Genomic DNA, 115,343 nt, shown 5'->3' on the forward strand with positions numbered 1-115,343 from the left:
TAGCGATTGTTGCTGCTGTTGACCGTATCTGTGACATGTTCTGTACTTCTTCAAACGTAGTCGGTGATACAGCGGTTAACACTATCGTTGCTAAGTCTGAAAACGAAATTGGCGTTGAAGCTAACGAAGAAGCTGAGCTACAAAAAGCAGAAGCTTAATTCTGAATTAAGACTTGATAATTAAGGGCTGTTGACCTTTCGTGGTTAAGTTTTGTTCGAGATAAAATCGTTTTAGGCGCGGCGAAGAGTATGTAGCCTAGTCATTCTAAGCAAATATTCTTTAACAAAGCATAAAACGATTTTAGCCGAACCCTTCGGGCAGCACTTGTGGTTCATTTCTACTGCGTTATCGGCTTTTCATGTAGGCCAGCTACACGCCAAAGCCTCTTCCTTGTATAAATTTCCCACAAGATGCTGCAAAACCCAGCTCGAAAGGTCAACAGCCCCTGAAGCCCTGCTCAATGAGAGCGGGGCTTTTTTGTTTCAGCTGGTCGATGCTTTGGGCTATCTGTCTTGTGGCTCAAAAGAGGGGCTTGTGTTGGGGCGAAGTCTCATTTTTTCTTTTTACTCGCGTTGAATTGGTCATCAGTTTTCAATATTTAATATAGATCACATATAATAATACAATATTATTTTATTGTTCTGGCAACCTACATTCTGACGACATAAAGGAAACCAAATAATGAAGTTGTCCTACCTTAGCCTACTGACTGCTGGTATTTTAGCAGCGCCTGTCCTTGCTTCTAATCACGATGTTGGTCAACAATTTGATCTTGACCCTGCAAAAGCACCAGCACAAAATTTTGATCTATCTAAATGGAAAATTAACTTGCCTGAGTTAACGACCGAAGGATCTAGAAAAGGCAAAACGCTAGAAATCGGTAAGAAAGAATTGTCGAATGTAGAGACGCCTTACGTTCATCCTCAGTGGTTCTACACCGATGCCGAATCTGGCGCGATGGTATTTGTGGCTCCGAATACGGCACCAACGACACCAAACAGTAAAAACACGCGCAGTGAGCTAAGAGCGATGCTGGCAGACAGCTACTCGGCGCCGAGCAACAACTTCGCGATTTCAAGCCACAAGAATGCAGAAGAATTTGGTTCTATCGGTGGTCAAATGACGGCGACACTTTCTGTTGATCAGGTGAGTACCAGCGGTAGCTACAAAAAAACAGGCGCATTCTCGGTAGTGATTGGCCAAATTCATGGTTCAGACAATGAGCCTCTGAAAATTGTTTACCGTAAATTGCCAGAGCATGAGCATGGTTCGTTAACGTGGAACTATGAATTGAATCCACCGACAGAGATGAAAGATGCGAAGGATGAAAACGGAAAGAAACTTCGTAAAGACATTCGCCATGATGTATTTGGTCAATACAATCTGAAAAAAGGCAGCTCTGACCCTACTGATGGTATCAAGCTAGGTGAAGTGTTCTCATACGATGTGAATATCAAAGACAACATCATGCACTTAACATTTACTAAGAATCCAAACTCAGCCGATCCTATTGTGAAGACGTATGATGTTGATTTGGCTAAGGGTAAATATCAGGGTCATGATATCGACCTTGGTTATGGACAAGACTGGATGTACTTCAAAGCAGGCGCCTACAATCAATGCAACACTAAGAAGTCGAGCTCTGCCTGTGAATGGCGTGGTATGGAAGCGGGTGATTACACTCAAGCGAGCTTCTACCAGTTAGTGCTAAATCAATAACATGGCTGAATCAGCCACTATTTGAATAATATTTAACTGATTAACATCTATTCGAAAAAGACCTTCAACATGAAGGTCTTTTTTATGGAATCAGGAATAGTGTTGAGGTTTCAATATAGCGACAAATGCGAGAGCTTCTCAACATTGGAGCCTTAATTGGCAAGGGATCGGTTACTTTTTACCTTTATGTAAAAAGATACGGGAAAAAATAGATTTTTTTTACTTATTCCCTTGAAAACCAGTTTGCAGCCCTTATCTATGGTGCATACGAAAGCAAATTACATTTGCACTTAAATTTTGTGTATTAGGGTTGAATCCCTGATTACCGCCCCCCACATATGTGGGTATAGCAAAAAACTAATATAGATTATATTTCGGAGATAGCCTGATGGGTCGAATCATTGGTATTGATTTAGGTACTACTAACTCTTGTGTTGCTGTTTTAGACGGCGACAAACCACGCGTACTAGAAAATGCTGAAGGCGAACGCACAACAGCATCGGTAATCGCATACACTGACGGCGAGACGCTAGTTGGTCAACCTGCGAAACGTCAAGCAGTTACTAACCCTCAAAACACGCTATACGCAATTAAGCGTCTAATCGGTCGTCGTTTTGAAGATGAAGAAGTTCAACGCGATATCGAAATCATGCCTTTTAACATTGTTAAAGCTGATAACGGTGATGCATGGGTTGAAGCGCAAGGCCAAAAAATGGCTGCTCCTCAAGTATCTGCTGAAGTTCTTAAGAAAATGAAGAAAACAGCTGAAGACTTCCTAGGCGAAGAAGTAACTGGCGCAGTTGTTACTGTTCCTGCTTACTTCAACGATGCTCAACGTCAAGCAACGAAAGATGCTGGCCGTATCGCTGGTCTAGATGTTAAACGTATCATCAATGAACCAACTGCTGCTGCTCTGGCTTACGGCCTAGACAAGCAAGGTGGTGATCGCACTATCGCTGTATACGACCTTGGTGGTGGTACATTCGATATCTCTATCATCGAAATCGATGAAGTAGAAGGCGAGAAGACTTTCGAAGTTCTTTCAACTAACGGTGATACTCACCTTGGTGGTGAAGATTTCGATAACCGCATGATCAACTACCTAGTAGATGAGTTCAAGAAAGAGCAAGGTATCGACCTTAAAGCTGATCCACTAGCAATGCAGCGTGTTAAAGAAGCAGCAGAAAAAGCGAAAATCGAGCTTTCTTCTACTACTCAAACTGACGTAAACCTACCTTACGTTACTGCTGATGCGACTGGTCCTAAGCACATGAACATCAAAGTGACTCGTGCGAAGCTTGAGTCTCTAGTTGAAGACCTAGTTCAACGTTCTCTTGAGCCACTAAAAGTTGCTCTAGCAGATGCTGACCTATCTGTAGGCGAAATCACTGACGTTATCCTAGTTGGTGGTCAGACTCGTATGCCTATGGTTCAAGCTAAAGTAACTGAATTCTTCGGTAAAGAGCCACGTAAAGACGTGAACCCAGACGAAGCTGTTGCAATGGGTGCTGCTGTTCAAGGTGGTGTACTAGCTGGTGAAGTTAAAGACGTTCTTCTTCTAGACGTTACTCCTCTATCTTTCGGTATCGAAACGATGGGCGGCGTAATGACTAAGCTTATCGAGAAAAACACAACTATCCCTACTAAAGCGGATCAAGTGTTCTCTACAGCTGAAGACAACCAAAGCGCAGTAACTATCCACGTTCTTCAAGGTGAGCGTAAGCAAGCGACTTACAACAAGTCTCTTGGTCAGTTCAACCTAGAAGGTATCCAACCAGCACCACGTGGCATGCCACAAGTTGAAGTAACATTCGACCTAGATGCTGATGGTATCCTGAACGTATCTGCTAAAGATAAAGCGACAGGTAAAGAGCAGAAGATCACTATCCAAGCATCAGGCGGTTTGTCTGAGGAAGAGATCGAAGCAATGGTTCAAGAAGCAGAAGCTAACAAAGAAGCTGACAAGAAGTTCGAAGAGCTAGTAACTGCACGTAACCAAGCTGACCAAATGATTCACGGCACTAAGAAGCAAGTAGAAGAAGCTGGTGAAGCTCTACCTGCAGACGAGAAAGCTAAAATCGAAGCGGCTATCACGGCACTAGAAGAAGTTAAGTCTGGTAACGACAAAGAAGCTATCGACGCTAAAGTTCAAGAACTTATGCAAGCAGCTCAAAAGCTAATGGAAATTGCTCAACAGAAAGCTCAAGCTGAACAAGCTGGTGCTGACGCTGGTGAACAACCTAAGCAAGACGACGATGTGGTAGACGCAGAGTTTGAAGAAGTTAAAGACGACAAAAAATAATTTTTCGTCGCTATAACACGTGATTTCTGCGTCGAAGGTACTCACTTACACCTGTAAGCTCCGTGCCTTCTCCTTGAACTAACGTGTTTTAGCTTAGAAAAAATCGTTTTTCGATTTCTAAATATACGGGCGTCAGAGGTAACTCTCACGCCCGTAAATTTGTATTTAGACTTGTCGATCTAGATAATAGCTTTATTCGGCGTTTCAGCCGGCAGAACTTTTATCTAGATTGATACACAGACTATTGAAGTGATCATTCGGTAGTAGCAATTATTTTGGTGACCTAGAACATGTCAAAACGTGATTTTTACGAAGTATTAGGCGTAAGCCGCGATGCATCAGAGCGCGATATTAAAAAAGCGTACAAACGCTTAGCGATGAAATTCCACCCGGACCGTAACCAGGGTGACGAAACCGCAGCAGATAAGTTTAAAGAAGTAAAAGTAGCGTACGAGATCCTAACCGATTCTCAAAAGAAAGCAGCTTACGACCAATACGGTCACGCAGCCTTTGAACAAGGTGGCATGGGCGGCGGCGGCGGTTTCGGCGGCGGTGGCCAAGGTGACTTCGGCGATATCTTCGGTGACGTATTTGGCGACATCTTCGGCGGCGGTCGTCGTGGTGGCGGTCAACAGCGTGCACAACGCGGTTCAGATCTACGTTACAACATGGAACTTTCTCTAGAAGAAGCAGTTCGTGGCGTTTCTAAAGAGATTGAAGTTCCGACTCTTGTAGAGTGTGATACTTGTGACGGCAGCGGCGCGAAAGCGGGTTCTTCTGCACAAACGTGTGGCACTTGTCATGGCCACGGCCAAGTGCAAATGCGCCAAGGTTTCTTTGCGGTTCAACAGACTTGTCCTACTTGTAATGGTAAAGGCAAGATCATCAAAGACCCATGTAACTCATGTCATGGTCAAGGTCGCAAACAAAAAACGAAAACACTTAACGTTAAGATCCCTGCTGGTGTTGATACTGGCGATCGTATTCGTCTATCAGGCGAAGGCGAAGCGGGAGAGCAAGGCGCTCCAGCTGGCGACTTGTACGTACAAGTACACGTAAAAGAACACAATATCTTTGAGCGTGACGGCAACAACCTTTACTGTGAAGTACCAGTAAGCTTCTCTATGGCTGCTCTAGGTGGTGAAGTTGAAGTTCCAACACTGGATGGTCGTGTAAACCTTAAAGTGCCAGAAGAAACACAAACGGGCCGTATGTTCCGTATGCGTGGCAAAGGCGTGAAAGGCGTTCGTGGCGGCGGTGTGGGTGACCTAATTGTTAAGCTAGTGGTAGAAACACCAGTTAAGCTAAGCTCTCGTCAAAAAGAACTACTGCGTGAATTCGAAGAAACATGTTGTGGCGAAGCGGCAAGCAAGCACAAGCCAAAGTCTGAAGGTTTCTTCAGCGGCGTTAAAAACTTCTTCGATGACCTAACTAAGTAATCCCTTACTTAGCGACTTAGGTTGTTGATATCTTAAGTTATTGATACTTTAAATTTTTGATAACATTAGAAAAGCCTGCTCATGTAGCAGGCTTTTTTGTGTCTGTAGATTAGAGAACAGAAGTTTATCGAGGAAAGAACTGAGGTTGCACAGGTAAGCTCTAGTTTCCTTACGGGGTTATCTTGCTACTTCCAACACGCTTCTGGCTCTGAGATACCTGAATGATGCAACTCCAAAATATCGGTCGTTGAATCTAAGCAATCATCGTTTGTTTGTGGTGAAAGTGGCTCAGCCTGAATCGAATAGGTGGTGCTGCTAGCCGAAACTGCTAGCGTGTAGCGACTGGTATCCGTATCGCAAAACAAACATGTCCCTCCGGAAATAATACGATCAGCGGCCGATGCGTAGTTTCCCGTATACAGGGTCTCCATCTCCAGTTGAATCTTGGTCATGTCGGCCATTGCGGTGACTCGATGCGCTTTGATTACATGGTTTGTATAACTTGGATAGGCAATGGCACCGAGTATCCCCACGATGGCGATAGCGATCAATAATTCGATCAATGTCATTCCTTTAATGCTTAACTTGTTGTTGTTGCATATATTTCTTCGAATCATCGCGAGTAGTTTCCTTTCATAACTCTGTCTATTTTTCTTCGGTGGTAGCATCGGCGCAAGATTAAATATGGTTACGCATCAGATTACATAGGAATTTGGGAAATGACTCGCGGGTTTACTTTATTAGAGCTGTTAATAACGGTATCGGTTTTATCGATACTGATAGCGACGGCTGCCCCGAGTTTTAGTTCGGTGACTCAAACCGTCAAGATGCAGCGACTCGCGAGTGAGTTGAATGGTTTTTTAATTCAAGCTAAGTCGGAATCGGTGAAAAGGAATCAAGATCTTTGGGTACATTTCTCTATGGATAAAAATGAAGAGCAATCTACAGGGGAGTGGAGTCTGCTGTTGAAGCCGACCGAAGATCTCTCTGGCGAAACGCTGGTGATGCTATCGGGGCAACCGTTTCGAGATGTCTCGTTTTCTCATAACTACACAGGTGCAAGAATTAGTTTTGAGAGTGTTAGAGGACGGCCAGCTAGGGGAACGATTTATCTTTCTCCAAACACAGCGTCCACAGACCGATTGTTGGTTAAATTATCCAGCCCCCCAGGGCGAATTAAGGTGTGTGGTGAGTCGAGTGCGCAGTATGGCTATTATGCGTGTTAAGCCGATAGTAGCAGCGCCGAGCAAGCAACAAGGCACATCATTGATTGAGTTAATGGTGGCGTCCGTTATTGGCGTATTCGCGATTTCGATTATCGGGAGTGTGTTCATCACCGGGCAGCGAATTGCCAAAGATAAGGGTATTGAATTATTACTGCTGCAAAACCTAACCAGTACCATGCAGGTGATGAAAGAAGATATTCAACGAGCGGGCTACGATGGATCTAATGGTTATTCAATCAAGTTATCTGGCGCGAGTGACACCATTCAAGTCAGTGGCGGTGTGGCGGTGGGTTTTGTTTATTTCCGAGAAGGGTCGAGTAGCGATAAAGATCATCGACATATCGTTTACCGCAAGGATGGGACTCGGCTACAAATATGTGAAAAAGGTACGCTTGTTGGCGAGGAGCTTCTTTCTTTCAATGAAGTCACCGGATGTTATTCGCTGTTTGATGACAGCCTGATCGAGGTGGACGCATTTAGCGTTGATGCTCATCTATTAGAGCAGAACTCTATTAAGACCACGTTCACTGATATCAATATCACAGCTTCAATTCCAACCGCAGGTGTTTCCAAATCGCTTTCGGTCTCCGTAAAGCAAAGGAACTGGCAATGATGATATTTAAAAAGCAGCGCGGTGTGGTGACCTTGTTGGTAACATCGGTTCTTTTAGTTGGAGCTTTGGTGGTGACGCTAGGTACGTATCGCAGTGTTTTCCATCAAATTAAAGTCGCACAGAATGAAGTGCAGGGCAGACAAGAACATTGGCGCTCGGAAGGGGGCTTAGAGTGTACCTACTCCTACTTACTTGAATTAGACAAGACAATTACTGATATCAAAGACGCGAGTGTTCGTCCTGAAGATTTTTTTGATTGGTGTTCTCCTTACGAAAATAAACCGCAGATCGAAATCTCGGATAGTGCGATTTCTAGCGCTTACATCGTAGCGTCATCCTCAAACGCACAGTTTCTTTTTAAGACAATAAGAGAAAGATCTCAGTTCGGCAGTGGGGCGATTCAGTCGACGGGGCCTATTGAGCTGATTGGTACTTTAAGCTTGAAGCCGACAGCAAAAGAAGACCCAATCAGCGGCAATGAATATGAGTGCGTCAGCGTCTCTTTTGCTGATCTATTCACCTATCAATATGACACAACACATAGTAATTCAGGGCAGTCATTGGGGTTAGAGGTGCTAGATCCTAGTGTTGATGGTCCATTTTCTGGCTTTGATGGTATATGTCATAGTGACTATAAAACGGCGATCCCGAAAGGTACTTCCGGTAGTACTCATTCGATTTATGCCCCCGATTATTATCAAGGCACGAATCCAGCGCCTTTCCAAAAAGACTTTAATCCTGATCCCAATATGAATCCCTTTTACACCTTTTTTGGTGTCGCTAAAACCGATCAAAATATTGTCGACCTATCACAAGATACGGATTTGTTTAAGCATGTTCAGTTATTGAATGCGACTGAGTGCGGCACAGAGATCATGGACCACTTTACGGCCGGGCAAACTAAGGGGTTGTGGATTGAAGGCAATTGTCATATTAATGCTGCGGTTGCGGCCACAATCAATTCATCACAGCTTTTGGTTGTGCAAGATGGTGTGTTGGCACTGAATGGAGCCATGGCTTACAACGGAGTGATTTATCATTTGGTCGATTATCAAAAGAGCCATGTAAAAAATCGAGTCGATGGTTTCTGGAATTCGCTCGCTGCTAATAACGTATTTGCGCCTTTTATCAAAGACATTGGTGACGCCAGTGTCGTTAAAAAAAGTGTAGGGATTCAGTTTGCATCTGGTTTGCCTTCTGGTGGCCTTATTTTTGACTCACCTGCTGGTGTGACGACTATTGTTGGTGACATGGACTTAGATTTTCGTGCGGATTCTAATCCGATTGATCCGCCTTCAACTTATCAGTGGAAGCGAGGTTCATGGAATGATTTCTAAGAACTCAGGTTTTAGCTTGATAGAGGTTCTTATCTCTTTCCTGTTGATTGGAGTTGCTTCACTAGGGTTGGTTAAATTGCAGGTGTATGCTGAACAAAAATCGGATTTTGCGATCCACAGCGTAGAGGCGCTGCATTTTGCTGAAAGGCAGATGGAGTATTATCGAACTCGGGCGTCTAGTGTGAGTGGGGCGGTCGGGCTCATTCCTTTTTCGGAACTAAATGAGGCGAACCATTGTCTCAACATAGCAAGTTCAGATCCTTTATCCGGTTTGTCGGGTTCTGCCTATGCAATGACCTGTGAGGTGACTAATGCAGGCGGTGCTTTGTCTGGTGCTCTGAAAAACATTACTGTCACAATTGCATGGCAAGATCGAATGAACCACGCACAAAGTATTTACCTCGAAACTATGCTCTCCAAGTACAGTGAGTTTGATTGACTCTCAAGTAAACGTTTACTGTATGCCAAGGCTCATGCCACTCCTTTTACTGATAATTTTCACTTCTCGGACATTGTTTGCGTGCTAGTTAAAACTCTGTATATGGAATGGTGTTTTTTGTGTTTTTATATTGTTGTGGTTGTATGGTATTTTTGCAAAATATGTCTCCATTTATGGAAAATTAGGTGGAATCTTGTGCTTTTTGATAGCGACTTTAATAGAATATGTGCTGCACCAATAGGCCATGGTCCAAACTTATATTAGGCCTAAACAAAACAACATCACATATGGAGTTACCATGAGTAACCAAGCCGTAAAAAAAGCACCATCGACTGAGAAGATCAGTGGGATGGACCGCTTTCTAAACTTCATTGAACGCGCCGGCAACAAAATTCCAGACCCAGCAATCCTGTTCTTCTGGGCTCTAGTTATTGTATGGGTAGCATCTGCACTTTTATCGAATCTTTCATTCGACTTAATCAACCCTCAAACGGGTGCTGCTCTTGAAGTAAACAACCTACTAACTGGTGAAGCGCTTGCTAGCTTCCTAGCGAATATGGTTACCACGTTCACAGGCTTCGCACCGTTAGGCATCGTACTTGTTGCTATGCTAGGTGTTGGCGTTGCTGACTCTTCAGGCTTCATTACGACTGGCCTTAAGAAGATGCTTAACTTCACGCCAGCTAAACTACTAACGCCAATGCTAATCTTGGTTGCTATCGTGTCTCACACAGCAGCTGATGCAGGTTACGTTCTAGTAATTCCTCTTGGCGGTATCATCTTCCACGCTGCGGGTCGTCACCCTCTAGCAGGTATTGCAGCAGCGTTTGCGGGTGTATCAGGTGGTTTCTCAGCAAACTTCATTCCTTCAGGTATTGATCCGCTACTAGCAGGTTTCACTCAAACAGCGGCAAACGTTCTTGACCCTGCATACGTGGTTAACCCTCTAGCGAACATCTTCTTTACTGGTCTATCTTCAGTTCTAATCGTTGCTATCGGTTGGTACGTAACAGAGAAAGTTATCGAGCCTCGTCTTGCTAACACTCCTGTTGATGAAGATGCAGAACAAGCACCTGATCTAGGTACGTTCACGGCGATTGAATCTAAAGCATTCAAATTTGCTGGTTGGGCAATGGTTGCGGGTATTGGTCTGCTTATCGCAGCTTTGGTTCCTGAAAACTCAGCACTTCGTTCGCCTGAAGGTGAGCTAACAGCGTTCTCAGCACCAGTGATGAAGTCTATCGTTCCTCTGATCTTCATCCTGTTTATTATCCCGGGTATCGTCTACGGCCGTGTAGCGGGTACTTTCAAGAATAGTAATGATGTTATCAAAGCAATGTCTGAGACTATGGCAACGATGGGCGCATACATTGTAATGTCGTTCTTCTGTGCTCAGTTCCTATCTGCATTTGCTCAATCAAACATCGGTACTATGCTGGCACTTTACGGTGCTGAAGGTTTGAAAGCGATGGACCTTCCAGGTGAAGCAACGGTTGTTGGTATGATTCTACTAACGGCTGCAGTTAACCTTCTTGTTGGTTCAGCTTCTGCTAAGTGGGCACTGATTGGTCCTATCCTAGTTCCTATGCTAATGGTTGTGGGTATCTCTCCAGAGCTATCTCAAGCGGCTTACCGTGTAGGCGATTCAGTGTCTAACATCATCTCTCCACTAATGGTGTTCTTCCCACTGGTTGTTGTTTACTGTCAACGTTACGTTAAGTCGACAGGTATCGGTACTCTAGCTTCTCTAATGATGCCATTCTCGATTGCTATGCTAATCGGTTGGTCTATCTTCTTGCTAGCTTACTGGGCTCTTGGTATCCCACTAGGTATCCAAGCACCTTACACTTACACAATGTAAGATTGAACTAAGCAAAATTAAGCTTTATTCATTACTAAGCCCGCACCGAAATGTGCGGGCTTTTTTCGCTATTTTTTCCTGTTTTTTCATCTCCAAAATTTTTTATATCCAAAACTTTTTATATTCAAAATAAAGGCACTCAGCTTATACTCCGGATTACGGCTAATTGTTGGCCGGTAAAATTAGGAAATCCAATCCACATGAAAATTCTGCTTTTAGTAGGGTTAATTGTTTTAAATGGTCTGTTTGCCATGTCAGAGATTGCACTGGTAGCAGCAAAGAATAGTCGGCTGAAACGCTTAGCCGAAAAACATCGCTCCGCTCAGGTTGCTCTTGAGCTCAAAGAAAATCCAACCCGCTTCCTCTCTACAATCCAAATCGGTATCACGGTAATCGGCCTGCTCAGCGGTATTGTGGGTGAGGCGACGCTATCGGCTCCATTGGCCGTTCAACTGGAACTGTGGGGGGTAGATCCAACACGAGCGAACATCTTATCTACTGCGGTTGTGGTGGTGGGTATTACTTACTTCGCGATTGTTGTCGGTGAACTTGTACCAAAGCGTTTCGCTCAATCTCAAGCTGAAAACATCGCTGTGTTAGTAGCGCTACCTATCTTCTGGTTATCTAAAATCGCGACGCCATTTGTGTTTGCGCTATCGGCCTCAACCGAAGGCATTCTTAAGCTGATGGGACGTGGCGGTGAAGAAGACAGTGTGACTGAAGATGATATTCATGCCCTCGTGAAAGAAGGCTCTGAGTCTGGTGTGATAGAGCGTGGTGAGCAAGAGATGATTCGTAATATCTTGCAGCTTGATGACCGCCTTGTAAGCTCATTGATGACTCCTCGTAGAGACATCGATTTTCTTGATATCGACCAGCCTGTGGAGAACATCTTTAAGCAATTGCGTTCATCAAAGCACAGTGTGTTTCCATTGTGCCAAGATCACTTGAATAAAGTGGTCGGTACGGTGTCAGCCAAAGCCTTGCTGAATCAGGCGGGCAATCTAAGCATTCAAGTGATCATGGGTTTATCTAAATCTCCGATCTACGTGCCTGAATCGATGAAGGCATTGCGTCTACTTGGCTACTTTAAAGAGTCGGGCACTGAGATGGCATTCATTGTCGACGAGTATGGCGATGTTCAAGGCCTTGTGACTCATTACGATATTCTTGAGGCGATAGCTGGCGAGCTATCGAATAACCCGAACGATCTTTGGACCGAGCAAGTGGAAGACGGTTTGCTGGTGGATGGATTGATTCCGATCAGTGAACTGAAAAACCGTTTAGAGCTATCTGATTTTGAGGGCGAAAGCGAGAGCTTCCAAACGCTGAATGGCCTTGTGACGTGGTTAATAGGGCGTTTACCGGATGCAGGCGAAGTTGTTCAATACCAACAGTGGCAGTTTGAAATTATCTCTGTTGAGAACAATCGAATTGTGAGTGTTAAAGCGACGAAAATCGTTAACGATGTCGTTGAAGCTGTAAGCTAAATAGAGAGTTAATCGTCTAGATGGTGGCTATTGTTCAATATCTCTTTGTTGTTCATAGCCACCAAGATTAGGTATGCTTCACCGCATACCTATTTTCGTTTTTATCCTTTGTTTCTGGAGTTCCCTTTGTCAGACCATCAATTCACCCCTCAAGATGAAATCTTCATGCGACGTGCCATTGAGGTAGCCAAGCAAGCTGAGAATGAGGGAGAGGTTCCCGTGGGCGCCGTGTTGGTGAAAGATGGAGAGATTATCTCTGAAGGATGGAACCGTTCGATTGGCAGCCACGATGCTACGGCACACGCAGAAATTGAAACCTTGCGTAAAGCAGGGCAAGCTCTGGAAAATTACCGACTGCTCGATACCACCCTATACGTCACGCTAGAACCATGCCCTATGTGTGCCGGTGCTTTGTTACACAGTAGAGTAAAGCGCATTGTCTTTGGTGCGCCTGACTTAAAAGCGGGTGCGGCGGGTACGGTATTGAATCTCTTTGAAAGCCAAGCCTCATACCACTATGCCGACGTTGAACATGGCTTGTTAGAGGAAGAGTGCCGTGAACAATTGCAGGCGTTTTTCAAGCGTCGTAGGAAAGAGATAAAAGAGAAGCGAAAGCAAGAACGTCTGTTGGAAGAGCAGCGTTTAGAAGTAGAGATGAAGGCTAGCAACAAAAAATAGCAGCGTGCTTTTGGCACTCTCAATCGCAAGAGTGCCCAGCAAAGTGACTTGGTAATTACATTTACTCAGCAATCATCTGCATGAAAGCGCGATTGCGCCAAATGATCTTCTTCTTATTATTTGAAAGCATACGCTTACGACGGTTTGCAGCAACGGTCTTATCAAGGCGCTTCGATTTCAGTTTCTTCATCATTTCAATGATTTCCTATTTGTCGTCTGACTTTGTAGTTTGGACTAACGATTTAATTATAGTGTTATTCGTTTATTTGGCCTGTCGCACGCTTGGCTTAAATAGAAGAGCAGTTCTAGTCTAAAGCCAGCATCGCAGTGCAACAGAGCATAATCTTGATTGTGGTGTGCCGTTATAAGGTTCGATTGTTACTGCAATATGACACATCGAGTTTCACGGCTTTTTGTCGAGCTTATTCTTTTGCGCGCAATTACAAAAAGCACAATAAAAAAGAGCAATGCTTAATGGCATTGCTCTTTTAGTATCTACTGCGAAGGTTCCGAACTGCTTACTGTCGATTCAGCAGCACTAATGCTTGATTCAGCACCAGAAGTCTCTAGAGGTGGGATGACAATCAACCCTTCAAGACTCTCTTCTTGTTCTTTATTACGCTTATTTACATGGCCGATGATGCTTTGGTAATAACGTCGAATGTTTTCAACGTAGTTTCTCGCTTCATCACCACGTGCATACCCGTATCGAGTTTGGCTGTAGTATTTCTTCTGCCTCAATAGAGGCAATCGGTCTTTTACATCACCCCAAGCGTCAGGATCGCCACCCTGTGCTTTGGTTAAGCGGCGAGCATCCATCATGTGTCCGTAACCTACGTTGTATGAGGCTAGGGCAAACCAGATCTTCTCGTGTTCAGTGATGGAATCTGGTACTCGATTAACGATACGACGCAGGTACTCAACACCGCCTTGTACCGACTGTTTCGGGTCGAGACGGTTGGTTACCCCAACACTCTTCGCGGTGGGTAGTGTCAACATCATCATGCCACGAACACCTGTTGGTGAGCGTGCAACAGGGTTCCAGTGTGATTCTTGGTAGGCCAAAGCGGCAATCAAGCGCCAATCAAACTCTTGAGAGTACTTTTGAAATAGCGGTGACCATTTTGGTAGCTTGCTGTCCAGTGCGCGGATAAAGGCGCGAGTATCAACGTAGTCAAAAGTACCGATGTGGCCGATGTATTTCTCTTCCAGTGAAGCCAGTTCACCAGACTGTTTTAGGTTACCGAAGAACTCAATCAACAGAGCATAAAGGCTTTCATCTTCAGACTTCTGCAAATACCAAGAGATAGGTTGGTCTTCTGTCAGTTCAAAAGCCAAAGCTACGTCTGGGTATAAACGTTGTGCCAGTGACAGTTCAATTGAGTCAGCCACAGTGAATAAGCGCTCGCCAGTCGATACTTCTTTTAGCAGGTCGTTGATATCAGCATTGCCGACGGCGTCGTAGATGAAGTCATCGTGTGTTTTCTGCAGCTGTTTTAGTGTTGGCTCAAAGTGTGAGTCTTTCACTACAACCAAAGATGGCGTTAATGTGTCAGTAGACGCCGCCTCTTCTGATTCAGTTTGTGCTTTAACAAAGCCAGCCTGACGCTCATTCTCGAAATTGATCAGTTGTTCAAGGTTTCTTGGTCGCCACTGGCCTTTTTTGTAAACGACCTGTTGGCTTACATAGTAATAAGCAGGCGCGGCGCGATAAGCGCGCGTCAGTTTGTTGTTTTGCGTTAAGCCAGTCGCGATAAGATCGATCTCGCCTTTCTGCAGTGCAGGGAACAAGCCAGACAAACGGTAAGCGGGTTTGACCTCAAGCTTTACACCAAGCTCCTGCGCAAATTCACGAGCTAATTCGTAATCTAAGCCAGCAGGGCCATCAGGACCGATGTAATAAGATAGTTGGTTGTTAAGGGTGCCGACACGAAGAACGCCGCGATCTCGTATCTGCTCAAGGACACTTTTAGGTTCAGATTCAATCTGGCATCCCGCTAGCCCAACCAGAGCGATAACGAGCAGAATGAATTTAGACGAAAAGATGAGCGTAAATTTAGGCATCAAAATGAAATCTCGAAAAGTGGAAGCCCCTTTATACCAAACCCCGCAAGGCTGGCAAAGCAGGTTTAATTAAACAGTTGTAAAAGTGGTGATAAATGCAGCAAAAGTACCATTTACGCAGAAAGATAAAAAAAATAACGCAAACGGTTGCTTTTGGTGTTACGTCACAAAAAGAAATGCTTTATAATGCGCTCGCATTGAAGAGGTGGAATCGGCATAGGTTTGGTAACCTTCGGGAATAGCTTCGAAGAAAACAGTTAGGTTGTTCCTATAACCCACTGAATTTATTCCAATACTACCTTAATCAACTGCATAAGAGACGTAAGCACATGAGAATTTTGCGTGGCTCCCCAGCTCTATCTGAGTTTCGTGTTAACAAGCTTTTAGAGCTTTGTCGTGAATTAAGCTTACCTGTAACAGGTATTTACGCTGAGTTTGCCCACTTTGCTGATCTAACGGCAGACCTAGATGAGTCTGAAGTTGAGAAGCTAGAAAAGCTACTGACTTACGGTCCAACGATTGAAGAGCATGAATCTGAAGGTTTACTGCTGCTTGCAACGCCACGTCCAGGCACTATCTCGCCTTGGTCATCAAAATCAACAGATATCGCACACAACTGCGGACTGGCTAAAGTGTCACGTCTAGAGCGCGGTACTGCTTTCTACATTGAAACCTCTACTGAACTTTCTGAGCTTCAACTTGTTGAGCTGAAAGCAATTCTGCACGACCGTATGATGGAAGTGGTTTTCACTGACTTCGAATCGGCAGCAGCACTATTTACCGTTGCTGAGCCTGCTCCTTATGCGGAAGTTGACCTATTAACTGGTGGACGTAAAGCGCTTGAACAAGCAAACGTTACCCTAGGTCTTGCACTTGCAGAAGATGAAATTGATTACCTTCTTGAAAGCTTCACTGAAAAGCTAGGTCGTAACCCGACTGACATCGAGCTAATGATGTTTGCACAAGCGAACTCAGAGCACTGTCGTCACAAGATCTTTAACGCTGATTGGACTATCGATGGCGTTAAGCAAGAAAAATCATTGTTCAAGATGATTAAGAACACCTTTGAAACGACACCAGAACACGTTCTGTCTGCTTATAAAGATAACGCAGCGGTAATGACAGGTTCTGAAGTAGGTCGTTTCTTCCCTGATCCAGAAACTCGCCAGTACAACTACCACCAAGAGAAAACACACATCTTGATGAAAGTTGAAACGCACAACCACCCAACAGCAATCTCTCCATGGCCGGGCGCATCAACAGGTTCAGGCGGCGAAATCCGTGATGAAGGCGCAACGGGTATTGGTGGTAAGCCAAAAGCGGGTCTGGTTGCTTTCTCTGTATCTAACCTTAAGATCCCGAACTTCGTTCAACCTTGGGAAACCGACTTTGGTAAGCCGAGCCGTATCGTTACTGCTCTGGATATCATGCTTGAAGGCCCTCTTGGTGGCGCAGCATTCAACAACGAATTTGGTCGTCCAAACCTATTAGGTTACTTCCGTACTTACGAAGAGAAAGTAAACTCTCACGCAGGTGAAGAAGTACGTGGTTACCACAAGCCAATCATGCTGGCTGGTGGTCTAGGTAACATTCGTGATGATCATGTTCAGAAGAAAGAGATCCCAGTAGGTGCAAGCCTAATCGTTCTTGGCGGTCCAGCAATGAACATTGGCCTTGGTGGCGGTGCTGCATCTTCAATGGATTCTGGTTCTTCTTCTGAAGACTTAGATTTTGCTTCTGTACAGCGTGAAAACCCAGAGATGGAACGTCGTTGTCAGGAAGTTATCGACCGTTGTTGGCAGCTTGGTGATGCGAACCCAATCGCATTTATCCACGATGTGGGCGCGGGCGGTATCTCGAATGCTCTTCCTGAGCTAGTCGACGATGGCGAGCGTGGCGGTATCTTTAATTTACGTGACGTGCCAAACGATGAGCCGGGCATGAGCCCACTTGAGATCTGGTGTAACGAATCTCAAGAGCGTTACGTAATGGCAGTTGCTGATAAAGACATGGCAACATTCGACGCGATTTGTAAGCGTGAGCGTGCTCCATACGCGGTAGTTGGTAAAGCAACAGAAGAACGTGATCTTAAATTAGAAGATTCTCACTTCGACAATACGCCAATCGACATGCCGATGGACATCCTATTAGGTAAAACGCCTAAGATGCACCGTGACGCGAAGACGTTAAAAGCGAACAACCCTGCGATTGACCGTTCTGGTATTGAACTAAACGAAGCGGTTGACCGTATTCTTCGCCTACCAACAGTGGCAGAGAAAACATTCCTTATCACTATCGGTGATCGCTCGGTAACAGGCCTTGTCGCTCGTGACCAAATGGTTGGCCCATGGCAGGTTCCAGTTGCTAACTGCGCAGTAACTGCAGCAAGTTACGACTCTTACCACGGTGAGGCAATGTCTCTTGGTGAGCGTACGCCAGTAGCACTACTAGATTTCGGCGCGTCAGCTCGTCTAGCGGTTGGTGAAGCAATCACTAACATCGCAGCAACCAACATCGGCGATATCAAGCACATTAAATTGTCAGCTAACTGGATGTCTCCAGCAGGTCACCCTGGTGAAGATGCTGGTCTTTACGAAGCGGTTAAAGCGGTTGGTGAAGAGTTATGTCCGGCACTGGGTCTTACTATCCCAGTAGGTAAAGACTCAATGTCGATGAAGACTAAGTGGGAAGAGAACGGCGAGCAAAAAGAAGTCACTTCTCCGCTGTCTCTTGTTATCACTGCGTTTGCACGTGTTGAAGATGTTCGTAAGACGATTACTCCTCAATTACGTACAGACAAAGGTAATACAAGCCTAGTTCTTATCGATTTAGGTAACGGCCAAAATCGTATGGGTGCGACAGCACTTGCACAGGTTTACAAGCAGCTTGGTGACAAGCCAGCAGACGTAGACAACGCAGCGCAACTAAAAGGTTTCTACGAAGGCGTTCAAGCACTTGTAGCGAACGACCAAGTTGTCGCTTACCACGATAAAGGTGACGGTGGTCTATTCGTAACGCTAGCAGAAATGGCGTTCGCAGGTCACTGTGGTGTTAACGCTGATATTGCAGCATTAGGCGAAGATACGCTTGCGTCACTATTCAACGAAGAATTGGGTGCAGTAATCCAAGTACGTAACGATGACCTAGATGCGGTACTTGCTACTCTTGCAGCAAATGGCCTAGAAACGTGTTCACATGTCATTGGTTCTGTTGAAGCGTCTGATGAGCTAGTGATTAAGTCTGGTGAGTCTGTAGTAATTGAACGTAACCGTACTGAATTACGTACTATCTGGGCTGAAACTACGCACAAGATGCAAGGTCTACGTGATAACCCAATCTGTGCAGACCAAGAGCACGAAGCGAAGAAAGACAACTCAGATCCAGGTCTGAACGTGAAACTAAGCTTTGACGTAAACGAAGATATTGCAGCGCCATTCATTAACACGGGCGCTAAGCCTAAGATGGCGATTCTACGTGAGCAGGGTGTTAACTCTCACGTTGAAATGGCAGCAGCATTCGACCGTGCAGGCTTCGAAGCGACTGATATTCACATGAGCGACATCCTAACGGGTCAAGCAGTTCTAGAAGAGTACAACGGCCTTGTGGCTTGTGGTGGCTTCTCTTACGGTGATGTACTAGGCGCTGGTGAAGGTTGGGCTAAATCGGTTCTATTTAACGACTCGACTCGTGATCAATTTGAAAACTTCTTCAAACGTGAAGATACCTTCTCTCTAGGTGTGTGTAACGGTTGTCAGATGTTGTCTAACCTACGTGAACTTATTCCGGGTGCAGAGTACTGGCCACGTTTCGTTCGTAACGAATCTGAGCGTTTTGAAGCTCGTTTCAGCCTAGTTGAAGTTCAGAAGTCTGATTCTGTGTTCTTCAACGGTATGGAAGGTTCTCGTATGCCAATCGCTGTTTCTCACGGTGAAGGTCGCGTAGAAGTACGTGATAACGACCACCTAAACGCGATTGAAAACTCAGGTACGGTTGCTCTACGTTACGTTGATAACAACGGTAACCAAACGCAGCAATACCCGAATAACCCGAATGGTTCGCCAAACGCTATCACTGGTTTAACAACGACTGACGGCCGCGTGACTATCATGATGCCTCACCCAGAGCGTGTATTCCGCACGGTTGCAAACTCTTGGTCTCCAGAAGGTTGGGGCGAGAATGGTGCTTGGATGCGTATGTTCCAAAACGCACGTAAGAATGTGGGTTAATCTGGTTCTTTAGACTGATATTTTTAACTAAATGAGAAAAGCGCAGATCGAAAGGTCTGCGCTTTTTTTTTCTCAAAATTTAGGAACCAGGGCGAAGAAATTAACGTTTGCAGTTTGCTGTTCTAAAAATCTCCACTACGCTAATTGTTATGGAATCAATTTGTTAGGTCGTAAATCCTGTATGTGTGCAGATCTGGCTATGCAAAAAATGAATCAATCATCGTGGCATAAGAGGGAACTATGAAAACAACAATCACAAAAGCAGTTGCAGTGGCAGCGATTGTCATGTCGTTAGCTGGGTGTGTGGGTAGTAACGCGGTTACTGGGAAATTAATGAAGTTCAACGTTGAGGTAGTAGATAACCGTTACGCTCGTGCGGGCGTCAACTTCCTACTTGCTCCTGTTTACGCACTAACCACCGCAGCCGATTATATTGTATTTAACTCAATTGAATTCTGGGCGGGTAAAAACCCACTGACTGGCGCACCTCATATCTTTGATAGCAAAGTCGATACCATGATTGATGTGAACGACAGCCTAGACGATTCACTAAAAGAAGCCCCACTTGGTTTCAACAATCGTCAGATTGAATGGGGTGAGATGCAACAGATCGATGAGAACACCATTCAAATGGACATCACCTATAATGATGGCCAAAAAGCTGTTCTGACGGGCGTTCGAGATGGCGATAAGGTCAGCTACTATATGGATGGTACGTTAGTATCAGAAACCTCTATTCAGGCGCTTGAACAGCTAGCCGCAGAGAAAGCATAACCCAAACTGATCTGCCTATATAAAAGAAAAGCCGTTGGATTTAACCCCAACGGCTTCGTATTTTCTAGCATCTAGCATCTAGCATCTAGCGCTTAGATTAGTTGTTGCTGTGTAGCTCGCTGTTCAGTTCAACAGCAGACTTGTTCGCTAGACATTCAATTTGGCCAGTGATTGAGTTACGACGGAACAGAAGGTCAGAAACGCCAGCTAGATCGCGCGCTTTAATAATTTCTACTTCGTTGCCTTCTTTATCTAGCATGCGAACCTTAGTACCCGCAGTCACGTAAAGACCAGACTCAACCGTACAACGGTCGCCCATTGGGAAGCCAAGACCTGCATTTGCACCTAGTAGACAGTTTTCGCCGATAGAGATAACCATAGTACCGCCACCTGACAGAGTACCCATGATAGAAGCGCCGCCGCCGATATCAGAACCGTTACCCACAACAACACCCGCAGAGATACGACCTTCAACCATGCTTACGCCAGTAGTACCCGCATTGAAGTTGATGAAACCTTCGTGCATTACTGTTGTGCCTTCGCCTACGTGTGCGCCAAGACGAACACGAGAAGTATCAGCAATACGAATACCTGTTGGTACCACGTAATCCACCATTTTAGGGAACTTGTCTACGCAATCTACAGATAGAGCACGACCGGCTAGGCGAGCTTCGATTTGACGCTCAGCCAGTTCAGGAAGATCGATTGGGCCTTCGTTAGTCCATGCGATGTTGTGCAGTAGACCGAAGATACCGTCTAGTACTGTACCGTGTGGTTGAACTAGGCGGTTAGAGATAAGTTGTAGCTTAAGGAAGCCTTCAGCAACAGATGCTGGCTTCTCGTCAGTCGCAAGAACAACAAGAACAAGAGGTTGCTCAGATGCTGCTGCTTTTTCTGCGAAAGATGCGTTAGCTGCATCATCGTTTGCTGCGAATGCTTTCGCTAGTTCTGCGCTTTGTGCAGCAGAGATTTCGATAGCTTGGTTGCCTTCAGAGTAACCTGATACTTCTGCCACAGCCGCTACAAGAGCGTCGCTTGGGTTTAGAAGTGGGTTAGGGAAGAACGCTTCAATGATTTTATTGTCGCGGTTTTTGGTTGCCGTACCGAAGGCTAGTGAAAAGTAAGCCATGTTGAATCTCCATGTGTTGAGTCTTGATTTTGCTATTCCAAAACAACGGCTCGAATAACAAGCGCTGCCGTTAGCAAAGTTAATTTAATTGCGTTCATCATAAAGAGAGCGCCCTCGTTATGAAAGGGCGCATCGGGATAAAGTCTGTAAAATGATATTGCTTGTCTTTTTAGCGATAGTTTTTACTTTCCGGATATTACTCCGTGGGTATCATGTCACTGTGCTTACATTAGTCACTTAGTACAACTTCGTTTTCATTTTCGACACTCTTTAGAGCTATCTATTTTGTTCGCAGTATCAATAGAGCTAGTCACATTTTCTTTATAAATTTATGTTTATTATCAGGATTAATCGAATTATGTTGATTAATCGCTTGTGCTTAAAGTTAGGGTAAATACTCAGATTATCAGCGGTGTAATTAAGAGAGTGATCACTAAAAACCTTCAATATATAAGTATATTTCCAGCCATAACGACATTAAAACGATTAATAAAGGATCTTCTATGAATTTTACTAAGTCTTTATTGGTGCTCTCTATCGGTGTAGCAATGGTTGGCTGTGGTTCGGACAATGACGACATCACGGTGACGTGTGACACCGCGGACCCTTGTACCAAATTTACTGTTTTGCATACTAACGATAACCATGGCCGCTTCTGGGAGAACAGTAAGGGTGAGTATGGGATGGCGGCTCGTAAGACGCTGATTGATAGTATTCGTGCAGAAGTGACTCAAAATGGTGGTGAGACGATACTACTGTCCGGTGGCGACATTAATACTGGTGTGCCAGAGTCTGATATGCAGGATGCGGTACCAGATTTTGTAGGTATGAATCTTCTTGGTTACGACGCGATGGCATTAGGTAATCACGAGTTCGACAATAGCTTGGATGTGTTAGATATGCAGGCGGAATTGGCCGACTTCCCGATGCTAGCGGCTAATATTTATATCAAAGATGGAGACACAGTTACTGATGAACGCCTTTTCTCTCCATATAAAGTATTCACCATCAATGGCTTAAAGGTTGCGGTTATTGGCCTGACAACTAAAGATACGGCGAAATTAGTTAACCCTGACAACGTCGCGACGATTCACTTTGCCGACCCGCAAGTCGAAATCAAAAAAGCCATAAAAGAAATTGAGGCCAATGAAACGGTTGATTTGATTTTTGCTACGACTCATATGGGGCACTACGCAGATGGTCAGCATGGTAGTGAAGCGCCTGGCGATGTGTTGCTTGCTCGCTCTCTAGAAGAAGGTCAGTTAGATGCCATTATTGGCGGGCACTCTCAAAATCCTGTTTGTATGGAAGGCAATGAATATGCTGATTTCAATCCGGGAGATGACTGCAAGCCGGATCAGCAAAATGGTACCTACATCATGCAAGCTCACGAATGGGGCAAATATGTAGGTAGAGCTGATTTTGAGTTTTACGATGGAAAGCTGCATTTAGCGAAGTACGACCTGATACCTGTGAACTTAAAAGAGAAGGATGAAAATGGTGATTACCAATTTATCCAATCTGAAATTGAACCTAATTCAACAGTAATTGCTACTCTTTCCGCGTATCAGCAGCAGGGACAAGAGTTGTTAGATGTCATTATCTCTAAAACCGATGCGAAGCTTGAAGGTGACCGTAATGTGGTTCGTTCTGAGCAAACTAACCTTGGTCATTTGTTAGGGGAAGCTTATCGCACTTATAAGTTAGTTAATGCTGATTTTGGTGTGATGAACTCTGGTGGTGTTCGTGACTCAATTGCGGCGGGCGACATAGCTTATCGTGATGTACTTACAGTTCAACCTTTCGGAAACTTCGTGACTAAAGCAACGATGACAGGGGCTGAGGTTAAAGCATATTTAGACGTTGTTGCGACGATGACTGCAGGATCTGGCGCTTATGCCCAGCTCGACAATATTAGCTTAACCGTCGACTGTGATTTGAGTGATGTGACCATTCGAGATATCAATGGCAAAGGCTTTGACTTAGCGGACACCTACACGTTCTCTGTTATCAGTTTCAGTGCGGCTGGTGGTGATGACTACCCAGTAATTGATGTTGAGTCGACGCAGTTGACGGATGCCGCTGTGCTCCGCGAGTTCTTCGTTAAGAACCCAGATGTTACTGCTGCGAATTACGCACCAGCAGATGGTGATCTAATCTATATGAGTAATGGTTTAGAAGTGAAAGGCTGCCCTGCGAACTAATTCACAAACAAGCGTTAAAAAAATAGCCAGCCAATTGCTGGCTATTTTTGTATCGGAATTTCGAGGTATTAACTAGATAAACAGCGCCTTGTAAGCCTGTTCTATCCCTTCAATCAACATCTGCATACCAATAACTGCAAGTATCAAACCCATCATTCGAGTAATCACGTTCAATGCGCTTGGCCCTACGGCTTTCACGAAGCGTTCGCCGAATACAAATAATATGTAGGTTAAGGTACACAGTAGACCAAAGGCGACGATGGTTATTATGGTCTCGTAGATACCTTCGGTGCTGGCAAAGTTCATTGCTGTAGCAATGGTGCCCGGGCCTGCCAGTATCGGCATTGCTAGAGGCGATACGGCGATACTGAGCGCCGCATTTTGTTGGGCGTCTGAGTTAACCTTCTCTTTCGCTTTAGAGTGTGTTGAGTCCCCTTGCAGCATGTGAAAGCCAATCAAGAATACTAGGATCCCGCCAGTGATGCGAAGTGCGTAAAGCGTGATACCAAACAGATCGAAGATGAGTTTGCCCGACACAGCAAAAGTACTGACGATGACGAAAGCGATAAACACCGAGCGGAAAGCGATAGATTTGACCGTTTCCCTGTCATTGTCACCGGTTAATCCAAGAAAGATTGGCGTATTAGCGATAGGGTTCATGATGGCAAAAAAGCCCATGAACACGGTAATGGTATGAATGATGAGCTCTTTCATATTATTCCTTTGAAAAGATGCAGTTAAATACTAGGGCGTGTATTTAATCTTAGATACAAATAATTATTAGAAATAGATAGTAGAGCAAGTGTGAATAAAAAACAGCCAGCATAAGTCTGGCTGTTTGGTTTTAGTGATAGGTGTAGAGTTTTGGTCGCCTGTTATTGCTTGTTTCTCAGTTTACGGACTCTATTTAATGGATAGATTGTGCTGCTCAACTTTATGCGTTTTGAGATTCGCTCACTGCTACAGCCAATGCAACTGTCGCACCGACCATTGGGTTGTTACCCATACCGATGAAGCCCATCATTGCCACATGAGCCGGAACAGAAGAGCTACCAGCGAACTGAGCGTCAGCGTGCATTCTGCCCATGGTATCTGTCATGCCGTAAGACGCAGGACCTGCTGCCACGTTATCTGGGTGTAATGTTCGACCTGTACCGCCGCCTGAAGCAACTGAGAAGTAAGGTAAACCTTGGCGAGTACGCTCTGCTTTGTAGATACCTGCAACAGGGTGTTGGAAGCGAGTGGGGTTAGTTGAGTTACCCGTAATACTTACATCCACTTCTTCTCTGTGCATGATTGCTACGCCTTCACGTACATCATCAGCGCCGTAACACAAGATCTCTCCGCGAGGGCCTTGAGAGAAGCGGCGACGCTCTGTTTCAACAAGCTCACCCGTTTGGTAATCGTATTGAGTGCGAACGTAGGTAAAACCATTGATGCGAGAAATTAAGTAAGCCGCATCTTTACCTAGACCATTGAGTATTACCTTCAATGGGGTGTGACGTGATTTGTTGACGTTGAGTGCAATTTTAATCGCACCTTCTGCAGCAGCAAAAGATTCATGGCCCGCAAGGAAAGCAAAGCAGTGGCTTTCTTCATTTAAAAGACGCGCAGCTAGCGCACCGTGGCCGATCCCCACTTGGCGTTGCTCAGCAACACTGCCAGGTTTGGTGAATGCTTGAAGGCCTTCACCAATGATATTCGCAGCTTGTTCAGCGTTGCTTGCTTTGCGGAATAGAGCGAGTGCTGAACCAAGGATATAAGCATCGGCAGCGCTTTCAAAAGCAATAGGTTGGGTGTCCATCACCATGGCTTTTGGATCAACGTTGTGGGCTTTACAGTATTGGTTCGCTTGCTCTAAAGAGTCGAAGTTCATTTCTGCCAATACGCGAGTTACTGATTCATTAAATTGAGTGTTCATCATATCTTTCCTCTAAATTGGCAAAAATTATTGTTGGCGTGGATTAATGGTGGTTACAGCTTCATCGAAGCGACCGTAGGTTCCCATAGCAAGGTCTGCTGCTTCATTGGCTGACATACCTTGATTAATCGCCTTCATCATTTTGCCGAGGTTGAGATATTCGTAGCCAATTACTTCGCTATGGTCATCAAGTGCAAGCTTGGTCACGTAACCCTCTGCAAGCTCTAGGTAACGAACGCCTTTCGCTGAGGTTGAATAGCTGGTACCTACTTGACTACGTTGTGTTTGACCTAGGTCTTCTAATGCAGCGCCGATTTCTAGGCCGCCTTCAGAGAATGCAGATTGAGTTCGACCGTAAACAAATTGCAGAAAGATTTCGCGCATGGCTACGTTAATAGCGTCACACACCAAGTCAGTATTCAGAGCTTCAAGAATAGTTCTTCCTGTGAGGATTTCGGCTGCCATCGCGGCTGATTGAGTCATGCCTGAACAACCAATCGTTTCGATTAGCGCTTCTTCGATGATGCCGTTTTTTACGTTTAGCGTCAGTTTTGCTGCACCTTGTTGTGGTGCACAAGTGCCAACGCCATGGCTTAAGCCAGAAATAGCGATAACGTCTTTTGGACTAACCATAGCGCCTTCAACTGGAATTGGCGCTGAAGTGTGCAGATCACCCCTTTGAATAGGGCACATTGATTGAATTTCTGAAGAGTAGTGCATAATGTTTTCTCACTGTTAGAGCCATTTAAGACCTAGGGCGTTGAGAAAACAGGACGTGTTGGAAGAGGTGCGGCTAATTCACTACAGATCTTGAGTATCGGTAATCCAAAGGTGTCATGGATCTTGGTCTTGATAGACTAAGTCCATTTCAAAATGGAGGAATAGCGATACATCCAACAGTATTACCTGTTTTCGATTCTGTAGGAGTCATTAGCACTGTTCGGAAAGAACGGGCGGTTGAAGCAAAAGCTTAGGTGGAACCCCATCACCTGATGACTATAGATTAGATCTTTATCACACTTTTGTGCAAGCGAATGTTTAGAGCGATTTCGACTATAAACAAGCTTCATTATATTTCGATAAGTATAAAAAAACGCCAATAACGAACTCTGATTAGAGGCGTTATTGACGTTTTTTAGAAAGGTATCAGCTAGTTAAGCTGCATCTTCTTCTGCGTCTTCAACAGCTTCAAGCTTCTTCGCTTTTTTAGGAGCTGGCTTACGCTTAGCGCCCAATGCGTAAAGAACTTCTTCTTTGTTCTTCGCTAGGTACATTGCAAGTTCTTCTTGCTTGCCTTCATCTTCAACTAAATCGCTTTTGCCTAACAGTTCAAAAAGCTCATCAGCCATATCCAGCATTTTGTCGTATGCGTCAGCTTCGGCTTTAGAGGTAAAAGTCATTTTCTCTTCTCCGTTGCGTTCCACCACGTACTTGACGATAACAGCCATGGTTAATCCTCTAAGTTTGATAAATTTTACTGGCTTTTTATACAGTTTCTGATGCTAAAAGTCCAGTTGGAGCCCTAACTATGCGGCTTCAATCTTGATGCGTAGCCCAGTCTTCACAATAACCCATGAAAGATTTCAGCAGAGGGCTCTGGTATTTGTCTTTGTGTACCAGCATCCAGAAACGTCGTTTCATGTCGAGTGGCACATCAAGCGCTTTTACTCGGCCTGAATCAATCGCGCGTTGTGCCGCCAGTCGAGATAAACACGCGAATCCAAGATTGGCAGAAACTGAATTGATGATAGCCTCAGTGGTGTTGAGTTCGAAGGATTCATACCAGTGTTCGATGCGCGGTGCGACGGCTCGTAGGAAAAACTCACGAGTCCCTGAACCTGATTCACGCAGGATCCAGTGACTATCTTCCAAATCGCTTAAAATCACTTTTTCTTTTGTAACGAGAGGATGTTGATTACTAACAATAATACACATTTCATCGCTGCTAAACTGACTCGAAATGAGTTCAGGGTGTAATGTTTTTCCTTCAATTAGCGCGATATCAAGTTCATAATCCACCAACTTTTGGCAGATCAGCGCACTGTTTGAAATGAACAAGCTTTGATCCTGATGTTGAGTTCGTTCGCGAAAGCCAGACAAAATAAAGGGTGCGACCTGATTACCAATCGTGTCACTCGCGCCAACCTTTAAATTGCCACTTAATGGTTGGTCATCACGGAACAAAACATCGATGCCTGCAGCTCGGTGAAGTATCTCATCAGCCAAAGGAAGTAATTTATGCCCCTCTTGGTTGAGAATTAATCGGTTGTTGACCCGGTCAAATAGAGAGTGACCCAGCTGTTTCTCCATTTCGCCTAGTGCCATACTGACCGCGGCTTTAGACAAAAACAGCGCCTCAGAGGCAGCAGTCAATGTCGGGTGCTGGGTAATGGTGACAAACACTTTGAGTTGTTTGATTGAGATATTAGCCATCAGGTTCCTAGTTCTACGCTACTGGCGGAAAGGGTTGTTCAGTATTGGTGAACGCTTGTTATATATAATTGGATATTGTTTAACGAAGTGCAAGCGTATTATGGCTTCAACAAGCTGATGAGTTCACAAGTTTAGTGAATTAAGTTTAAGAGAGGCTGACATGATTCAACGTATTAAATATAGATTAACAGGAGCTCCAACACCCATGGCTGGGTTAGCACTAGCAATCGCAAGCTTAGGCTGGTGCTGGGATGGCGTTTTAGTTGCACAAGGTATGTTGCACACTCCAGGCTTAGTGCAGTGGATCAGTGCAGGTATTGCAGCGGTATTGCTTCTTGTTTTAGCTGTGAAATTTTTGATTCATGGCCACCTATTACGTGAAGACCTTGCTCACCCTGTTGTCGGCAGTGTGGTACCAACATTTGCTATGGGGTGCATGGTGGTATCAGCATCTTTGGCGCCAATCTCTCAATTTTTACAAGAAGCGATGTGGCTCGCTTCGGTAGCGTTACATGTCGTGTTCTTGGTGAGCTTCTTATACCACAGAGCTAAAAACTTTGAGATTCACCACATGGTACCAAGCTGGTTTGTGCCACCGATCGGTATTATCGTGGCTGACGTGTCTTTCTCTGGTAATCCAGTTTTAGAGCCAGTAGCGAACGCGACTTTGGTATTTGGTTTATTGGTTTACGCTGTGATGCTACCACTGATGGTTTACCGTTTGATCTTCTCTCACGAAGTGCCAGATGCTGCAAAACCAACCATTGCAATTATGGCAGCACCAGCGAGCCTATCTTTGGCGGGTTACTTAACCGTTACTGCTAGCCCTTCACCAGTGATCATTGGTTTGCTTTTTGGTATTGCAGTGTTGATGACGTTTATTATCTACATCGCGTTCTTCAAACTACTTCGTCTGCCATTCAGCCCAGGCTATGCAGCGTTTACTTTCCCAATCGTGATTGGTGCAACTGCACTGTTTAAATTGGCGGCTTGGATGCAAGTACAAGGTGTTGAAGCTCACTACATCAGCCAAGTGTTCAATCTAGCGTACCTAGAACTGATTGTGGCAACCTTCGTCGTTGGTTATGTCGCTGTTCGTTACTACATGAACTACAAACCTCATCGTGTTTTAAGTGCGGTAGCCGGCAGATTGTAAAGGGCAATAGTTCAAAAGATAAACGGACCTTAAGCTTTCGGTATTTCATCAGCTTATATTCCTAATCCAAACTTAGCACTTATGCTAATCTGGCTTTATATTGTGGCAAGATTAGCGTGAGTGCACTTTGTTTACTGTTTACCATTCCAATAAAGTCGATACTTTAAAAATCCTTCTCGTTCACTTAATCAAAAGTGACCCTTTAGCCAATCCTTTCGAAAAAGAGCAGATCTTGGTTCAGAGCCCAGGTATGTCTCAATGGCTTAAGATGGAACTCGCCAAAGAGTTTGGCGTAGCAGCAAATATCGATTTCCCACTTCCAGCAACCTTCATTTGGGATATGTTTACCCAAGTGCTTCCTGATGTGCCTAAACGCAGTGCGTTTAACAAAGAAGCGATGACGTGGAAGCTGATGAGTTTGCTACCCGCTAAGCTTGACCACCCTGATTTCTTACCGCTGCAACGTTATCTTGAAAACGACGAAGATGATTCGAAGCTGTATCAATTAGCCGAGAAAATTGCCGATATCTTCGATGGCTACTTAGTGTATCGACCGGAGTGGATGGCGATGTGGGAAGCGGGGGAGCCCGTTGCTGAATTGGTCGATGATGAACGGCAGCAAGAGCACCCTTGGCAGCCAATTTTGTGGAAGGCACTCTATGATCAAACGCTGTCTCAAGGCCAATCAAAATACCACCGTGGCAATTTGTACCACGACTTCATTGAAGCGCTAGCTAATCAACAAGGTCAATTGCAGCATCTGCCTAAACGCTTATTTGTGTTTGGTATTTCTTCGTTGCCTCCTCGTTACATGGATGCCTTGAAAGCGCTGGGTGAGCAGATCGATGTACACCTGATGTTTACCAACCCTTGCCAGCATTACTGGGGCGATATTCGCGACCGTAAATATTTGGCAAGAGTTGAAGCGCAGCGTCGTAAGCAGTTTGCGTTGGTTGATGGTTTACCTCAGCTAGAAGGTGAAGTGTCACCATTGAAAGATGGTATTGAAGCCAACGTTGAAGATGAACTACACACCAGCCAAGCTGTGGGTAATAGTTTACTTGCGTCTATGGGGAAATTGGGCAGAGATAACCTGTTTTTACTATCTCAATCAGATAGCGAAGAGCATGAGTTCTTTATTGATGTTGAGAGGGATAACCTGCTTCATCAACTGCAAGCCGACATTCTCCAGTTAGAAGAGCATCAAGACGACCACATCTTAGATTCCAGCAACCATAAACAGGTGGTTGAGCTTGGCGATCGCTCGTTAACTGTACACGCTTGTCACAGCCCAATGCGCGAGGTGGAAGTTCTTCATGATCAGTTGTTGGCGATGTTTGATACCACCCCGACCCTGAAACCACGCGATATCATCGTGATGGTGTCTGACATTAATGCTTATAGCCCAGCGATTCAGGCAGTATTTGGTAATGCTCCGGGTGAGCGTTATATCCCTTACTCGATCTCTGATAGAACCGCAGACCAAGAAAGCCCAATTCTGACCGCTTTCATGCAGTTAGTCGCGCTACCGAATACGCGCTGCTTAGCCTCTGAGTTGCTAGAACTATTAGAAATTCCTGCGATGATGGCACGCTTTGGTATTGATGAATTCCAATTTGAGCAAGCCAAGCAATGGGTTGAAGAAGCGGGCATTCGTTGGGGTGTTGACGCTTCAACGGCGACAGAATTTGATCTACCTGCGACCGAGCAAAACACTTGGCTATTCGGTATCCAGCGCATGCTCTTAGGCTATGCGATGTCGGATTCCGCAGGTTTGTTTGAAACCGAACACTCTCCGATTGCTGCTTATAACGAAGTTCAAGGCATTAACGCCGAACTTGCTGGTAAGTTAGCGCACTTTATCGATCGTATCGCACATTACCGTCAACGCTTAACTGAAACCCAATCTATCGATATGTGGCGTGAAACCTTGCTGCAAATGATTGATGATTTCTTTGCGGTTGAACTAGAAGGCGAGGTGGTGCTCAAATCGATTCGCGATGCACTTTCGCAACTGAATGAACAGCTTGATGATGCCTTGTATGAACAAGAACTGTCGCCAAGCATTATCTACCAGTACCTCAATAATAAGTTATCTGGCGCGCGTATTAGCCAGCGATTCTTAGCTGGCCAAGTTAACTTTTGTACCTTGATGCCGATGCGTTCTATTCCGTTCAAAACCGTCTGCTTGTTAGGCATGAACGATGGTGTTTACCCTCGCTCAATGCCGCCAGAAGGTTTTGATCTAATGAACGGACGCACACGACCTGGCGATCGTTCTCGCCGTGATGATGACCGCTACCTATTCTTAGAGGCGATGCTGTCAGCGCAAGAATGTTTATACATCAGCTATGTCGGCCGCTCGATTCAAGATAATACCGAGCGAGTGCCGTCGGTATTGGTTTCAGAGTTGATCGAGTACTGCCAGCAGAACTACTGCTTAAGTGAAGACCAAGCGTTGCCAAGCGATGATTCTGGTATCAACCTGACTCAAGCGATCAGCTTTGAACACACCATGACACCGTTCAGCCCTGCGGCGTTTACTCAAGGTGATGCAAGCCATGTATTGAGTTATGCCAAAGAGTGGCTACCTGCGGCTAACCGTTCCGGTGAACGCAGTGGTGAATTCAATCGCGCTTTGGATGATTACTTGTTGGGTGCAACGTACCCGTTGGAATTGGATCTGGTTGAGTTACAGCGTTTTTGGCGTTTGCCAGTGCAGTACTTCTTTAATCGCCGTCTAAAAGTGGTGTTTGAGCCGCCACTTCCTGTGATGGAAGACGATGAGCCGTTCGTACTTAATGGTTTAGAGAGTTTCCAACTTAAAGATGCTTTACTGCAAGTGTTGCTGGACCACCCTGAAGGCGCAGACGAAGCAGTTCGATTGTTTGTCTCTGAGCAAAAAGCACAGGGTCGTTTACCGGTCGGCGCCTTTGGTGATATCGAATTTGAAACCAACCGTGTTCAAGCGGAAGACTTAGCCAAAGAGATTCGATTTGTGAGCGGATCACCGCAACAAGATCTCGAAGTTAACATCGAATTTGATGTGTTAGGCGAAGGTAAACCTGTTCGCTTGATGGGTTGGTTAACTCAAAACTATCAATCGGGTCTAGTGCGTTTCCGTAGCGGTAAAATACGCTCTCAAGATTATTTGGCAGCGTGGATTGATCATCTATGTTGTGCCGTCATGGGACACGGAAAAACGACTCATATTATTGGTTACGACAGAAAAGAGGGCGTGGTTCACCAAACGCTACAACCTATCGGCGATGCGCAGCAGGCGAAGAGTTTGCTGGCTGAGTTAGTGCGATTGTTTTATCAAGGCATGACAGCACCACTGCCTTACTTCCCGAAAACCGCGTTAGCTGGTGTTGAAGCGGGCTTTAGCCGCGGTAAATGGGTTGATGACGAAGAAAAGTCCCTAAAGAAAATGGCTGATACCTTTAATGACAGCTTCGCCTTTACTGGCGAGGGTCGAGATACTTACATCTCACGTATTTGGTCTAAGTGGGATGATGCTCTGGCTGCTGAGTCGCGAATGTATTCAACGCTTGTGCTGCAGGCCGCAAGACTCGCCGCTGCCGATCTTGAAGATCAGGAATAATCGGCAGTGATCAGCAAGATCACCAACAATATGCTTATCAAAGAGATGCGTTTGAATAAAAGCATGGGAAATAAAGAGTTAGATGTAAACTTGGTGTGCAGGGCTTATAAAATGACGAGAGGAAGTCGTTTATGAGGAATCAAGGTACAGGAAATAAAGTGGCCGCCAGTAAATCATTATTAGTGTAGGGCGTTCGCTGTACGGCCACAGGTCAGAGGGACCATTATTCAGTGGTTCAAAGTAACGCATGAGTATAAAACTCGTAGGCGCTCCTGAACTCGTGGGCGCATAGTAGCGAGGCGATCTGAATTGATCCGTGAGAGAGATCGCACTAACTATTAACAAATTGGCGTAGGACGTAAATTGAATGACATTTTCTACGCTAGGTCACATTTGTAACAACACATTTATCAGAAGGCAGTAAGGCATGACGACTACAAGCAGTGCTCAGGTAATCGTTCCACAAACACTTGATACCATGACGTTTCCACTTCATGGCGCGCGTTTAATTGAAGCATCAGCGGGTACGGGTAAAACATTTACTATTGCTGGCTTGTATTTACGTTTACTGCTCGGGCACGGTACTGCTGCGCCGCAAGGCGATCTGACGGAAGCTACTCGACACCATGAGCCGCTGACCGTAGACCAAATTCTGGTTGTGACTTTTACTGAAGCGGCAACCGCAGAGCTACGCGATCGTATTCGTGCGCGAATCCATGATGCACGTATTGCGTTTGCTCGTGGTCAAAGTGACGACCCAGTGATTGCTCCTCTCTTACAAGCCATCGATGATCATGCTGGTGCGGCGAAAACTCTGCTCAATGCTGAAAGACAAATGGATGAAGCGGCGGTATACACCATTCACGGTTTCTGTCAGAGAATGTTGACTCAGAATGCCTTCGAGTCTGGAAGCCGCTTTGATAATGAATTTGTGACCGATGAAAGCCATCTGAAAGCACAAGTGGTTGCCGACTATTGGCGTAAACAGTTTTATCCGTTACCCATTCAACTTGCAGGTGAGGTGCGAAATATTTGGGGTTCTCCCGCTTCGTTACTTGCCGATGTAAATCGCTATCTGACGGGCTCTCCGCTGAAATTGACGGTAGATGCGATGTCGGGAGACCTGCAAACTCTGCACAATCAAAACTTAGATAAAGTGAAGCAACTTAAGGCGTTGTGGTGTGAATCCGAAGCGGACTTTTTGGCTTTGATTTCTGGATCGGATGTGAATAAGCGCAGCTACACTAAGAAGTCTTTGCCGACTTGGTTAGAAGCCGTCACAGCATGGGCGCAAAGCGACACTCATGATTACCAGTTTCCAGATAAACTAGAGAAGTTCTCACAAGCAACGTTAATTGAAAAAACACCAAAAGGCACTGCACCTCAACACGCAGTTTTCGAAGCGATTGAAGACTTCTTAAATTCTCCAGCAGATCTAAAAGCTCCTTTGCTGGCACATGCGATTACTCATTGTCGAACTATGTTGGCTAAGGCTAAACAGCAGAAGCAGTGGTTATCGTTTGATGATTTGCTGACTCAGTTATCCGCGTCAATCGATATGGATGAGCAATCACTGCTGGTGGAGAGAATTCGCACCTTATATCCAGTAGCGATGATTGATGAATTCCAAGATACCGATCCGTTGCAATACAGTATTTTTAGCCGAATCTATTTAGATAATCCGCAATGCGGTTTGTTTATGATCGGTGATCCGAAGCAGGCAATTTACGGCTTCCGTGGCGCGGATATCTTTACCTACATTAAGGCGAGAAACCAAGTTAGTGCTCACTACACGCTGGGGACTAACTGGCGTTCGAGTGCTGACATGGTCAGTGCGGTAAACCAAGTGTTTATGAATTCGGATAGCCCGTTTATCTATGATCAAGATATTCCATTCTTACCTGTCGCAGCCAGCCCATCGGCTGACAAACGCCAGTGGGTGATGAATGGTGAAACTCAGCATGCATTGACCTTTTGGCTACAAGAAGCGGAAGATAAGCCATTATCGAAAGGCGAATATCACAAAGCCATGGCTGAGGCGACGGCGAGTCAAATTCAAACCATTCTGACCGCTTCTCAAAATCAACAAGCCTATTTTGATAACGGCAAAAAACAACATGCTGTGAATGCGGGTGATATTGCAGTCTTGGTTCGTACTGGTAGTGAAGGTCGCCTGATTAAGAACGCGTTGTCTGAACAAGGCATTGCAAGCGTGTATTTGTCTAACCGAGATAGCGTTTTCACCAGCTTGGTCGCACAAGATATTCAGCGTTTACTACAGGCGGTGCTGACACCTGAAAATGACCGTGCATTACGCGCCAGTTTAGCGTCGGAGTTGTTTGCTCTGGATGCCGCCTCATTGGATGAACTCAACAACGATGAAGTGGTTTGGGAAAACGTCGTTAACGAATTTCGAGAATATCGTAAGTTGTGGCTGCAACGTGGTGTGTTACCAATGCTTCGCAGTGTGATCAGTAAACGACATCTCGCGGAACGTTTACTGGAAGAAGAAAATGGTGAGCGCTCACTCACTGATTTAATGCACATTGGCGAATTGTTGCAACAAGCAAGGCAGGAACTCGACAGTGATTATGGCTTGCTGCGCTGGTTAGCAGAAGCGATTTCCGATGCTCAAAATGGTTTAGGTGGCAGTGAAGACGACATTCAACGCCTTGAATCAGAAAGAAACTTAGTTCAAATTGTTACTATTCATAAGTCGAAAGGCTTGGAATATGACCTCGTATTTTTGCCGTTCGTGGCGAGCTACCGAGAAGCGAGTGAAGGTAAATTCTACGACCATGACTCAGATACCACGGTACTTGATATTACGGGCAGTGATAGTGCTCTAGCACAAGCGGATAAAGAGCGATTGGCAGAAGATCTACGTTTGATTTACGTGGCGCTTACTCGTGCGGTTTATGGCTGTTTTATTGGTATGGCTCCTTTACGTAAAGGGCGCTCAACCAAAGAGCCGACCGGTGTTCACTTAAGTGCTATGGGCTATTTGGTTCAAAATGGACAGGAGCAAGGTATTGCCGAGTTGCATCAAGCTTTGTTAGTGATTGAGAGTAAGAATTCAAGCGTACTATTGTCTGAAACGCCTACCGCTCACGAACAAGTTTTTGTGCAAACAGAGCAAGTGAGTGACGACTTACAGGCCAGTGAACTCAAGGCTTCAATTGACCGATCTTGGCGTATTACCAGTTACTCAGGCTTAGTCAAACAGGGTAGTCACGGCGCGAGCCATGATGCGACCATTGAGGTGTCTGGTTTCGATATCGACTCAGCGGATGAACAAGACGAGTCGGAATTGATTGAACCGGAACGTTCTATATTCTCGTTCCCTCGCGGTGCTCGCCCAGGTACCTTCTTACATACCTTGTTTGAGGATGTTGAATTTACCGAGCCAGCAACCAGCGAACATAACACGCAAGTAATCACTCACTTATTAGAATCAGAGCAATACGAAATAGAGTGGTTACCTGTACTTCAACAACTGGTCGATACGGTGCTGAACACCGCGTTAGATGGTAAGGACTTAAAGCTAAGCAAGAAAGACTCAACGCAACGATTGGTCGAGATGGAGTTCTTGTTGCCGATAGAAGTGTTGGCCGCATCTGAGCTCAATCAAACCATTCAGTATCATGATCCCTTGTCGGCCAAGGCGGGCGACCTAGGTTTCCAAACCGTGCAAGGCATGCTGAAAGGCTTCATCGATTTAGTGTTTGAGCATCAAGGTAAATACTATGTACTCGACTGGAAATCGAACCATCTAGGTGATGATGTTGCCGTCTATCATGGTGAGGCATTGAAATCGGCGATGGCCGACCATCGCTATGATCTGCAATATCAAATCTATGCGTTGGCATTGCATCGCTTTTTACGCAGCCGCGTTGCTGACTACAGTTATGAGCAACATTTCGGTGGGGTTTATTACTTGTTCTTAAGAGGAATGGACGGCCAATCTCAACAAGGTATTTTCTCGGCTAAACCAACCTTGGCTTTGCTCGATGAAATGGATCAATTGATTGACGGTAAAGTGATAGACAGACGTTCAGCACAATTGAATGACGATGAAACTGGACAGATGGGGCTTTTATAATGACAACGACCACTAATACCAGCATAGAGACAGCGAACTCAGTTAAGCCAGTTTCACTTATCCCTGAGCAACTCATGGATGTATTAAAGTTCCTCGCTGATAGGGGCTCAATTCGTCAGTTGGATTATCAATTTGCCCGTTTTATTGCTCAGCAAGCCGCGGCTCACTCTCAAGAAGTCGGTTTTCTCGCAGGGGTGGTGAGCCATGAATTAGGCAAGGGGCATATCTGTACTCAGCTTATACAGCAGTATACGGTAGGCCCTGAACAAACGGCGGATCTTGCTCAGTTACTTGGGTTGTACGGTGAAACGGCACTGCAACTGAATCAAAAGTTATTAGGTATTGATTGGGTGGCGGTACTTCAATCGTCAAACCTAGTTGGCACAACTAATGATTGCGTTAAGCCGCTGATGTTTGATGGACAGCGAGTTTATTTACAGCGCTATTGGAACTACGAAGTTGTGTTGGCTGAAACGTTAAACCGTCTAAGTAATCCAGTCGAGTTCAATATTGAACAGAAGAAGGCGCTCACTGAAACGCTGAATCAGTTATTCGCACGCAGTTATCACTTTTTGTTTAACGTATTAGCCAAGGCTGGTTCGAGTCAACAAACCTCTCAGGTGTTACGCCAACAGTTGGTGTGTGACCATCTCGATATCGTTGATGAACAGGCTCTAGATTGGGGCGCGATCGACCAAGTGATTGTTCAAGCCAAGCAAGTAATGGATCTAGAGGTGTTGGATAGCCTAGTGCCGTTATCCGTCTGTTTGAACTGGCAAAAGGTCGCAGCAGCAGTGGCGTTAAGTCGTCGTTTTGCTGTGATTTCTGGTGGGCCGGGTACTGGTAAAACGACCACGGTAACCAAATTACTGTCGGCTATGGTCGAGCAATCGTTAAGCCAAGGTAAAACACCGACGATCAAGCTGGTGGCACCGACAGGTAAGGCGGCGGCACGTTTAACAGAGTCGATTGGCAAAGCGATTGAGCAGCTGCCTTTAGCGCCTGAAGTAAAAGCCAACATACCAACGGAATCGAGTACTTTACACAGATTACTCGGCGCGATCCCTAATCGAGCGGAGTTTAGACACAACCGACGTAATCCACTTCACCTTGATATCTTGGTGGTGGATGAAGCTTCGATGGTCGACTTATCCATGATGTATAAGCTGGTGGATGCACTCCCTGAACACGCAAGGCTTATCTTGTTGGGGGATAAAGACCAACTCGCTTCCGTTGAAGCGGGCGCGGTGTTAGGTGATATCTGCTCGTTTAATTCAACAGGCTACAGCACAGCGCAAGGTAATTTGATTGCAGAGATGACCGGTTTTGACGCGATAGCTAATACAGGGCAGGTCAAAGCTGGATCGGTTAACCCTCCTGCGATTGCAGATAGCTTGTGTATGCTGCAGAAGAGTTATCGTTTCGATGCTCGTTCAGGTATCGGGCAGTTGGCAAAAGCAATCAATAACGGCTCTGCTAATCAGGTCGATCAAGTGTTTGCTAAAGGATTTGGAGACATTGAAAATCACCCGCTGTCGAGTGATAGCTATAACTTGATGCTGCGTACCTTAGTTAATGAGTATGGTGAGTATCTCAATAGAATGAATGTTCCTTTAAACGAGTTAGAGACTCAAGAAGCGCGAGCTAAATCGGTTCTCGATTTGTTCAGCAAATGTCGATTGCTGTGCTCCGTTCGTGAAGGCGATTTTGGTGTTAAAGGTTTGAATAACAGGATCGAAAGAGCGCTAGCAGCAAGACGTTTGGTGAATCCGCACAATGACGAATTGTGGTATCACGGGCGACCAGTAATGGTAACGCGTAATGACCATGGTTTAGGTTTATATAATGGTGATATTGGTATCTGCATGCTTGAGGCCGATTCCAGTAGTGCTTCTTATGATATTTCCCATTCAATAGCTGCGAGTTCTGCGCCTAGATTGAAGGTGTATTTTGAATTGCCGGATGGCAGCGTGAAAGCGGTGCTTCCAAGCCGAGTTCCCGATCATGAAACGGCTTATGCGATGACGATTCACAAATCTCAGGGTAGCGAATTTGATTTGACCTTAATGATCCTGCCGCCAGATTTTAGCCCCATTCTAACGCGAGAGCTTATCTATACCGGTATTACGCGTGCAAAGAAACGATTGATGATGTTCAGTGATACCAATGTACTAAAACGTGGTATTAAAGTGAAAACAGAGCGAGTTAGCGGTTTAGGAAGTCGTTTAACCGGCTAACAGTCAGTAGTTTTAGCGAAGGTGTTTCTGGAAGTAAAACGACGAAATAGCAGGGTAGAGTGTATACACAAAGCAACCATCCCTGGTTGCTTTGAGCGTGTTAGGAATCAGTGCCTAAAAACGCTCGAGTAAACGATATATGGTTTATTTTGTACTTTGCTTGGCAATTCAAAATAAACTCTTTGAGGTTCTCGCTCACAGGGAACACGCAGTGTACGTCTAGCCCTTCTAAGAATTGGTTATCAGCCATATCCCAAAAACTTTGCAGCGAGTTACAAACAATGGTTCTCATATCAATGTTGCTCTTTTTGCTGTTTATACTAACGGCAGAGCTACTGCTAGCGTGCTGACCGTTAACGGGTATAGCAATCCGTGCAGTTACCATCTCAAGAAGTCGATATGACTATCGAGATGGCAATTCCTATAAAAACATTTGTTAATATTATTAAAGCGCTTAAATTCTATACAATTATTCGTGTGAGTGAAAGTGCATACTTAATAAAACTCTTATAGTAAACGATTACATTTGCAATTAATTTACGATCAAACTGAGATTCTGGTCCAAAACTTTATTTACACGTTTAACGCTAAGATCTTTGAGTTTCTCTGATAGTTGTATAGACCCTGTTTTTCCATCGGTAACTCATCAACACCTATCTCGTAAAAACCCTGTTCTCGGAACCAATGAAGGCTGTGTGTGGTAAGAACAAAGATCTGGTCGATGTCTCGCGACTTGGATTGATGACGCATATAATCGAGCAGTAATTGCCCACGGTTTCCATCGCGGTAGTCAGGGTGGATAGCAACACACGCCATCTCTGCCATATGATCTTCGGGATAAGCATATAGTGCAGCGCAGCCAATAATCAGACCGTCTTTTTCAATGATGGTAAAACGATGGACTTCTTGTTCTAACTGCTCTCTTGAGCGACGAACGAGAATACCTTGTTCTTCAAGCGGGCGAATAAGATCAAAGATACCACCGATGTCATCAATCTGAGCTTGTCTGACTTGCTCGGCACTCGCCATGACCACTTGGGTTCCAATACCGTCGAAAGAGAACAGCTCTTGGATTAATGCGCCATCCACTTTGTAGCTGATTAAGTGACAACGAGGCACACCAGCACGACAAGCAGAGATTGCACCTTTCAGGAATCGAAGTGTGCCAGTGCTCATGTCTTCGGCAGGGTTTTGAGATTGAGTTAAGCGTTCTAGAATTTGTTTTGCGTCTGTGGGGAAAAGTTCGGCGAGTACATTACCGTTTTGATCCGTTACCCCTTGCTCAGAGCAAAAACCAATCAGCTTGTCGGCTTTTAAACGAATGGCTACTTGAGTTGCGACTTCTTCAGAAAGTAGGTTGAAGCTTTCACCAGTCACGGAGCTAGCAATAGGCCCAAGCAGGACGATGGAGCCTTGGTCGAGTGTACGATTAATCCCTTCAATATCGATTCGACGGATACGTCCGCTGTGACAGTAATCCGTGCCATCATCAACGCCCAATGGCTGAGCGGTAATAAAGTTGCCACTCATTACGTTGAGTTGAGTGCCCGCCATTGGCGTGTTGTTCAGGCTCATTGAAAGCCGAGCTGTGATGGCAAGTTGTAATTGCCCCGCTGCCTGCATAGCAACACCCAGAGAATATTCATCGGTGACTCTGATATTCTTGTGATAAGGCGTATGACAATCTTGTTTTGCTAACAGTTGGTTGATCTGCGGTCTTGCGCCATGAACAAGAACAATCTTGACCCCAAGACTGTGGAGTAGGGCAATATCACTAATAATGTTGCCAAAGTTTCTATCGGCAACGGCTTCGCCTCCCAGCATAATTACCATGGTCTTGCCACGGTGAGCATTTACGTAAGGGGTTGATTGTCTGAAACCTTTTACTAGCGCTGTACTTCTTAATTTCACAGAACAAGTCCATTTTGTTTATTTATTCGGTAATTTAGCATTTAAATTCAGATTTAAACAACACCTTTTTGGAATAAAGCGCAAACTATGCTCATCTAGGGTTCATTATATAAACGGTCTCAGTGTAGAATGCGCATAGCATCTTTATGAGTAGTTACCGAATGCAACAAGCTCCAACAACAAAGAACAAAATCGACGAGATAACCACAGGTCTCTACAGTGAGGCAGAACAACGCAACCAATCTAAGTTTAAGCGTAAGATCATCGAGCGCTGTCTCATGGTTTTGGCACTGGTCGGTTCGTTCGCAGTGGTGTCACTTTTTGGTGATGTGATCACTCGATTGCAAGATTCAGCAACGCCAAATCACTTGCTTTATGGTACTTGGATTGAACAAGATGTTGCGCATTACGCGACGGATGAGTTCGTACTGAATGCTAATGGTGTGTCAGTTCGTGGGTCTGTTGTTTCGACGAGCTTTGACTTTGACGGTCGCTACTTTGAATATAAGGCGGGTGATCAAACGTATCGTTTCCGCATGACCAATTCTGACAATACAGAAATGGTGCTCGATTCTGACAGTCACTATAATCCTGTCTTTCGCCTTAAAGGCCATATCGTTCACTCAGTCCGATAGGTTATCTTACTGTAAACTCTTACAATCTAAGATTGTTTTATCTGACTGTTTTTGTCATCCTCGATGCATAGAATTTTTAGGATGACTCTTGTGATTAAAAAATGGCTTCCCCTTGTTGCCGCCTCTGTACTATTTGGCTGTGCTCAACCTACCGATCTTGCCCAACAACATCTTGATGATGAATTTCCTCGCACCTTAAATAAGGTCGATCAGGTTGAATCTAATAAACCAAGAGACTACACCGCGTTTGCCGAACAAGCTGAGATGGTGGTATCTAAATCCCCTTCGATGGCAAAAATCTATGAGCCGCTTTATCAGCAGCTCAATGAGTGGGCGTTGCAAAGTGGTGATCCAAGCCAACTGGCCAACTTTGGCGTTCAAACTGCTCAACTTGGTGGTGGCGATAAGCAAGGCAATGTTTTGTTCACGGGCTACTTCTCTCCTGTGATGGAATTACGCCATGAAGCGAATGAAGAGTATCGATTCCCTGTTTATGGGCTTCCTGATTGTGATAAAGATTGTCCGACTCGTGAAGAGATCTACAACGGTGCATTAGAAGGCCAAGGTCTTGAACTTGGCTACGCTGCTAACCGAATCGACCCATTTATGATGGAAGTACAAGGCAGTGGCTTTGTGCATTTTGGCGATGATGACACGCTTAAGTATTTCGCATACGCGGGTAAGAACAATAAGGCTTACGTGAGTATTGGCCGTGTTCTGATCGAACGAGGCTTAGTTCCGCGTGAGAAGATGTCGCTGAAAGCAATCAAAGAATGGGTATTGGCGAACGAGTCAGAGGTGGTGAAAGAGCTGCTTGAGCAAAACCCATCTTTCGTTTTCTTTAGCGCAAGAGATGACTTGTCGGTAATCGGTAGCGCAGGCATTCCATTGTTACCAATGGCCGCAGTTGCGGGTGATCGCTCTATCTTACCAATGGGAACTCCGATTCTTGCAGAGGTACCACTATTAAATGCTGACGGTACTTGGAGCGGTGCACACCAACTAAGACTGTTACTAGTTTTAGATACCGGTGGCGCGGTTAAGCAGAACCACTTGGATCTCTACCACGGCATGGGGCCAAGAGCAGGTACTGAAGCGGGTCATTACAAGCATTTTGGTCGAGTGTGGAAGCTGGGTCTAGATGGCAGCGCGACCGAAGCGCCTTGGGCTTTGCCTCCTGAGAAGGTTGAGTAAACGACAATAAAATTGGGCATTGAAAGCGAATCGCTAATCCCCTAGACTTTTTATTCAAGAGTGCGTATAAAACGCACTCTTTTCTTTTTCTCAGAAATAAATTGGCGGCAACAATGCGTGAATTGACCACTCCAGCTTCAGAAAACTATGACCAACGATTTGGTGGCACTCGTCGCCTATATGGCAATAGTGAAGTCGACATACTTAGAGCGGCACACGTGTGTGTTATCGGTATTGGTGGCGTGGGTTCATGGGCTGTTGAAGCGCTTGCTCGTACTGGTTTAGGTGAGCTGACGTTGATCGATATGGATGACGTGTGCGTGACTAACATCAACCGTCAGATCCACGCTATGTCGGGTACGATTGGTAAGAGCAAAATCGAAGTGATGGCTGAGCGCGTTAAGTTGATTAACCCTGAGTGTAAAGTGAACCTGATAGACGATTTTATTGGTCCTGACAATCAGTCTGAATACTTGTCGAAAGAGTTCGATTTTGTTCTCGATGCGATTGATAGCATGAAAGCTAAGGCTTCGCTGTTGGCGTATTGTCGTAGCAACAAAATCAAAGTGATCACCACGGGTGGCGCGGGTGGCCAAGTCGACCCAACTCAAATTAAAGTGGCTGATCTGACTAAGACGATTCAAGATCCGCTAGCGAAGAAACTGAAAGACACATTACGTCGTCACCACAACTTCCCTACAAATCCTGCGCGTAAGTTCGGTATCGACTGTGTGTTCTCGACAGAACAGTTGAAATACCCGCAAGCTGACGGCAGTGTATGTGCTGCGAAAGCGACAGCCGAAGGGCCAAAACGAATGGATTGTGCAACAGGTTTTGGTGCTGCAACGGTGGTAACAGCGACCTTTGGTTTTGTTGCTGTTTCACGTATCGTAGAAAAGATCATTCAAAAGCACAGTAAGTAACTCGTTACTTTACGCTTACTAAGAATTTACTGGACATAAAAATGACGTCATTTCCAAGTTCTCCATTCGGCACTGAAATTACCAGTGATGATATCGTCGCGAAGATGCAGACATTTAGCGGCTGGGAAGACCGTTATCGCCAGGTGATTCAATGGGGTAAGAAACTGCCAATGATGCCCGATGAACTGAAAAGTGAACAGGTGATTGTCTCCGGCTGTGAAAGCCAAGTGTGGTTAGTTTCTCAAAATATCGACGGTGTTTGGTATTTTTGTGCTGATTCTGATGCTCGTATCGTACGCGGTCTGATTGCATTAGTGATGGCTGCGTATGATGGAAAAACATCAAATCAGGTTCAAGCGTTTGATATTGATGGTTATTTTGAAAAAATTGGTTTAATTACCCACCTTAGCCCATCTCGCGGGAACGGATTAAAAGCGATTGTTGAGCAAATCAAGAACCTCGCTAAATCATAATTGTCTCCACACATTTTTATCGTAGTGCTTTAAAGAGATTCCAGATACTTCGTTCCTCAGTTCTGGAATGACGGTTTCTAACTGTGTTTTGTCATTCCCTAAAGCGACGAAGGAGCGCAATAGGGAATCTCATTTGGATGATATCGCTATTAGATATTCCTGACACTTCGCTCCTCAGTTCTGGAATGACGAATTCTAACTGTGTTTCGTCATTCCCTAAAGCGACGAAGGAGCGTAATAGGGAATCTAGTTTGGATGGTCTGCTATTTGAGGTTTCAGATACTTCGTTCCTCAGTTTTGGAATGACGATTTCTAACTCAGTCTCGCCACTCCCTAAAGCATATCAACGGCTTTTTCTATCGCTGCTACGAGCTTTTCGACGTCATCCATGTTGTTGTAAATACCAAATGAAATTCGCACGGTTCCTTTTACGTTGAGCGCATCCATTAATGGGTGTGCACAGTGGTGGCCTGCACGAACTGCGATACCTTGCTGATCCAATAACGTCGCGATGTCTTGATGGTGAACGCCATCCATTACAAACGTAATCACACTAGAATTTGGTTTATAACCAAGGATCTGGATGTCGTCCAACTGGATTAGGGCTTGATAGGTTTTCTGTTGTAGCTGGTGGATATGATTTTCGACATCTTGCTGTGCAAAACCACTTAACCATTCTATTGCAGTACTTAATGCTATCGCTCCCGCCACATTTGGCGTGCCCGCTTCGAATTTGCCAGGCAGTTCTGAAAAAGTAGTGCCAGAGAAAGAGACACGCTCAACCATTTTGCCACCGCCGTGCCAAGGTGGCATCGCTTCGAGCAATTCAAGCTTGCCGTAAAGTACACCGATACCCGCAGGGGCGTAGAGCTTGTGCCCTGAGAATACGTAGAAATCCGCACCTAAAGCAGCAACATCAACGGGCTCGTGTACGATGCCCTGTGCGCCATCGACCACAACAATCGCATCCATCTTGTGTGCTTTCTCTATGACAGCTTCAATCGGCTGACGAGAACCCGTTACGTTGGTTATCTGAGCTAATGCAACAATCTTGGTTTGTTGATTTAAAAGTGCATCAAACGCAGTTAGGTCAAATTCGCAATCGGGTGTCATCGGTACTTTAACGACTTTAGCACCGGTTTGCTCAGCCACAATTTGCCAAGGCACAATGTTGGCGTGATGCTCCATTTCACTGACTAAGATCTCATCGCCAGGTTGAAGGGTGCTTCTAGCGTAAGTTTGAGCGATCAGGTTAAGTGCTTCGGTGGCACCGCGAGTCCAAATGATCTCTTTTGACGATGTCGCGCCAATAAACTGTGCGACTTTGTCTCTGGCCGCTTCAAATTGACTGGTTGCTTGCGCGGTTAAGCTGTGGCTACCACGGTGAACATTGGCATTCTGCTTAGAGTAATATTGGCTAATGGCATCAATAACTACCTGAGGTTTTTGTGTGGTTGCCGCGCTGTCTAAGTAAATCAACGGTTGTTGGTTGATGGTTTGTGATAGCGCAGGAAACTGCTCTCGGATGTGATTGATATCAAGCATCTATTATTACCTAAATCTTGGAAATTGGTGCCAGCGTTACGCTGAGCGGTATCGTTATTTTATCGCGACTTGTTAAGCGTTGCTGACTAATCTTGATGATTCCAGCTATTTTCTCGTTCTTTAACCATTGCGAACAGCTTTTGGTTAGCGGGCACTTCTATTTGATGCTTAAGCGCAGTCTTTATAAGGTGCCCAGTAATGAAGTCGATCTCAGTCTTTCTTTGATAGAACATATCTTGCTTCATTGAAGAGTTGTTCTGTGCAGTGGCGTAAATAACCTTGTTGACGCTTGCTTCTAACTCATCAAATGAACAAGCAATACTTTCCGCCTGCATTACTTGCGTGAGTTCGTGAACGATGGAGTTTAGCGTTTCGCTGAAGTGTTGATCGGCCAGTTTCCCATTCTTGACCTGTTCCAATCCTGTCAGTGGGTTAATAGCGCAATTGATGGCGAGCTTAGTCCAAAGCGCAGTTTTTATCTCAGGGTTCCAATTCACGGTCGGTAGAGCGTGTTCCAACACATTAACCAAAAAAGTGCATTGCTGACCTTTGAGGTTAAATGCTCCCAGCTGAGTTTGACCTAACCCTGTGTGAGAGACACTGTTACGGTCGGGTTTAAAGGCTGCTTGGGTGGTGGTCGCCAATACTACAGGATGAGCATCAATTTGAGCGGCTATCTCGTCTACTGCTCCCATTCCGTTGTGCATGAACATCAGAATGGTGTCAGGGTCGAGATATTGAAGTAACGGAGTGGTGGCTTCTTTTACTTGCCAAGCCTTGACCGTGACGATCACTAAGTCACTCGCAGATAGCTTTTTGATACTGTTGTTACGGAAGGAAAGTGAATCTTGCTCATCCAATGATAGGTCTATAGAGGTGTCAGAAGAACGACTCCACAAAGAGACATTATGACCAGCTTGAAGTAGTTTTATGGCCCACAAAGAACCAATAGCTCCGGGTCCAACAATCGTGATGTTCACAGCAATACCGAGATAAGAAAGTGATGCTGCAAGGATAGCGAGGCATTAAATGAAAGCAATAAAAAATGGCACCCGAGGGTGCCATTTAGGAAGTTTTCTTAGAAGTTCGATTAGAACTTGTAAGTTACCGCAACGTAGTGACCTACGCCAGAAGAGTCTGCTTGTGAAGTCGCATCCCACGGAAGGTCTGCGCCATCTTCAAAACCGTATACATCGCTGTATAGTTTTAGACCGTAACCAACTGCGAAACGATCTGAGTGCCAGTAGATACCGTTGAACATTGCGCCGCCGTTGCTTACTTGAGCGTACTCATCTTTCATACCGAATTGGTAATCAATGTAACCTTGGTAAGAGATGAATGAACCGTTCTCGAAGAAGTAGAATGGTTTGAACCAGTTAGTCGAGATTTGGAAACCGTTCCAATCTTTAACACCTGAATCGTATGTACCGTAAAGGTTTAGACCCATTTTACCGAACCATGGAACCATTACGTCAGAACCTAGACCAACTTTCTGAGTGTTAACACCACCGTTGTTACCATCCCACTCGAAAAGAGTTGAAAGGTATAGTTCTTCAACTGGACCGAAAGAAAGGTCTTTGCCAGTTAGGCCGTCAAGAGACATACGAGGAGCAAACTTCATGAAGATTTTGCCATCTTTGTCTGCTTTGTCGCTGCTTGAGTCTGATGTTAGGTTAAATACATCAACATAGCCGTAAAGATCGAAGATTCCAGAGCGACCACCAAATTCCATCTCTAGGTAATCATGAGTAGATTCATAAGGACCTTTCTCGTTGATTGCACCCATGATGTTGAACTGCATCCACTTGTAATCATTTTTGTGGATGTCGCCGTCAGAATAATCCGCTGCCATTACTGGAGCAGAAGTTGCTGCAAGTAGGCCAAGAGTTAAAAGTGATTTACGCATAATGGAACTCTCTATGTTTGAAATAAGTAACCCGCTAATCCGTGCGTGTTTATATGTCCGAATGCCGAGCATAATAGCGATTTTGTTCTCAAATAAAAGTGAGACGGAGTGAAAATTGCAATTATTATAGTGAGCTTGATCACACTAATGATCTAAATGATGGAACTTTAATGCATTAATGCATCTTGATGCACTTTGGATTCTATTGATTTTGTGAGATATGATTATTTTGTAGATAAATAGGTGAAATACTGCGCTAAGCAAACGATTATACTAAATAGAGTGATATGCATATCAAAATCAACAGGATTCTTTTCTAAGTATATTCTCACTAAAAATCACGCATTCAGTCCGCGGATCAACTCCGTCTTTGAATTATTTCTGACCACAAATATGGGGTTCTTTGCTATCGATCCAGCATTAAGAGATATGAAATTCAAAGGTAACGTAGATGGTATTTGTATTGTAGCGAGAGCGTATTACTTGACCCTTACCGTTGCAAAAGCTTCATCTACTGGCACGATTGACGTTGCGCCCATTACTTTATCTGACGGTGTTGTTTATCAAGAGGTGGCGATTGTTGATTTGATGGGAACTGGGTTTAACTTGACCTTCAGTGGCACAACAGACTAAACGTGACGACAGAACGTAAAAGAGGGTAGCTCAGTGCTACCCTCTTTTGTTTTCTTTTCTTTTCATCTTACTCTTGGTTGTTTTTGGCTTTTTCTAATAGATCCGTGAAAAAGTGGCGCAACGAATAGAGCATGATCAAACTTGGTATCACCATAAGTGCGGTTAGGATAAAGAAGGTTGACCAATCATTGAGGTAATCAACCAGTTCACCACTGAAAGAGGCTAGCGTTGTCCGACCGAAGTTACCCAAGGATGCGAGTAAGGCATATTGGGTTGCTGAGAAGGCCTGCCCGGTTAGAAGCGTTAAGAAAGAGACAAAGGCTACGGTTGAAAAGGCGGTCGTGAAGTTGTCGACAATGATCGTTGCCAAGAACAGCGTTTCACTAGGGCCGACCTGAGCAATCCATGCAAACATGAGGTTGCTGGCCGCCATTGCAACACCACCGATCATAAGACCACGCACAATTCCGAACTTCACATTGAAGACACTGCCTAGCAAGGTGAAGAATATGGTCGCCCCCCAACCAATTAACTTCGAATAGTGTCCGATCTGTTCGTTACTAAAACCTATCTCTTTATAGAATGGTACAGACATCCGGCCTAAGAAGGCTTCACCTATTTTAAATAGGAAGACGAACAACAGTAGGGTAATGGCAACTTGAACGCCGTTTCGTTTGAAGAAATCATAGAACGGTTCTAGCACTGTAACACTAAACCAAGCCACGACTTTCGAACCCACAACTTTATTGTGTCGCTGCTGTGCTTCTTTTTGTAGCGCTTCACGTTGTGTTGTTGGCTCACCGACAAATAAGGTGAATAGCATCAGAATAATCACAACGCCAGCCATTCCGTAGTACACGCCATTCCAACCGATCGTATCGGCATTGATAAAGGCGAGATAACCCGGAAGAGAATAGCCCGTCCACCATCCCATCACAGCCATTGCGGATGCTTGTGGTAATTTTGATGATTCTGATTTTGGGAAGGTATCAATACGAAATGCATCAATCGCGACATCTTGAGTTGCAGAAGCAATCGCGATCCCAAGAGCAAGCATTGAAGTGAACATCAAATCATTGGCAGGGTTGACTCCGGCAATGAATAGCGTGCAAATCAATACAAAGCTTTGGCATAGAAATATCCAACTGCGTCGTTGGCCCAGCATCGCATGTAGGATTGGCAGTTTTACTCGGTCAACCAATGGAGCCCATAGAAAGTTAATCGCATAGACGGCAAATACACTACCAAAGTAACCGATGGCAGCGCGCGTTAAACCTGCATCTTTTAGCCAACCAGACATGTTGGATCCAATAAGAACCCATGGGAAGCCACTTGAACAGCCGAGCATAAACACCCAAAGTAGACGTTTATCTAGGTAGCTGCGGAAAGTCTGCATCCAAGAGAGAGAGGGAGTGCCTGATGACATAGGGCGTCCTTGTATAGAAAAACGCCCTTAAGAAATAAGGGCGTTAGATTGGTTTACTTAAGAAGGGTCACTTTAGTTATGACGATTGGGTCGACAGGGATGTCTGACATGCGGCCCATTCGCTTGGTTGGAATCGTTGCCATCTTTTGAACAACATCAAAACCTTCAGTTACTTTGCCGAATACAGCGTAGCCTGCGTTACCACCTTTTGCGTTCAAGAAGTCATTATCTGAGAAGTTAATGAAGAACTGGCGAGTTGCAGAATCTGGCGCATTGGTACGAGCCATCGCGATTGTAGCTGTATCGTTTTTCAGGCCGTTACTGCCTTCATTCTTGATAGGAGCATAAGTCGCTTGTTGATTCATCTCTTGATCGAAACCACCACCTTGCGCCATAAAGCCAGGAATCACACGGTGGAAGATAGTCCCCTCGTAGCTGCCATCTGCTACGTATTTAAGGAAGTTCTCAGCGCTAACTGGAGCTTGGTCTTGGTTTAGCTCAATAGTGAAGTCGCCTAATGTTGTTTCTACGTTCACTTTAGGACCAGCCCAAACGCTCACGCTCACCAGCATTAATGCAATAGAAGATAGAATGCGACCCATTAGAAACGTTCCTTCATGTAAGTTTGTAGTTCTTGGTCATTGGCGATCTCTTTCAATACCAAGTTGATTACATCGTTAAGCACCATTGCGATATCATCGTTTGAAGCACTTAATGTACCAGTGCGCGTTGCAGTACCATTGAATGTTTTAACGAGCTTGCCTTCAGGTGTTTCAGCTGTGATTTCAAGTGTTACTTTACCGTCCATTTTGTTTTCCATAATGGTGTGTTCTACGGTAACGAGTGCTTCTTGAATCTCTAAAACAATCGAGTTTTCACTGTTTACGCTTGCACGGTAACCTTGCGACTCTAACTGTTGAGCTACAGCGTTTTCTAGAGAAATACGCATGTTTTGCTTAGCGTGAATTGGCTGAATGTTTGAACGGCCACTATCAACCAATGCAACATATTGAGCGGCACGAATATCTTTACTGGTTAGTGTGTATGTTTTGCCTTGTACAAGGTTGCTTGAGCTTAGCGAAGCTTCTGGCATTACATTGATTTGTTCTTGCTGAGGGGCTGAACATGCTGTCAAAGCCATAATAGAAACAGCCAAAATCAGTTTTTTCATTCCTTTATCCTTTCTAAATTCACACCAGAAGCTCGGTATCTAAAATTCTTGTGAAGTCGTTTCTGCTTATTTATTAAAATTCGCAGGTTCTCTTGTTGCTTGTAATATCTCAAATTTTTGGTTTAGTTCAAGCGTTTCAACGTTAGCTTCACCAAATAGTCTTGCTAGTTTGACATCGTATCCGAGGTGTCGGTTACCAATAACAATTAATTTGCCTCCATTGCTTAGAACATGCTTTGCATCACAGAACATTTGCCATGCAATGTGATCAGTAATCGCTTGTTGTTGGTGGAACGGTGGATTACACATAACCAAGTAGGTGCTGTTTTTCTTGAAGCCATCTAAACAGTTGTTGGCGATAAACTGGAAGTTACCTTCCTCACCAAGGTTATCCTTGACGTTTTGGCGTGCCGATTCCACCGCCATGAAGCTCTCATCCACACAGGTGATACGAGCCTGAGGGTTTAATTGTCCTGCTTTAACACTCAATACACCGTTACCACAGCCTAGGTCGATGATATGACGTAGCTCAGGATCTTGTGGGATGTGCTCTAGCATATAGCGAGCGCCTTGATCGAGTGCTTCCCCTGAGTAAACATTTGGTAAATTTTTCAGGCGGATATCTTCACCGTCCACATCCCACTCAACAAAAGGCTCTACCGTTTGAATTGGCTGGCAGTTTGGCGACGAGAATATTAAGCGGTGTTTTTTCTTCGCTAACGAGGTTTTGGTTTCGCCTAGGTGTTTTTCGAACAGGTTAAGCGTAGAGGTGTGGATCTCTTTTACCTTGTTGACACCGATCACTTGGCAGCCTTCAGGCAAAGCTTGGCGTAGCTGACTCAATTGCCAAATGAGGTGACGATTTGTTTTTGGCAGCTGCATGATCACAAGATCGATACCGTGTGGGATATCATCCATTGTGTTCAGGAAGTTCACTCGGTTGCTTTGATTACGTTGCAAGTTTTTCAGGGAACCACGGTGAGAGATAAATGAGTCACTCATCATCGTGACATCATGATCTTTCGAGAACCAGGTCGATAGGGCACCGAAGCTGTCGTTCATGATCAGGATGTGTTTGCCAGGTTCAATGTTCATTTCTTCAACGTGACTAATAATGTATTCGTCGCCTGCATCCCAAGCTTGAAGGGTTTCATTTGAACGTTTAGGGAAACGATGTAAGGTCAAAGTTCTGTCGTGAAGGGTAAGTTCGGTTTTCATTGCTTGAGATACTTATGTAAGAAATAACAAAGATATTGTCTCAAATGCAGGCTGAACAAGATAGAAAAAACTCAACCAAACCCATGTCATTCGCTATGAAATACTCATACATTCGACTTGTTAGGGTTTATACTCACCTAACAGATAATGCCAATACGTTATTAAGGAATCACAATGATCCAAGAAGTTATCGAAACAAAATTGCACAATGAGTTTTCACCAAGTCATTTAAACGTGGTTAATGAGAGCTATATGCACAATGTTCCGGCTGGTTCTGAGAGTCATTTCAAAGTAATTGTTGTCAGCGATGTGTTTGAAGGTTTGCGTCTCATTGCTCGTCATCGAGCGGTAAATAAAGCGCTTTCAGAAGAACTAGCGAATAGTATTCACGCATTATCCATTCACACTTATACAAAAGATGAATGGATGAAGCAGCTAGATAACGTGCCAGATAGCCCTATGTGCATGGGTGGCGGCAAGTAAGAAAGCTCACGAATATAGAATAGGTGGTTATGCCGCCTTTTTTATCGCAAAGCCTATGTGTTTTTCGTTGTTACATCACTCAAACTGATGGCAAGTTGAACGGCTAAAAATACCTACAATGAGTAATGTTTTTATTAACAGTGTTTCAACATAAATCGTAAAATATTACTTTGTGACAGAGTATTAATCTCTTGTTTAAAACACGATTCAAAAGCCAATTTATCTGTGCGGCTCGTCAAATTTATACATATTTGAGAGACCATATGCTTCAAATCTCACCAAATAATGACCGTATTCAAGTTATTGATCATGGCATCAAGTTGTCAAAAAATGCTAGAATACCGCACCTGATAAATCTCACATAATACTTGTGATGATTTTATTAATGTGATGTTGCGATTCTGGTGCATTAAGTTTGCCAGAACCGGACACTGTAATGTCGTGTCTAAGGGCGATTTAAAACGTCCTGAATTTACGCAATTAAAAGAATCTTTTTCCCGATAAAGTAGTGCAAGTGCGTATGATTACAATAAAGAAGGGTTTGGATCTTCCTATCGCAGGAACTCCATCCCAGGTGATTAATGATGGTAAGTCCATCACTAAAGTCGCCTTGCTTGGCGAAGAGTACGTTGGTATGCGTCCTACGATGCATACTCGCGTTGGTGATGAAGTTAAGAAAGGCCAAGTTCTTTTTGCTGATAAAAAGAACCCAGGTGTTGTATTTACTTCTCCAGCAAGCGGTAAAGTTATTGAAGTGAACCGTGGTGCTAAGCGTGTTCTTCAATCAGTAGTGATTGAAGTAGCAGGCAATGAGCAAATCACGTTCAATAGCTATGAAGCTGACCAATTAACAAGTCTTGACCGTGAAACGGTTAAAGCTCAGTTAATTGAGTCTGGCGCATGGACCGCTTTGCGAACTCGTCCGTTCAGCAAGGTTCCAGCAGTTGATTCTGAAACTCAGGCTATTTTCGTTACTGCTATGGATACTAATCCGCTAGCAGCTGAGCCAGAATTAGTCATTAACGAGCAGTCTGATGCTTTCGTTGCTGGTTTAGATCTTCTTTCAACTCTGACTAACGGTAAAGTGTACGTTTGTAAAAAAGGTACTAGCTTACCTCGTTCAGCTCAGTCTAACGTTGAAGAACATGTTTTTGATGGCCCACACCCTGCAGGTCTTGCAGGCACGCATATGCATTACCTATATCCGGTAAATGCACAAAATGTAGCGTGGAGCATTAACTACCAAGATGTTATCGCATTCGGTAAGCTTTTCCTTACTGGTGAGATTTACTCTGAGCGTGTTGTTTCTCTGGCTGGTCCAGTGGTTAACAACCCACGTCTAGTTCGTACTCAAATTGGTGCTAGCCTTGAAGAGTTGACAGACAGCGAGTTAATGCCAGGCGAAGTTCGTGTGATTTCTGGTTCTGTACTTACGGGTACTGAAGCAACAGGTCCACATGCTTTCCTTGGTCGTTACCATCAGCAAGTTTCTGTTCTACGTGAAGGTCGTGATAAAGAGCTATTCGGCTGGGCTATGCCTGGTAAGAACAAGTTCTCTGTTACTCGTTCATTCCTTGGTCACCTGTTTAAAGGTCAGTTGTTCAACATGACAACGACAACAAACGGTAGTGACCGCTCAATGGTTCCAATTGGTAATTACGAGCGCGTTATGCCTCTAGATATGGAACCTACATTGCTGCTTCGTGATCTATGTGCAGGCGACATTGATAGTGCTCAAGCACTTGGTGCGCTAGAGCTAGACGAAGAAGATGTAGCATTGTGTACCTTTGTATGTCCAGGTAAGTACGAGTACGGTCAACTACTTCGTGAATGCCTAGATACGATTGAGAAGGAAGGGTAATTTTCATGGGCCTTAAAAAGTTTCTTGAAGACATCGAGCATCATTTTGAGCCAGGTGGTAAACACGAGAAGTGGTTTGCGCTTTACGAAGCAGCAGCGACAGTGTTCTACACGCCAGGTCTTATTACAAAGAAAAGCTCGCACGTTCGTGATAGCGTTGATTTAAAACGTATCATGATCATGGTTTGGTTCGCGGTATTCCCAGCAATGTTCTGGGGTATGTACAACGCGGGTGGCCAAGCTATCGCAGCACTTAACCATATGTACGCAGGCGCTGAACTAGCATCTGTTATCAGTGGTAACTGGCACTACTGGCTAACCGAAATGCTTGGAGCCTCCTTAGGAGCCGATGCAGGTGTTGGCAGTAAGATGCTACTTGGTGCGACATACTTCCTACCTATCTACGCAACGGTATTCATCGTTGGTGGTTTCTGGGAAGTTCTGTTCTGTATGGTGCGTAAGCACGAAGTAAACGAAGGTTTCTTTGTTACTTCTATCTTATTCGCGCTTATCGTTCCGCCAACACTTCCTCTATGGCAAGCAGCATTAGGTATTACCTTCGGTGTTGTAGTAGCTAAAGAGATCTTCGGTGGTACGGGTCGTAACTTCCTGAACCCTGCACTTGCTGGCCGTGCGTTCCTATTCTTTGCATACCCTGCACAGATTTCAGGTGACGTAGTTTGGACTGCTGCAGACGGTTTCTCTGGTGCAACTGCTCTTAGCCAATGGGCTCAAGGCGGCGGTAGCGCACTAATGAACGTAACATCTGGTGAAGCAATCACTTGGATGGACGCATTCATTGGTAACATCCCAGGTTCTATCGGTGAAGTATCGACTCTTGCACTTATGATTGGTGCAGCGATGATCGTTTACATGCGTATCGCTTCATGGCGCATCATTGCTGGTGTAATGATCGGTATGATTGCTGTGTCTACGTTGTTCAACGTGATCGGTTCTGATACTAACGCAATGTTCAGCATGCCTTGGCATTGGCACCTAGTTCTAGGTGGCTTCGCATTCGGTATGTTCTTCATGGCGACTGACCCAGTATCAGCTTCATTTACCAACAAAGGTAAGTGGTGGTACGGCATCCTAATCGGCGCAATGTGTGTAATGATTCGTGTAGTTAACCCTGCATACCCAGAAGGCATGATGCTTGCGATTCTATTCGCAAACCTATTTGCTCCTCTGTTTGACCATGTTGTAATCGAGAAGAACATTAAGCGGAGACTAGCGCGCTATGGCAAGTAATAACGATAGCATTAAAAAGACGCTGTTTGTTGTTATCGCATTGAGCCTAGTGTGCTCAATCATCGTTTCAACAGCTGCAGTTGTTCTTAAACCTAAGCAACAAGCTAACGCGGTTCTGGATCAGCAAACTAAGATCCTTGAAGTCGCGGGCATTGAACTTGCGGGTAATATCCCTGAACTGTACGCAGAGAACATTGAACCTCGTCTAGTTGATTTCGCTACTGGTGATTTCGTTGACGGCGATGCTGCTGCATACGACCAACGTAAAGCGGCGAAAGATCCGGCTCAGTCAATCAAGCTTTCAGCTGAAGATGACATCGCTAAGATCCTTCGTCGTGCTAACACAGGTACTGTATACCTTGTGAAAGATGGCGCTGAAACTTCTAAAGTTATCATCCCTGTTCACGGTAACGGCCTATGGTCAATGATGTACGCATTCGTTGCGGTAGAAACTGATGGCAACACAGTTTCTGGTATCACTTACTACGAGCAAGGTGAAACTCCTGGACTTGGTGGTGAAGTAGAGAACCCATCTTGGCGCGCTCAATTCGTTGGTAAGAAATTATTCGACGAAAACCACAAACCTGCTATTCAGGTTGTTAAAGGTGGCGCTCCTCAAGGTTCTGAGCACGGTGTAGATGGCCTTTCTGGTGCAACACTGACTAGCGTTGGTGTTCAACATACATTTGACTTCTGGTTAGGTGATATGGGCTTTGGTCCGTTCCTAGCAAAAGTTCGTGACGGAGGTCTGAACTAATGTCTAGTGCAAAAGAAATTAAAAAGAGCATCTTAGCGCCGGTGTTGGACAACAACCCAATCGCGCTACAAGTTCTTGGTGTGTGTTCTGCTCTTGCGGTAACCACTAAGCTAGAAACTGCATTTGTTATGACTATCGCGGTAATGTTCGTTACTGCTCTGTCTAACTTCTTCGTTTCTTTAATCCGTAATCACATTCCTAACAGTGTGCGTATCATCGTTCAGATGGCAATTATCGCATCATTAGTAATCGTGGTAGACCAAGTGCTTAAAGCATACCTATACGATATCTCTAAACAGCTATCTGTATTCGTTGGCCTAATCATTACTAACTGTATTGTAATGGGTCGTGCTGAAGCATTCGCAATGAAGTCTGCGCCAATCCCATCTTTCATCGATGGTCTTGGTAACGGTCTTGGTTACGGTTTCGTTCTTATCACTGTTGGTTTCTTCCGTGAGCTTCTAGGCTCTGGCAAACTATTTGGTATGGAAGTACTACCTCTAGTGAGCAACGGTGGTTGGTATCAGCCAAACGGCTTGATGCTTCTAGCACCTTCAGCATTCTTCTTAATTGGTTTCTTGATTTGGGCAATTCGTGTGTTCAAACCAGAGCAAATAGAAGCGAAGGGGTAAGGTAGTCATGGAACATTATATTAGTCTGCTAGTTAAATCGATTTTCATCGAAAACATGGCGCTTTCTTTCTTCCTAGGTATGTGTACATTCCTAGCGGTTTCTAAGAAAGTTAAAACTTCTTTTGGTCTTGGTGTTGCAGTAGTTGTAGTTCTTACAATTGCTGTTCCTGTAAACAACTTGCTTTACACCAATATCTTGAAAGAAAATGCACTGTTTCCTGATGTTGATTTAAGTTTCCTTAACTTCATCGCATTCATCGGTGTTATCGCTGCACTTGTACAAATCCTAGAGATGGTTCTAGACCGTTTCTTCCCGCCTTTGTACAACGCACTAGGTATCTTCCTTCCACTGATCACAGTTAACTGTGCAATCTTTGGTGGTGTATCTTTCATGGTAACTCGTGACTACAACTTTGCTGAATCTGTTGTTTACGGCTTCGGTTCTGGTGTGGGTTGGATGTTAGCTATCGTTGCTCTTGCGGGTATCCGTGAAAAGATGAAGTACTCTGACGTACCTCCAGGTCTACGTGGCCTTGGTATCACGTTCATTACTGTTGGTCTGATGGCGTTAGGCTTTATGTCTTTCTCTGGTGTTCAACTGTAGGGTAAGCACCCAGTAATAAGGAATAACAAATGCAAAGCATTATTCTTGGCGTAGCGATGTTTACCATTATTGTATTAGCTCTAGTACTAGTGATTCTTTTCGCTAAGTCTAAGCTAGTACCATCAGGTGACATCACTATTGCTGTAAACGGCGACCCTGAAAAGGCGATCGTTACTCAACCTGGTAGCAAGCTACTTGGTGCCCTAGCTGGCGCTGGTATCTTCGTATCTTCTGCTTGTGGTGGCGGTGGCTCTTGTGGTCAGTGTCGTGTAAAAGTTAAGTCTGGTGGTGGCGACATCCTTCCAACTGAACTTGATCACATCACAAAAGGTGAAGCTCGCGAAGGCGAACGTCTTGCATGTCAAGTTGCTATGAAAACTGACATGGAGATCGAACTAGACGAAGATATCTTTGGTGTTAAAAAGTGGGAATGTACTGTTATCTCGAATAACAACGAAGCTACTTTCATCAAAGAACTTGCTCTGGCTATCCCTGAAGGCGAAGAAGTACCTTTCCGTGCCGGTGGTTACATTCAGATTGAAGCTGAACCACATCACGTGAAATACGCAGATTACGATATTCCTGAGGAATACCGTGGTGACTGGGATAAGTTCAACTTGTTCCGTTACGAGTCTATCGTTAAAGAGCATTCGATCCGTGCTTACTCTATGGCTTCATACCCAGAAGAGAAAGGCATCATCAAGCTTAACGTGCGTATCGCAACTCCGCCGCCAAACAACCCTGACGTAGCTCCTGGTGTGATGTCTTCATACATCTGGTCTCTTAAAGAAGGCGACAAATGTACTATTTCTGGTCCATTTGGTGAGTTCTTTGCTAAAGACACAGACAATGAAATGGTATTCATCGGTGGTGGTGCAGGTATGGCGCCAATGCGTTCACATATCTTCGACCAACTTAAGCGTCTTAACTCTACTCGTAAGATGTCTTACTGGTACGGTGCGCGTTCTAAGCGTGAGATGTTCTACATTGAAGACTTCGACGGCCTAGCGGCTGCAAACGAAAACTTCGTGTGGCACTGTGCACTGTCTGATCCTCAACCAGAGGACAACTGGGACGGTTACACTGGTTTCATCCACAACGTATTGTACGAAAACTACCTGAAGGATCACGAAGCTCCTGAAGACTGTGAGTACTACATGTGTGGTCCACCAATGATGAACGCTGCTGTTATCGGCATGCTGAAAGATCTTGGTGTAGAAGATGAAAACATCCTACTAGATGACTTCGGTGGTTAATCCACTTAAGTGATTGATATTATGGCTGACTCCTGCGAGTCAGCCATTTGTTTTTCTAAGACTATTTTTGACAACATACTGACTTATATAAGAAAGAGTAAGGTATTCAAAAGACCTATTTTTTACTCTTATTTTTCCTTATATAAATCCTCAACATTAGACAGGAGTAAGCAAGTGAGAATTTGGCTTGTTGCATTAACTTCTTTGATTTTTCTTGCGGGCTGTGAGCAGCCAAGAGAGCAAGTGCATTTAAGTGGCCCAACTATGGGTACTAGCTACAATATTAAATACATCAACGGTGATGAATTTCCTGAGTCTAATGAAGTTCATACCGAAATCGATCGTCTACTTGAAGAAGTGAATGATCAAATGTCGACTTACCGTGAAGACTCAGAGCTGAGCCGTTTCAACCAACACAAAGGTGCGGACGCATTCGAAGTCTCTGAACAAACCGCTATCGTTGTGAAAGAAGCCATTCGTTTGAACGGTCTTACTGAAGGAGCGTTGGATGTTACGGTGGGTCCTTTAGTTAATCTTTGGGGTTTTGGTCCTGAAGCTCGCCCGGAAGTGGTTCCATCAGATGAAGAGCTCGCTGCTCGTAAAGCTAAGGTTGGTATTCACCACTTGAGCGTTGAAGGCAACAAGCTAACTAAAGACTTGCCTAATTTGTATGTCGACCTGTCAACCATTGCAAAAGGTTGGGGCGTGGATGTAGTTGCTGATTACCTTGATTCCATTGGTATTCACAACTATATGGTAGAAGTAGGCGGTGAAATCCGTTTAAAAGGCCTTAACCGTGAAAGTGTAGGCTGGCGTATTGCCATCGAGAAGCCAAGTGTTGACGAGCGTAACATTCAAGAGATCATCGAACCTGGCGATATGGCGATCGCAACGTCTGGCGACTACCGCAACTATTTTGAACACGATGGTGTTCGATACTCACATATCATCAATCCAGAAACAGGAAAGCCTCTTCATCATAAAGTGGTTTCTGTGACTGTTTTAAACCCGTCTTCAATGACTGCGGACGGCTTATCTACGGGCCTTATGGTCCTAGGTGAGGAAAAAGGAATGGAAGTCGCAAACCAGCATAACATCCCGGCGTTTATGGTGGTTAAAACAGCAGATGGCTTTAAAGAAATTGCTTCTGAAGCATTTAAGCCATACTTAGGTAAATAAGGTAAGCGAGATAATTATGAATACATTTCTGATTACATTTGGTGTTTTTCTTGCAGTAATCGCAGCGATGTCAATTGGCTACATTATCCAAAAGAAAGTTGTGAAGGGTAGCTGTGGCGGTTTGGGTGCTGTTGGTATTGATAAAGTATGTAACTGCCCTGAACCTTGTGACGCACGTAAGAAGCGTGAAGCACGTGAAGCTTACCGTGAAGAGAAGCTAGCTGAACGTCAACAAAAAGAAGCGGCTTGGAGTAAAGACCGTATCGCTTAATTGGTGACAGTCATAAGGGATAGAGTTATCTATGCCCTTAAATTGAAAAGCTCAAGATTATCGTCTTGAGCTTTTGGGTTTTTGAGGCCTAGCAATTAATCTTGGCATACTAAAATAGAAAAAAACGAATGACTATTGTTCGATTTGCATGCTGTTGCGCGCAAACACGAGCTGGTTTCTGCCTTGTTCTTTTGCCGTATAAAGAAGCTCATCAGCGGCTTTGATCTGTTCATCTAGCTTCGCGTCTAAATCGGTTACGCCGATACTGATACTGACCTTGATTCTTTGAGAGTCATGCTCAACAACGTGGCTTTCAATGGCTTCTCTCATGGACTCTAAGTTGTCAACAAAGTTCTCAAACGCACCGCACGACTGAATACAAAACTCTTCGCCACCGAAGCGTACAGCGACATCATCTTTGAAATGATCTTTGATGATTTTCCCCACATCGACCAGTACGGCATCACCACCATCGTGGCCAAAGGTATCATTCACTTTTTTAAAGAAGTCGATATCCATCATCGCGATGTTTCGTTGATCGCAGCCCTTACAAGTATTATTGAACAGGTAGCGACGATTCCATAAGCCAGTAAGAGCATCCTCGTTGGCATGTCGAAACAGCTCGTTGGCCGCTTCTTTCATATCAAGCAGTTGATGGATACGGCAGAAAAACTCTTCTTGGTTAAAAGGTTTATAAAGGAAGTCGTTAGCGCCAGCTTTAAGAAATCGAGCCGTCATGGTGCGATCATCACTCCCTGATAGCCCTAGAATAGCCAACTGGTTGCGATCGTGATCGCGTCGAATCTCTCGGATCATCGCTATACCGTCTTTCTTCGGCATATCATGGTCAGTCACAACGAATGTAATATCGGGATCGTTATTAAGAAGTTTTAATGCTTGTTCGCCATCTTCGGCTTGGATAGTTTGGATATATTGGTGTTCTAGAAGTTGAGCTATGTAACGGCGAACGACCGCTGAATCGTCGACAACCAATGCTTTGTGATGGCGGTTATTCGAAATTCTTTGAACTAGAGGGAGTAGGTAGCTTACCGATGACATACTGTCTTTAAGTATGTAATCGATAACGCCTTTTGCGAGGACTTGCTCTCGCAGTTGATTGTCGAACATCCCAGTAAGAACAATTATTTTCTGTTGATAGCCTAAGACGAGATCAATGATCTCACCGTCTTGCCCGTCAGGTAAGCAGTAATCCAATACGGCACACAAGAAATCCGTCTCTTGCTCCAAGATTTTTTTTGCTTCTGCAATCGATTCAGCAACTGCTACCTCATAACCGCTATTTTTCAGCTGTTGGTACAGGTAGTTGCGGAATGCACGGCTATCTTCCACTACTAGTATTTTTTCACTCACAAGCGATCCCTACTTATAGACTAAATACTCGTTAACAATAGTATCAGAAGAGCTCATGGCTATTGAAGCGAAACCTCTTTAGCTGGACTCGAGATCGTTTTAAATCTGATAATAATTGGATTATACTGTTTATAGATACAGTTGTAAGGTCGAGTGATTCCTAGATGTGTAGTGCGGGTGAAGAGAAAGTAAGAAAAATAATCCATGTCGATATGGATTGTTTTTACGCGGCTGTAGAAATGCGTGATAACCCTGCTTACCGAAATCGTCCTTTAGCTGTTGGTGGGCATGAAAAGCAACGCGGTGTTTTGAGTACCTGTAATTACGAAGCTCGAAAGTTTGGTGTTCGCTCTGCAATGCCGACCGGAAAAGCCCTACAGCTTTGCCCCAATCTGTTGGTTGTGCCGGGAAGAATGTCGGTCTACGTCGATATATCTAAAAAGATCCGTGAAATCTTCTCTCGATACACATCTATTATCGAGCCTCTTTCCTTGGATGAAGCTTTCCTTGATGTCACCGACTCTAAGCAGTGTTATGGGTCAGCAACACTTATTGCCGAGTCGATTCGTCGTGATATCTGGAGTGAACTGAACCTGACCGCTTCTGCAGGAATAGCACCGATTAAATTCTTGGCGAAAGTGGCCTCGGATCTTAATAAGCCCAATGGTCAGTTTGTTATCCCTCCACAGGACGTTCAATCAGTGATTGATGAGCTGCCACTTGAAAAGATTCCCGGTGTCGGCAAGGTGAGCATTGAAAAGCTGCATCAAGCGGGTTTCTTTACTTGTAAGGATATTAAGGAGTCCGACTATCGAGATCTCCTACTCAAGTTTGGCCGTCAAGGTGCATCACTCTGGAAGCGCAGTCATGGCATTGATGATCGAGAAGTTATCATCGAGCGCGAGCGAAAATCGGTAGGTGTAGAGCGCACCTTCACCCAAAACATTTCAACCTACGCTGAATGTTGGCAGGTAATCGAAGACAAGCTGTTTCCTGAGCTTGAAACTCGCTTAGAAAAAGCCAGCCCAAGTAAAGCGATCATCAAACAGGGCATTAAGCTCAAGTTCGCCGACTTTCAACAAACCACTATTGAGCACATCCACGCCTCCCTCGATCGCGAGCACTTCAAAGAACTGCTAAGTGAAATACTGAAAAGACAACAGGGGCGAGAAATACGCTTGCTTGGTTTAAGCGTAATGCTGCAACCTAAAGACCAAATGCGTCAGTTGAGTTTCTTTTAAGGAAAGGCGCTGAGAACTTGTGTTTAGAAGTGCTGGTGTTTGAATACCGACTAGACTTCACAGCCTAGCCGGTTTATCTAAATATGGAAGTTGGCTTACCTAGGAAACTGTTTAACTCGCGCTAAGGTATCACTGAATGGCTGTTGTTCTAATTTTCCGTAACCCACCATTTTACTGGCTTTAAGCTTGGTTGAAAGCGGGGTGGCGATTCCGCATAGAAAACGAGTAATGGCTTCGTCGGTGATCAATTGTTGACTCTTAGATACAAACTCATTAATCCATGTCATCACCGTCTCATCATCGACAAGTTCAACATCAACGGTTGGTAAGATAGCCACTTCTCCTCGACATACAGAACAATGACCACAGTTTGCTGGAGCTTTATCATCGGCAAAGTAACTCGCAAGGCGTGAGCTTAGGCAAGTATCTGCCTCAAAGAAACTCAGCATTTGGTTAAGACGGTTTATCTCGCTGTGCTCTTTTGCTTTAAATAACTCAGTTAGACGCTCTGACAGTTGCATCATATCTTCAGAGGTATTATGGATCGCGTAGACATCGGTGATCTGTTTGCTTTCTAGCTCGATCCAACCTTGTTCATTGAAGTAGTCGATAGCCGCAATCACACGCTGGCGATCGGCTTGGAAGTGTGTCCAAAGCGCATCGAAATCGACTTGGCACCAGACTCTTGCTTGTGGTGAACATTGGAAAATCGCTTCTACGAAATTACGACGTTCGCCTTGGAATTGCTCGCAGATCTGCTGCTTAGGGCGAATGAACTTAAATTTGTAGTCAGCGAAGTAGCTGTATTTGGGCTCAATCACGCCTTCAATTTCGAGGTAAACCAACAGTGTCTTAAGCGGCAGCTGACGAATGTTGGATTCACGCGATAGTTGGTTAAGCATGATCTCCCATTGATTCGAACCTGAAGCATTAGTGTTTTGGTTTTCGTAGATCTCTTTTAATACTGCCTGGATCGATATGTTGTCTGGCGTATCGCCAAAAACGAAGTTCTCGAGTGTGCTCAAACCATGTTTGTTAGCCAGTAAAATACATTCAGATGCTTGGCTATCTCGACCAGCCCTGCCGATCTCTTGCGAGTAGTTCTCTATCGATTTGGGTAAGTCAAAGTGAATCACTCGGCGAATGTTGGACTTATCCACGCCCATACCAAAAGCAATCGTTGCCACGATACAGTTGACGTCATCACTCATGAACTGATGTTGAATGGCGTCTCTGTTTTCAGGTTTAAGGCCTGCATGATAAGCCACGGCATTTACACCAGCGTTACGAAGTTGCTGAGCCACCATCTCTGCTGTTTGCTGAAGGGTGACATACACAATAGTCGGAGCGAGAGAAGCTTGGTTAACCACATCACACAAGGTTTCTAGTTTGCTAGTTTGTTCGCAAGGTTGAATCGACAGGTCGAGGTTTTGACGATAGAACCCCGTCACCACAACGCGTTCCTCGTCAATTTCGAACTTAGATTTCATATCTTGGATAACAGAGGTTGTCGCTGTTGCCGTGAGCAGTAGTACCTGAGGAATATTGAGCTGTTTTTGGTATTGAGGAAGCTTCAGGTAGTCTGGTCTAAAGTTATGTCCCCACTCAGAAATACAGTGCGCCTCATCGACCACAAGTAGCGAGATTGGAACCTGAGAAATGAACTGGCGAAAGCGTTCGTTCTTCAAACGCTCGACGGAGATCATCAGGATCTTGGTGTCTCCGTTACGCACAGACTGCATCACCTGTTGAGTGGTCTGTCTGTCTTGGCTAGATTCTATCGCAGCGGCGCTAATGCCTTTACTGTGTAAGAAGCTCAACTGGTCTTTCATTAAGGCTAACAGTGGAGAAATAACCAAGGTTAAATGAGGTAACTCTAACGCTGGTAATTGGTAGCACAGTGATTTACCTGAGCCCGTCGGGAATATGGCCGCGGTAGAGTGACCGGATAGAACATTATCAATGACTTGCTTTTGCCCATTACGCAGTGAATCGAATCCGAATACTTGTTTTAGCTTCTGCTCAATCATTTATGTTCTACCTGAGTTATTAAGTGTCGTATTGATGCTAAAGCGGTCACCTCTCGATGATAGCGCTGCTTTATGAATCAAATGTCTTGCACCTGATTGTACCTAATTCTATTCTGTAGCTCCTATAGAAAAGCACTTCAAAAGTATGAATAAGTCTGAGCTTCTACAAATAATCATAGAGCAACTTGAATCCCGATTACGTATCGCACAATCTGCGACTCAACGCGCCATTGACGCTGCGACAGATGAAGAGACAGTACCTGAGCATAAGTACGATACATTGGCACTAGAAGCTTCATATCTTGCCCATGGTCAAGCGATGCGAGTGCAGGAGTGTGAAGATGATATCCAGTGCTACCGAAATCTCGTCTTACGAGACAGTGAAAAGATTGCAGTAAGCAGCTATGTTGTGGTTATTGACGAAAATGATGAATGTAAACACTTTTTCATTGGGCCAAGAGTCGGAGGACTTTCTGTCGCGTGGAATGATCATGAGGTTGCTATCGTAACGGTGAACGCACCTTTTGGTCAGGCTCTAATGGGTAAAGAAATCGGTGATGAGGTTGAGTTCATGGTTGCTGATAAACAGTTTTGCTACGAAGTTATATCTATCGACTAACTAACTGGCTAATAGATATAAACGTTTCTCTGACAAAGAAGCATAAACCCAAGGTATAGTAATTTGTCAGATTGATGAGAGGATGTTATGAAAAGCAATGTATTTATGAAAAATAATGTATTAATTGCATCACTAACAGCGGTTATTGCTGTTGTGAGCCTGCCAACGTTTGCAGCGCAGTGTCGAGTTGATTTGAAGAATGAATTACGAATCGATGACCAAAAAGTCGAAATCCATCAAGTGAATGGCGATACTGCTGTCTTCGATGAAAACAATGACCTCTATATCCATGGCGAGAAAGTTGAGCTCGATGCTGACCAACAAGCCGCGATAGAGAAGTATCGTGACAGCATGAGTGAGTATTTACCTCGCGCAAAGCAAATGGCTAACGAGAGCTTAGCATTAGCCAATGACGTTATTGATGATATTGCTGCTAGCCTAGATTCGCCTGAGTCGTTTGATAACGTAAAAGAGTCAATGAAGACGTATTTTGCTGAACTTGAGGCGCGTTACTACAAAGATGGTGAGCTAGTACTACCAGCAGACAGTTTTGATTCGATGGCCAATGGCTGGTCTGAAGATTTCGAGAAGGCTAAAGATATCTTTAACCAAGAGTTTATATCGAGTGCTTTCAATGCGATGTCGGAAAAGATGAAGCAAGAGGGTGGGTTAAATCTTACTGAACTGGCTGACAGCATTGCGGATCTCAAGCTTAAAGTTGAAGAGCGAATGAAAGAACATGCTCAGCAAATGGAAGAAGAAGGCACTGAGTTCTGTGATTCACTTGATGAGATGGCAGAACAAGAGCAAGAGCTGCATGAAATCATTCCGAACTTGAAAGACTACCAAGTATTCACGATTTAATTTTAATCTAATGATGAATAGCAAGAGCACCGGTTGGTGCTCTTTTTGTTTGTATTGTTCACTCAATGATAAGTATCAATTTTGTGGTCGAGCTTTATGGATGATCCTTTGATACCAAATACTGATAAACTATCGAACTGTATTGTTGTTAATTTTGTGGTTCTAAATAGCGTATTGATTGTAAAAATCAGAGAATTGTTCATTTATTGGTTGTGTCTATCATTACTTTTGATTACTGTACTTTTCAACTAGTTCACTGATTTTTATGCGGGCAATATGGACCAACAATCTTCCTCTTCAAGAGAGCACTTTAGTTCTCGTTTGGGTTTTATTTTAGCAGCGGCTGGCGCAGCTGTTGGCTTAGGTAATATTTGGGGTTTCCCAACTCAAGTGGCGAGCAATGGCGGTGGTGCTTTTCTGCTTGTTTACCTAATCATGATCTTCGTGGTTGCTTTCCCGATGCTGGTGGTGGAGATGGCGATTGGCCGTCATGGTCAAGCGAACCCTGTTGATAGTATGCGTTCGCTAACGGCTAATCCTCTAGGCAAGAAAGTCGGTGAATTTGTCGGTTGGATTGGCCTCAGTGTTCCAAGCGCCGTGTTGGCGTTTTATAGCATTGTCGGCGGTTGGTTGATCTGCTTCCTAATCGGCGCTGTTGCTGATCTGATTGGCTTAGAGGCCATTGCAGACTGGTTTAAAGGCTTTAGCGTTGAACGTAATGTATTTGGTACTGTTGCGTTCTACGTACTGACGATTTTGATTGTACAGGGCGGCGTTAAGCAAGGTATCGAGAAATGGTCGACGCGTTTAATGCCAGCACTGTTTGTATTGTTCGGTCTATTGTTTGTCTACATCATGACGCAATCAGGTGCGATGGAAGGGTTAAAGCATTACCTAGTTCCAGACTTTGAAAAGGTGTGGGATCGAAAGCTGATTCTAGCGGCGATGGGACAAGGCTTCTTCTCGCTCACCATTGGTGGCTGTTCAATGTTGGTTTATGGCTCTTACTTAAGTAAGAAAGAGAACCTGCCAAAAATGGCGATGAACGTAACCTTGGTTGATACCGCTGTTGCTTTTATTGCTGGCTTAGTGGTTATGCCTGCCATGTTTGTTGCGATGCAAAAAGGCGTACAAATCTATGCAGAAGATGGCTCACTATTAAGTTCTGACACGCTAGTGTTTACAGTTCTACCGTTGATGTTTGATAGTTTAGGTGTGCTTGGTCAGATCTTTGCGATTGTGTTCTTCTTACTACTAACGATTGCTGCACTTACTTCTTCTATCTCGATGCTTGAAGGGCCTGTAGCGCTAGTGAGTGAGCGTTTCAATACCAGACGAACACCAACAAGCTGGGTGATTGGTGGTGCTATCGCGCTGTTTAGTGTGGTGATTGTTTACAACTTTGCTGCGATGTTTGGCATGGTAGCGATGATAGCGACTCAATACCTTCAACCGGTCGCCGCACTGATGTTCTGCCTGTTTGGTGGCTGGGTGTGGAGCCGAGCTTCAAAAGTGAAAGAGCTTGAACATGGTTGCCCTGACTTTCAGCTTGGTTGGTTTGGTAAAGTGTGGCCAATGTATGTCAAGTTTGTGTGCCCAGTCTTGGTGGCAACAGTTATCTGGGCTTCATTTGGTTAGTCGACCATTTAACATCTAGATGATTAGACCTGTAGTTCAAGGCCACTCTTCATGAGTGGCTTTGTTGTTTTTGTATCGAACAAGTTTGTTTTACTCGATAGAAAAAAGGCGCGGAACATACAGTTCAGCGCCTTTTCAATTTTGGTTTAAGTAATGTGATTACTTAATTTCCATACCTTGAGCTTGCAAGTCGGCATGGTAAGAAGAACGTACAAACGGGCCACAAGCTGCGTGAGTGAAGCCTAGTTCAAGGGCAATCTCTTTCAGCTCATCAAACTCAGAAGGCGGCACGTAGCGTTCTACTGGTAAGTGGTGACGGCTTGGTGCTAGGTATTGGCCTAGTGTCAGCATCGTTACACCATGTTCGCGAAGATCTTTCAATACTTGAACGATCTCTTCTTTCGTTTCACCAAGACCCATCATCACACCTGATTTCGTTGGGATGTCTGGGTGTTGCTCTTTGAATTTTCTCAACAGATCAAGAGACCATTTGTAGTTCGCACCTGGACGAGCTTTACGGTATAGGCGCGGTGCTGTCTCTAAGTTGTGGTTGAATACATCTGGCGGGTTGTCTTTCATCAGATCAAGCGCAACGTCCATACGACCACGGAAGTCTGGAACCAGTGTTTCAATGCGAATGTTTGGATTCTGTTCGCGAATTTCACGGTTACAGTCTGCAAAATGCTGAGCACCACCATCACGCAGGTCATCACGGTCAACTGAAGTGATTACAACGTACTTCAGCTTCATGTCTTTAATCGTCTTAGCCAGTTTCTTCGGCTCTTCTGCTTCAGGAGCAACAGGACGACCATGGGCAACATCACAGAACGGGCAGCGACGAGTACAGATAGCGCCAAGAATCATAAACGTTGCCGTGCCGTGGTTAAAACACTCGGCTAGGTTAGGGCAAGACGCTTCTTCACAAACTGAGTGCAGGTTGTTTTTACGCATTGCTGATTTGATTTCTTGAATACGATGGCTGTCTGAAGGAAGTTTAATCTTCATCCATGCTGGCTTACGTAGAACTTCTTTCTGTTCAGCAGGCATATTCTTTACGGGAATTAATGCCATTTTGTCAGCGTCACGATATTTAACGCCTTTTTCCATTTGGATTGGTTTGCTCATGATTTTATGCTTCTGCTGTAATGTTACTGGTGGCTTGAATGTCTACTTGGTCATAGCCGAGTAGCTCTACGAGCTCTTGTATTAACTGTTGCTCAACGTTTTCTAGTTCACTTGGTCCACCGAGTTGGCTTACCTGCGCCATTTCCATACCTTGGTAACCACATGGGTTAATACGTAGGAATGGAGACAGGTCCATATCGACGTTGAGTGCTAGCCCGTGGAACGAGCAGCCACGTCGAATACGTAACCCGAGTGAACAGATTTTCTTGCCATCGACATAAACACCAGGAGCGTCAGGTCGGGCAGCTGAATCTATATTGTAAGCTTTCAGAGTATTGATTACGAGGTTCTCGATATGAGTAACCAAATCACGCACTCCGAATTTCTTGCGGCGGATGTTAATCAGAAAGTAAGCCACTAATTGGCCTGGGCCGTGGTAAGTCACTTGGCCACCGCGATCGCTTTGTATTACAGGGATATCACCGGCATTTAATACATGCTCAGCTTTGCCTGCTTGTCCTTGAGTGAAGACAGGGTTGTGTTCAACCAACCAAACTTGGTCTACGTCTTCTTCTGTGCGTTCGTCTGTGAACTTATGCATGGCTTTCCACACAGGTTCGTAATCCTGACGGCCTAATTTTTTTACGATTAGCTTATTTTGCAAAGCTGCACTCCCCCAAGGATTAATAAAGTGAACGCATTATAAACGCGAAACATGATTCTAACTACAGACTGACTGCAAGGTTTTTCAACTTTCTTTGTATTTATTGAAAATTAAGTTGAATGATTTTGAGTCCGATAGGGTGCTTTAAACAAAAACAGCGGCAATAAGCCGCTGTTTTTCATGTGTAATCGGAGATTACAGAACCATACGAACGATTTCGATCTCGCCCAGTTCTTTGTATAGAGTTTCTACCTGCTCAATTGACGTCGCAGTAATATTGATAGAAACAGAGTGGTAGTTGCCTTTCGCACTCGGTTTTAGCGTTGGGCTGTAGTCACCAGGAGCATGACGCTGGATCACTTCCAGTACTAGCTCAGTCAGTTCTGGCTTAGCGTAACCCATGACTTTGTAAGTGAATGAACAAGGGAACTCTAAGAGGTCTTTTAGTTTTGCATCAGAATTGATGTTCATGATTAGCTCCAAAAGGCTAGACTCTCGCAAATTGGCGAAATGTCGATAAAAAGCGTGTTCGGTCAACAGACACGAGTAATAAGGCGGAATATTACGTGTAAATATCATCGAACTCAAGATCAACAAAAGCCGCACATGGCGGCTTTTGTTTCGTTAATGAGTAAATAGGTAATTTACTCATTAGGTTAGCTAGACAAGAAGTTTGTGTATTGCTTAGAACAAACCTTTAACTCGTTTAGAATAAACCTTTGAATAGCAGTACTAGGTAGTCCCATAGACGGCTAAATAGACTGCCTTGGTCTACATCTTCAAGTGCAAGTAGCGGGTATTCAGCAACGTCTTCACCATCAACTTGGTAGAATAGTTTACCAACCACATCGCCTTTGCTGATTGGCGCTTCTAGCTCTTTCTCGAGAACGAAGCTTGCCTTCAGGTTCTTAGCTTGACCACGAGGTAGGGTAACGAAAGTATCTTCATCGACACCTAGTGCCACTGTGTCCTTGCTACCCATCCAGATCTTCTCTTCTACGAAGGTTTCACCGGCTGTGTGAGGTGCCACTGTTTCAAAGAAGCGGAAGCCGTAGCTAAGCAGTTTTTTGCTTTCTGTTTTACGAGCATTCGCATTCTTGGTGCCCATAACAACGGCGACTAGGCGCATTTTGCCTTCTGTCGCTGAGCTTACTAGGCTGTAACCTGCATTGCTTGTGTGGCCCGTTTTGATGCCATCAACGTTCATGCTCTTATCCCATAACAGACCATTACGGTTGTATTGGGTGATGCCGTTGTAAGTGAATTTCTTCTGTGAGTAGATACGGTATTCATCAGGAACATCACGAATTAGCGCCTGACCAAGCAGTGCCATATCGTAAGGCGTTGAGTATAGGTTCGGGTTGTCTAGACCGTGCACGTTAGCAAAGTGCGTGTCTTTCATGCCGATAGAGCTTGCCCAAGCGTTCATTAGGTCAACGAATGCATCTTCGGAACCAGCGATGTGTTCAGCCATAGCAACACATGCATCGTTACCTGATTGAATGATGATACCGCGGTTCAGTTCTTCAACTTTAACCGTAGTGCCAACTTCAACGAACATCTTAGATGAATCTGGGAAGTTTTTAGCCCAAGCATTTTCACTGATGACAACATCGTCGTTTAGGTTGATGTTGCCACGTTCGAGCTCTTGGCCGATTACGTAGCTCGTCATCATCTTGGTTAAACTTGCTGGAGAAAGCTGGGTATTCATCTCTTTCTCTGCTAGTACTTTGCCTGAATGGTAATCCATCAGAACAAAACCTTTAGCGGCGATTTGAGGTGCATCAGGAACAACAATAGGAGCGGCGAATGACGATGTAGCTATCGTTGCAGAAAGAGCAACAGAAGTAGCAAAAATCGATTTAACAAGTTTATTAGATTTAATCATTTTGGGTGCAATTATTTGGTGAACTATTCATATATTAACAGAATCACTCTGTCACACCAGAGCGCTGATTACCAGAAGTAACTGTTAGATTAATTAGCGAGTTAGGGTGTGTTTTTTTATATAAGCTGACGGGTAACCCATTAGCTTAACTTGTTCTAATTTTTCTTGAGTCAGAGCATAGTCATGAAATGGCCCAACCATCAGACGGTAGTTGTCATCATTTGGCTGCAAGAACGTTGCTACTTCTAGCTTTTCGCTTATATCTTTGGCCAACTTCTCTGTTCTATCTTCATGTGGAGATGTGGCAACTTGGATAATAAATTGCGGCAAAGCTGCCTTTTTCTTAGCATCAGTTGGCATAGCTACAGTAATGACTTCAATCTCAACATTTGCTGTGCCGGTTCTCAACACATCGAGCTTGTAAGCTGCGGCATAACTAAGGTCAATGATTCGACCTTCATGGAATGGGCCACGGTCATTAATACGAACAATCGTGGTTTTGTTATTGTCGTTATTCGTCACTTTTACATAGCTTGGAATTGGCAATGTTTTGTGCGCCGCAGACATCGAATACATGTCGTAGATCTCGCCGTTAGACGTTAAGTGACCATGGAATTTCTTACCGTACCAAGAGGCTTTGCCTTTCTCAGTAAACCCTTCGGTTTTTGTTACGATCTTGTAGTCTTCACCACGCAGAGTGTAATCCGTGTTACCACCTAAACTATAAGGTTCATACTGAGGGTGAGCATCCTCGAGATGCTCTACCGAGATCGGTGCGTCTGGTGCAATATCTGAATCAATATCGTAGCGGCCTGTTGGCTGTTTTGAAGAACAGCCATTGATTAAAATCGCTAACCCTAAGATAGAGACTATTTTTTTGATTGGCAGCTCATCAACCAAGGATGCTTTTTTTTTAAACGTTGTAATAGACATCGATTAGGTCGCCTTTGAGAATGCTTTTCTGTGTGTATGGATCGACATTAAAATACCAAAGCCAGCCATAAGAGTAACCATTGAAGTACCGCCATAACTGACTAGAGGAAGAGGAACACCTACAACCGGTAGAATGCCACTTACCATGCCAATGTTTACAAAAATATAAACGAAGAAGCTCAGTACAATACTGCCGCCCATCATTCGACCGAATGCGGTTTGAGCTTGGCTTGCAAGCACTAGGCCGCGTCCAATAATAAACAGGTAGATAGCAAGCAAGAACAATATACCAATCATCCCCCATTCTTCGGCAATTACCGCAAAAATGAAGTCGGTATGACGCTCTGGGATGAACTCCAGTTGAGATTGAGTGCCTTGTAGCCAACCTTTTCCTGATATACCACCCGAACCTATCGCAATCTTACTTTGGATGATGTGGTAACCCGCACCTAATGGATCTGATTCAGGATCAAAAAGGGTTCTAACACGTACCTTTTGATATTCACGCATCAAGAAAAACCATAGGATTGGGATAAATGCCCCTAACGCGATTGCAGCGCTAGCAATGATTTTCCAACTGATACCTGCCAGGAATATCACGAAGATACCGGATGCTGCGATAAGGATAGATGTACCTAGGTCGGGTTGCTTTGCGATTAGAATCGTCGGTACAAATACCATCACTAGCGAGATCGCTAATGTTTGGAAGGTGGGCGGAAGTGAGCGCTTACCGATAAACCTTGCTAGCATCAAAGGCACCGCCAGCTTTAACAACTCTGATGGTTGGAATCGAACAAAGCCGAAGTTTAACCAACGCTGTGCACCTTTAGAGGCTTCACCAAAGAACAACACGCCTAATAGTAAGATGACACCACCTGCAAATAGCAGTGGTGCCAAGGTCTCATAAGTGCGAGGTGAGATTTGCGCTAGCAAGATCATCACACCTAAAGACAGAACCATACGCATCGCCTGGCGATCCATCATCGCAAGGCTTTGTCCGCTTGCGCTATACATGATCAGTAGGGCAAAACCCATTAAAACCAGAATGCCAAGCAATAGCGGCAAGTCGATATGCAGCCTTTCGAATAGGGCTCTATTTCGTCCAGTTGAAGGATCAAGTTTCATTATTTAATTGGCTCACTTTGATAATCTTCTGCAAGGATAATATGATCTAAAATCCGTCTTACTACTGGGCCGCCGTTAGAAGAACCGCCACCTGCGTTCTCTAGAACGATAGTCACGACGGCTTCAGGATCTTCAAAAGGCGCGTAACCCGTAAAGAGGGCGTGATCGCGCAAGTGCTCTGCGATTTCATCCGCGTTGTACTCTTCATCTTCTTTTAAGCCGAACACCTGCGCGGTACCCGATTTACCAGCGGTTTGGTAAGACATCTTCTGGAATGAACGTCTTGCGGTGCCTTTCTTACCGTGGTTAGCCAGCCTCATACCTTCCTGAGCGATATCCCAATACTTTTGCTTAACCCCGGTTAGCGGTGGGTAGGTTTCAATGTCCGACATGATTTGTTCATCAAATGGACGGCCGTTATCAATGGTTGAACGAAGTAGGTGAGGTGCTGTTACTTCTCCTTCATTGACCAAAACTGATGTGGCTTTTGCAATCTGCATTGGTGTTGCAGTCCAGTAGCCTTGGCCAATACCAACCGGGATGGTGTCACCTTGGTACCAAGGCACACGGTGTCTTGCCATTTTCCAATCACGAGTTGGCATATTGGCTTTACTTTCTTCATAAATATCGATGCCGGTATAATCACCAAATCCAAACATCATCATCCATTTGGATATGCGATCAATACCAAGGTCATAAGCAATTTGGTAAAAGAAAGTATCCACTGACTCTTCTATCGCTTTCTCTATATCAACGACACCGTGTCCCCAGCGCAACCAGTCACGAAATGGTCTTGTTTTGGAATTAGGGATCTTCCAATAACCTGGGTCATTACGCGTTGTATTGGGTGTAATCACACCTTCTTGCAGAGCCGCAACAGCAATGAATGGCTTGATCGTCGATGCTGGTGGATAAATACCTAGTGTTGCACGGTTAACCAAAGGGCGGTCTTTGTCTTGAAGTAGCGCGTTATAACCTTTAGACGAAATACCATGTACGAACGCATTTGGGTCGTAGCTTGGGCTAGATACCATAGCTAACACGCCATTGTCTTTCGGGTCGAGAACGATAGCTGAACCACGGCGACCATCAAGTAACTTATGTACGTATAGTTGTAGCTTGATATCTAAGTTGAGCACGATATCTTTACCCGGAACCGACGGTACAAACTTAAGGGTACGGATCACTCGCCCACGGCTGTTAACTTCGACTTCTTGATAGCCAGCGGTACCGTGAAGCATGTCTTCGTAGTAGCGCTCAATACCAAGTTTACCGATGTCGCGAGTGGCTTGGTAATTTGCGTCTTTCTCTTCTCGTACTAAGCGCTGCATATCACGGTCATTGATGCGCGATACGTAGCCAATCACGTGAGTTAACACATCACCATAAGGGTAGAAACGTTTTAGCGTACCTGTAACTTCCACACCTGGGAAGTTATGCTGATTTACAGAGAAGATCGCAACTTGTTCTTCGGTAAGCTGATTCAAAATAGGTACTGACTTGAAGCGTCGTGCATTGCGACGATCACGATCAAATCGTTCAATACGCTCTGGCGGGATCTCGATTAATTCTTGTAGACGGACGAGCGTGTCATCCATATCTTTGATTTTTTCTGGCGTGATTTCTAGGTTGAAAACCGGACGATTTTCGGCAAGTAGTACACCATTACGATCGTAAATTAAACCACGGTTAGGGGCGATTGGAACGACCTTGATGCGGTTATCGTTAGAGCGGGTTTTATAGTCTTGATATTGATTGACCTGAATGTTGTACAGGTTAACAACCAACATCGATATCATGACTATGATCCCCGCAAACGCAACAAAAGCACGATTAGTAAATAGTCGTGCTTCTGCTTTGTAATCACGGATTTGGCTACGTTTACGTAACATTAACGCTTATTCTCGATGATAAGGGTGGTTAGCAGTGATGCTCCAAGCTCGATACAAGCTTTCAGCCATGATAACGCGTACTAATGGGTGAGGGAGAGTAAGCGCAGACAGAGACCAACTTTGGTCTGCAGCCGCTTTACATGCAGGTGCTAATCCTTCAGGCCCGCCGATAAGGATAGAAACGTCGCGTCCATCCAATTTCCAACTTTCCAATTGCTCTGCCAGTTGTGGGGTGTCCCACTTTTTACCTGGGATATCGAGCGTGACAATGCGGTTGCCTTTTGGAACCGCGGCCAACATTGCTTCGCCTTCTTTTTGAAGAATGCGTGCAATATCCGCATTTTTACCGCGCTTTCCCGCAGTGATTTCAATGAGCTCTAATGGCATATCATGAGGGAAGCGGCGTTTATATTCTTTAAAGCCTTCTTCAACCCACTTCGGCATTTTTGTGCCAACTGCGATTAATTGGATCTTCAAAGCTTAGCCCCAAAGTTTTTCTAGTTGGTACAGTTCACGGTGTTCTTCTTGCATAACGTGTAGCATGCTTGTGCCCATATCTAGAACAACCCATTCACCTTCTTGCTGGCCGTCCATGCCTAGTGGCTGCATACCTGCTTTACGTACTTCATCAGCAACATGCTGTGCAATAGAAGCAACATGGCGCTTAGAGGTGCCAGTACAAACAATCATGTAATCAGTAACACTTGATTTGCCTTCAACATCGATGGTCACAATCGATTCTGCTTTCATGTCGTCGGCTTTGTCTGCAAGAAAATCTTTTAGTTCTTCACGTAACACGGGGTGTTCCTTTAATCTGAATTTAGCTTTTTAGGGGCTGTTGACCCTAGAATATACCACGCTTTTATGCGTGAAATGGTATTGAAGCTGAAGGGATACAAAACTCTACGCTTAACTGATGAATTAGTGGCCAAGGCGACTGCTCATATTGAGTTTTTGTCATCAATTCAGCTTGCGTGAGCAACGCGAACAAAGAGTGTAATTGAGAAATCGAAACTCTTGTTAGCGCGGCGTTATAAAGAGGTTTTTTAGATTGCCAGATACGGTGTTTGTCGAAGACCTGACCAATCGGCATCTGTTTCATTTGTTGCTGCATTTGTAATAGCAGAGCAAGCTCACGTTGTATGCTACGTAATAAAATGACGGGTTCGACGCCTTCAGCTTCTAGCTGACGCAGGATTCGTTGTGCTCGGTTACCTTTGCCTGCTAATAGCGCATCACTCCAATGGAATGGAGTAAAATGGTTGTGTCGACTCAGCGATTCTTCTAAGCGCACTAACGTAAGCTTTCCGTCTGGATATTGAAGTGCCAGTTTTTCTAAGCTTTGTGTTAGAGCAAACAGATTACCCTCATGCCATTGCGCCAGCATTTGAATCGCCTCAGGATCTGGCGTTAAACCGATTTGACGGCAGCGTGCTTGGACAAACTGAGGCAATCGGCTGACATCTGGTGTTAGGCAACTGACCCAGTGACCCTGATTCGAAAGTGCCTTAAACCACTTAGCGCTTTCTTGAGCTTTAGTGAGCTTAGTGCCCACCAAGATCAACAATATATCACTGTGGATATGCTCGGAGATTGCGAGTAGCTCTTTTGCTATTGCGGCATTGACGCCTGACTCTGGCAGCTCAAGTTCGATGACCTGGCGGCTAGAGAATAGGCTCAGTGCTTGAGTGCAGTCGTAGACCTGGTTCCAGTCGAGGCTGCTATCAATCGCAAAGCGGTGACGTTCTTCAAAACCTTGTTGTTTTGCAGCCTTTTGAATCGCTTCTCGGCTTTCTTGCAGCAGTAGAGGTTCGTTACCAAAAATTAGGTAAACATTACTCAACTGTTTAGCCAGTTGCTCAGATAAACGATCAGCAAAAATACGCATTAATTAAACCTATTGCTCGACAGTTACATTAGGCTCAGCATCAGGTGTTGTACTGGCGTCGATCTCAACGTCTTCAATTTCGATGTTCTTGATGTTGTACTGTTTCTCAAGCTCTTTTACTTGTACGTTTTCCAAAGCATCAAGATCCATGCTGCCTGCTGCAATGTTTGCTTTCAATCGAGCCATTTGACGAAGGATTTGGCTTGACGCAAGCTTACGCATTTCATCTTCAATCATGTCTCGCTCAACCGATTTTGCTAATGCGGTTAACGGATTGTCTAGGTAGCTACGGGTTACGCTCGTTGAGAATGTCTTTGAGCCTAATTCAGGAATCGTGACGCGGTATGATGCGTTGAGTGTCAGTTCTTTTTCCGCTGCACGAGTATTCTGGTAAAGGGATAGAGTTCGCTCACTAACGCTTTCGCTAATAATATGCAAATTAGGGGTGTTTTCTGTAGGCGATACGATTTCTACATCATTCATACGCAGTTGAGCTTTCATCATACGTGTAAAGGTACTGTATTGGTCGTAACTGGTTACGGAGATCTTGTTGAGTTCTTCTGGGACGGAGTAATCACCACGTAGGTGGAAACCACAGGCACTTAATAGGCTAACGATTAAAACAACAACAGTAACTTTCAATGAAGATAGTGAAATCAGGCGCATTATTTGATGGCTCTCATGAAGGTAGAATACTTATTTAAAGGCTTTAATTCGTTTGAGTGGTTAGGCTCAAGTCTAAAGCGCTTAAATAAGTAGACAGGGCAATTAGCTACCCTGTCTACAGACTGCTTTTGATGAATTAAGTTCGTTAATTCTTTAGCAATTGCATTGTGCTAACGAAATTAGTTAGCAACGATGTTTAGAAGCTTGCCTGGTACGAAGATAACTTTACGGATAGTTAAGCCATCTAGGAACTTCTTAGCGTTCTCATCGTTTAGACCAAGTTCACGAACTTGCTCTTCTGTCGCGTCAGCAGCAACCGTTAGTTTCGCTCGTAGCTTACCGTTGATCATTACAACGATAGTCTTTTCGTCTTCAACTAGCGCTTTCTCATCGAAAGTTGGCCATGTTGCTGAGTCTACGTTTGATTCACCAAGTGCAATCCACATTTCATAAGAGATGTGTGGAGTCATTGGGTAAAGCATACGAACCACTGCTTTTAGCGCTTCATCAAGAATTGCACGATCTTGTACCGATTCTTGAGGTGCTTTCGCTAGCTTGTTCATCAGCTCCATAATCGCAGCGATGGCAGTGTTGAATGTTTGGCGGCGGCCGATATCGTCCGTTACTTTCGCGATAGTCTTGTGGATATCACGACGAAGTGCTTTCTGGTCGCCAGATAGCGCAGAAGCATCAACAGCTTCAGCGGCACCTTTAGAAGAGTGAGCGTGAACCAATTTCCAAACACGTTTAAGGAAGCGGTTTGCGCCTTCAACGCCAGACTCTTGCCACTCAAGTGTCATGTCTGCAGGAGAAGCAAACATCATGAATAGACGTACTGTATCAGCGCCGTACTTGTCTACCATCTCTTGTGGGTCGATACCGTTGTTCTTAGACTTAGACATCTTGATCATGCCTGAGTGCTCAACTTCGCGGCCTTGATCGTCGACTGCTTTTTCGATGCGACCTTTCGCGTCACGGTCGATAGTCACGTCAGTTGGAGCAATCCATTCCTTCGTGCCTTTCTCGTTCGTGTGGTAGAACGCATCAGCGAGAACCATACCTTGACATAGAAGTTGTTTGAACGGTTCATCAGATGTCACGTAACCCGCATCACGAAGAAGCTTGTGGAAGAAACGAGAGTAAAGCAGGTGCATACATGCGTGCTCGATACCACCAACGTATTGGTCAACTGGTAGCCAGTAGTTTGCTTTCTCTGGATCTAGAATGTCGTCAGCTTGTGGTGAGCAGTAACGTGCGTAGTACCATGAAGATTCCATGAACGTATCGAACGTATCAGTTTCACGTAGAGCTGGTTCGCCATTGAACGTTGTTTCAGCCCAAGACTTGTCTGCCTTGATTGGGCTAGTCACGCCATCCATTACTACATCTTCAGGAAGAATAACGGGCAGTTGGTCTGCTGGTACTGGGTGAACTTCACCGTCTTCAGTGGTTACCATTGGGATTGGAGCACCCCAGTAACGCTGACGAGATACACCCCAGTCACGTAGGCGGAAGTTTACTGTTTTCTTACCTTTGCCTTCGGCTTCAAGCTTCGCAGCAATTGCATCGAATGCTTCTTGGAACGCAAGACCATCGAATTCACCAGAGTCGAACAGTACACCTTTTTCAGTGTAAGCCGCTTCAGAAACGTCTAGCTCAGAACCATCTTCAGGTTTGATTACTGGGATGATATCGATGCCGTACTTAGTTGCGAATTCGTAGTCACGTTGATCGTGAGCTGGAACTGCCATTACCGCACCTGTGCCGTAATCCATAAGCACGAAGTTAGCTACGTAAACAGGAACAACACGACCGTTAAGAGGGTGGATAGCCGTTAGGCCAGTATCCATACCTTTCTTTTCCATCGTTGCTAGTTCAGCTTCAGCAACTTTAGTGTTACGACACTCTTCAACGAATGCAGCAAGCTCAGGATTGTTTTGAGACGCTTTTTCTGCAAGAGGGTGACCAGCAGCGATACCTACGTAAGAAACACCCATTAGTGTGTCTGGACGAGTTGTATACACTTCTAGTGGTGCTTCTTCACCGTTAACAGCGAAAGATAGCTCAACACCTTCAGAACGACCGATCCAGTTGCGCTGCATGGTCTTAACCATTTCAGGCCAACCTTCAAGGTTGTCTAGATCGTCTAGTAGTTCTTGTGCGTACTCAGTGATTTTAATGAACCACTGTGGAATTTTCTTTTGTTCTACTGGAGTATCACAACGCCAGCAACAACCGTCTTCTACTTGCTCGTTTGCCAGTACAGTTTGGTCGTTTGGACACCAGTTCACAGAAGACGTCTTCTTGTAAACTAGGCCTTTCTCGTAAAGTTTAGTGAAGAACTCTTGTTCCCAACGGTAGTACTCGGGAGTACATGTTGCGAATTCACGGTTCCAATCGTAACCAAAGCCTAGAAGTTTAAGCTGATTCTTCATGTACTCAATGTTTTCGTAAGTCCATGGTGCAGGTGCTGTGTTGTTTTTAACAGCTGCGTTTTCTGCAGGTAGGCCGAATGCATCCCAACCAATTGGCTGCATTACGTTTTTGCCTTGTAGACGTTGGAAACGAGATACCACATCACCGATGGTGTAGTTACGCACGTGACCCATGTGCAGTCGGCCACTTGGGTAAGGGAACATAGAAAGACAGTAGAATTTTTCTTTGTTTGGGTCTTCACTTACAACGAAAGTCTCGCTGTTATCCCAGTGTTGTTGAACCTTTTGTTCAATCTCTTGCGGGTTATATTGTTCTTGCATCGATGGTATCCGGTTATCTTGGAATTTGTGAGTTCGGTTAGAACAGAATCTTACAGATCGTCATAGAATACCTAAAGGAGCTGAGTACAACAATAGTTATACCCTTCATACTTGCAGTTGCAGCACGGTTGATTACGTAAATTCAACCGAATTACTAAGGATAGCTATACTTAAGGGTATGAATTGCATTTGTTTGTTAGGCGCTAGTGGCTTAACCGTGTAACAGCTCATTCGGATAAAGGTTGGTAATCTTAAGGAGGTCGTTTATGCCGAAGAAAAAAGCGCTCTATGAAGAAGTGGTTGAAGAGGTCATCGAAACGCTGAAGCATAGTCCTGAAGAGCTCAACAACAAAATCGAAACGTCAGGTAAGTATGCGAAAGCAGCTAATGACATGACCAAAGATGAACTGTCATTGATTTCGGCTTATGTGAAGTCGGATTTAAAAGAGTTTTCCGAAAGTTATGAAGAGAGCAAAGGTGGTCCATTTTACTTAATGATCACAGATTCTATTTGGCAAGGGCTCTTGGATATCACTGATCGTACTAAGGTTGAATGGGTTGAACTGTTCCAAGACTTAGAACACCAAGGTTTGTATCAAGCGGATGAAGTTATTGGGCTCGGAACACTCGTCTGTGATGAGTGCGGACATCAAACTGAATACAACCACCCAACGACGATTATTCCGTGTATTAAATGTGGCTCGACAGGGTTTAGCCGTAAAGCGCTTAAGCCGTAAAACCTGAGCCATAGCGTCTTCAACTTTACACCGCAGCAATAAAAAAGGGTTGACCCAATCAGTCAACCCTCAAATCACTTTTCGTCGAATCTCGAATCTCGAATCTCGAATCTCGAATCTCGAATCTAGCTTCTTGGCTTTCTTATTATCCAACCAATGACCAAGCTGAGCATCGCCCAAATATACAGTGGCCAAGTACCTACTGTGTGATAAGGCGTTTGACCATCTGTTGAAATGAGTTCAGCTTTTAATACTGCCGTTTCAAACTGAGGCACTTGCTTGATGATGTTGCCTTTGTAATCGGTTACTGCTGTCACACCATTGTTGGTCGAGCGAATAACTGGCTTGCCAAGCTCTAGAGCACGCATCTGTGCGATTTCCATATGTTGCAATGGTCCAATCGAACGGCCGAACCACGCATCGTTAGAGAGCGTTAGAATAAAGTCAGTTTCATCCGTTACGTTTTGTCTAACTTGATTATTGAAGATGATCTCGTAACACAACGCAGGCGCTAGATGGCGACCATTTGCCACGATGTTGGGTTGAACAAAGTCGCCACGGCTAAATGATGACATTGGCAAGTCAAAGAAAGGTGCTAATGGGCGCAAGATATCTTCAAACGGAACAAACTCACCAAACGGTAACAGGTGGTGTTTATGGTAGCGTTCGTCTGGATCGTAGCTGTACTCACCGTATGGATTCACGCCGAGAGAAAGAACACTGTTGTAGTATTTCTTATCTTCAGACTGATTCAGCACACCGGTAATGATCGAGCTGTTGTTCATCTTCGCTGCGCTATCTAAGTTACGTAGGAAAGATGGGATCTCTACTTCGAATGCTGGAATAGCCGCTTCAGGCCAGATGATGATATCCGCTCCCCAGTTTTCTCTGCTTAGGTCGGTGTACTTCATCATGGTTGGCCAGCGATGACTCGGCAGCCATTTGCTGTCTTGATCGACGTTGCCTTGTATTAAGACGACTGACGTGGTTTTTTCAGGGTTCGGCGTGACCCAGTCGATGTTGCGAATACCAAAGCCTGCGCTAAATACGACAGCGGGAATGAGAGCGATGCTCCATGCCCGGTTAACAATCGCATAAGTGAATGCAGAGGCTGAAACAATGATCGCTAAAGTTACTAGCTCTACGCCGCCAATCGGTGCAAATGACCCCAATGGCGAATCGATTTGGCTGTAGCCCAACCATAGCCAAGGGAAGCCCGTCATTACCCAGCCACGCAGCCAATCACTGATTAACCACAATGCAGGAGCTGCAAGGAAAAAGCGGCTCAGATTATTGGCAGGGAAGAACTTGTTCAAACTCCAGGTAAATAGTCCAGAATAAACGGCTAGGTAGCCAACAAGCAATGCCATCAAAAATAGGTTGGCTGCCAGTGGCATGCCGCCAAAACCATCAATGCTGACGTATACCCAGCTGATACCTGTGGTGAATTGACCTAAACCCCATGCGTAGCCAATCCAAAGCGCACTTTTAGGAGAGCGGTTATGAATCAGTAACAGCAACAAAGCTGGGCTGAGAATAGCAAGAGGCCATATAGAGTATGGAGCGAATGAAAGGGTGGTTATAGCGCCAACAAAAACGGCCGCAAGCGGCCGTAATAGGCGATGAATAAATGTCTTAGTCATCTAATTTCTGTCATCTCTTTAGAGAGAAGTTGTTATTCTTCGATAGTTGGAAGAGGCTGTTCGTCAGGAATGGTTACCTGTAGCTGAATCACACGACGGTTATCGGCTGATGTTATTTTGAAATGGTAGTTTTCGATTTCTACAATTTCGCCACGAACCGGCAGGTGACCGAGTGCTGTCATAACCATGCCGCCTACCGTATCCACTTCATCGTCACTAAAGGCAGTGTTAAACGTATCGTTGAACTCTTCAATAGTGGTTAAAGCTTTTACAGAGAAGGTATGCTTGCTCAGCTTACGAATATCTAGCTCTTCTTCATCGTCGAACTCGTCTTCAATTTCACCAACGATTTCTTCGAGGATATCTTCAATGGTTACCAGGCCAGAAACACCGCCAAACTCATCGACAACGATAGACATGTGGTAGCGCTCTTCTTGGAACTCCTTAAGCAGGCGGTCAACACGCTTACTTTCAGGAACAACCACGACAGGGCGAATCACTTGTTCGATATCAAACGGGGCACTTTCTGAACCCAAATACTTAAGTAGGTCCTTCGCTAATAGAATGCCTTCAACATGGTCTTTATCTTCACTGATCACTGGGTAGCGAGAGTGTTGAGCATCAGTAATAAGCGCAATCAATGTATCTAAATCATCGGTGCGTTCAACTGTAACCATTTGAGAACGAGGCAGCATGATATCGCGTACTCGCATCTCTGAAATTTCCATAACACCTTCGAGCATGTCGCGAGTGTCGTGGTCAATTAGGTCATTAATTTCTGAGTCGCGGATTACATCTACGAGCTCTTGGCGGTCTTTTACCTCGCCTTGAAATAGTTGGCCTAGGCGTTCAAAGAAGGACTTTCTACTCGGACCTTCAGATTTTTTACTTCCCTCAGAAGTGGGGGGGTTACCTTCGTTCATGATTTCTCAAAAAATAACGCTATCAGAAGTGTGATAGCACACATCACAACTCAGATTCCTGAAAATAACAGGTTCGATGAGTCGTTGTTTCTCTGCAAACTACTTACCTAGAATCAATTTACTTTTCTAGAATATAAGGGTCTTCAAACCCCATAGCTTGCATGATTTCTGTCTCGAGTGACTCCATCTCTTCAGCTTCATCATCTTCGATATGATCATAACCTAGCAGATGCAGACTGCCATGTACAACCATATGAGCCCAGTGTGCTAGCAGAGGCTTATTTTGCTCTTCTGCTTCTTTTTCGACAACTTGACGGCAAATAATGAGGTCACCCAGAAGATCTAATTCGATCCCTGGAGGAGCTTCGAATGGGAAAGACAGCACGTTAGTTGGCTTATCTTTACCACGGTATTCATGATTGAGCTGGTGGCTCTCTTCCGTATCAACGATACGAACCGTCAACTCGGCGTTCTCTTGAAACTGAGGAATTGTCTTGTCTAACCAAAGCTGAATATCTTGCTCGGTTGGAAGACCTTGCTCATTTTCGACCGCAATTTGCAGGTCTAGTTCAATAGACATCTATTTATCACCTTGTTCTGTAATCTCAGAACTATTTTGTGTTGCTAATTGTGTCGTAACTGTTTGCTGAGCCTCAAGAAGTTTGGCTTCGCGTTCTTCACGTTTACGCTTCTCAAACTCTTTACGCTCTTTCTGGTCTTTTGCTTCCCATTTCTCGTAGGCATTAACGATACGAGCAACAACAGGGTGACGAACCACATCTTCAGACATGAAGAAGTTAAAGCTGATGTCATCGACTTCGCTCAGTACTTCCGTTGCATGACGTAGACCAGATTTCGCGCCACGAGGTAAATCGATTTGAGTAATGTCACCCGTGATAACTGCACGCGAATTGAAACCGATACGGGTTAAAAACATTTTCATCTGTTCAACAGTCGTGTTCTGGCTTTCATCAAGAATGATAAATGCATCATTCAGAGTACGGCCACGCATGTAAGCCAGTGGAGCGACTTCAATTACGTTACGTTCAATCAGCTTTTCAACACGCTCAAAGCCGAGCATCTCAAAAAGTGCATCGTAAAGTGGACGCAAATATGGGTCTACTTTTTGGCTTAAATCACCCGGTAGGAAACCAAGCTTCTCACCAGCTTCAACAGCAGGACGAGTCAGTAGGATTCGGCGAACCTCTTGGCGTTCAAGAGCATCAACTGCTGCAGCAACGGCTAAGTAGGTTTTACCTGTACCAGCAGGCCCAATACCAAAAGTGATGTCATGAGTGACCATGTTCATTAGGTATTGTGCTTGGTTTGGCGTTCGAGGTTTGATAACGCCCTTCTTCGTCTTAATGGTGACTTCTTTGCCGTAGTCAATTTCAGACTCGACGTGTTGCTCCAAAATGCCAGACTCAGTGACCGCTAAGTGCACTTGCTCTGGTTCAATATCGATAATGTTGCCTTTAACTGGAGCAGTTTCAACATAGAGGTGTTTGATGATGTCTAAAGCAGCAGCAGTAGTGTGAGGCTTACCAACGATGGTGAAGAAGTTGCTACGGTAATTAATCTCAACGCCAAGACGACGCTCAAGGTGCTTGACGTTGTCGTCAAATGGTCCGCATAAACTTGCCAAACGCTTGTTGTCTGCTGGCTCTAGATTTATCTCTAAGGTAACGATTTTATTGCTCAAATTAGCCTCTCATTTTGTGCCATTCTCTCTTAAATAAAAAAAAAAGAGCAAGAAGCCCGATTTAGACCGGGCTTCTGATGGTGATTCCCTATTTCTAAGATGGTCACTTAGTTAGGTAATTTCAAGCTTTGTGTTTGCGCTTTGTGCTCAAACAGTTGTATTGGCTATGGCGTAAATGTTGCTACACCTAGCTCGTCTTCACGTTTTGTTTTTTCCATCATTTCTGCTGGAGTCATTACAACGCGTAGACCCATGTCTTTTTCTGTTCGAACTAGCTCACCACGTAGTGAGTTAGTGTAAACTTCAGTGATCTTCACATCTACGAACTGGCCGATTAGGTCTGCAGAACCTTCGAAGTTCACAACACGGCTATTTTCTGTACGGCCGCGAAGTTCCATTAGGTTCTTTCTTGATGGACCTTCAACAAGGATACGTTGTTCAGTGCCTAGCATTAGACGAGAGAAACGCATAGCTTGTGTGTTTACTGTCTGTTGCAGTTCCCACAGGCGATCTTTTTTCTCTTGTGCTGGAACATCGCACGGGTAATCTGCTGCTGGTGTACCAGGGCGAGGAGAGAAAACAAAGCTGAAGCTCATATCGAAATCAACTTCTTTAATTAGCTTCATTGTATCTTGGAAATCTTGCTTAGATTCACCTGGGAAACCAACAATAAAGTCAGAGCTGATTTGAATGTCAGGACGAGCTTTACGCAGTTTACGAATAATAGATTTGTACTCGATAGCCGTATGTGGACGCTTCATCATCGTAAGAATACGGTCACTACCACTTTGTACTGGTAGGTGAAGGAAGCTCACTAGTTCAGGGGTATCTTTGTAAACTTCAATGATGTCGTCACCAAACTCAAGCGGGTGGCTTGTTGTGAAACGAATACGATCGATACCATCGATAGAAGCAACAAGACGAAGCAGTTCTGCGAATGAACAGATATCACCTTCGTGTGTTGGACCGCGGTATGCGTTTACGTTTTGGCCTAGCAGGTTTACTTCACGTACGCCTTGCTCTGCAAGCTGTGCAACTTCGAACAGCACATCATCCATTGGACGGCTAACTTCTTCACCACGAGTATATGGAACAACACAGTAAGTACAGTACTTAGAGCAACCTTCCATGATAGAAACGTACGCTGTTGCGCCGTCTGCTTTAGGTTCTGGAAGGTTATCGAACTTTTCGATCTCAGGGAATGAGATATCCATTACTGGTTTTTCGTTAGACAGTGATGACTTAATCATTTCTGGCAGACGGTGTAATGTTTGTGGGCCAAAGATAACGTCTACGTACGGTGCACGTTGACGAATGTGATCACCTTCTTGAGTCGCTACACAGCCACCCACACCGATCACCACACCTTCTTTCTTATCTTTAAGTGTTTTCCAACGACCAAGCTGGTGGAATACTTTTTCTTGTGCTTTTTCGCGGATAGAACAAGTATTCAATAGTAGTACGTCTGCTTCCTCAGGTACTTCAGTTAGCTCATAGCCATTTGCAGCGTTAAGCAGGTCGGCCATTTTTGATGAATCGTATTCGTTCATCTGACAGCCCCAAGTTTTAATTAGCAGTTTCTTACTCATTATATGTTCGCTCGATCGTTAGTTTAATTTAAGGGAGCAAATCGCCCATTATTCATCCGCCAGCCCCGTTTGTCATAATTCGGTATTCAATTTTATGACAGGCTCTAGCGGCAAGCGGCGTATTGTACTGGTTTCAAAACCGACTGACTAGTAGTCTGAACAAATCTCTTATGTAGTGGTTTTTATTATCGTTAACACCATATGCCATAAGGGATAACCCTTTTTTCGAATAAGGTTTTTGGTTACAAGTTAGTTATGAAAAAGTACAATCAAAAACAGTCAAAGAATCAAACTGATAAGTACAAAATATGAACAGTTACGATATTGTAGTAGTCGGTGGCGGCATGGTTGGTGCAGCAACAGCGATCGGTTTTGCAAAACAAGGTCTGAGTGTTGCGGTAATCGAAGGTTTTGCCCCACAAGCTTTTGATGAGTCACAATCGATGGATATTCGTGTGTCAGCAATTTCTCAAGCATCGGTCGATTTACTTGAAGATCTTGGTGCGTGGCAAAATATCGCAGCGATGCGTGTGTGTTCTTACAAGCGTTTAGAAACGTGGGAGCATCCAGAGTGTCGTACTCGATTTGACGCTGCATCACTGGATCTGCCCCGTCTAGGCTATATCGTTGAGAACAGACTCATTCAATTAGGATTATGGTCTCAATTTGATGCCTACGACAATCTCGAACTGTTATGCCCAGAAAAGCTGGATGAAATTGAGTTTGGTGAAACTAATATCGTTAAGCTTCAATCAGGAGCTGAGTTATCCGCGAGGTGGGTGGTTGGTGCTGATGGTGCGAATTCAGCCGTTCGACAACAAGCTGGAATTGGTATTACAGCTTGGGATTACCGACAGCACTGCATGCTTATTAATGTCGAAACTGAGCAGCCTCAACAAGATATTACTTGGCAGCAATTTCTACCAAGTGGCCCTCGTTCATTTTTGCCTTTGTGTTCTCTAACCTCTGATAATCAAGAAGTCGGGCAGGGCTCGTTAGTTTGGTATGATTCTCCGCTGCGTATTAAGCAACTGTCAGCAATGACCCCTGAAAAACTACGTAATGAAGTACTTACTCACTTTCCTAAAGAGTTAGGTGATATAAAAGTCTTGAATTCGGGTTCTTTTCCTCTGACACGACGTCATGCTCAATCATACTCGAAGAATAACTGTATTCTAGTCGGGGACTCTGCGCATACGATTAACCCTCTAGCAGGGCAGGGTGTAAACTTGGGTTTTAAAGATGTGGCAGCACTATTGGATATCACCAAAGAGAAAGGTGAATTGAATCAATCTGTAGCGAGACGCTATGAAGTAATCAGAAGAGGTGACAATCTAATGATGCAAAGTGGCATGGACTTTTTCTACAAAACGTTTAGCAATGACATTGGCCCACTTAAGTTTGTGCGTAATGCAGCACTAAAGCTAGCAGAAAGCTCAGGGCCGATTAAATCACAGGTGCTTAAATACGCTTTAGGGTTGTGATTGGTTAGTCCAAATTATCGAGTTATAAAAAAAGGAGAGCTGAGGCTCTCCTTTTTTGATTTCGTGATAATGCTTAATGTTGTTGCGTCACACAAACAGGCGCATCAATGGCTAAAGAGCGTCCAGTATAAATGAGGGAGCCATCCTCAATATTTCGTTTGAATGACGTGAGGTTGTTGGAATGCTGGTTTGCGGCGATAAGCCATTGGCCGTCATTAGTGATATGAAAGTCGCGAGGGAACTTACCTTCAACGTCGTAACTATCCATAAAAATGAGTTTTTGAGTGGCTGAGCCTATTCTAAAACAACTGATTCTTGATTGATGTCGACATGACACATAAAGGAATTGCTCATCGGGCGATAGCTTAATGGCAGCGGCAGCCCCTCCCTTCTCCATATTCGGTAAGGCATCAACCTCATCCACTATATTCCAAATACCTAAAGACTTTTCCAAAATCAATATCGTTTCAGAGAGCTCACACACCACATAGGCTCGATCTTCAGCTTGGTTAAAGACTAGGTGACGAGGTCCATTCCCTGCTGGCACTTTAATAGACTGCATTGGCTCATCAAGGAATTCTTCTTGTTCTTCGTCGAAGCAATAGAAGTTGATTCGATCGGCTCCGAGATCGACGGTGACAAACTGAGGAGAATTCTTCATAAAAAGACTTTGATGAGCATGTGGCCCAGTTTGTCTTTCTGTATTAGGTCCAGAACCAACCATCTTGAGCGTTTTGAGTCGTTTATCGATATTGCCATTGATACTTAAACTAAAGATATCGAATGTCCCTGATGAATATTGCGATGTAATAGCAAACTTATTGTGGGGATCTATAGTGATATGACAAGGATGCTCTCCTGAAATTGGCTCAGCATTTGACGCTATTGTTGAATCAGCATTAGGTATATGAATTAGCTGTGGTTGTATCTTTTGGTCAACTTCAGAAGCTGTGTAGACCCCTAGCTTGGTCGTGGTGACAAACGAGGGGTTAGTGCAGGTCGCCATAAGCTCTAAAGGTAGCAGCGTTCCCGTTTCTAGATCTAACTGAGTTTGATATACACCTTGGCTATTACTTGGCGTATCTGTGTAGCAACCGATCGTTAAAGGGAGGGTTTTCATAGGTAGTCATACTCAGTTGGGAAATGGAGCAGACATTGTCTAATAAAATCGCAATAAAAGTGAGGTTATAGAAGAGAATACTAGGTGACTTGGCTAGCAGATTTACATATTCCAGATAAAATAGAACCCAGCTAAAAAGCTGGGTTCTATTCAATAATGGTGCGGTCGGAGAGACTTGAACTCTCACACCTCTCGGCGCCAGAACCTAAATCTGGTGCGTCTACCAATTCCGCCACGACCGCAGCAAATCTTTATAGTTATATCGACATTGGTAATTCAATATAACGTTGTTGTTCTTCTTTCATAAAGAAAGAATGGTGGCTACTGCGGGATTCGAACCTGCGACCCCATCATTATGAGTGATGTGCTCTAACCAACTGAGCTAAGTAGCCAATAATGAATTTTATGCATTCACTATTTTATCTCTAATTAAAGAGAAATAATGGTGCGGTCGGAGAGACTTGAACTCTCACACCTCTCGGCGCCAGAACCTAAATCTGGTGCGTCTACCAATTCCGCCACGACCGCAGCAAAGCTTTCCTCTCAACTAAGCAAAGAGCCTAGCGAAGAGTATATAGTTAAGAAGACTTATGGTTTGTCTAAGTAACGTTGTAATGGCTGGGCTACCTGGATTCGAACCAGGGAATGCTGGCATCAAAAGCCAGTGCCTTACCGCTTGGCGATAGCCCAACAGTGATGTCATTTAAGACATCTAAATAATGGTGCGGTCGGAGAGACTTGAACTCTCACACCTCTCGGCGCCAGAACCTAAATCTGGTGCGTCTACCAATTCCGCCACGACCGCAGCAAAGCTTTTACTCTAGCGAAGAGTATAGTTAAGAAGACTTATGGTTTGTCTAAGTAACGTTGTAATGGCTGGGCTACCTGGATTCGAACCAGGAATGCTGGCATCAAAAGCCAGTGCCTTACCGCTTGGCGATAGCCCAACAGTGATGTCATTTAAGACATCTAAATAATGGTGCGGTCGGAGAGACTTGAACTCTCACACCTCTCGGCGCCAGAACCTAAATCTGGTGCGTCTACCAATTCCGCCACGACCGCAGCAAAGCTTTTACTCTAGCGAAGAGTATAGTTAAGAAGACTTATGGTTTGTCTAAGTAACGTTGTAATGGCTGGGCTACCTGGATTCGAACCAGGGAATGCTGGCATCAAAAGCCAGTGCCTTACCGCTTGGCGATAGCCCAACAGTGATGTCATTTAAGACATCTAAATAATGGTGCGGTCGGAGAGACTTGAACTCTCACACCTCTCGGCGCCAGAACCTAAATCTGGTGCGTCTACCAATTCCGCCACGACCGCAGCAAAGCTTTTACTCTAGCGAAGAGTATAGTTAAGAAGACTTATGGTTTGTCTAAGTAACGTTGTAATGGCTGGGCTACCTGGATTCGAACCAGGGAATGCTGGCATCAAAAGCCAGTGCCTTACCGCTTGGCGATAGCCCAACAGGATATCAATTAAGATATCTAAATAATGGTGCGGTCGGAGAGACTTGAACTCTCACACCTCTCGGCGCCAGAACCTAAATCTGGTGCGTCTACCAATTCCGCCACGACCGCAGCAAATCTTTATAGTTACATCGACATTGGTAATTCAATATAACGTTGTTCTTCTTTCACAAAGAAAGAATGGTGGCTACTGCGGGATTCGAACCTGCGACCCCATCATTATGAGTGATGTGCTCTAACCAACTGAGCTAAGTAGCCAATATGAATTTTATGTATTCACTATTTTATCTCTAATTAAAGAGAAATAATGGTGCGGTCGGAGAGACTTGAACTCTCACACCTCTCGGCGCCAGAACCTAAATCTGGTGCGTCTACCAATTCCGCCACGACCGCAGCAAAGCTTTCCTCTCAACTAAGCAAAGAGCCTAGCGAAGAGTATATAGTTAAGAAGACTTATGGTTTGTCTAATTAACGTTGTAATGGCTGGGCTACCTGGATTCGAACCAGGGAATGCTGGCATCAAAAGCCAGTGCCTTACCGCTTGGCGATAGCCCAACAGGATATCATTTAAGATATCTAAATAATGGTGCGGTCGGAGAGACTTGAACTCTCACACCTCTCGGCGCCAGAACCTAAATCTGGTGCGTCTACCAATTCCGCCACGACCGCAGCAAATCTTTATAGTTATATCGACATTGGTAATTCAATATAACGTTGTTGTTCTTCTTTCATAAAGAAAGAATGGTGGCTACTGCGGGATTCGAACCTGCGACCCCATCATTATGAGTGATGTGCTCTAACCAACTGAGCTAAGTAGCCATCTGAGAGCGAAGTAATATAATATAATCTCGCCTTCAATGCCATTATCTTTTTAAAGATAATTACACTTTAAATTGTGGCTGGGCTACCTGGATTCGAACCAGGGAATGCTGGCATCAAAAGCCAGTGCCTTACCGCTTGGCGATAGCCCAACAATGATATCAATTAAGATATCTCAATATGGTGCGGTCGGAGAGACTTGAACTCTCACACCTCTCGGCGCCAGAACCTAAATCTGGTGCGTCTACCAATTCCGCCACGACCGCTTTACTTTCCTAAAAACTCTTTGTTGTTAAGATACAGATATTTAATAACAAACAGAGTGCTTAGGAAATGGTGGCTACTGCGGGATTCGAACCTGCGACCCCATCATTATGAGTGATGTGCTCTAACCAACTGAGCTAAGTAGCCATTTCCAAATTGTTGCTCATTTCAAGACGTTGCCGCTTCGTTGTGAACGGGGCGCATTATGCGGAGTTGAGCGAAACCCGTCAACTTTTTTTTTGAATAAATCGCGAATAAACATCTGTTCGGTTTCTTTTTAGGCAAAGAGGCGTATTTGTCGACAAAAAACAGGTCTAAAAGACGATATATATAGGAAGTTAAGTTTCTGATGAAGGGCAATTTAGAAAGGAGAAAAACAAAAAGGCCAGTGAATTCACTGGCCTTTTTTCTAGATGTTTAATCAGAATTATACGTTGAAGCGGAAGTGAACAACGTCACCATCTTTAACGATGTATTCTTTACCTTCAAGGCGCCATTTACCTGCGTCTTTCGCACCGCTCTCACCGTTAAATTCGATGAAGTGATCGAATCCAACAACTTCAGCACGGATGAAACCTTTCTCGAAGTCTGTGTGGATCTTACCCGCAGCTTGTGGCGCAGTTGCACCTACAGGGATTGTCCAAGCACGAACTTCTTTAACACCAGCCGTGAAGTAAGTTTGAAGAGTCAGTAGTTCGTAACCAGAGCGGATCACTCGGTTAAGACCTGGTTCTTCGATACCCATATCCGCTAGGAACTCTTCGCGATCTTCATCGTCAAGCTCAGAAAGCTCAGATTCGATTGCAGCACACACAGCAACAACAACGTTGTTCTCTTTTTCTGCATACTCGCGAACCGCGTCTAGGTAAGGGTTGTTTTCGAAACCATCTTCAGCAACGTTTGCGATGTACATTGTTGGCTTAAGCGTTAGGAAGTTAAGGTAGTCAATTGCTGCGACTTCTTCTTTTCCCAGTTCAACAGTACGCGCCATACCACCTTCAGTTAGGATCGGTAGTAGCTTTTCAAGAACTGTAGTTTCAAACTTAGCGTCTTTATCTCCGCCTTTTGCTTTTTTAGCATTACGGAAGATCGCACGTTCACAGCTATCTAGATCGGCAAGAGCAAGCTCAAGGTTGATCACTTCGATATCTTCGATAGGAGATACTTTGCCAGCAACGTGAACGATGTTTTCGTTTTCAAAGCAGCGTACAACGTGACCGATAGCGTCAGTTTCGCGGATGTTAGCTAGGAATTTGTTACCAAGACCTTCACCTTTAGATGCGCCAGCAACTAGGCCAGCGATATCTACGAATTCCATTGTCGTTGGAAGGATCTTCTGTGGATTAACAATTTTTGCTAATGCATCTAAGCGTAGATCTGGAACCGGAACGATACCTGTGTTTGGTTCGATCGTACAAAATGGAAAGTTTGCTGCTTCGATGCCTGCTTTAGTCAGTGCGTTAAACAGAGTTGACTTACCAACGTTTGGTAGACCAACGATGCCACATTTAAAACCCATGATATAAACCTTATTCTGCTTTGAACGTATGTAAGCGATTTTGTGCTTTTGGTAGGCCATCTTTTAATAAGATGTCTAGGCTGCGAACCGATTCGTCAACGACGGCCTCGATACACTCTTGCTCTTTTTGAGGAGCTTTGCCTAATACATAACCTGCAACTTTATCTTTGTGTCCTGGATGGCCGATGCCTAATCTAAGACGATAGAATTCTTTATTGTTACCCTGTTTACTGATGATGTCTTTCAGACCATTATGTCCACCATGACCACCACCTTTTTTAAACTTTCCAATACCAGGAGGAAGATCTAACTCATCATGAGCGACCATGATCTCTTCTGGTTTAATTTGGTAGAACTTTGCTAAGGCTGCAACTGCTTTGCCTGACAAGTTCATAAAAGTTGTTGGGATCAGCAAACGAAGATCTTCACCGTGAACCATGATACGACCCGTTAGGCCAAAGAACTTTGGTTCGTTCTTTAGTGTCACGTTATGTACACGTGCTAATTCTTCAACTACCCAAGCACCCGCATTGTGGCGAGTTTTGGCGTATTCTGGACCTGGATTAGCCAGTCCAACGAGAAGTTTTATTTGTTGGCTCAAGGTATGGATCTCTCTTGGGATTTCAAAAAGCGCCGTATGATATCACAGTTTATGAAAAAGGTGCGAGCTAGCTGATAGCTGCGCGATTATTCCTGTTTGTGATAACTAGCAGTGCAATATTACTCAGATATAAAAAAAGCACTTCATTGACTGAAGTGCTTAGTGTTTTCTCTCGCGTGTTTCTAAAACCAAACTTGTGTAAAAAAGCTATTGGATTTTGATTAGTTGAACATCGCTGAGATTGATTCTTCGTTGCTGATACGACGAATTGCTTCAGCAAGCATGCGAGAAAGGCTAAGTGTTGTCACTTTACCAGTCGCAGCCATCTCTGGAGATAGAGAGATAGAATCCGTTACGATAACTTGGTCTAGAACAGAGTTCTTGATGTTGTTCGCAGCAGTACCAGAGAAAACAGCGTGAGTTGCGTAAGCGAATACACGCTTAGCACCGCGCTCTTTAAGCGCTTCAGCTGCTTTACATAGTGTGCCACCCGTATCGATCATGTCATCAACGATAACACAGTCACGGCCTTCAACATCACCGATTAGGTTCATTACTTCAGAAACGTTAGCACGTGGACGACGCTTATCAACGATAGCGATGTCAACATCACCTAGCGCTTTAGCTGTTGCACGAGCACGTACAACACCACCAAGGTCTGGAGAAACCACTACTGGGTTTTCTAGGCCACGGTTCGCCATGTCTTCTAGAAGAACTGGAGTACCGAAGATGTTATCAACAGGTACATCGAAGAAGCCTTGGATTTGCTCTGCGTGTAGATCGATAGTAAGAACGCGGTCAACACCAACGTTAGAAAGGAAGTCTGCAACAACTTTTGCAGTAATAGGCACACGAGCAGAACGTACACGACGATCTTGACGGGCATAACCGAAGTAAGGGATTACAGCAGTAATACGGCCAGCAGAAGCACGGCGCATTGCGTCAATCATTACCACCAACTCCATAAGGTTGTCATTGGTTGGTGCACAAGTTGATTGAATCAGGAATACATCGCTACCACGAACGTTTTCATTGATTTGAACAGCGACTTCGCCATCAGAAAAACGGTCTACGGTAGCATCGCCAAGAGAGATGTATAGACGATCAGCAATACGTTGGGCTAGTTCAGGTGTTGCGTTACCAGCAAATAGCTTCATATCAGGCACGGTGGAAACCTCGGGTTGCGTCCAGTTTTAAATAGATTGTGGGTGGGCTGATTGGTATTCAGCCAGAGTTTCTTTTAAAGGAGAAATGTTTCTTCCTTTCGCTACGAAAGCGGAAACTGTGTCAGGCAGTTGTTCTCGCACCAATTCGGCTTCTTTTCTGCTGTTAAATTCAGCAAAAACGCACGAACCTGTGCCAGTCAATCTCGACGGCGCGTATTGTAGCAGCCATGAAAGTTGCTTATCAACCTCTGGGTACAGCATTCGCACAATTTTTTCGCAATCGTTTACGTATTCTTGCTCTAGAAGCGTTGATAGCGCTCGCTTTGGCGTGTTTCGAGTTAATTCTGAATGTGTGAATATGTCTACAGTTGCTATGCTCACTTGAGGTTTGACCACAAGATACCATTTTTCGTCCGGATTAGCGGGCTGTAGCTGTTCTCCAACCCCTTCAGCAAAGGCTGCATGGCCTCGAACGAACACAGGTACGTCAGCGCCAAGTTTCAATCCGATCTCTGCTAGTTGATCATCAGAAAGATTCAGTTGCCATAGGTAGTTAAGTGCGACCAACACGGTTGCGGCATTTGAAGAGCCTCCACCAATACCACCTCCCATTGGAAGTACTTTCTTTAGCTCAATATCGGCACCGAAAGAGGTCGATGTATATTGTTGAAGGGCGGTGGCGGCTTTCCAAATCAGGTTTTCTTGTGTCGCAACGTCCGGAATTTCCGGTGTGATGGTAATTGAGGTCGTTTCTGAGTTTGCGGTAACCGTTAGTTCATCGCCAAAATCGACAAACTGAAACAAGGTTTGAAGCTCGTGATAGCCATTGTCACGTCGACCGGTGATGTAAAGAAATAGATTCAGTTTAGCCGGAGAGGGCCAATGGGTTGGCGTTGTTATCATTTTTTCAGTGTCCACTTCGAAACTACAATGTTGATTTTGTTATCGTCTTGCTTGAACGACAATCGAGTAGGGAGGGGAATACTCTCTACATTCGCGTTGTCTTCATCCGATAGCTTTTTACTCGGCATCTCTGTATTTCGATAATTAGCGAAGTTCAGTGTCCATAACTGGCTGCTGGCTTGTTTGGACAGAGATTCAAGCGTGTTGGCTGTATTTAATTGGTAGCTATCGGCTTGATCTGGAATGCCGAGGAGCCATTGTGGTAGATGATCAATAGGGATCTGCAAGCCTGTCAGCTGCTCAACCAAGACTGAAGCACTCGCATGGGTAAAGACTTGGTCATCATAGGTCACGACTTTTGCGCCCGATGAATCAATGGTTAGGTTCAATGCAGTTTGACCTAAAAAAGTCGTAAGTCTTAATTGACTTTGATTTGGTGAATGCTTCCAAATGAAATTTAAGCTTTGGCGTTGCTCTGGGGAAATGTAAGCGAGCTTGCCTGAGGCTTGATAGTTTTCTATCTGTAAAAGCCGATCTTGGTGACTTTGCCATTCAACGCTGGTCGGTTGTTCTGGTATAGACGAGCAACCCACCATAATTATGGCCATAAAAATAAGAGACGTGATTTTACGAAGCTTGCTCATATTTGCTCACAACTTGTTCAAATTTATCTAAAAAACGCTTCAACTATAGCATTGAATTCACGAAGTCAGGAAAACAAATCCCGCTTGCTCTTTAAATAGAGCCATGCATCAAGTAAAATTCGCCTCTTGTTTCCATTCCCTGATCGAGAACTTCTGATACATGTCTTTGCTTGCCGTAGGTATCAATCACAATACAGCGTCGGTTGAATTGCGAGAAAAAGTCGCTTTTGGTCCAGATAAATTATCTGAGGCACTCAAGCAACTTAACGCAAATGCACACGTGAATGGAAGTGTCATACTTTCAACCTGTAATCGAACCGAAGTGTATTGTGACGTCAAAGGCGTGGCAAAAAACAAGTTGATCGATTGGTTGTCTGTATTTCATCAAGTTAGCCCTGAAGAATTAAAACCAAGTATCTATATTCATGAAGAGCAAGCCGCGATTAAGCATCTAATGCGCGTCGCCTGTGGCTTGGACTCTTTGGTATTGGGTGAACCGCAAATCTTAGGTCAGGTGAAGCAAGCTTATACGGATTCGCGAGATAACAAATCTGTTGATGCTTCCATGGAAAAGCTGTTCCAGAAATCATTCTCTGTTGCGAAGCGTGTTCGAACTGAAACGGAGATCGGCGGAAGCGCGGTTTCGGTGGCTTACGCGGCTTGTACGTTAGCTAAACACATCTTTGAATCAATTGCTGAATCAACGGTGTTGTTGGTGGGGGCGGGAGAAACCATTGAACTTGTGGCTAAACATCTTTCAGCGAATGGTTGTACCAAGATGATAGTTGCTAACCGCACTCGTGAGCGAGCTTTAGGGTTGGCTGAAGAGTTTGGTGCTGAAGTGATCAGCCTCAATGAAATTCCTGATCATCTGCATCGAGCGGATATCGTGATCAGCTCAACCGCAAGTCCGTTACCTATCATTGGTAAAGGTATGGTTGAAACTGCACTGAAAACAAGAAAACATCAACCTATGTTGTTGGTTGATATCGCAGTTCCTCGCGATGTTGAATCTCAGGTCGGTGAATTGAATGACGCCTACCTTTATTCAGTGGATGATCTGCAGTCGATTGTTGATGGCAACATTGAACAACGCAAAGTGGAAGCGATTCAAGCGGAAGCAATCGTCAGTGAAGAAAGCGCCGCGTTCATGAGTTGGATGCGTTCACTGCAAGCGGTAGACAGTATTCGTGACTACCGTAAATCGGCCAATGAAATCCGAGAAGAATTATTAAGTAAGAGTTTACAATCACTTGCTGCTGGCGGTGACCCTGAGAAAGTCTTACTTGAGCTAAGTAATAAGCTCACAAACAAATTGATCCATGCTCCAACGCGTGCACTTCAAAGTGCAGCTGAGCAAGGAGAACCTGCAAAATTAATGGTCATTAGACAGAGTTTGGGTCTAGAAAACCCTCAATAATATTCGACCTCCAACAGAATAAGACATTATGAAAGCCTCGATTCTAATAAAGCTTGAAACACTTGTTGAACGCTATGAAGAAGTTCAACATCTACTTGGTGATCCCGATGTACTTGGGAATCAAGATAAATTCCGTGCCTTGTCAAAAGAGTATTCTCAATTAGAAGAGGTGACGGGGTGCTTTAAATCATACCAGCAAGCTCAAGAAGATTTAGAAGCTGCTGAAGAGATGGCAAATGAAGACGACGCAGAAATGCGTGAAATGGCTCAAGAAGAAATCAAAGATGCGAAAGCGAACATTGAACGTCTGACTGATGAGCTACAAATTCTTCTTATTCCAAAAGATCCAAACGATGAGCGTAACTGCTTCTTAGAGATTCGTGCCGGCGCAGGTGGTGATGAAGCGGGTATCTTTGCAGGTAACCTTTTCCGTATGTACTCTAAATTTGCCGAGAAAAAAGGCTGGCGCGTCGAAGTGATGAGCAGCAATGTTTCAGAGCAGGGCGGCTTTAAAGAGATGATCGCTAAAATCAGTGGCGACGCTGTTTACGGCACAATGAAGTTCGAGTCTGGCGGTCACCGTGTACAACGTGTACCTGAGACTGAATCTCAAGGTCGTGTTCATACATCAGCATGTACCGTTGCGGTTATGCCTGAGATCCCAGAAGCAGATCTTCCAGAGATCAAAGCTGGCGACCTTAAGATTGATACTTTCCGTGCATCTGGCGCGGGTGGTCAGCACGTTAACACCACGGATTCAGCAATCCGTATTACTCACTTACCAACAGGTACAGTAGTAGAGTGTCAAGACGAGCGTTCTCAGCATAAAAACAAAGCGAAAGCGATGGCTGTTCTAGCGGCTCGTATCGTTCAAGCTGAAGAAGAGCGTCGTGCTGCTGCGATTTCAGATACACGTCGTAACCTTTTAGGTTCTGGTGACCGTAGTGACCGTATTCGTACGTACAATTACCCTCAAGGCCGTGTTTCTGATCACCGCATCAACTTAACTATCTACCGCCTGAACGAAGTTCTGGAAGGTGATATGCAAAGCCTGCTTGATCCTGTTCTACAAGAGCACCAAGCTGATCAACTAGCAGCACTTGCTGAGCACAACTAATTACTATGCAGTCAGCATATACGGTTGAAAGTGCTTTAAAGTCAGCAATCGTACAGCTTCAAGAGGGCGATAACACATCGCCCTCGATTGATGCTGCGGTACTGCTTTGCCACGCCTTAGATAAACCAAGATCTTACCTACTGACTTGGCCTGAGAAGCATCTCACTTCAGAACAAGAATCCGAATTCCATACCCTTCTAAAACGTCGCTTAACCGGTGAGCCTGTGGCTTATATTGTTGGTGAACGTGAGTTTTGGTCGCTGCCGTTAAAAGTCTCTCCTTCTACTTTAATCCCACGTCCAGATACCGAGCGTTTGGTTGAAGTCGCGTTAGACAAAACGTATGGCAAGCAAGGTGCGATTCTCGATTTAGGAACTGGAACTGGTGCGATTGCTTTGGCATTGGCGTCTGAGATGCCGAACCGACCAGTGACGGGGATTGATCTTCGTCCGGAAGCACAACTGCTTGCTACAGAGAATGCACAACGTCTAAACATCACCAACGCTACTTTTTTGCACGGAAGTTGGTTTGAGCCTTTGAATTCAGTTAGCTCTGAAGAAGAAGTGGTTAAGTTCTCTTTAATTGTCTCGAACCCTCCATACATTGAGAAGAATGATCCTCATTTGTCTCAAGGCGATGTGCGTTTTGAGCCAATCACAGCACTGGTTGCTGAAGAGAAAGGACTCGCGGATATTCGATACATTTCTGAAAATGCACGTGGCTTTTTGGAAAATGAAGGCTGGTTGGCATTTGAACACGGTTACGACCAAGGTTTGGCAGTACGTGAGATTATGCAGGCGCTCGGTTATCTCGATGTGGTTACAGAAAAAGATTACGGTGGTAATGACCGAGTGACATTGGGTCGTTACTGTTCATAGATAGTGACTGTCCATAGGCTGCGGTTAATCATCTCGTGAGCAATAGATGATGAACTTGCTAAATTGATACCTTTAACTCGACAATACATTTCACTCGGTGATGCATTTAACACAGAAATGCAGAGCATTAACGGGTATTGTGTAGCTCGTGTTAGCGAAAGCACATATAAAAATATAAAGGAATACCATGTACGAAGGTTTAAAACATTTTCACTTACTTACGATTGCTATAAGCGCACTGCTGCTTTCGATTCGTTTCGCTCTTATGATGGCTAACTCTCCGAAGCTTAAGCACCCTTTCTTGCAGCGTTTTCCTCATATCAATGACTCGTTGCTACTGCTATCGGGTATTGGTTTGATTTTTATCACTGGCTTTATTCCATTTACACCTGCAGCACCATGGTTAACCGAAAAACTAACCTGTGTTATGGCATACATCGCATTGGGCTTCTTTGCGCTTAAACTGGGTAAGAACAAGTTATTGAGAGTTTTCTCTTTCTTTGGTGCGCTTGGCTGGTTAGCAATGGCAGGCAAAATCGCAATGACGAAGACACCAACATTTTTCGGTTAATTATCTCCTTATTTCGGTTAACTATCTATGTACGAATTTTTTGATGAAGACTTTGACCAGCTAGAGTTAGCTGAAGGTGCATTGATCTTAAATAAAGCGATTAACCCAGACACTCAAGACAGTTGGGCAGAGCAAGAGCTGGCGAGATTGTTAAAAGACGCCGAATTTGCTCTGGTTAATGAAACCGATGAACAGCAGAAGTTTGAATCTTTTATTCGACTATTCTTTTATGAATGGGGCTTTGCTGGCGATAAAGAGGCGTATTTCTCTTCGGAAAACGCGTTCATCGATAAAGTGCTTGAGAGAAAGAAAGGCATTCCAGTGAGTTTGGGGGCGATTTTTCTTTTTCTAGGTCGCAAGCTAGGCTTTCCTGTAGAAGGTGTCTCTTTCCCAACTCAGTTCTTGCTTAAAGTGAGCTGGTACGGGCAAGCTGCTGTCTATATTAATCCTTATAACGGTGAGTACGTTGGTGAACAAACGTTGCGAGCATGGTTAATAGGACATGATGGCCCATTAGCTAAGGTGAAACCTGAACACTTAGAAGTCGCCGACCACCCAACCATTATTGGTAAGTGGTTAGCACTGCTCAAGAGTGCACTACTGCGAGAAGAGCGCTATACGCTTGCACTAAAATGTACTGATCTTGCATTAACGTTTGTACCGGATGACCCGTATGAAATCCGCGATCGTGGCTTTATCTATCAACAGCTAGATTGTCACCAAGTAGCAGCAACGGATTATCAATACTTTATCGACCAATGCCCAGATGACCCGGCATCTGAGTTACTTAAATCTCAAGTGAACGTCATGAACGAAAAGGCCGTGGTCGTTCACTAATTAATAATTATTTTAGAGAGAATATGATGGAACAGAAAACAGTTCATATTGGCGACATGCCAATTGCTAACGACAAGCCATTTACGCTATTTGCAGGCATGAATGTTCTTGAATCTCGCGATCTAGCAATGCAGATCTGTGAGCACTACGTGAAAGTAACAGAGAAGTTGGGTATCCCTTACGTATTTAAGGCGTCTTTCGATAAAGCGAACCGCAGCTCAGTTCACTCATACCGTGGCCCTGGTATGGAAGAAGGTCTTAAAATCTTCCAAGAGCTGAAAGATACGTTTGGCGTGAAGATCATCACTGATATTCACACTGAAGCACAAGCTCAGCCTGTTGCTGATGTGGTTGATGTAATCCAACTACCTGCATTCCTAGCTCGTCAAACGGACCTTGTTGAAGCAATGGCTAAGACTGGTGCGGTAATCAACGTGAAGAAGCCTCAGTTCATGAGCCCGAACCAAGTTGGCAACATCGTTGATAAGTTTGCTGAGTGTGGTAACGACAAGATAATCCTTTGTGAGCGTGGCGCTTGCATGGGTTACGACAACCTAGTGGTTGATATGCTTGGCTTTGGTGTAATGAAGAAGTCTTCAAACGGTAGTCCAATCATCTTCGACGTGACGCACTCTCTACAAATGCGTGACCCATCAGGTGCAGCGTCTGGCGGTCGTCGTGAGCAAACGGTTGAACTAGCTAAAGCTGGCCTAGCGACAGGTATTGCGGGTCTGTTTATTGAAGCACACCCGAACCCAGATCAAGCACGCTGTGATGGTCCATCTGCGCTACCTCTAGATAAACTAGAACCGTTCTTGAAACAGATGAAAGCACTTGATGACCTTATCAAAGGCTTTGAGCACATCGATATTAAATAGCTGTAGCTGATGTTAAGTAACTCGCTAAAGTGAATTAGTTAAAGTGGTTATTTAAAGAGATCAAATAAACGCCCAACTCTAAGAGTTGGGCGTTTTTGTTTATCTGGGTATCAGTTCTTTTCGCTGTGCGCTTATCTGTTTTTCTGAGTGCTAAATAGCGCTAGTGATTAAATGCTTGTTAACAGAATCTTTGACTCCCTAAGAAATAGGTATGAGTGTGTGAGGTCAGTCCTGTTTGTAGTAAATTACTGATGTTCATCACACTTTGTAAGTAAACGATTGCCTGTGATGCAGGGGAAGTTTGAGTGTAATCTCATAATTTTGTTACACTTAACTGTTGATCTATGCGTGATCAATTCGACATAAATATGAAATCGTCGTGTTACATCGAGAATGTTAATTTAAGATTAGTCATGTTGAAGTCTTATTGTTCGAACCCTAGAAAAGGGGCGCAATAGGTCATAAAAAAGCAGTGGATTCCCCTAAAAAGTTCAAAGGTATGACAATGAAGCAACGCCTTATTCTAAAGACAGCACTAAGTGCTGCAATCCTAGCGACACTCGCTGGGTGTGCGTCTCAATCAGCTCATGATTGGAACCAAGACGAAACTTACAAGCTAACGATTCTTCACACAAACGATAACCATGGTCGTTTTTGGCAGAATAAATACGGCGAATACGGCATGTCTGCTCGTAAAACGCTAGTTGACCAACTTCGTACAGAAGTTGAAGCAGAAGGCGGTAGCGTGTTGCTTCTATCTGGCGGTGACATCAACACAGGTGTTCCAGAGTCAGACCTCCAGGACGCAGAACCTGATTTCAAAGGCATGAACAAAATTGGTTACGATGCAATGGCATTGGGTAACCATGAGTTTGATAACTCTTTAGACGTACTACAAAAGCAGATCGATTGGGCTAACTTCCCTATGTTATCTGCAAACATTTACGATAAAGCGACAGGCGAACGTAAGTTCCAAGCTTACGAGATGTTCGAAAAGCAAGGCATCAAGATTGCGGTTATTGGTTTAACAACCGAAGATACCCAAAAGATTGGTAACCCTGAATTTATCGCAGGCATCGACTTCCGTGATCCTAAAGAAGAAGCGAAGAAGCTAATCGCTGAACTGAAAGAAACAGAAAAACCGGATCTAATCTTCGCTGTGACTCACATGGGTCACTACGAAAATGGTCAACGTGGTGTTAACGCACCGGGTGATGTAGCACTTGCTCGTTACCTAAACGAAGGCGATCTAGACATGATCGTTGGTGGTCACTCTCAAGAGCCTGTATGTATGGAAGGCCCGAACGTTGCGAAGAAAAACTTCAAGCCGGGTGATGAGTGTAAGCCTGACGTACAGAACGGTACTTACATCGTTCAAGCTCACGAGTGGGGCAAGTACGTAGGTCGTGCTGATTACGAATTCCGTAATGGCGAGCTAGAGATGGTGAGCTACGATCTGATTCCAGTTAACCTTAAGAAGAAAGTTAAGATCGACGGTAAGAAGCAACGTGTTCTTATTCAAGATGAAATCGCACAAGACCCAGAGCTACTTGAATTCCTACGTCCTTTCCAAGAGCAAGGTCAAGCACAGCTAGAAGTTCAAATCGCTGAGACAAATGGCAAGCTTGAAGGCGATCGTAACGTCGTTCGTTTCCAACAGACCAACTTAGGTCGTTTGATTGCGACTTCTCACATGGAGCGTGCAAAAGCAGACTTCGCTGTGATGAACTCTGGTGGTGTACGAGATTCAATTGAAGCGGGTGATGTCACTTATAAAGACGTACTAACAGTACAACCTTTTGCAAACATCCTGACTTACACAGATATGACAGGTAAAGAAGTTCTAGATTACCTAAATGTAGTAGCGACTAAACCGGTTGATTCTGGTGCTTACGCACAATTTGCTGGTATCTCTATGACAGTAGCGAACGGTGAAGTATCGAATGTATTCATTGGTGGTAAGCAGCTTCGTCTAGACGAAACATACCGCTTCACAGTGCCAAGCTTCAACGCGGCCGGTGGTGACGGTTACCCTAAACTGTCTGATCACCCTGGTTACGTAAACACTGGCTTTGTTGATGCAGAAGTACTGAAAGAGTACCTAGAAGCAAACAGCCCAGTAGACGTGAACAAGTACGCGCCTTCTGGTCAAATGGTTTACAAGTAATTGAACCCAATAAATTTAATCACTAGGTGCTGAATTAGATTGACTCTAGCACCATGATAAATTTTACTAAAGCGACGCCTCGGCGTCGCTTTTTGTTTATCTATCGTTTGGATTTGTTATGACCCCAGCAATCAACCTTGCCAAGAAAAAGAAAATCGCTCATACCGTGCATCAGTATCATCACGATGCGAATAATACCAACTATGGATTAGAAGCGGTTGAAGCGCTTGGTCAGGATCCTAAACGAGTGTTCAAAACGCTGTTGTTCTGTTTGAATGGTGTGGCTAAAGACTTGGCTGTGGCGGTTATCCCTGTCGACCAGAAGCTAAACCTTAAGCTTGCAGCTAAAGCGGCGAAAGGAAAAAAAGCAGAGATGGCCAATCCTGATATTGCACAGAAAACCACAGGTTATGTTGTGGGTGGAATCAGTCCGCTTGGTCAAAAGAAAGCACTGCCTACCTTTGTTCACTCCAGCGCTACCGATTTTGAAACAATATGTGTGAGTGCAGGGAAGCGCGGGCTAGAAATTGAACTTGGTCCAAAAGACTTAGTATTGCTGACTCGCGGCCAGTTTGCTGATCTATGTTTATAGATTGTCGTCGCTATGATGATAAAACTATCGAATGACAAACAAGAACGCCCGCTAGACTAATCTAGCGGGCGTTCTTATATAGAGTGTCTCGTCTTACTTACTCTGACTACTTCTTCAGACCTAAAGTACCACCAACACGCTTTGGTGCAGGTTTGTTCGGTCTGTTTGAATCTTGGCTGCGGTTTGCCGGTTTACCGTTTCTACGATCGTTATTGTCGCGATCTGTACGATTGCGATCCGAACGATTTTTATCTGAATTAGAACGTTCTGAACGAGAGTTTGACTTCCAGTTCTCGGTATTACCACCGCTTTCACTGTTCGATGAATTACGGCTACGCTTTGAGTTAGGTGCATGACGAAATTCATCCGCATTATTACCACGGTACGTGCGTGTACGGTTCTCGTTTTGATTACGGCGCGCTGTTGAAGTTTGGTTCTCTTCACGGCTATCAAAAAGTTTCGCGTCAGTTGCTTTACGAATGCGTTGACCTTTCGCGTTCATTTTTGATGCATCTTCAGTGCTTACTGAGCCTTCACACATCGCTAAAATTTCAGTGATTTCATCGTCGCTCAGGTAGCGCCATTTGCCGTTGGGTATACCGTCTAGTGAGATATTCATAATACGAACACGGCGCAGCTTAAATACTTCGTAACCGAGCGCTTCACACATACGGCGAATTTGGCGGTTAAGGCCTTGCGTTAATGTGATTCGGAACGAGAACTTGGTTTCTTTCTCGACCTTACATGGCAAGGTCACTGTATCGAGAATATGAACGCCAGCGCCCATTTGCTTCAAGAATTCCGTCGTAATCGGTTTATCTACACGTACCACGTATTCTTTCTCGTGGTTGTTACCTGCACGTAGGATTTTGTTTACGATGTCGCCATCGTTGGTCAAGAAGATAAGACCATCAGAAGGCTTATCTAGACGACCAATCGGGAAAATACGTTTGTGGTGGCCGATAAAGTCGACGATGTTGCCAGGAATATCACGTTCAGTGGTACAGGTGATACCTGTTGGTTTATTAAGAGCAATGTAGATCGGCTTCTCTTTTGAGCGAACAGGCTTATTGTCGATCTCAACATCATCACCTGGCAAGACTTTAGTACCCATCTCAGGGATCTTGCCGTTAATAGTAACTCGGCCTGCATCAATGAGTTTATCGGCTTCGCGGCGTGAGCAAAAACCAGTTTCGCTGATGTATTTATTAAGGCGTTTAGCTTGGGATTCTTGTGACATGATATTCTCTTAGCGTTTCACAACGGAAATATAGATAAACAAAAAGCAACCTTTGGATAGTTGCTTTGAGTTGGGATTCGTTAACTGGAGACAATTTTACCACTTGGTGTGAGTCTAGGCACTAAATATCGATCTTGATACAAAATAGCTACTCGCGACTCCTCTATCTCAACCTCTCAACTGGTGCGCTTTTGATGGCGCTCTCTGTTCTCTAGCTTTTTCTCATTACTCTTTCTGAGCATGACATAGACAGCACCCGTACCACCATGAAATTGCTGAGCAGAATGAACACATTGAACGTCGTTAATCTGAGTAAGCCAATTTGCCACGTAGCTTTTCATCATTGCTGGTGGGTTCGAGCGCTCACCTTTACCGTGAACAATGATAACGGTACGAACATCCATTCTTAAACACTGACGCAAAAATGAAAGCACTTCGTTACGTGCCTCTTTCAGTGTTTTCCTATGCAGGTCGAGCTTGGCTTGAATAGGGTATTTGCCTAGGCGCAGCTTTTTGTATACGCCTTCTTGTACACCGTCTTTTTTATAAGCAATGACATCATCTGGCTTGATCATTGGCGAGTAGTCTAATGACAAGTAGTCTTTCTCGTCGTCTGACAGCCACATAGCCGCTTCACGCTTAGCAAGGTGAGATTCTGTGACTCGGTGTACTTTCTGGTGTTCAGCGGTGTCATGGTCGATACGTTTAACATCGCCCATCATTTCTTGGAATAGATCTAAGTCGTCGTCATGAGACATAGTGTTCATCTCAAGTTGGAGAAGGATAGGGTAAGTATACCTAAGTTGAGACAGGGTTTAAAAATGAAAAAACCGGAGCAGACAAGAGAAATCTACTCCGGTGCAAAGCGTTTTGACATTTACTTATAAAGTAAAAGAATACTCAAAAGTAAATGATTTAGGCTGAGCTATTCTAATGAGGAGATTTTTCAGTCATAACTTTGTAGATGAAGAAGCCTCCATAAAACATCATGAGACCTAGAGCCCCGAAGATTACTATCATTGAAGATAGCCCCACCGCATTACCAAATAGGAGATCTAGCCAAAAGTCCATGTGTATACCTCAAAGTTATATGACACGGGTTAGTGTATTAACTGGCGTTATCAATTTACTGATCTGGATCAATCCTGTTTCATAAGTTAAATACTTGTTGGTAACTGTGTGTTTTTCGTCACATCAAGCGTGTCATTGTATGTCTTTTGTTCGAACGATTCGAATTCACCATAAATATGAGAAAAAGCGCTTGCGGATAAATTAAGAATCCGTATTATACGCTCCATCGACAGGCAATAAGCCAGTTAGATATCTCGGTGAATAGCGCAGCTTGGTAGCGCATCTGGTTTGGGACCAGAGGGTCGGGGGTTCGAATCCCTCTTCACCGACCACATTTAGAAAGCCTGCTCAATGAGCAGGCTTTCGTCGTTTCAGGACATGAGAAATGGGATTAGAACCTAGGTGGGGTTCGCCTGATATTCAAAATAAGCTCTTCACCGACCACATTAAGAAAAAGGCTTGTCAGAAATGAGAAGCCTTTTTTGCATTTCAAAATAGTTAACGTATTTATATAGTATAGGCCATGAGGATAGGGCTGGGATGTCAGTCCCCAAACTACTTACTTAACATCACACGTGATGTTCTTGATTGGTGTTTCCGAGGTAACAAAACAAACATACGCTTCCGCTTGCTTATTCGGGCCTATTCGAATGTAACCTGCCTTTACTTCATCTTCATCAAACGCCACCGAGTGAGATTTTCCCGTTTGGTTGTCGTAAAAGTTCGCTTCAAAATTGTTGTTCATTTGGCTTGCGATACGGTTTCGTGTTGTAGAGGTTGTGAACGTAATATTGGCGCAGCGCATTGGTGGTTTCTCAGTAACCAAAAACTGTCCGCTTTCTTTATCTAATACACCGCCTTTGGTATCTGGCTGAATGTCTATCGGTTGGAATTGTTCGATTGTACAAGTTTCTTTGGCTGAGGCTATTGAGGGCATCAGCATCGTGAGGGCTAAAGGGAAAGCAAAAAGTACTGGTTTCATTAGAACAACGCCATAGGTAAAAAGAGCGAAAGATAATAGCACCGCAATGGTGCTATTAAATGTAAAGATTCTGTTATTAAGGAAATGCTTTTATAACGAGAGCAAAATGAGGTTGAGCATCGTTAGCTTTTTTGGCTAGCCTTAAATTGACATTGGGCTGGTTGGCTTTGTGATTGCTGGATGATACTGAAGCCTTTCTTTTCTAATAACTGTATAAGGTTACCTTCTCCAATTAGGTGCAAGGTGCCAACTACTATCAAGTAGTTCCCTATAGGCTTAAGTTTCCAATCATTGGCGGATAGTTTGTTTGCCCAGTCGATATTGCGATCGGTTAAGAATGCTTTCTCAAGTTCAGGCGACATCTCTGATAGCTCTGAAAAGGCTTCCAGCTTCGCTAAATCACCCGCTTTCCAGCTTTCAATTAGGCAATGAACTACACGATCAGTTTGGTCAAATTCTTCAAGGCTACTGACTAACCACTCCTTACCGTCGTCCTTTTGTTTTGTCATCAGGTCTGTTTGAAACTGCAGAGGTTCTAAACTGATCACCGGAACATCTTGGATAGTTGCTTTGTGAGCTAGTGTCGCATCAACGCCGCTGGCGGAGCCATAACCCAGGTTTTTTAACTGCTGCATCTGTATGGAGAGAGAAGTAGCCCAAGGCGGTGAACTAAGCAGTTGTTGCGTCGGCATGCCCAATGATTTTGATATGTCGGTTAATAATTGCAGCTGTTCTGCATTGAGTACATCGGCAGTCGTGAGTTTGTTGTGGGGATATACAACGCCACTTGTCTTTGTTATGTCCGTCTCGATAACTAATCCGTCACTGTTTTTTAGCGTGTCGGTGATTGCTGACGGAAGTGGGTACATGCTCTCGTCCCCAACGTGTACAGAACCTAAGATAGTGAGTGTCAGTTCCCCCTTTTTCGCTTGCCAATAAAGTGGCTCGGCGACTGCTTGCCTAGCTGAAAAGGCGAGAACGAATAAAACCATGTACCAGAGTGGACGCAAAGGGAGCTCCTTTAGGAAGAATTAAACTCGTTAAAATCGATTTTGACGGCGTTTTTTAACGGTTTTTTTTGAGAACGATGTCACGTTGTTTGTACGAAAAGTATAACAACCCGAACAAACTGTTAAACCTTTCTCTCTATCAACGACACGATTTTATGAAATCCTTTAAAAAGATTGTGATTCAATTCTCAATTTTTACGTCAAAATAAAACTGACGGAAGTGCCGTTAATTCTAACTTTATGATTTTTATGTAATTAATTTTATCGCCAATTTTGAGATTTGAAGCTGATCACTTTATTAACTTGATTTAATTCACGGCAAAAAATAAGCCCATATAGTTTAGCTAACTTTCGAAGCGCTCCAATTTGCTTCTTACTCAATTTTTAAATTTATGGGTGAATACGATGTTGAAGAGAAACTTACTATCTGTAGCGGTACTGGCTGGTTTGACGGGTTGTGCTGTAACGCAAGCACCTGAGCAACAGATTGTTAATGCACTGGCTGATAACCTTGATGTGCAATATGAAATCCTAACCAATCACGGTGCGAATGAGGGAATGGCTTGTCAGGACTTAGGCGCAGAGTGGGCATCATGTAATAAAGTGAACATGACGCTAACTAACGATGGTGAAGCGATTGATTCAAAAGATTGGACCATCTACTTCCACAGTATTCGCCTTATCTTAGATGTTGATAATGAGCAGTTTAAAATCACTCGCGTAACCGGCGACTTACACAAGCTAGAATCAACAGAAAAATTCGATGGTTTTGCAGCGGGTGAAGAAGTGATTCTGCCATTAACCAGTGAATACTGGCAACTGTTTGAAACTGACTTTATGCCAGGTGCATTTGTAACAGCACCAAACGCAGAACCTAAGATGATCGCTTCATTGAATACGGAAGATGTAGCGTCGTTCGTAACAGGTTTAGAAGGTAACAACCTTAAACGTACACCTGATGACAACAACGTAATGGCTACAGCGGTGACGCGTTTCGAAAAGAATGCAGATCTAGCAACGCAAGATGTATCAACAACGCTACTACCAACGCCAATGTCGGTAGAAGCCGGTGAAGGAGCTGTGAGCATTTCTGGTGGTATTGCCCTACCAAAAGACGCATTCGATGCTGATCAGTTCGCAGCAATTGAAGAACGTGCAGATGTGGTAAACGTAGATGTGAGTGGTGACCTTCCAGTAAGTGTTACCGTTGTTCCTACTCAGTTTACGGGTGATTTAGCGAAATCTGGCGCTTATGAACTAAGCATCTCGGAAGAGGGGATTGCGATTAAAGCGTTTGATAAAACAGGTGCTTTCTACGCAGTTCAGTCTATTTTTGGCCTAATAGACAGTCAGAACGCTGAATCATTACCACAACTGTCGATACAAGATGCGCCACGCTTTGATTACCGTGGTGTGATGGTGGATGTTGCTCGAAACTTTCACTCAAAAGATGCCATCCTAGCAACGCTAGACCAAATGGCGGCATACAAGATGAATAAACTGCACCTTCACTTAACAGATGATGAAGGTTGGCGTTTAGAAATCCCAGGTTTACCAGAGCTAACGGATGTAGGGTCTAATCGTTGTTTCGATTTGGAAGAGCAAAGCTGTTTACTGCCTCAGTTAGGTTCAGGTCCAACAACAGACAACTTTGGCTCTGGTTTCTTTAGTAAAGCGGATTACGTCGAGATCTTAAGCTACGCAAAAGCGCGCAGCATCGAAGTAATCCCAGAAATTGATATGCCAGCACATGCTCGTTCTGCTGTGGTATCGATGGAAGCACGTTACACTCGCCTAATGGCGGAAGGTAAAGAAGCGGAAGCGAACGAATACCGTCTGATGGATCCACAAGATACATCGAACGTAACCACGGTTCAGTTCTACGATAAGCAAAGCTTCATTAACCCATGTATGGAATCTTCAACTCACTTTGTCGATAAAGTGATCTCTGAAGTGGCAGCAATGCACCAAGAAGCGGGTATGCCGCTAACGACTTGGCATTTTGGCGGCGATGAGGCAAAAAACATCAAGTTAGGCGCTGGCTTACAAGATATTAATGCAGAAGATAAAGTGGCTTGGAAAGGCAACATCGACTTGTCTAAGCAAGATAAGCCATTCCAACAGTCTCCTCAGTGTCAGTCTTTGATCGCTGATGGTACTGTAAGCGACTTCGGTCACCTGCCAAGTCACTTTGCAGAGCAGGTATCTAAGATTGTTGCTGATAAAGGTATCCCTCACTTCCAAGCATGGCAAGATGGCCTGAAATACAGCGAAGGCGAGAAAGCATTTGCGACAGAGAGCACTCGCGTGAACTTCTGGGACGTTCTTTACTGGGGCGGTACTTCATCAGTATACGATTGGTCAGCAAAAGGGTATGACGTGATTGTTTCTAACCCAGACTACGTATACATGGATATGCCATACGAAGTTGATGCTGCAGAGCGCGGTTACTACTGGGCAACACGTGCAACCGATACACGTAAGATGTTTGGCTTTGCACCAGAAAACATGCCACAAAACGCAGAAACATCATTAGACCGTGACGGCAATGGTTTCTCTGGTAAAGGCGAGATTGAAGCGAAACCTTTCTACGGTTTGTCTGCACAACTTTGGTCTGAAACAGTACGTACCGACGAGCAGTATGAATACATGGTGTTCCCTCGCGTATTGGCAGCAGCAGAGCGTGCATGGCACAGAGCGGATTGGGAAAACGACTACAAAGTGGGCGTTGAATATTCTCAAGATACTGACTTAGTGAATAAGCAGGCTCTAAACAGCGACTTTAATCGCTTCGCGAATATTGTTGGTCAGCGTGAACTGGCTAAGCTTGAGAAAGCAGGCATTGATTATCGACTACCAGTACCGGGCGCTCAGGTTGTGGATGGCAAGCTAGCGATGAACGTTCAATTTCCAGGCGTAGAGCTGCAATACTCTGCTGATGGCGAAAACTGGTTAACGTATGACGAGCAACAACGTCCATCGGTTTCTGGCGAAACTTACATCCGCTCTATCTCTGAAAGTGGCGAGAAAGTAAGTCGAGTAACCTCAGTTAAATAATAGATAAGCAACATTAATAGAAGAGCTCCCTCGTTATTATCTTACTCAAGGTAAAAAGTGGGAGCTCTTTTTGTTTGCTGCGAATTAGGCTCTCATCCAAAACGGAAACATATAGAAACCGTCTTGGTTTATAACGTCAACAATGCACATAAAGAGAGGTTCATCGCAAAAGTGACGCACTTCTCATTATTCTCTTCAAAAAATAAGTCCTTCATAAAAAACTCTAAATCAAATGTGATTCAACCTACCGAATCTAATTTTGCACCGTAAAATAATGTGATCCCGATCTGTGCATTTTTCCATCTTGAGTTTTTTATCAATTTTTATGTTTTTAAGTAATTGATTTTAATGCATTAAATAACTTGTTCTTTTTTGATAGTGAGAGAGATCACTCTGCCCACTCTTTTATTTTGAAACGCAAATTAATTCGAGCAACATAGATTTCATGCCAGGGAGGCGACCAACTACTCAAGCGGTGAAGGTGAATGATGTACCGAAGATATGCCGCTGAAAAAATCAAACTAAGGCAGTTTACTATGAAAAAAATTATCGCTCTAAGTGCTCTTTCTTTTGCTTTCGCTTCTAGTGCTTTTGCTGGTTCTTCTTACGTAACAGGTAACATCCAAATTCACGATGACGGCCGTATCCACGGTTCTGATATGACTTCTACGCTAGAAGCCGGTCACACGTTTGACAACTCTCTAGGCGGCTTCACGGTTTACTCTGAGTTTGATGGTATTCAACTGGGTAAACTTGAATCTGAAAATGGCGGTGCAGGTAATACTACTCCTGGCATCACTGTAGGTGGTGAGCAATCTTTCAACATTACTGACAACCTATGGGTTGCTGCTGGTTACCAACACCTATTCTCTGCGGGTGAGAGCATTCAGTTCCGTCCACTGGTTAAGATCGGTTACAACTTCGATAACGGTATCTCTATTAGCAACCGTACTCGTGCACACATCGATGATACTTCTGCTGATGCTGACACAGACTACCGCATGGATAACCGCATTGCTTACACAGTGAATGCTGACCTAGCGCTTAGCTACAACAACGTATACATGATTGATGCTGAAGCGATGGACCATGAGTTACGTGCAACATGGACCCGTCAAGGCGTTCAACCTTACTTTGAGTTCCGTAGCCAAGCTAACGGCGTAGACTTCGCAAACGGCGATTCTAAGCAGAACAACGCATTCGTATTCGGTGCTTCTTACGGCTTCTAAGCGGATTTATTTGGCGGTTTAGTCAATGAGACTATTCGCGAAATAGCTTTTTTGCCAAAGCACTTCCTTCGTGAATGAGCGAGGGAATTAAGCGGCACTAACAGCCCGGTTAGTGTTGCGACAAGATTTGCTTTACTGTCCAAAAGCAAAGAGCCTAGCAAGTAAACCACAGTCTTGGGTTTGCTTAATACTAGGCTCTATTTTTATGTTTTAATTTCTCTCTAAATGTTCGTGTACTTTAGTTGCCTTTATAGTGACGGTATTCAAACACCTGACCTTTCTCGTTAAACGCATATACAGAGTACTCGTCTTTCTTATCGCCATGCTCCATGCCCGGAGAACCCATAGGCATGCCAGGAACAGCCAAGCCAATCGCATTACGTGGTGGGTTTTCTAAAAAGGCTTTCACGTCTTCTGCTGGAATGTGTCCTTCAAATACGTAACCGTCGATCTCTGCCGTGTGGCAAGAGGCTAGCTCTTGTGTTACCCCTAGCTTTTGCTTGATTGGATTCATGTCATCGTGGAGTTTCTCTGTCACATCGAACCCAGCATCTCGCATATGTTCAGTCCATTCTGTGCAGCAGCCGCAGTATGGAGATTTGTGGTTTAGAACATCAGTAGCTAAAGCCTGTCCTGAAATTGCAGCGAGTGCTGTAAGAGTCATAACTTTACGAATCATGGTTAACCTCATGAATATGGTTTTTATTGATATTAGAATGAGTGGGCTTGAAC

General features: G+C 44.4%; 97 protein-coding genes and 20 tRNA genes (2 of these 117 cut by a window edge). 49 read left to right on the plus strand and 68 right to left on the minus strand.

Features of this window, described 5'->3' with window-relative positions; translation table 11 throughout:
• The 4 genes from ITG09_03800 to dnaJ form a co-directional block, all read left to right on the plus strand.
• Positions 1–158: the 3' end of a dicarboxylate/amino acid:cation symporter gene (locus ITG09_03800; protein UPR52780.1), read on the plus strand. The gene continues 1,117 nt to the left of window position 1, outside the view; 158 of the gene's 1,275 nt are visible here — the last part of the coding sequence; the start codon falls outside the window, past its left edge; the stop codon is at positions 156–158.
• A gap of 523 nt (positions 159–681) precedes the next feature.
• Positions 682–1,719, plus strand: coding sequence for a polysaccharide lyase family 7 protein (locus ITG09_03805; GenBank protein UPR52781.1), 1,038 nt, complete (start codon positions 682–684; stop codon positions 1,717–1,719).
• 388 nt (positions 1,720–2,107) lie between these two features.
• A complete protein-coding gene (gene dnaK, locus ITG09_03810) occupies positions 2,108–4,021 on the plus strand; it encodes a molecular chaperone DnaK (GenBank protein UPR52782.1) in 1,914 nt (637 codons plus the stop codon).
• Positions 4,022–4,311: 290 nt separating this feature from the next.
• The gene (gene dnaJ, locus ITG09_03815) at positions 4,312–5,460 is read left to right on the plus strand and encodes a molecular chaperone DnaJ (GenBank protein UPR52783.1); all 1,149 of its coding nucleotides are present in this window, start codon (positions 4,312–4,314) and stop codon (positions 5,458–5,460) included.
• 185 nt (positions 5,461–5,645) lie between these two features.
• Here dnaJ and ITG09_03820 read toward each other — a convergent pair whose 3' ends face one another.
• Positions 5,646–6,077 carry a prepilin-type N-terminal cleavage/methylation domain-containing protein gene (locus ITG09_03820; protein UPR52784.1) on the minus strand — a complete coding sequence of 144 codons (432 nt, stop codon included), beginning with the start codon at positions 6,075–6,077 and terminating at the stop codon, positions 5,646–5,648.
• A 102-nt stretch (positions 6,078–6,179) separates the two neighbouring features.
• Between ITG09_03820 and ITG09_03825 the strand changes: the two genes are divergently transcribed.
• The 7 genes from ITG09_03825 (at position 6,180) to tadA (ending at position 13,104) form a co-directional block, all read left to right on the plus strand.
• Positions 6,180–6,686, plus strand: a complete 507-nt coding sequence (locus ITG09_03825; GenBank protein ID UPR52785.1) for a GspH/FimT family pseudopilin — start codon at positions 6,180–6,182, stop codon at positions 6,684–6,686.
• Entirely contained in the window at positions 6,667–7,299 is a 633-nt protein-coding gene (locus ITG09_03830) for a pilus assembly protein PilW (GenBank protein ID UPR52786.1), read from the plus strand. The genes ITG09_03825 and ITG09_03830 overlap by 20 nt, the downstream gene beginning before the upstream one ends.
• Complete coding sequence (locus ITG09_03835; GenBank protein UPR52787.1) at positions 7,296–8,636, plus strand: hypothetical protein; 1,341 nt, start codon at positions 7,296–7,298, stop codon at positions 8,634–8,636. The genes ITG09_03830 and ITG09_03835 overlap by 4 nt, the downstream gene beginning before the upstream one ends.
• A complete protein-coding gene (locus ITG09_03840) occupies positions 8,626–9,075 on the plus strand; it encodes a prepilin-type N-terminal cleavage/methylation domain-containing protein (protein UPR52788.1) in 450 nt (149 codons plus the stop codon). The genes ITG09_03835 and ITG09_03840 overlap by 11 nt, the downstream gene beginning before the upstream one ends.
• 298 nt (positions 9,076–9,373) lie before the next feature.
• Entirely contained in the window at positions 9,374–10,936 is a 1,563-nt protein-coding gene (locus ITG09_03845; protein UPR52789.1) for an AbgT family transporter, read from the plus strand.
• Positions 10,937–11,136: 200 nt separating this feature from the next.
• Positions 11,137–12,426, plus strand: a complete 1,290-nt coding sequence (locus tag ITG09_03850) for an HlyC/CorC family transporter (protein ID UPR52790.1) — start codon at positions 11,137–11,139, stop codon at positions 12,424–12,426.
• 126 nt (positions 12,427–12,552) lie between these two features.
• Positions 12,553–13,104: a tRNA adenosine(34) deaminase TadA gene (gene tadA, locus ITG09_03855; protein ID UPR52791.1), complete on the plus strand. Its 552-nt coding sequence runs from the start codon at positions 12,553–12,555 to the stop codon at positions 13,102–13,104.
• 495 nt (positions 13,105–13,599) lie between these two features.
• On the opposite strand, the gene mltF is transcribed toward tadA, so the two are convergent.
• On the minus strand, positions 13,600–15,168 hold the full coding sequence (mltF, locus tag ITG09_03860; GenBank protein ID UPR52792.1) for a membrane-bound lytic murein transglycosylase MltF: 1,569 nt from the start codon (positions 15,166–15,168) through the stop codon (positions 13,600–13,602).
• 329 nt (positions 15,169–15,497) lie between these two features.
• Between mltF and purL the strand changes: the two genes are divergently transcribed.
• Positions 15,498–19,394: a phosphoribosylformylglycinamidine synthase gene (gene purL / locus ITG09_03865; protein UPR52793.1), complete on the plus strand. Its 3,897-nt coding sequence runs from the start codon at positions 15,498–15,500 to the stop codon at positions 19,392–19,394.
• Between the two features lie 240 nt (positions 19,395–19,634).
• Positions 19,635–20,168 carry a DUF3332 domain-containing protein gene (locus tag ITG09_03870; GenBank protein UPR52794.1) on the plus strand — a complete coding sequence of 178 codons (534 nt, stop codon included), beginning with the start codon at positions 19,635–19,637 and terminating at the stop codon, positions 20,166–20,168.
• 97 nt (positions 20,169–20,265) lie between these two features.
• Here the strand turns inward: ITG09_03870 and dapD are convergent, their stop codons facing one another.
• Positions 20,266–21,297: a 2,3,4,5-tetrahydropyridine-2,6-dicarboxylate N-succinyltransferase gene (dapD, locus tag ITG09_03875; GenBank protein ID UPR52795.1), complete on the minus strand. Its 1,032-nt coding sequence runs from the start codon at positions 21,295–21,297 to the stop codon at positions 20,266–20,268.
• A gap of 503 nt (positions 21,298–21,800) precedes the next feature.
• Here dapD and ITG09_03880 point away from each other — a divergent pair.
• Positions 21,801–23,501, plus strand: a complete 1,701-nt coding sequence (locus ITG09_03880; protein ID UPR52796.1) for a bifunctional UDP-sugar hydrolase/5'-nucleotidase — start codon at positions 21,801–21,803, stop codon at positions 23,499–23,501.
• Positions 23,502–23,573: 72 nt separating this feature from the next.
• On the opposite strand, the gene ITG09_03885 is transcribed toward ITG09_03880, so the two are convergent.
• From ITG09_03885 to ITG09_03905, 5 genes are all read right to left on the minus strand, one after another.
• A complete protein-coding gene (locus ITG09_03885; GenBank protein UPR52797.1) occupies positions 23,574–24,215 on the minus strand; it encodes a MarC family protein in 642 nt (213 codons plus the stop codon).
• 220 nt (positions 24,216–24,435) lie between these two features.
• The gene (locus tag ITG09_03890; protein UPR52798.1) at positions 24,436–25,425 is read right to left on the minus strand and encodes a GGGtGRT protein; all 990 of its coding nucleotides are present in this window, start codon (positions 25,423–25,425) and stop codon (positions 24,436–24,438) included.
• Positions 25,426–25,449: 24 nt separating this feature from the next.
• A complete protein-coding gene (locus ITG09_03895; protein ID UPR52799.1) occupies positions 25,450–26,142 on the minus strand; it encodes an iron-sulfur cluster assembly scaffold protein in 693 nt (230 codons plus the stop codon).
• Between the two features lie 434 nt (positions 26,143–26,576).
• The gene (locus ITG09_03900) at positions 26,577–26,870 is read right to left on the minus strand and encodes a YebG family protein (GenBank protein ID UPR52800.1); all 294 of its coding nucleotides are present in this window, start codon (positions 26,868–26,870) and stop codon (positions 26,577–26,579) included.
• 88 nt (positions 26,871–26,958) lie between these two features.
• Positions 26,959–27,855, minus strand: a complete 897-nt coding sequence (locus ITG09_03905) for a LysR family transcriptional regulator (protein ID UPR52801.1) — start codon at positions 27,853–27,855, stop codon at positions 26,959–26,961.
• A 205-nt stretch (positions 27,856–28,060) separates the two neighbouring features.
• Here ITG09_03905 and ITG09_03910 point away from each other — a divergent pair, with 205 nt between their 5' ends.
• The 4 genes from ITG09_03910 (at position 28,061) to recD (ending at position 38,954) form a co-directional block, all read left to right on the plus strand.
• Positions 28,061–29,011 carry a TDT family transporter gene (locus ITG09_03910; protein UPR53582.1) on the plus strand — a complete coding sequence of 317 codons (951 nt, stop codon included), beginning with the start codon at positions 28,061–28,063 and terminating at the stop codon, positions 29,009–29,011.
• A gap of 127 nt (positions 29,012–29,138) precedes the next feature.
• Entirely contained in the window at positions 29,139–32,615 is a 3,477-nt protein-coding gene (gene recC, locus ITG09_03915; protein ID UPR52802.1) for an exodeoxyribonuclease V subunit gamma, read from the plus strand.
• A gap of 427 nt (positions 32,616–33,042) precedes the next feature.
• Entirely contained in the window at positions 33,043–36,717 is a 3,675-nt protein-coding gene (gene recB / locus ITG09_03920) for an exodeoxyribonuclease V subunit beta (protein ID UPR52803.1), read from the plus strand.
• Positions 36,714–38,954 carry an exodeoxyribonuclease V subunit alpha gene (gene recD / locus ITG09_03925; protein ID UPR53583.1) on the plus strand — a complete coding sequence of 747 codons (2,241 nt, stop codon included), beginning with the start codon at positions 36,714–36,716 and terminating at the stop codon, positions 38,952–38,954. The genes recB and recD overlap by 4 nt, the downstream gene beginning before the upstream one ends.
• A gap of 100 nt (positions 38,955–39,054) precedes the next feature.
• Here recD and ITG09_03930 read toward each other — a convergent pair whose 3' ends face one another.
• Both ITG09_03930 and argA read right to left on the minus strand, forming a co-directional pair.
• On the minus strand, positions 39,055–39,246 hold the full coding sequence (locus tag ITG09_03930) for a hypothetical protein (GenBank protein UPR52804.1): 192 nt from the start codon (positions 39,244–39,246) through the stop codon (positions 39,055–39,057).
• A gap of 281 nt (positions 39,247–39,527) precedes the next feature.
• Entirely contained in the window at positions 39,528–40,865 is a 1,338-nt protein-coding gene (gene argA, locus ITG09_03935) for an amino-acid N-acetyltransferase (protein ID UPR52805.1), read from the minus strand.
• Between the two features lie 161 nt (positions 40,866–41,026).
• Here argA and ITG09_03940 point away from each other — a divergent pair, with 161 nt between their 5' ends.
• From ITG09_03940 to csdE, 4 genes are all read left to right on the plus strand, one after another.
• Positions 41,027–41,500, plus strand: coding sequence for a DUF2850 domain-containing protein (locus ITG09_03940; protein ID UPR53584.1), 474 nt, complete (start codon positions 41,027–41,029; stop codon positions 41,498–41,500).
• A gap of 81 nt (positions 41,501–41,581) precedes the next feature.
• Positions 41,582–42,694 carry a murein transglycosylase A gene (mltA, locus tag ITG09_03945; GenBank protein UPR52806.1) on the plus strand — a complete coding sequence of 371 codons (1,113 nt, stop codon included), beginning with the start codon at positions 41,582–41,584 and terminating at the stop codon, positions 42,692–42,694.
• 113 nt (positions 42,695–42,807) lie between these two features.
• A complete protein-coding gene (tcdA, locus tag ITG09_03950) occupies positions 42,808–43,617 on the plus strand; it encodes a tRNA cyclic N6-threonylcarbamoyladenosine(37) synthase TcdA (GenBank protein UPR52807.1) in 810 nt (269 codons plus the stop codon).
• 41 nt (positions 43,618–43,658) lie between these two features.
• Positions 43,659–44,090: a cysteine desulfurase sulfur acceptor subunit CsdE gene (gene csdE / locus ITG09_03955; protein ID UPR52808.1), complete on the plus strand. Its 432-nt coding sequence runs from the start codon at positions 43,659–43,661 to the stop codon at positions 44,088–44,090.
• 333 nt (positions 44,091–44,423) lie between these two features.
• On the opposite strand, the gene csdA is transcribed toward csdE, so the two are convergent.
• From csdA to ITG09_03970, 3 genes are all read right to left on the minus strand, one after another.
• On the minus strand, positions 44,424–45,635 hold the full coding sequence (gene csdA / locus ITG09_03960) for a cysteine desulfurase CsdA (GenBank protein UPR52809.1): 1,212 nt from the start codon (positions 45,633–45,635) through the stop codon (positions 44,424–44,426).
• An 86-nt stretch (positions 45,636–45,721) separates the two neighbouring features.
• Positions 45,722–46,615, minus strand: a complete 894-nt coding sequence (panE, locus tag ITG09_03965) for a 2-dehydropantoate 2-reductase (protein UPR52810.1) — start codon at positions 46,613–46,615, stop codon at positions 45,722–45,724.
• A 110-nt stretch (positions 46,616–46,725) separates the two neighbouring features.
• Positions 46,726–47,541 carry an outer membrane protein OmpK gene (locus tag ITG09_03970; GenBank protein UPR52811.1) on the minus strand — a complete coding sequence of 272 codons (816 nt, stop codon included), beginning with the start codon at positions 47,539–47,541 and terminating at the stop codon, positions 46,726–46,728.
• Between the two features lie 393 nt (positions 47,542–47,934).
• Between ITG09_03970 and ITG09_03975 the strand changes: the two genes are divergently transcribed.
• Positions 47,935–48,174 (plus strand): hypothetical protein, encoded by a 240-nt coding sequence (locus ITG09_03975; GenBank protein UPR52812.1) that lies wholly within the window; start codon positions 47,935–47,937, stop codon positions 48,172–48,174.
• Between the two features lie 67 nt (positions 48,175–48,241).
• Here ITG09_03975 and ITG09_03980 read toward each other — a convergent pair whose 3' ends face one another.
• From ITG09_03980 to ITG09_03995, 4 genes are all read right to left on the minus strand, one after another.
• The gene (locus ITG09_03980; GenBank protein ID UPR52813.1) at positions 48,242–49,600 is read right to left on the minus strand and encodes an MFS transporter; all 1,359 of its coding nucleotides are present in this window, start codon (positions 49,598–49,600) and stop codon (positions 48,242–48,244) included.
• Between the two features lie 53 nt (positions 49,601–49,653).
• On the minus strand, positions 49,654–50,202 hold the full coding sequence (locus ITG09_03985; GenBank protein UPR52814.1) for a peptidylprolyl isomerase: 549 nt from the start codon (positions 50,200–50,202) through the stop codon (positions 49,654–49,656).
• Entirely contained in the window at positions 50,202–50,771 is a 570-nt protein-coding gene (locus ITG09_03990) for a hypothetical protein (GenBank protein UPR52815.1), read from the minus strand. Before ITG09_03990 ends, ITG09_03985 begins: the two co-directional genes overlap by 1 nt.
• A 66-nt stretch (positions 50,772–50,837) precedes the next feature.
• A complete protein-coding gene (locus ITG09_03995; GenBank protein ID UPR52816.1) occupies positions 50,838–51,989 on the minus strand; it encodes a methyltransferase in 1,152 nt (383 codons plus the stop codon).
• A gap of 174 nt (positions 51,990–52,163) precedes the next feature.
• Here ITG09_03995 and bolA point away from each other — a divergent pair, with 174 nt between their 5' ends.
• From bolA to nqrM, 9 genes are all read left to right on the plus strand, one after another.
• Positions 52,164–52,472: a transcriptional regulator BolA gene (gene bolA, locus ITG09_04000; protein UPR52817.1), complete on the plus strand. Its 309-nt coding sequence runs from the start codon at positions 52,164–52,166 to the stop codon at positions 52,470–52,472.
• Between the two features lie 520 nt (positions 52,473–52,992).
• On the plus strand, positions 52,993–54,333 hold the full coding sequence (locus ITG09_04005) for a Na(+)-translocating NADH-quinone reductase subunit A (GenBank protein UPR52818.1): 1,341 nt from the start codon (positions 52,993–52,995) through the stop codon (positions 54,331–54,333).
• Between the two features lie 5 nt (positions 54,334–54,338).
• On the plus strand, positions 54,339–55,583 hold the full coding sequence (locus tag ITG09_04010; protein ID UPR52819.1) for an NADH:ubiquinone reductase (Na(+)-transporting) subunit B: 1,245 nt from the start codon (positions 54,339–54,341) through the stop codon (positions 55,581–55,583).
• The gene (locus ITG09_04015; protein UPR52820.1) at positions 55,573–56,340 is read left to right on the plus strand and encodes a Na(+)-translocating NADH-quinone reductase subunit C; all 768 of its coding nucleotides are present in this window, start codon (positions 55,573–55,575) and stop codon (positions 56,338–56,340) included. The genes ITG09_04010 and ITG09_04015 overlap by 11 nt, the downstream gene beginning before the upstream one ends.
• Positions 56,340–56,972 carry an NADH:ubiquinone reductase (Na(+)-transporting) subunit D gene (locus tag ITG09_04020; GenBank protein ID UPR52821.1) on the plus strand — a complete coding sequence of 211 codons (633 nt, stop codon included), beginning with the start codon at positions 56,340–56,342 and terminating at the stop codon, positions 56,970–56,972. The genes ITG09_04015 and ITG09_04020 overlap by 1 nt, the downstream gene beginning before the upstream one ends.
• A 7-nt stretch (positions 56,973–56,979) precedes the next feature.
• Positions 56,980–57,576, plus strand: coding sequence for an NADH:ubiquinone reductase (Na(+)-transporting) subunit E (nqrE, locus tag ITG09_04025; protein ID UPR52822.1), 597 nt, complete (start codon positions 56,980–56,982; stop codon positions 57,574–57,576).
• Positions 57,577–57,605: 29 nt separating this feature from the next.
• Entirely contained in the window at positions 57,606–58,832 is a 1,227-nt protein-coding gene (locus ITG09_04030) for an NADH:ubiquinone reductase (Na(+)-transporting) subunit F (GenBank protein ID UPR52823.1), read from the plus strand.
• Between the two features lie 174 nt (positions 58,833–59,006).
• Positions 59,007–60,011: an FAD:protein FMN transferase gene (locus ITG09_04035; protein ID UPR52824.1), complete on the plus strand. Its 1,005-nt coding sequence runs from the start codon at positions 59,007–59,009 to the stop codon at positions 60,009–60,011.
• A gap of 16 nt (positions 60,012–60,027) precedes the next feature.
• Complete coding sequence (nqrM, locus tag ITG09_04040; GenBank protein UPR52825.1) at positions 60,028–60,282, plus strand: (Na+)-NQR maturation NqrM; 255 nt, start codon at positions 60,028–60,030, stop codon at positions 60,280–60,282.
• Positions 60,283–60,414: 132 nt separating this feature from the next.
• Here the strand turns inward: nqrM and ITG09_04045 are convergent, their stop codons facing one another.
• Positions 60,415–61,653, minus strand: a complete 1,239-nt coding sequence (locus tag ITG09_04045; GenBank protein ID UPR52826.1) for a response regulator — start codon at positions 61,651–61,653, stop codon at positions 60,415–60,417.
• A 164-nt stretch (positions 61,654–61,817) separates the two neighbouring features.
• On the opposite strand from ITG09_04045, the gene dinB reads away from it, so the two are divergent.
• Entirely contained in the window at positions 61,818–62,894 is a 1,077-nt protein-coding gene (gene dinB, locus ITG09_04050) for a DNA polymerase IV (protein ID UPR52827.1), read from the plus strand.
• A 95-nt stretch (positions 62,895–62,989) separates the two neighbouring features.
• Here the strand turns inward: dinB and ITG09_04055 are convergent, their stop codons facing one another.
• On the minus strand, positions 62,990–64,924 hold the full coding sequence (locus ITG09_04055) for a RecQ family ATP-dependent DNA helicase (GenBank protein UPR52828.1): 1,935 nt from the start codon (positions 64,922–64,924) through the stop codon (positions 62,990–62,992).
• A 145-nt stretch (positions 64,925–65,069) separates the two neighbouring features.
• On the opposite strand from ITG09_04055, the gene ITG09_04060 reads away from it, so the two are divergent.
• The 3 genes from ITG09_04060 to ITG09_04070 all read left to right on the plus strand — a co-directional run bounded on the left by ITG09_04060 (position 65,070) and on the right by ITG09_04070 (position 68,045).
• Entirely contained in the window at positions 65,070–65,543 is a 474-nt protein-coding gene (locus ITG09_04060; GenBank protein UPR52829.1) for a GreA/GreB family elongation factor, read from the plus strand.
• An 87-nt stretch (positions 65,544–65,630) separates the two neighbouring features.
• Positions 65,631–66,407 carry a YggN family protein gene (locus ITG09_04065; protein ID UPR52830.1) on the plus strand — a complete coding sequence of 259 codons (777 nt, stop codon included), beginning with the start codon at positions 65,631–65,633 and terminating at the stop codon, positions 66,405–66,407.
• 276 nt (positions 66,408–66,683) lie between these two features.
• Complete coding sequence (locus tag ITG09_04070) at positions 66,684–68,045, plus strand: sodium-dependent transporter (GenBank protein ID UPR52831.1); 1,362 nt, start codon at positions 66,684–66,686, stop codon at positions 68,043–68,045.
• Positions 68,046–68,204: 159 nt separating this feature from the next.
• Here ITG09_04070 and lipA read toward each other — a convergent pair whose 3' ends face one another.
• From lipA to leuS, 12 genes are all read right to left on the minus strand, one after another.
• On the minus strand, positions 68,205–69,170 hold the full coding sequence (gene lipA / locus ITG09_04075) for a lipoyl synthase (GenBank protein UPR52832.1): 966 nt from the start codon (positions 69,168–69,170) through the stop codon (positions 68,205–68,207).
• A 4-nt stretch (positions 69,171–69,174) separates the two neighbouring features.
• On the minus strand, positions 69,175–69,834 hold the full coding sequence (gene lipB / locus ITG09_04080; GenBank protein ID UPR52833.1) for a lipoyl(octanoyl) transferase LipB: 660 nt from the start codon (positions 69,832–69,834) through the stop codon (positions 69,175–69,177).
• 195 nt (positions 69,835–70,029) lie between these two features.
• Positions 70,030–70,308, minus strand: a complete 279-nt coding sequence (locus tag ITG09_04085; GenBank protein ID UPR53585.1) for a YbeD family protein — start codon at positions 70,306–70,308, stop codon at positions 70,030–70,032.
• A 232-nt stretch (positions 70,309–70,540) separates the two neighbouring features.
• Positions 70,541–71,722, minus strand: coding sequence for a serine hydrolase (locus tag ITG09_04090; GenBank protein ID UPR52834.1), 1,182 nt, complete (start codon positions 71,720–71,722; stop codon positions 70,541–70,543).
• A 93-nt stretch (positions 71,723–71,815) separates the two neighbouring features.
• Entirely contained in the window at positions 71,816–72,655 is an 840-nt protein-coding gene (locus ITG09_04095; protein ID UPR52835.1) for a septal ring lytic transglycosylase RlpA family protein, read from the minus strand.
• Between the two features lie 3 nt (positions 72,656–72,658).
• Positions 72,659–73,780, minus strand: coding sequence for a rod shape-determining protein RodA (gene rodA / locus ITG09_04100; protein UPR52836.1), 1,122 nt, complete (start codon positions 73,778–73,780; stop codon positions 72,659–72,661).
• The gene (mrdA, locus tag ITG09_04105; GenBank protein UPR52837.1) at positions 73,780–75,672 is read right to left on the minus strand and encodes a penicillin-binding protein 2; all 1,893 of its coding nucleotides are present in this window, start codon (positions 75,670–75,672) and stop codon (positions 73,780–73,782) included. The genes rodA and mrdA overlap by 1 nt, the downstream gene beginning before the upstream one ends.
• A 6-nt stretch (positions 75,673–75,678) precedes the next feature.
• Positions 75,679–76,149, minus strand: coding sequence for a 23S rRNA (pseudouridine(1915)-N(3))-methyltransferase RlmH (rlmH, locus tag ITG09_04110; GenBank protein UPR52838.1), 471 nt, complete (start codon positions 76,147–76,149; stop codon positions 75,679–75,681).
• Between the two features lie 3 nt (positions 76,150–76,152).
• Positions 76,153–76,470: a ribosome silencing factor gene (rsfS, locus tag ITG09_04115; protein UPR52839.1), complete on the minus strand. Its 318-nt coding sequence runs from the start codon at positions 76,468–76,470 to the stop codon at positions 76,153–76,155.
• A gap of 64 nt (positions 76,471–76,534) precedes the next feature.
• Positions 76,535–77,560, minus strand: a complete 1,026-nt coding sequence (holA, locus tag ITG09_04120) for a DNA polymerase III subunit delta (GenBank protein ID UPR52840.1) — start codon at positions 77,558–77,560, stop codon at positions 76,535–76,537.
• Between the two features lie 9 nt (positions 77,561–77,569).
• On the minus strand, positions 77,570–78,226 hold the full coding sequence (locus ITG09_04125; protein ID UPR52841.1) for a luciferase: 657 nt from the start codon (positions 78,224–78,226) through the stop codon (positions 77,570–77,572).
• A gap of 179 nt (positions 78,227–78,405) precedes the next feature.
• Positions 78,406–80,982 (minus strand): leucine--tRNA ligase, encoded by a 2,577-nt coding sequence (gene leuS, locus ITG09_04130; protein ID UPR52842.1) that lies wholly within the window; start codon positions 80,980–80,982, stop codon positions 78,406–78,408.
• Between the two features lie 266 nt (positions 80,983–81,248).
• On the opposite strand from leuS, the gene ITG09_04135 reads away from it, so the two are divergent.
• Positions 81,249–81,719 carry a zinc ribbon-containing protein gene (locus ITG09_04135; GenBank protein UPR52843.1) on the plus strand — a complete coding sequence of 157 codons (471 nt, stop codon included), beginning with the start codon at positions 81,249–81,251 and terminating at the stop codon, positions 81,717–81,719.
• A gap of 125 nt (positions 81,720–81,844) precedes the next feature.
• Here the strand turns inward: ITG09_04135 and lnt are convergent, their stop codons facing one another.
• The 5 genes from lnt to miaB form a co-directional block, all read right to left on the minus strand.
• The gene (gene lnt / locus ITG09_04140) at positions 81,845–83,362 is read right to left on the minus strand and encodes an apolipoprotein N-acyltransferase (GenBank protein ID UPR52844.1); all 1,518 of its coding nucleotides are present in this window, start codon (positions 83,360–83,362) and stop codon (positions 81,845–81,847) included.
• Positions 83,363–83,394: 32 nt separating this feature from the next.
• Entirely contained in the window at positions 83,395–84,285 is an 891-nt protein-coding gene (corC, locus tag ITG09_04145) for a CNNM family magnesium/cobalt transport protein CorC (protein UPR52845.1), read from the minus strand.
• Positions 84,286–84,403: 118 nt separating this feature from the next.
• Positions 84,404–84,865 carry an rRNA maturation RNase YbeY gene (ybeY, locus tag ITG09_04150; protein ID UPR52846.1) on the minus strand — a complete coding sequence of 154 codons (462 nt, stop codon included), beginning with the start codon at positions 84,863–84,865 and terminating at the stop codon, positions 84,404–84,406.
• The gene (locus ITG09_04155; GenBank protein UPR52847.1) at positions 84,866–85,987 is read right to left on the minus strand and encodes a PhoH family protein; all 1,122 of its coding nucleotides are present in this window, start codon (positions 85,985–85,987) and stop codon (positions 84,866–84,868) included. It abuts the gene before it with no gap.
• 164 nt (positions 85,988–86,151) lie between these two features.
• Positions 86,152–87,576 (minus strand): tRNA (N6-isopentenyl adenosine(37)-C2)-methylthiotransferase MiaB, encoded by a 1,425-nt coding sequence (gene miaB / locus ITG09_04160; protein ID UPR52848.1) that lies wholly within the window; start codon positions 87,574–87,576, stop codon positions 86,152–86,154.
• 308 nt (positions 87,577–87,884) lie between these two features.
• On the opposite strand from miaB, the gene ITG09_04165 reads away from it, so the two are divergent.
• On the plus strand, positions 87,885–89,060 hold the full coding sequence (locus tag ITG09_04165; protein ID UPR52849.1) for a 2-octaprenyl-3-methyl-6-methoxy-1,4-benzoquinol hydroxylase: 1,176 nt from the start codon (positions 87,885–87,887) through the stop codon (positions 89,058–89,060).
• 73 nt (positions 89,061–89,133) lie between these two features.
• Here the strand turns inward: ITG09_04165 and ITG09_04170 are convergent, their stop codons facing one another.
• The 25 genes from ITG09_04170 to lolB form a co-directional block, all read right to left on the minus strand.
• Complete coding sequence (locus tag ITG09_04170) at positions 89,134–90,180, minus strand: lactonase family protein (GenBank protein ID UPR52850.1); 1,047 nt, start codon at positions 90,178–90,180, stop codon at positions 89,134–89,136.
• Positions 90,181–90,337: 157 nt separating this feature from the next.
• Positions 90,338–90,422 (minus strand) — tRNA-Leu (locus ITG09_04175).
• Positions 90,423–90,495: 73 nt separating this feature from the next.
• A tRNA-Met gene (locus ITG09_04180) sits at positions 90,496–90,572 on the minus strand.
• A gap of 51 nt (positions 90,573–90,623) precedes the next feature.
• Positions 90,624–90,708 (minus strand) — tRNA-Leu (locus tag ITG09_04185).
• Positions 90,709–90,795: 87 nt separating this feature from the next.
• Positions 90,796–90,870: transfer RNA gene (locus ITG09_04190), tRNA-Gln, on the minus strand.
• A gap of 30 nt (positions 90,871–90,900) precedes the next feature.
• Positions 90,901–90,985 (minus strand) — tRNA-Leu (locus ITG09_04195).
• A 68-nt stretch (positions 90,986–91,053) separates the two neighbouring features.
• Positions 91,054–91,127 (minus strand) — tRNA-Gln (locus tag ITG09_04200).
• A gap of 30 nt (positions 91,128–91,157) precedes the next feature.
• Positions 91,158–91,242: transfer RNA gene (locus tag ITG09_04205), tRNA-Leu, on the minus strand.
• Between the two features lie 68 nt (positions 91,243–91,310).
• Positions 91,311–91,385, minus strand: a tRNA-Gln gene (locus tag ITG09_04210).
• 30 nt (positions 91,386–91,415) lie between these two features.
• A tRNA-Leu gene (locus tag ITG09_04215) sits at positions 91,416–91,500 on the minus strand.
• A 68-nt stretch (positions 91,501–91,568) separates the two neighbouring features.
• A tRNA-Gln gene (locus ITG09_04220) sits at positions 91,569–91,643 on the minus strand.
• 29 nt (positions 91,644–91,672) lie between these two features.
• A tRNA-Leu gene (locus ITG09_04225) sits at positions 91,673–91,757 on the minus strand.
• Between the two features lie 70 nt (positions 91,758–91,827).
• Positions 91,828–91,904, minus strand: a tRNA-Met gene (locus ITG09_04230).
• A 50-nt stretch (positions 91,905–91,954) separates the two neighbouring features.
• A tRNA-Leu gene (locus tag ITG09_04235) sits at positions 91,955–92,039 on the minus strand.
• 87 nt (positions 92,040–92,126) lie between these two features.
• Positions 92,127–92,201, minus strand: a tRNA-Gln gene (locus ITG09_04240).
• A gap of 29 nt (positions 92,202–92,230) precedes the next feature.
• A tRNA-Leu gene (locus tag ITG09_04245) sits at positions 92,231–92,315 on the minus strand.
• A gap of 73 nt (positions 92,316–92,388) precedes the next feature.
• Positions 92,389–92,465 (minus strand) — tRNA-Met (locus ITG09_04250).
• A gap of 77 nt (positions 92,466–92,542) precedes the next feature.
• Positions 92,543–92,617: transfer RNA gene (locus tag ITG09_04255), tRNA-Gln, on the minus strand.
• A 29-nt stretch (positions 92,618–92,646) separates the two neighbouring features.
• Positions 92,647–92,731 (minus strand) — tRNA-Leu (locus ITG09_04260).
• 68 nt (positions 92,732–92,799) lie between these two features.
• Positions 92,800–92,876 (minus strand) — tRNA-Met (locus ITG09_04265).
• Positions 92,877–93,156: 280 nt separating this feature from the next.
• The gene (gene ychF / locus ITG09_04270; protein ID UPR52851.1) at positions 93,157–94,248 is read right to left on the minus strand and encodes a redox-regulated ATPase YchF; all 1,092 of its coding nucleotides are present in this window, start codon (positions 94,246–94,248) and stop codon (positions 93,157–93,159) included.
• A gap of 10 nt (positions 94,249–94,258) precedes the next feature.
• Positions 94,259–94,849: an aminoacyl-tRNA hydrolase gene (gene pth, locus ITG09_04275; GenBank protein ID UPR52852.1), complete on the minus strand. Its 591-nt coding sequence runs from the start codon at positions 94,847–94,849 to the stop codon at positions 94,259–94,261.
• Between the two features lie 221 nt (positions 94,850–95,070).
• Entirely contained in the window at positions 95,071–96,015 is a 945-nt protein-coding gene (locus tag ITG09_04280; protein UPR52853.1) for a ribose-phosphate pyrophosphokinase, read from the minus strand.
• Between the two features lie 27 nt (positions 96,016–96,042).
• Positions 96,043–96,918 carry a 4-(cytidine 5'-diphospho)-2-C-methyl-D-erythritol kinase gene (gene ispE / locus ITG09_04285; protein ID UPR52854.1) on the minus strand — a complete coding sequence of 292 codons (876 nt, stop codon included), beginning with the start codon at positions 96,916–96,918 and terminating at the stop codon, positions 96,043–96,045.
• Positions 96,915–97,562, minus strand: coding sequence for a lipoprotein localization protein LolB (gene lolB, locus ITG09_04290; protein ID UPR52855.1), 648 nt, complete (start codon positions 97,560–97,562; stop codon positions 96,915–96,917). The genes ispE and lolB overlap by 4 nt, the downstream gene beginning before the upstream one ends.
• A 160-nt stretch (positions 97,563–97,722) precedes the next feature.
• Between lolB and hemA the strand changes: the two genes are divergently transcribed.
• From hemA to ybaK, 8 genes are all read left to right on the plus strand, one after another.
• Positions 97,723–98,982 carry a glutamyl-tRNA reductase gene (hemA, locus tag ITG09_04295; GenBank protein UPR52856.1) on the plus strand — a complete coding sequence of 420 codons (1,260 nt, stop codon included), beginning with the start codon at positions 97,723–97,725 and terminating at the stop codon, positions 98,980–98,982.
• A 28-nt stretch (positions 98,983–99,010) separates the two neighbouring features.
• Positions 99,011–100,099, plus strand: coding sequence for a peptide chain release factor 1 (gene prfA, locus ITG09_04300; protein UPR52857.1), 1,089 nt, complete (start codon positions 99,011–99,013; stop codon positions 100,097–100,099).
• 5 nt (positions 100,100–100,104) lie between these two features.
• Positions 100,105–100,977, plus strand: a complete 873-nt coding sequence (prmC, locus tag ITG09_04305; protein ID UPR52858.1) for a peptide chain release factor N(5)-glutamine methyltransferase — start codon at positions 100,105–100,107, stop codon at positions 100,975–100,977.
• A 187-nt stretch (positions 100,978–101,164) separates the two neighbouring features.
• Positions 101,165–101,548 carry a SirB2 family protein gene (locus ITG09_04310; protein ID UPR52859.1) on the plus strand — a complete coding sequence of 128 codons (384 nt, stop codon included), beginning with the start codon at positions 101,165–101,167 and terminating at the stop codon, positions 101,546–101,548.
• A 27-nt stretch (positions 101,549–101,575) separates the two neighbouring features.
• Complete coding sequence (locus tag ITG09_04315) at positions 101,576–102,385, plus strand: SirB1 family protein (protein UPR52860.1); 810 nt, start codon at positions 101,576–101,578, stop codon at positions 102,383–102,385.
• A gap of 23 nt (positions 102,386–102,408) precedes the next feature.
• Positions 102,409–103,263: a 3-deoxy-8-phosphooctulonate synthase gene (kdsA, locus tag ITG09_04320; protein UPR52861.1), complete on the plus strand. Its 855-nt coding sequence runs from the start codon at positions 102,409–102,411 to the stop codon at positions 103,261–103,263.
• Between the two features lie 505 nt (positions 103,264–103,768).
• Positions 103,769–105,430: a bifunctional UDP-sugar hydrolase/5'-nucleotidase gene (locus ITG09_04325; protein ID UPR52862.1), complete on the plus strand. Its 1,662-nt coding sequence runs from the start codon at positions 103,769–103,771 to the stop codon at positions 105,428–105,430.
• A 118-nt stretch (positions 105,431–105,548) separates the two neighbouring features.
• Positions 105,549–106,022 carry a Cys-tRNA(Pro) deacylase gene (gene ybaK, locus ITG09_04330; protein UPR52863.1) on the plus strand — a complete coding sequence of 158 codons (474 nt, stop codon included), beginning with the start codon at positions 105,549–105,551 and terminating at the stop codon, positions 106,020–106,022.
• Between the two features lie 106 nt (positions 106,023–106,128).
• Here the strand turns inward: ybaK and rluF are convergent, their stop codons facing one another.
• The 3 genes from rluF to ITG09_04345 all read right to left on the minus strand — a co-directional run bounded on the left by rluF (position 106,129) and on the right by ITG09_04345 (position 108,333).
• The gene (gene rluF / locus ITG09_04335) at positions 106,129–107,262 is read right to left on the minus strand and encodes a 23S rRNA pseudouridine(2604) synthase RluF (protein UPR52864.1); all 1,134 of its coding nucleotides are present in this window, start codon (positions 107,260–107,262) and stop codon (positions 106,129–106,131) included.
• A gap of 176 nt (positions 107,263–107,438) precedes the next feature.
• Positions 107,439–108,020: a DNA endonuclease SmrA gene (gene smrA, locus ITG09_04340; protein ID UPR52865.1), complete on the minus strand. Its 582-nt coding sequence runs from the start codon at positions 108,018–108,020 to the stop codon at positions 107,439–107,441.
• Positions 108,021–108,192: 172 nt separating this feature from the next.
• Positions 108,193–108,333, minus strand: coding sequence for a DUF3149 domain-containing protein (locus ITG09_04345; GenBank protein ID UPR52866.1), 141 nt, complete (start codon positions 108,331–108,333; stop codon positions 108,193–108,195).
• Between the two features lie 255 nt (positions 108,334–108,588).
• Here ITG09_04345 and ITG09_04350 point away from each other — a divergent pair.
• Positions 108,589–108,665: transfer RNA gene (locus tag ITG09_04350), tRNA-Pro, on the plus strand.
• A 227-nt stretch (positions 108,666–108,892) separates the two neighbouring features.
• Here ITG09_04350 and ITG09_04355 read toward each other — a convergent pair.
• Positions 108,893–109,315 (minus strand): hypothetical protein, encoded by a 423-nt coding sequence (locus ITG09_04355; GenBank protein ID UPR52867.1) that lies wholly within the window; start codon positions 109,313–109,315, stop codon positions 108,893–108,895.
• 122 nt (positions 109,316–109,437) lie between these two features.
• Positions 109,438–110,325, minus strand: coding sequence for a TraB/GumN family protein (locus ITG09_04360; protein UPR52868.1), 888 nt, complete (start codon positions 110,323–110,325; stop codon positions 109,438–109,440).
• A gap of 405 nt (positions 110,326–110,730) precedes the next feature.
• On the opposite strand from ITG09_04360, the gene ITG09_04365 reads away from it, so the two are divergent.
• Positions 110,731–113,382 carry a beta-N-acetylhexosaminidase gene (locus ITG09_04365; protein UPR52869.1) on the plus strand — a complete coding sequence of 884 codons (2,652 nt, stop codon included), beginning with the start codon at positions 110,731–110,733 and terminating at the stop codon, positions 113,380–113,382.
• A gap of 536 nt (positions 113,383–113,918) precedes the next feature.
• The gene (locus tag ITG09_04370) at positions 113,919–114,611 is read left to right on the plus strand and encodes a porin (protein ID UPR52870.1); all 693 of its coding nucleotides are present in this window, start codon (positions 113,919–113,921) and stop codon (positions 114,609–114,611) included.
• Between the two features lie 238 nt (positions 114,612–114,849).
• Here ITG09_04370 and ITG09_04375 read toward each other — a convergent pair whose 3' ends face one another.
• Entirely contained in the window at positions 114,850–115,290 is a 441-nt protein-coding gene (locus ITG09_04375) for a DUF411 domain-containing protein (protein ID UPR52871.1), read from the minus strand.
• Positions 115,280–115,343: the 3' end of a copper-translocating P-type ATPase gene (locus ITG09_04380; GenBank protein ID UPR52872.1), read on the minus strand. Its footprint extends 2,720 nt past the window's final position; 64 of the gene's 2,784 nt are visible here — the last part of the coding sequence; the start codon falls outside the window, past its right edge; it ends in the stop codon at positions 115,280–115,282. Before ITG09_04380 ends, ITG09_04375 begins: the two co-directional genes overlap by 11 nt.

Origin of the sequence: Vibrio cyclitrophicus (genome assembly GCA_023206055.1) — a bacterium.
Classification (GTDB): domain Bacteria; phylum Pseudomonadota; class Gammaproteobacteria; order Enterobacterales; family Vibrionaceae; genus Vibrio; species Vibrio cyclitrophicus_A.

Bases quoted from the DNA above. Each gene is read 5' to 3' on its own strand.
- ITG09_03805 (UPR52781.1), top strand. From the start codon at position 682: ATGAAGTTGTCCTACCTTAGCCTACTGACTGCTGGTATTTTAGCAGCG.
- dnaK (UPR52782.1), top strand. From the start codon at position 2,108: ATGGGTCGAATCATTGGTATTGATTTAGGTACTACTAACTCTTGTGTT.
- dnaJ (UPR52783.1), top strand. From the start codon at position 4,312: ATGTCAAAACGTGATTTTTACGAAGTATTAGGCGTAAGCCGCGATGCA.
- ITG09_03820 (UPR52784.1), bottom strand. From the start codon at position 6,077: ATGATTCGAAGAAATATATGCAACAACAACAAGTTAAGCATTAAAGGA.
- ITG09_03825 (UPR52785.1), top strand. From the start codon at position 6,180: ATGACTCGCGGGTTTACTTTATTAGAGCTGTTAATAACGGTATCGGTT.
- ITG09_03830 (UPR52786.1), top strand. From the start codon at position 6,667: ATGGCTATTATGCGTGTTAAGCCGATAGTAGCAGCGCCGAGCAAGCAA.
- ITG09_03835 (UPR52787.1), top strand. From the start codon at position 7,296: ATGATGATATTTAAAAAGCAGCGCGGTGTGGTGACCTTGTTGGTAACA.
- ITG09_03840 (UPR52788.1), top strand. From the start codon at position 8,626: ATGATTTCTAAGAACTCAGGTTTTAGCTTGATAGAGGTTCTTATCTCT.
- ITG09_03845 (UPR52789.1), top strand. From the start codon at position 9,374: ATGAGTAACCAAGCCGTAAAAAAAGCACCATCGACTGAGAAGATCAGT.
- ITG09_03850 (UPR52790.1), top strand. From the start codon at position 11,137: ATGAAAATTCTGCTTTTAGTAGGGTTAATTGTTTTAAATGGTCTGTTT.
- mltF (UPR52792.1), bottom strand. From the start codon at position 15,168: ATGCCTAAATTTACGCTCATCTTTTCGTCTAAATTCATTCTGCTCGTT.
- purL (UPR52793.1), top strand. From the start codon at position 15,498: ATGAGAATTTTGCGTGGCTCCCCAGCTCTATCTGAGTTTCGTGTTAAC.
- ITG09_03870 (UPR52794.1), top strand. From the start codon at position 19,635: ATGAAAACAACAATCACAAAAGCAGTTGCAGTGGCAGCGATTGTCATG.
- dapD (UPR52795.1), bottom strand. From the start codon at position 21,297: ATGGCTTACTTTTCACTAGCCTTCGGTACGGCAACCAAAAACCGCGAC.
- ITG09_03880 (UPR52796.1), top strand. From the start codon at position 21,801: ATGAATTTTACTAAGTCTTTATTGGTGCTCTCTATCGGTGTAGCAATG.
- ITG09_03885 (UPR52797.1), bottom strand. From the start codon at position 24,215: ATGAAAGAGCTCATCATTCATACCATTACCGTGTTCATGGGCTTTTTT.
- ITG09_03890 (UPR52798.1), bottom strand. From the start codon at position 25,425: ATGATGAACACTCAATTTAATGAATCAGTAACTCGCGTATTGGCAGAA.
- ITG09_03895 (UPR52799.1), bottom strand. From the start codon at position 26,142: ATGCACTACTCTTCAGAAATTCAATCAATGTGCCCTATTCAAAGGGGT.
- ITG09_03900 (UPR52800.1), bottom strand. From the start codon at position 26,870: ATGGCTGTTATCGTCAAGTACGTGGTGGAACGCAACGGAGAAGAGAAA.
- ITG09_03905 (UPR52801.1), bottom strand. From the start codon at position 27,855: ATGGCTAATATCTCAATCAAACAACTCAAAGTGTTTGTCACCATTACC.
- ITG09_03910 (UPR53582.1), top strand. From the start codon at position 28,061: ATGGCTGGGTTAGCACTAGCAATCGCAAGCTTAGGCTGGTGCTGGGAT.
- recB (UPR52803.1), top strand. From the start codon at position 33,043: ATGACGACTACAAGCAGTGCTCAGGTAATCGTTCCACAAACACTTGAT.
- ITG09_03930 (UPR52804.1), bottom strand. From the start codon at position 39,246: ATGAGAACCATTGTTTGTAACTCGCTGCAAAGTTTTTGGGATATGGCT.
- ITG09_03940 (UPR53584.1), top strand. From the start codon at position 41,027: ATGCAACAAGCTCCAACAACAAAGAACAAAATCGACGAGATAACCACA.
- mltA (UPR52806.1), top strand. From the start codon at position 41,582: ATGACTCTTGTGATTAAAAAATGGCTTCCCCTTGTTGCCGCCTCTGTA.
- tcdA (UPR52807.1), top strand. From the start codon at position 42,808: ATGCGTGAATTGACCACTCCAGCTTCAGAAAACTATGACCAACGATTT.
- csdE (UPR52808.1), top strand. From the start codon at position 43,659: ATGACGTCATTTCCAAGTTCTCCATTCGGCACTGAAATTACCAGTGAT.
- csdA (UPR52809.1), bottom strand. From the start codon at position 45,635: ATGCTTGATATCAATCACATCCGAGAGCAGTTTCCTGCGCTATCACAA.
- ITG09_03970 (UPR52811.1), bottom strand. From the start codon at position 47,541: ATGCGTAAATCACTTTTAACTCTTGGCCTACTTGCAGCAACTTCTGCT.
- ITG09_03975 (UPR52812.1), top strand. From the start codon at position 47,935: ATGGGGTTCTTTGCTATCGATCCAGCATTAAGAGATATGAAATTCAAA.
- ITG09_03980 (UPR52813.1), bottom strand. From the start codon at position 49,600: ATGTCATCAGGCACTCCCTCTCTCTCTTGGATGCAGACTTTCCGCAGC.
- ITG09_03985 (UPR52814.1), bottom strand. From the start codon at position 50,202: ATGGGTCGCATTCTATCTTCTATTGCATTAATGCTGGTGAGCGTGAGC.
- ITG09_03990 (UPR52815.1), bottom strand. From the start codon at position 50,771: ATGAAAAAACTGATTTTGGCTGTTTCTATTATGGCTTTGACAGCATGT.
- ITG09_03995 (UPR52816.1), bottom strand. From the start codon at position 51,989: ATGAAAACCGAACTTACCCTTCACGACAGAACTTTGACCTTACATCGT.
- bolA (UPR52817.1), top strand. From the start codon at position 52,164: ATGATCCAAGAAGTTATCGAAACAAAATTGCACAATGAGTTTTCACCA.
- ITG09_04005 (UPR52818.1), top strand. From the start codon at position 52,993: ATGATTACAATAAAGAAGGGTTTGGATCTTCCTATCGCAGGAACTCCA.
- ITG09_04010 (UPR52819.1), top strand. From the start codon at position 54,339: ATGGGCCTTAAAAAGTTTCTTGAAGACATCGAGCATCATTTTGAGCCA.
- ITG09_04015 (UPR52820.1), top strand. From the start codon at position 55,573: ATGGCAAGTAATAACGATAGCATTAAAAAGACGCTGTTTGTTGTTATC.
- ITG09_04020 (UPR52821.1), top strand. From the start codon at position 56,340: ATGTCTAGTGCAAAAGAAATTAAAAAGAGCATCTTAGCGCCGGTGTTG.
- nqrE (UPR52822.1), top strand. From the start codon at position 56,980: ATGGAACATTATATTAGTCTGCTAGTTAAATCGATTTTCATCGAAAAC.
- ITG09_04030 (UPR52823.1), top strand. From the start codon at position 57,606: ATGCAAAGCATTATTCTTGGCGTAGCGATGTTTACCATTATTGTATTA.
- nqrM (UPR52825.1), top strand. From the start codon at position 60,028: ATGAATACATTTCTGATTACATTTGGTGTTTTTCTTGCAGTAATCGCA.
- dinB (UPR52827.1), top strand. From the start codon at position 61,818: ATGTGTAGTGCGGGTGAAGAGAAAGTAAGAAAAATAATCCATGTCGAT.
- ITG09_04055 (UPR52828.1), bottom strand. From the start codon at position 64,924: ATGATTGAGCAGAAGCTAAAACAAGTATTCGGATTCGATTCACTGCGT.
- ITG09_04060 (UPR52829.1), top strand. From the start codon at position 65,070: ATGAATAAGTCTGAGCTTCTACAAATAATCATAGAGCAACTTGAATCC.
- ITG09_04065 (UPR52830.1), top strand. From the start codon at position 65,631: ATGAAAAGCAATGTATTTATGAAAAATAATGTATTAATTGCATCACTA.
- ITG09_04070 (UPR52831.1), top strand. From the start codon at position 66,684: ATGGACCAACAATCTTCCTCTTCAAGAGAGCACTTTAGTTCTCGTTTG.
- lipA (UPR52832.1), bottom strand. From the start codon at position 69,170: ATGAGCAAACCAATCCAAATGGAAAAAGGCGTTAAATATCGTGACGCT.
- ITG09_04090 (UPR52834.1), bottom strand. From the start codon at position 71,722: ATGATTAAATCTAATAAACTTGTTAAATCGATTTTTGCTACTTCTGTT.
- ITG09_04095 (UPR52835.1), bottom strand. From the start codon at position 72,655: ATGTCTATTACAACGTTTAAAAAAAAAGCATCCTTGGTTGATGAGCTG.
- rodA (UPR52836.1), bottom strand. From the start codon at position 73,780: ATGAAACTTGATCCTTCAACTGGACGAAATAGAGCCCTATTCGAAAGG.
- mrdA (UPR52837.1), bottom strand. From the start codon at position 75,672: ATGTTACGTAAACGTAGCCAAATCCGTGATTACAAAGCAGAAGCACGA.
- holA (UPR52840.1), bottom strand. From the start codon at position 77,560: ATGCGTATTTTTGCTGATCGTTTATCTGAGCAACTGGCTAAACAGTTG.
- ITG09_04125 (UPR52841.1), bottom strand. From the start codon at position 78,226: ATGCGCCTGATTTCACTATCTTCATTGAAAGTTACTGTTGTTGTTTTA.
- leuS (UPR52842.1), bottom strand. From the start codon at position 80,982: ATGCAAGAACAATATAACCCGCAAGAGATTGAACAAAAGGTTCAACAA.
- ITG09_04135 (UPR52843.1), top strand. From the start codon at position 81,249: ATGCCGAAGAAAAAAGCGCTCTATGAAGAAGTGGTTGAAGAGGTCATC.
- lnt (UPR52844.1), bottom strand. From the start codon at position 83,362: ATGACTAAGACATTTATTCATCGCCTATTACGGCCGCTTGCGGCCGTT.
- corC (UPR52845.1), bottom strand. From the start codon at position 84,285: ATGAACGAAGGTAACCCCCCCACTTCTGAGGGAAGTAAAAAATCTGAA.
- ybeY (UPR52846.1), bottom strand. From the start codon at position 84,865: ATGTCTATTGAACTAGACCTGCAAATTGCGGTCGAAAATGAGCAAGGT.
- miaB (UPR52848.1), bottom strand. From the start codon at position 87,576: ATGAGTAAGAAACTGCTAATTAAAACTTGGGGCTGTCAGATGAACGAA.
- ITG09_04165 (UPR52849.1), top strand. From the start codon at position 87,885: ATGAACAGTTACGATATTGTAGTAGTCGGTGGCGGCATGGTTGGTGCA.
- ITG09_04170 (UPR52850.1), bottom strand. From the start codon at position 90,180: ATGAAAACCCTCCCTTTAACGATCGGTTGCTACACAGATACGCCAAGT.
- ychF (UPR52851.1), bottom strand. From the start codon at position 94,248: ATGGGTTTTAAATGTGGCATCGTTGGTCTACCAAACGTTGGTAAGTCA.
- ispE (UPR52854.1), bottom strand. From the start codon at position 96,918: ATGATAACAACGCCAACCCATTGGCCCTCTCCGGCTAAACTGAATCTA.
- lolB (UPR52855.1), bottom strand. From the start codon at position 97,562: ATGAGCAAGCTTCGTAAAATCACGTCTCTTATTTTTATGGCCATAATT.
- hemA (UPR52856.1), top strand. From the start codon at position 97,723: ATGTCTTTGCTTGCCGTAGGTATCAATCACAATACAGCGTCGGTTGAA.
- prfA (UPR52857.1), top strand. From the start codon at position 99,011: ATGAAAGCCTCGATTCTAATAAAGCTTGAAACACTTGTTGAACGCTAT.
- prmC (UPR52858.1), top strand. From the start codon at position 100,105: ATGCAGTCAGCATATACGGTTGAAAGTGCTTTAAAGTCAGCAATCGTA.
- ITG09_04310 (UPR52859.1), top strand. From the start codon at position 101,165: ATGTACGAAGGTTTAAAACATTTTCACTTACTTACGATTGCTATAAGC.
- ITG09_04315 (UPR52860.1), top strand. From the start codon at position 101,576: ATGTACGAATTTTTTGATGAAGACTTTGACCAGCTAGAGTTAGCTGAA.
- kdsA (UPR52861.1), top strand. From the start codon at position 102,409: ATGATGGAACAGAAAACAGTTCATATTGGCGACATGCCAATTGCTAAC.
- ITG09_04325 (UPR52862.1), top strand. From the start codon at position 103,769: ATGAAGCAACGCCTTATTCTAAAGACAGCACTAAGTGCTGCAATCCTA.
- ybaK (UPR52863.1), top strand. From the start codon at position 105,549: ATGACCCCAGCAATCAACCTTGCCAAGAAAAAGAAAATCGCTCATACC.
- rluF (UPR52864.1), bottom strand. From the start codon at position 107,262: ATGTCACAAGAATCCCAAGCTAAACGCCTTAATAAATACATCAGCGAA.
- smrA (UPR52865.1), bottom strand. From the start codon at position 108,020: ATGTCTCATGACGACGACTTAGATCTATTCCAAGAAATGATGGGCGAT.
- ITG09_04345 (UPR52866.1), bottom strand. From the start codon at position 108,333: ATGGACTTTTGGCTAGATCTCCTATTTGGTAATGCGGTGGGGCTATCT.
- ITG09_04355 (UPR52867.1), bottom strand. From the start codon at position 109,315: ATGAAACCAGTACTTTTTGCTTTCCCTTTAGCCCTCACGATGCTGATG.
- ITG09_04365 (UPR52869.1), top strand. From the start codon at position 110,731: ATGTTGAAGAGAAACTTACTATCTGTAGCGGTACTGGCTGGTTTGACG.
- ITG09_04370 (UPR52870.1), top strand. From the start codon at position 113,919: ATGAAAAAAATTATCGCTCTAAGTGCTCTTTCTTTTGCTTTCGCTTCT.
- ITG09_04375 (UPR52871.1), bottom strand. From the start codon at position 115,290: ATGATTCGTAAAGTTATGACTCTTACAGCACTCGCTGCAATTTCAGGA.